This window comes from Intrasporangium calvum DSM 43043, assembly GCF_000184685.1.
In the GTDB taxonomy this organism is placed as follows: Bacteria; Actinomycetota; Actinomycetes; order Actinomycetales; family Dermatophilaceae; genus Intrasporangium; species Intrasporangium calvum.
In genome coordinates, this window is sequence record NC_014830.1 from 1 (window position 1) to 113,904 (window position 113,904).

Annotated in this window: 104 protein-coding genes and 3 tRNA genes (1 of these 107 only partly in view); 49 read left to right on the top strand and 58 right to left on the bottom strand. The window is 70.0% G+C overall.

The features are described from left to right. Window positions 1-193: 193 nt before the first annotated feature. From dnaA to INTCA_RS00030, 6 genes are all read left to right on the top strand, one after another. Window positions 194-1,933, top strand: coding sequence for a chromosomal replication initiator protein DnaA (dnaA, locus tag INTCA_RS00005; RefSeq protein ID WP_013490885.1), 1,740 nt, complete (start codon window positions 194-196; stop codon window positions 1,931-1,933). 633 nt (window positions 1,934-2,566) lie between these two features. Next, window positions 2,567-3,694: a DNA polymerase III subunit beta gene (dnaN, locus tag INTCA_RS00010; RefSeq protein ID WP_013490886.1), complete on the top strand. Its 1,128-nt coding sequence runs from the start codon at window positions 2,567-2,569 to the stop codon at window positions 3,692-3,694. A gap of 186 nt (window positions 3,695-3,880) precedes the next feature. Further along, a complete protein-coding gene (gene gnd, locus INTCA_RS00015; RefSeq protein ID WP_013490887.1) occupies window positions 3,881-5,005 on the top strand; it encodes a phosphogluconate dehydrogenase (NAD(+)-dependent, decarboxylating) in 1,125 nt (374 codons plus the stop codon). A gap of 9 nt (window positions 5,006-5,014) precedes the next feature. Continuing rightward, the gene (locus INTCA_RS00020) at window positions 5,015-6,289 is read left to right on the top strand and encodes a DNA replication/repair protein RecF (protein ID WP_013490888.1); all 1,275 of its coding nucleotides are present in this window, start codon (window positions 5,015-5,017) and stop codon (window positions 6,287-6,289) included. Between the two features lie 109 nt (window positions 6,290-6,398). Beyond that, complete coding sequence (locus tag INTCA_RS00025; protein ID WP_013490889.1) at window positions 6,399-6,932, top strand: DciA family protein; 534 nt, start codon at window positions 6,399-6,401, stop codon at window positions 6,930-6,932. A gap of 148 nt (window positions 6,933-7,080) precedes the next feature. Beyond that, on the top strand, window positions 7,081-8,604 hold the full coding sequence (locus INTCA_RS00030; protein ID WP_013490890.1) for a protealysin inhibitor emfourin: 1,524 nt from the start codon (window positions 7,081-7,083) through the stop codon (window positions 8,602-8,604). Window positions 8,605-8,713: 109 nt separating this feature from the next. Here INTCA_RS00030 and INTCA_RS00035 read toward each other — a convergent pair whose 3' ends face one another. Together INTCA_RS00035 and INTCA_RS00040 are read right to left on the bottom strand one after the other, a co-directional pair. Then, window positions 8,714-10,039 (bottom strand): hypothetical protein, encoded by a 1,326-nt coding sequence (locus INTCA_RS00035; RefSeq protein WP_013490891.1) that lies wholly within the window; start codon window positions 10,037-10,039, stop codon window positions 8,714-8,716. Then, window positions 10,036-10,545 (bottom strand): SigE family RNA polymerase sigma factor, encoded by a 510-nt coding sequence (locus INTCA_RS00040; protein ID WP_013490892.1) that lies wholly within the window; start codon window positions 10,543-10,545, stop codon window positions 10,036-10,038. The genes INTCA_RS00035 and INTCA_RS00040 overlap by 4 nt, the downstream gene beginning before the upstream one ends. A 370-nt stretch (window positions 10,546-10,915) precedes the next feature. Here INTCA_RS00040 and gyrB point away from each other — a divergent pair, with 370 nt between their 5' ends. From gyrB to INTCA_RS00070, 6 genes are all read left to right on the top strand, one after another. After that, window positions 10,916-13,030: a DNA topoisomerase (ATP-hydrolyzing) subunit B gene (gyrB, locus tag INTCA_RS00045; protein ID WP_013490893.1), complete on the top strand. Its 2,115-nt coding sequence runs from the start codon at window positions 10,916-10,918 to the stop codon at window positions 13,028-13,030. A 307-nt stretch (window positions 13,031-13,337) separates the two neighbouring features. Further along, window positions 13,338-15,890, top strand: coding sequence for a DNA gyrase subunit A (gene gyrA, locus INTCA_RS00050; protein WP_244859919.1), 2,553 nt, complete (start codon window positions 13,338-13,340; stop codon window positions 15,888-15,890). After that, on the top strand, window positions 15,887-16,534 hold the full coding sequence (locus INTCA_RS00055) for a DUF3566 domain-containing protein (RefSeq protein WP_013490895.1): 648 nt from the start codon (window positions 15,887-15,889) through the stop codon (window positions 16,532-16,534). Before gyrA ends, INTCA_RS00055 begins: the two co-directional genes overlap by 4 nt. 95 nt (window positions 16,535-16,629) lie before the next feature. Continuing rightward, window positions 16,630-16,706: transfer RNA gene (locus tag INTCA_RS00060), tRNA-Ile, on the top strand. Between the two features lie 28 nt (window positions 16,707-16,734). Further along, entirely contained in the window at window positions 16,735-16,920 is a 186-nt protein-coding gene (locus INTCA_RS00065) for a DLW-39 family protein (protein WP_013490896.1), read from the top strand. Window positions 16,921-16,943: 23 nt separating this feature from the next. Then, window positions 16,944-17,019, top strand: a tRNA-Ala gene (locus INTCA_RS00070). 76 nt (window positions 17,020-17,095) lie between these two features. Here INTCA_RS00070 and INTCA_RS00075 read toward each other — a convergent pair. The 8 genes from INTCA_RS00075 to INTCA_RS00110 are packed head-to-tail and all read right to left on the bottom strand — an operon-like array spanning window position 17,096 to window position 22,833. Continuing rightward, window positions 17,096-18,301: a tyrosine-type recombinase/integrase gene (locus tag INTCA_RS00075; protein WP_013490897.1), complete on the bottom strand. Its 1,206-nt coding sequence runs from the start codon at window positions 18,299-18,301 to the stop codon at window positions 17,096-17,098. Then, window positions 18,301-18,504 (bottom strand): excisionase family DNA-binding protein, encoded by a 204-nt coding sequence (locus INTCA_RS00080; RefSeq protein ID WP_013490898.1) that lies wholly within the window; start codon window positions 18,502-18,504, stop codon window positions 18,301-18,303. Before INTCA_RS00080 ends, INTCA_RS00075 begins: the two co-directional genes overlap by 1 nt. A gap of 5 nt (window positions 18,505-18,509) precedes the next feature. Continuing rightward, the gene (locus tag INTCA_RS00085) at window positions 18,510-20,045 is read right to left on the bottom strand and encodes a replication initiator (RefSeq protein WP_013490899.1); all 1,536 of its coding nucleotides are present in this window, start codon (window positions 20,043-20,045) and stop codon (window positions 18,510-18,512) included. Next, the gene (locus INTCA_RS18400; protein WP_013490900.1) at window positions 20,042-20,422 is read right to left on the bottom strand and encodes a WhiB family transcriptional regulator; all 381 of its coding nucleotides are present in this window, start codon (window positions 20,420-20,422) and stop codon (window positions 20,042-20,044) included. Before INTCA_RS18400 ends, INTCA_RS00085 begins: the two co-directional genes overlap by 4 nt. Continuing rightward, window positions 20,419-21,846, bottom strand: a complete 1,428-nt coding sequence (locus INTCA_RS00095) for an FtsK/SpoIIIE domain-containing protein (RefSeq protein WP_013490901.1) — start codon at window positions 21,844-21,846, stop codon at window positions 20,419-20,421. The genes INTCA_RS18400 and INTCA_RS00095 overlap by 4 nt, the downstream gene beginning before the upstream one ends. After that, a complete protein-coding gene (locus tag INTCA_RS00100; RefSeq protein ID WP_041307019.1) occupies window positions 21,843-22,100 on the bottom strand; it encodes a hypothetical protein in 258 nt (85 codons plus the stop codon). The genes INTCA_RS00095 and INTCA_RS00100 overlap by 4 nt, the downstream gene beginning before the upstream one ends. Further along, complete coding sequence (locus INTCA_RS00105; protein WP_013490903.1) at window positions 22,097-22,345, bottom strand: hypothetical protein; 249 nt, start codon at window positions 22,343-22,345, stop codon at window positions 22,097-22,099. The genes INTCA_RS00100 and INTCA_RS00105 overlap by 4 nt, the downstream gene beginning before the upstream one ends. Before the next feature lie 29 nt (window positions 22,346-22,374). After that, window positions 22,375-22,833 (bottom strand): hypothetical protein, encoded by a 459-nt coding sequence (locus tag INTCA_RS00110; RefSeq protein ID WP_013490904.1) that lies wholly within the window; start codon window positions 22,831-22,833, stop codon window positions 22,375-22,377. Between the two features lie 447 nt (window positions 22,834-23,280). On the opposite strand from INTCA_RS00110, the gene INTCA_RS00115 reads away from it, so the two are divergent. Beyond that, complete coding sequence (locus tag INTCA_RS00115; protein ID WP_148236436.1) at window positions 23,281-23,652, top strand: hypothetical protein; 372 nt, start codon at window positions 23,281-23,283, stop codon at window positions 23,650-23,652. A gap of 133 nt (window positions 23,653-23,785) precedes the next feature. After that, window positions 23,786-24,142: a hypothetical protein gene (locus tag INTCA_RS00120; protein WP_041307023.1), complete on the top strand. Its 357-nt coding sequence runs from the start codon at window positions 23,786-23,788 to the stop codon at window positions 24,140-24,142. 55 nt (window positions 24,143-24,197) lie between these two features. Here INTCA_RS00120 and INTCA_RS18405 read toward each other — a convergent pair whose 3' ends face one another. The 11 genes from INTCA_RS18405 to INTCA_RS00180 all read right to left on the bottom strand — a co-directional run bounded on the left by INTCA_RS18405 (window position 24,198) and on the right by INTCA_RS00180 (window position 36,037). Beyond that, window positions 24,198-25,412: an MFS transporter gene (locus INTCA_RS18405; RefSeq protein ID WP_013490907.1), complete on the bottom strand. Its 1,215-nt coding sequence runs from the start codon at window positions 25,410-25,412 to the stop codon at window positions 24,198-24,200. A gap of 8 nt (window positions 25,413-25,420) precedes the next feature. Further along, entirely contained in the window at window positions 25,421-25,642 is a 222-nt protein-coding gene (locus INTCA_RS00135) for a DUF397 domain-containing protein (RefSeq protein WP_013490908.1), read from the bottom strand. Between the two features lie 21 nt (window positions 25,643-25,663). Continuing rightward, window positions 25,664-26,479 carry a helix-turn-helix domain-containing protein gene (locus INTCA_RS00140; RefSeq protein WP_041307031.1) on the bottom strand — a complete coding sequence of 272 codons (816 nt, stop codon included), beginning with the start codon at window positions 26,477-26,479 and terminating at the stop codon, window positions 25,664-25,666. A gap of 104 nt (window positions 26,480-26,583) precedes the next feature. After that, a complete protein-coding gene (locus INTCA_RS00145) occupies window positions 26,584-27,282 on the bottom strand; it encodes a hypothetical protein (protein WP_013490910.1) in 699 nt (232 codons plus the stop codon). Further along, window positions 27,275-28,366, bottom strand: a complete 1,092-nt coding sequence (locus INTCA_RS00150) for a C40 family peptidase (RefSeq protein ID WP_013490911.1) — start codon at window positions 28,364-28,366, stop codon at window positions 27,275-27,277. Before INTCA_RS00150 ends, INTCA_RS00145 begins: the two co-directional genes overlap by 8 nt. Before the next feature lies 1 nt (window position 28,367). Further along, on the bottom strand, window positions 28,368-28,982 hold the full coding sequence (locus tag INTCA_RS00155; protein ID WP_013490912.1) for a hypothetical protein: 615 nt from the start codon (window positions 28,980-28,982) through the stop codon (window positions 28,368-28,370). Then, entirely contained in the window at window positions 28,975-31,014 is a 2,040-nt protein-coding gene (locus INTCA_RS00160) for an LptF/LptG permease family protein (RefSeq protein ID WP_013490913.1), read from the bottom strand. The genes INTCA_RS00155 and INTCA_RS00160 overlap by 8 nt, the downstream gene beginning before the upstream one ends. Continuing rightward, window positions 31,014-33,530 (bottom strand): ATP-binding protein, encoded by a 2,517-nt coding sequence (locus INTCA_RS00165; protein WP_013490914.1) that lies wholly within the window; start codon window positions 33,528-33,530, stop codon window positions 31,014-31,016. The genes INTCA_RS00160 and INTCA_RS00165 overlap by 1 nt, the downstream gene beginning before the upstream one ends. After that, complete coding sequence (locus INTCA_RS00170; RefSeq protein ID WP_013490915.1) at window positions 33,527-33,979, bottom strand: hypothetical protein; 453 nt, start codon at window positions 33,977-33,979, stop codon at window positions 33,527-33,529. Before INTCA_RS00170 ends, INTCA_RS00165 begins: the two co-directional genes overlap by 4 nt. 4 nt (window positions 33,980-33,983) lie before the next feature. After that, entirely contained in the window at window positions 33,984-34,235 is a 252-nt protein-coding gene (locus INTCA_RS00175; RefSeq protein ID WP_013490916.1) for a hypothetical protein, read from the bottom strand. Window positions 34,236-34,615: 380 nt separating this feature from the next. Further along, complete coding sequence (locus tag INTCA_RS00180; protein ID WP_083807824.1) at window positions 34,616-36,037, bottom strand: IS110 family RNA-guided transposase; 1,422 nt, start codon at window positions 36,035-36,037, stop codon at window positions 34,616-34,618. A gap of 260 nt (window positions 36,038-36,297) precedes the next feature. Between INTCA_RS00180 and INTCA_RS00185 the strand changes: the two genes are divergently transcribed. Beyond that, entirely contained in the window at window positions 36,298-37,614 is a 1,317-nt protein-coding gene (locus INTCA_RS00185; protein WP_148236437.1) for a hypothetical protein, read from the top strand. A gap of 320 nt (window positions 37,615-37,934) precedes the next feature. Here INTCA_RS00185 and INTCA_RS00190 read toward each other — a convergent pair whose 3' ends face one another. From INTCA_RS00190 to INTCA_RS19330, 7 genes are all read right to left on the bottom strand, one after another. Next, window positions 37,935-39,776, bottom strand: a complete 1,842-nt coding sequence (locus INTCA_RS00190; RefSeq protein WP_013490919.1) for an IS481 family transposase — start codon at window positions 39,774-39,776, stop codon at window positions 37,935-37,937. A gap of 268 nt (window positions 39,777-40,044) precedes the next feature. Further along, window positions 40,045-41,250 (bottom strand): 5-methylcytosine restriction system specificity protein McrC, encoded by a 1,206-nt coding sequence (locus INTCA_RS00195; protein ID WP_083807825.1) that lies wholly within the window; start codon window positions 41,248-41,250, stop codon window positions 40,045-40,047. Further along, complete coding sequence (locus INTCA_RS18860) at window positions 41,250-43,040, bottom strand: McrB family protein (RefSeq protein WP_083807826.1); 1,791 nt, start codon at window positions 43,038-43,040, stop codon at window positions 41,250-41,252. Before INTCA_RS18860 ends, INTCA_RS00195 begins: the two co-directional genes overlap by 1 nt. Window positions 43,041-43,099: 59 nt before the next feature. Further along, window positions 43,100-44,020, bottom strand: a complete 921-nt coding sequence (locus INTCA_RS00205; RefSeq protein WP_013490922.1) for a DNA-methyltransferase — start codon at window positions 44,018-44,020, stop codon at window positions 43,100-43,102. Further along, complete coding sequence (locus INTCA_RS19725; RefSeq protein WP_013490923.1) at window positions 44,017-44,244, bottom strand: DNA methylase N-4/N-6 domain-containing protein; 228 nt, start codon at window positions 44,242-44,244, stop codon at window positions 44,017-44,019. The genes INTCA_RS00205 and INTCA_RS19725 overlap by 4 nt, the downstream gene beginning before the upstream one ends. Window positions 44,245-44,376: 132 nt before the next feature. Next, window positions 44,377-45,447 (bottom strand): DUF262 domain-containing protein, encoded by a 1,071-nt coding sequence (locus INTCA_RS00215; RefSeq protein WP_013490924.1) that lies wholly within the window; start codon window positions 45,445-45,447, stop codon window positions 44,377-44,379. Next, on the bottom strand, window positions 45,434-46,021 hold the full coding sequence (locus INTCA_RS19330; protein ID WP_148236438.1) for a hypothetical protein: 588 nt from the start codon (window positions 46,019-46,021) through the stop codon (window positions 45,434-45,436). Before INTCA_RS19330 ends, INTCA_RS00215 begins: the two co-directional genes overlap by 14 nt. A 763-nt stretch (window positions 46,022-46,784) precedes the next feature. Between INTCA_RS19330 and INTCA_RS00220 the strand changes: the two genes are divergently transcribed. Continuing rightward, window positions 46,785-47,054 carry a helix-turn-helix domain-containing protein gene (locus INTCA_RS00220; RefSeq protein WP_013490926.1) on the top strand — a complete coding sequence of 90 codons (270 nt, stop codon included), beginning with the start codon at window positions 46,785-46,787 and terminating at the stop codon, window positions 47,052-47,054. Continuing rightward, complete coding sequence (locus INTCA_RS00225) at window positions 47,051-48,340, top strand: type II toxin-antitoxin system HipA family toxin (protein ID WP_013490927.1); 1,290 nt, start codon at window positions 47,051-47,053, stop codon at window positions 48,338-48,340. Before INTCA_RS00220 ends, INTCA_RS00225 begins: the two co-directional genes overlap by 4 nt. A 303-nt stretch (window positions 48,341-48,643) precedes the next feature. Here INTCA_RS00225 and INTCA_RS00230 read toward each other — a convergent pair whose 3' ends face one another. After that, window positions 48,644-50,131, bottom strand: a complete 1,488-nt coding sequence (locus INTCA_RS00230; RefSeq protein WP_013490928.1) for a protein kinase domain-containing protein — start codon at window positions 50,129-50,131, stop codon at window positions 48,644-48,646. A 186-nt stretch (window positions 50,132-50,317) separates the two neighbouring features. Between INTCA_RS00230 and INTCA_RS00235 the strand changes: the two genes are divergently transcribed. The 3 genes from INTCA_RS00235 to INTCA_RS00245 all read left to right on the top strand — a co-directional run bounded on the left by INTCA_RS00235 (window position 50,318) and on the right by INTCA_RS00245 (window position 52,522). Next, window positions 50,318-50,779, top strand: a complete 462-nt coding sequence (locus tag INTCA_RS00235; protein ID WP_013490929.1) for a DoxX family protein — start codon at window positions 50,318-50,320, stop codon at window positions 50,777-50,779. Between the two features lie 203 nt (window positions 50,780-50,982). Then, on the top strand, window positions 50,983-51,915 hold the full coding sequence (locus tag INTCA_RS00240) for a DUF5996 family protein (protein WP_013490930.1): 933 nt from the start codon (window positions 50,983-50,985) through the stop codon (window positions 51,913-51,915). Between the two features lie 88 nt (window positions 51,916-52,003). Then, the gene (locus INTCA_RS00245; RefSeq protein WP_013490931.1) at window positions 52,004-52,522 is read left to right on the top strand and encodes a hemerythrin domain-containing protein; all 519 of its coding nucleotides are present in this window, start codon (window positions 52,004-52,006) and stop codon (window positions 52,520-52,522) included. 50 nt (window positions 52,523-52,572) lie between these two features. Here INTCA_RS00245 and nhaA read toward each other — a convergent pair whose 3' ends face one another. From nhaA to INTCA_RS00265, 4 genes are all read right to left on the bottom strand, one after another. After that, the gene (gene nhaA, locus INTCA_RS00250) at window positions 52,573-54,456 is read right to left on the bottom strand and encodes a Na+/H+ antiporter NhaA (RefSeq protein WP_013490932.1); all 1,884 of its coding nucleotides are present in this window, start codon (window positions 54,454-54,456) and stop codon (window positions 52,573-52,575) included. Between the two features lie 102 nt (window positions 54,457-54,558). Continuing rightward, window positions 54,559-55,689 (bottom strand): (Fe-S)-binding protein, encoded by a 1,131-nt coding sequence (locus tag INTCA_RS00255; RefSeq protein ID WP_013490933.1) that lies wholly within the window; start codon window positions 55,687-55,689, stop codon window positions 54,559-54,561. Then, window positions 55,686-57,110, bottom strand: a complete 1,425-nt coding sequence (locus INTCA_RS00260) for an FAD-binding oxidoreductase (protein WP_013490934.1) — start codon at window positions 57,108-57,110, stop codon at window positions 55,686-55,688. Before INTCA_RS00260 ends, INTCA_RS00255 begins: the two co-directional genes overlap by 4 nt. Continuing rightward, window positions 57,107-58,921 (bottom strand): L-lactate permease, encoded by a 1,815-nt coding sequence (locus tag INTCA_RS00265; protein WP_013490935.1) that lies wholly within the window; start codon window positions 58,919-58,921, stop codon window positions 57,107-57,109. The genes INTCA_RS00260 and INTCA_RS00265 overlap by 4 nt, the downstream gene beginning before the upstream one ends. A gap of 173 nt (window positions 58,922-59,094) precedes the next feature. Between INTCA_RS00265 and INTCA_RS00270 the strand changes: the two genes are divergently transcribed. Then, window positions 59,095-59,838: a FadR/GntR family transcriptional regulator gene (locus INTCA_RS00270; RefSeq protein WP_013490936.1), complete on the top strand. Its 744-nt coding sequence runs from the start codon at window positions 59,095-59,097 to the stop codon at window positions 59,836-59,838. Window positions 59,839-59,908: 70 nt separating this feature from the next. Here the strand turns inward: INTCA_RS00270 and INTCA_RS18410 are convergent, their stop codons facing one another. From INTCA_RS18410 to INTCA_RS19335, 4 genes are all read right to left on the bottom strand, one after another. Next, entirely contained in the window at window positions 59,909-62,113 is a 2,205-nt protein-coding gene (locus INTCA_RS18410; protein WP_013490937.1) for a caspase family protein, read from the bottom strand. Continuing rightward, window positions 62,110-62,502: a hypothetical protein gene (locus INTCA_RS00280; protein WP_013490938.1), complete on the bottom strand. Its 393-nt coding sequence runs from the start codon at window positions 62,500-62,502 to the stop codon at window positions 62,110-62,112. The genes INTCA_RS18410 and INTCA_RS00280 overlap by 4 nt, the downstream gene beginning before the upstream one ends. Window positions 62,503-62,923: 421 nt before the next feature. Next, window positions 62,924-63,904 (bottom strand): hypothetical protein, encoded by a 981-nt coding sequence (locus INTCA_RS00285; protein ID WP_013490939.1) that lies wholly within the window; start codon window positions 63,902-63,904, stop codon window positions 62,924-62,926. A gap of 118 nt (window positions 63,905-64,022) precedes the next feature. Further along, window positions 64,023-64,613, bottom strand: coding sequence for an antitoxin (locus INTCA_RS19335; RefSeq protein ID WP_013490940.1), 591 nt, complete (start codon window positions 64,611-64,613; stop codon window positions 64,023-64,025). A gap of 187 nt (window positions 64,614-64,800) precedes the next feature. Between INTCA_RS19335 and INTCA_RS00295 the strand changes: the two genes are divergently transcribed. Continuing rightward, window positions 64,801-65,319 (top strand): peptidylprolyl isomerase, encoded by a 519-nt coding sequence (locus INTCA_RS00295; protein WP_013490941.1) that lies wholly within the window; start codon window positions 64,801-64,803, stop codon window positions 65,317-65,319. A gap of 6 nt (window positions 65,320-65,325) precedes the next feature. Further along, window positions 65,326-66,270, top strand: coding sequence for a rhomboid family intramembrane serine protease (locus INTCA_RS00300; protein WP_013490942.1), 945 nt, complete (start codon window positions 65,326-65,328; stop codon window positions 66,268-66,270). Window positions 66,271-66,419: 149 nt separating this feature from the next. On the opposite strand, the gene INTCA_RS00305 is transcribed toward INTCA_RS00300, so the two are convergent. Then, a complete protein-coding gene (locus INTCA_RS00305) occupies window positions 66,420-66,671 on the bottom strand; it encodes a cell division protein CrgA (protein ID WP_013490943.1) in 252 nt (83 codons plus the stop codon). Window positions 66,672-66,738: 67 nt separating this feature from the next. On the opposite strand from INTCA_RS00305, the gene INTCA_RS00310 reads away from it, so the two are divergent. Continuing rightward, entirely contained in the window at window positions 66,739-67,554 is an 816-nt protein-coding gene (locus INTCA_RS00310; protein WP_013490944.1) for a DUF881 domain-containing protein, read from the top strand. A 13-nt stretch (window positions 67,555-67,567) separates the two neighbouring features. Continuing rightward, on the top strand, window positions 67,568-68,212 hold the full coding sequence (locus INTCA_RS00315; RefSeq protein ID WP_013490945.1) for an aminodeoxychorismate/anthranilate synthase component II: 645 nt from the start codon (window positions 67,568-67,570) through the stop codon (window positions 68,210-68,212). 6 nt (window positions 68,213-68,218) lie between these two features. Here the strand turns inward: INTCA_RS00315 and pknB are convergent, their stop codons facing one another. The 7 genes from pknB to INTCA_RS00350 are packed head-to-tail and all read right to left on the bottom strand — an operon-like array spanning window position 68,219 to window position 77,129. Further along, on the bottom strand, window positions 68,219-70,105 hold the full coding sequence (gene pknB / locus INTCA_RS00320; protein ID WP_013490946.1) for a Stk1 family PASTA domain-containing Ser/Thr kinase: 1,887 nt from the start codon (window positions 70,103-70,105) through the stop codon (window positions 68,219-68,221). 31 nt (window positions 70,106-70,136) lie between these two features. Beyond that, window positions 70,137-71,444, bottom strand: a complete 1,308-nt coding sequence (locus tag INTCA_RS00325) for a serine/threonine-protein kinase (protein WP_013490947.1) — start codon at window positions 71,442-71,444, stop codon at window positions 70,137-70,139. Further along, entirely contained in the window at window positions 71,441-72,904 is a 1,464-nt protein-coding gene (locus tag INTCA_RS00330) for a peptidoglycan D,D-transpeptidase FtsI family protein (protein ID WP_013490948.1), read from the bottom strand. Before INTCA_RS00330 ends, INTCA_RS00325 begins: the two co-directional genes overlap by 4 nt. Beyond that, window positions 72,901-74,292: an FtsW/RodA/SpoVE family cell cycle protein gene (locus INTCA_RS20005; protein WP_013490949.1), complete on the bottom strand. Its 1,392-nt coding sequence runs from the start codon at window positions 74,290-74,292 to the stop codon at window positions 72,901-72,903. The genes INTCA_RS00330 and INTCA_RS20005 overlap by 4 nt, the downstream gene beginning before the upstream one ends. Further along, on the bottom strand, window positions 74,289-75,752 hold the full coding sequence (locus tag INTCA_RS20010) for a PP2C family protein-serine/threonine phosphatase (RefSeq protein WP_013490950.1): 1,464 nt from the start codon (window positions 75,750-75,752) through the stop codon (window positions 74,289-74,291). Before INTCA_RS20010 ends, INTCA_RS20005 begins: the two co-directional genes overlap by 4 nt. 3 nt (window positions 75,753-75,755) lie before the next feature. Beyond that, window positions 75,756-76,319, bottom strand: coding sequence for an FHA domain-containing protein FhaB/FipA (locus INTCA_RS00345; protein ID WP_013490951.1), 564 nt, complete (start codon window positions 76,317-76,319; stop codon window positions 75,756-75,758). A gap of 27 nt (window positions 76,320-76,346) precedes the next feature. Then, window positions 76,347-77,129, bottom strand: coding sequence for an FHA domain-containing protein (locus INTCA_RS00350; RefSeq protein ID WP_013490952.1), 783 nt, complete (start codon window positions 77,127-77,129; stop codon window positions 76,347-76,349). 229 nt (window positions 77,130-77,358) lie between these two features. Between INTCA_RS00350 and INTCA_RS18420 the strand changes: the two genes are divergently transcribed. The 3 genes from INTCA_RS18420 to INTCA_RS00365 all read left to right on the top strand — a co-directional run bounded on the left by INTCA_RS18420 (window position 77,359) and on the right by INTCA_RS00365 (window position 80,131). Beyond that, window positions 77,359-78,924, top strand: a complete 1,566-nt coding sequence (locus tag INTCA_RS18420; protein WP_013490953.1) for a MinD/ParA family ATP-binding protein — start codon at window positions 77,359-77,361, stop codon at window positions 78,922-78,924. 129 nt (window positions 78,925-79,053) lie between these two features. Beyond that, window positions 79,054-79,136: transfer RNA gene (locus INTCA_RS00360), tRNA-Leu, on the top strand. 311 nt (window positions 79,137-79,447) lie between these two features. After that, a complete protein-coding gene (locus INTCA_RS00365) occupies window positions 79,448-80,131 on the top strand; it encodes an LON peptidase substrate-binding domain-containing protein (RefSeq protein ID WP_013490954.1) in 684 nt (227 codons plus the stop codon). A gap of 92 nt (window positions 80,132-80,223) precedes the next feature. On the opposite strand, the gene INTCA_RS00370 is transcribed toward INTCA_RS00365, so the two are convergent. Together INTCA_RS00370 and INTCA_RS00375 are read right to left on the bottom strand one after the other, a co-directional pair. Continuing rightward, the gene (locus tag INTCA_RS00370; protein ID WP_013490955.1) at window positions 80,224-80,931 is read right to left on the bottom strand and encodes a M50 family metallopeptidase; all 708 of its coding nucleotides are present in this window, start codon (window positions 80,929-80,931) and stop codon (window positions 80,224-80,226) included. A gap of 32 nt (window positions 80,932-80,963) precedes the next feature. Then, complete coding sequence (locus tag INTCA_RS00375) at window positions 80,964-81,899, bottom strand: alpha/beta hydrolase (protein ID WP_013490956.1); 936 nt, start codon at window positions 81,897-81,899, stop codon at window positions 80,964-80,966. Window positions 81,900-82,128: 229 nt separating this feature from the next. On the opposite strand from INTCA_RS00375, the gene INTCA_RS00380 reads away from it, so the two are divergent. The 6 genes from INTCA_RS00380 (at window position 82,129) to INTCA_RS00405 (ending at window position 87,957) form a co-directional block, all read left to right on the top strand. Next, window positions 82,129-83,142, top strand: coding sequence for a LacI family DNA-binding transcriptional regulator (locus INTCA_RS00380; RefSeq protein ID WP_041307045.1), 1,014 nt, complete (start codon window positions 82,129-82,131; stop codon window positions 83,140-83,142). A gap of 83 nt (window positions 83,143-83,225) precedes the next feature. Beyond that, window positions 83,226-84,536 (top strand): ABC transporter substrate-binding protein, encoded by a 1,311-nt coding sequence (locus INTCA_RS00385; protein WP_013490958.1) that lies wholly within the window; start codon window positions 83,226-83,228, stop codon window positions 84,534-84,536. Between the two features lie 98 nt (window positions 84,537-84,634). Beyond that, the gene (locus tag INTCA_RS00390) at window positions 84,635-85,549 is read left to right on the top strand and encodes a carbohydrate ABC transporter permease (protein ID WP_013490959.1); all 915 of its coding nucleotides are present in this window, start codon (window positions 84,635-84,637) and stop codon (window positions 85,547-85,549) included. Further along, window positions 85,546-86,472: a carbohydrate ABC transporter permease gene (locus tag INTCA_RS00395; protein ID WP_013490960.1), complete on the top strand. Its 927-nt coding sequence runs from the start codon at window positions 85,546-85,548 to the stop codon at window positions 86,470-86,472. The genes INTCA_RS00390 and INTCA_RS00395 overlap by 4 nt, the downstream gene beginning before the upstream one ends. 102 nt (window positions 86,473-86,574) lie before the next feature. Further along, window positions 86,575-87,111 carry a mycothiol transferase gene (locus INTCA_RS00400; protein ID WP_013490961.1) on the top strand — a complete coding sequence of 179 codons (537 nt, stop codon included), beginning with the start codon at window positions 86,575-86,577 and terminating at the stop codon, window positions 87,109-87,111. Between the two features lie 108 nt (window positions 87,112-87,219). Next, window positions 87,220-87,957, top strand: coding sequence for a CPBP family intramembrane glutamic endopeptidase (locus INTCA_RS00405; RefSeq protein WP_244859856.1), 738 nt, complete (start codon window positions 87,220-87,222; stop codon window positions 87,955-87,957). An 8-nt stretch (window positions 87,958-87,965) separates the two neighbouring features. Here INTCA_RS00405 and INTCA_RS00410 read toward each other — a convergent pair whose 3' ends face one another. Both INTCA_RS00410 and INTCA_RS00415 read right to left on the bottom strand, forming a co-directional pair. Then, on the bottom strand, window positions 87,966-89,315 hold the full coding sequence (locus INTCA_RS00410) for a hypothetical protein (RefSeq protein ID WP_148236439.1): 1,350 nt from the start codon (window positions 89,313-89,315) through the stop codon (window positions 87,966-87,968). Window positions 89,316-89,440: 125 nt separating this feature from the next. Further along, window positions 89,441-90,604, bottom strand: coding sequence for a carbohydrate kinase family protein (locus tag INTCA_RS00415; RefSeq protein WP_013490964.1), 1,164 nt, complete (start codon window positions 90,602-90,604; stop codon window positions 89,441-89,443). On the opposite strand from INTCA_RS00415, the gene INTCA_RS20155 reads away from it, so the two are divergent. The 4 genes from INTCA_RS20155 (at window position 90,603) to cobA (ending at window position 95,556) form a co-directional block, all read left to right on the top strand. After that, complete coding sequence (locus INTCA_RS20155; protein WP_244859857.1) at window positions 90,603-91,670, top strand: lytic transglycosylase domain-containing protein; 1,068 nt, start codon at window positions 90,603-90,605, stop codon at window positions 91,668-91,670. The two genes, INTCA_RS00415 and INTCA_RS20155, sit on opposite strands and share 2 nt — an antisense overlap. A 94-nt stretch (window positions 91,671-91,764) precedes the next feature. Further along, window positions 91,765-93,507: a nitrite/sulfite reductase gene (locus INTCA_RS00425; protein ID WP_013490966.1), complete on the top strand. Its 1,743-nt coding sequence runs from the start codon at window positions 91,765-91,767 to the stop codon at window positions 93,505-93,507. Beyond that, the gene (locus INTCA_RS00430) at window positions 93,504-94,265 is read left to right on the top strand and encodes a phosphoadenylyl-sulfate reductase (RefSeq protein WP_013490967.1); all 762 of its coding nucleotides are present in this window, start codon (window positions 93,504-93,506) and stop codon (window positions 94,263-94,265) included. The genes INTCA_RS00425 and INTCA_RS00430 overlap by 4 nt, the downstream gene beginning before the upstream one ends. A gap of 52 nt (window positions 94,266-94,317) precedes the next feature. Further along, window positions 94,318-95,556, top strand: coding sequence for a uroporphyrinogen-III C-methyltransferase (cobA, locus tag INTCA_RS00435; protein ID WP_013490968.1), 1,239 nt, complete (start codon window positions 94,318-94,320; stop codon window positions 95,554-95,556). 31 nt (window positions 95,557-95,587) lie between these two features. On the opposite strand, the gene INTCA_RS00440 is transcribed toward cobA, so the two are convergent. From INTCA_RS00440 to INTCA_RS00480, 9 genes are all read right to left on the bottom strand, one after another. Beyond that, the gene (locus INTCA_RS00440; RefSeq protein WP_013490969.1) at window positions 95,588-96,565 is read right to left on the bottom strand and encodes a phosphotransferase enzyme family protein; all 978 of its coding nucleotides are present in this window, start codon (window positions 96,563-96,565) and stop codon (window positions 95,588-95,590) included. Then, window positions 96,547-97,086, bottom strand: a complete 540-nt coding sequence (locus INTCA_RS00445) for a hypothetical protein (protein WP_013490970.1) — start codon at window positions 97,084-97,086, stop codon at window positions 96,547-96,549. The genes INTCA_RS00440 and INTCA_RS00445 overlap by 19 nt, the downstream gene beginning before the upstream one ends. 34 nt (window positions 97,087-97,120) lie before the next feature. Continuing rightward, window positions 97,121-97,774: a vWA domain-containing protein gene (locus INTCA_RS00450; RefSeq protein ID WP_013490971.1), complete on the bottom strand. Its 654-nt coding sequence runs from the start codon at window positions 97,772-97,774 to the stop codon at window positions 97,121-97,123. An 86-nt stretch (window positions 97,775-97,860) separates the two neighbouring features. Continuing rightward, window positions 97,861-98,265, bottom strand: coding sequence for a hypothetical protein (locus INTCA_RS00455; RefSeq protein WP_114610835.1), 405 nt, complete (start codon window positions 98,263-98,265; stop codon window positions 97,861-97,863). Window positions 98,266-98,441: 176 nt separating this feature from the next. Next, window positions 98,442-99,167, bottom strand: coding sequence for an anti-sigma factor (locus tag INTCA_RS00460; RefSeq protein WP_013490973.1), 726 nt, complete (start codon window positions 99,165-99,167; stop codon window positions 98,442-98,444). Beyond that, entirely contained in the window at window positions 99,164-99,814 is a 651-nt protein-coding gene (gene sigK, locus INTCA_RS00465) for an ECF RNA polymerase sigma factor SigK (RefSeq protein ID WP_013490974.1), read from the bottom strand. The genes INTCA_RS00460 and sigK overlap by 4 nt, the downstream gene beginning before the upstream one ends. 55 nt (window positions 99,815-99,869) lie before the next feature. Beyond that, complete coding sequence (locus INTCA_RS00470; protein WP_013490975.1) at window positions 99,870-100,511, bottom strand: fasciclin domain-containing protein; 642 nt, start codon at window positions 100,509-100,511, stop codon at window positions 99,870-99,872. Between the two features lie 82 nt (window positions 100,512-100,593). Beyond that, window positions 100,594-102,114 carry a molybdopterin-dependent oxidoreductase gene (locus INTCA_RS00475; RefSeq protein ID WP_013490976.1) on the bottom strand — a complete coding sequence of 507 codons (1,521 nt, stop codon included), beginning with the start codon at window positions 102,112-102,114 and terminating at the stop codon, window positions 100,594-100,596. A gap of 57 nt (window positions 102,115-102,171) precedes the next feature. Next, window positions 102,172-102,615, bottom strand: coding sequence for an SRPBCC family protein (locus tag INTCA_RS00480; protein ID WP_013490977.1), 444 nt, complete (start codon window positions 102,613-102,615; stop codon window positions 102,172-102,174). A gap of 116 nt (window positions 102,616-102,731) precedes the next feature. On the opposite strand from INTCA_RS00480, the gene INTCA_RS00485 reads away from it, so the two are divergent. The 11 genes from INTCA_RS00485 to INTCA_RS00535 all read left to right on the top strand — a co-directional run. Next, a complete protein-coding gene (locus INTCA_RS00485; protein ID WP_013490978.1) occupies window positions 102,732-103,565 on the top strand; it encodes an alpha/beta fold hydrolase in 834 nt (277 codons plus the stop codon). Window positions 103,566-103,796: 231 nt separating this feature from the next. Continuing rightward, window positions 103,797-104,177: a YciI family protein gene (locus INTCA_RS00490; protein ID WP_013490979.1), complete on the top strand. Its 381-nt coding sequence runs from the start codon at window positions 103,797-103,799 to the stop codon at window positions 104,175-104,177. A 63-nt stretch (window positions 104,178-104,240) separates the two neighbouring features. Beyond that, window positions 104,241-105,464, top strand: coding sequence for an ATP-grasp domain-containing protein (locus INTCA_RS00495; protein ID WP_013490980.1), 1,224 nt, complete (start codon window positions 104,241-104,243; stop codon window positions 105,462-105,464). Beyond that, the gene (locus INTCA_RS00500; RefSeq protein ID WP_013490981.1) at window positions 105,454-106,443 is read left to right on the top strand and encodes a Type 1 glutamine amidotransferase-like domain-containing protein; all 990 of its coding nucleotides are present in this window, start codon (window positions 105,454-105,456) and stop codon (window positions 106,441-106,443) included. Before INTCA_RS00495 ends, INTCA_RS00500 begins: the two co-directional genes overlap by 11 nt. Beyond that, on the top strand, window positions 106,440-107,585 hold the full coding sequence (locus INTCA_RS00505) for an alpha/beta hydrolase (protein ID WP_013490982.1): 1,146 nt from the start codon (window positions 106,440-106,442) through the stop codon (window positions 107,583-107,585). Before INTCA_RS00500 ends, INTCA_RS00505 begins: the two co-directional genes overlap by 4 nt. A gap of 19 nt (window positions 107,586-107,604) precedes the next feature. Next, window positions 107,605-108,330 carry an esterase family protein gene (locus tag INTCA_RS00510; protein ID WP_013490983.1) on the top strand — a complete coding sequence of 242 codons (726 nt, stop codon included), beginning with the start codon at window positions 107,605-107,607 and terminating at the stop codon, window positions 108,328-108,330. Window positions 108,331-108,499: 169 nt separating this feature from the next. After that, complete coding sequence (locus INTCA_RS00515) at window positions 108,500-110,347, top strand: ABC transporter substrate-binding protein (protein WP_013490984.1); 1,848 nt, start codon at window positions 108,500-108,502, stop codon at window positions 110,345-110,347. Window positions 110,348-110,360: 13 nt separating this feature from the next. Continuing rightward, window positions 110,361-111,044: a nucleotidyltransferase family protein gene (locus INTCA_RS00520; RefSeq protein WP_013490985.1), complete on the top strand. Its 684-nt coding sequence runs from the start codon at window positions 110,361-110,363 to the stop codon at window positions 111,042-111,044. Window positions 111,045-111,124: 80 nt separating this feature from the next. Beyond that, window positions 111,125-112,132, top strand: coding sequence for an AAA family ATPase (locus INTCA_RS00525; protein WP_013490986.1), 1,008 nt, complete (start codon window positions 111,125-111,127; stop codon window positions 112,130-112,132). Then, window positions 112,129-113,283 carry a vWA domain-containing protein gene (locus INTCA_RS00530; RefSeq protein WP_013490987.1) on the top strand — a complete coding sequence of 385 codons (1,155 nt, stop codon included), beginning with the start codon at window positions 112,129-112,131 and terminating at the stop codon, window positions 113,281-113,283. Before INTCA_RS00525 ends, INTCA_RS00530 begins: the two co-directional genes overlap by 4 nt. Next, window positions 113,276-113,904, top strand: the 5' portion of a protein-coding gene (locus tag INTCA_RS00535) for an XdhC family protein (RefSeq protein ID WP_013490988.1). It continues 628 nt past the right edge of the window; only the first 629 of its 1,257 coding nucleotides appear in the window; it begins with the start codon at window positions 113,276-113,278; the stop codon falls past the right edge of the window. The genes INTCA_RS00530 and INTCA_RS00535 overlap by 8 nt, the downstream gene beginning before the upstream one ends.

The following is a 113,904-nucleotide window of genomic DNA, read 5'->3' on the forward strand; positions in this document are numbered from 1 at the left end:
TTTCGGTTCTCACGTGACTGCTCTCGTGTACCCTCCGCCATGATGCACAGGGTGTGGAAAACGTGTGGAAAACATCGACAGGCGCGTCGATGTGGTGACAGGGTGGACACCGGTCTCCGGCTCAACCGAGTGGGAGAAGCAACGGGCATGGGGACCGCCAGCAGCAGGCGAGCAGTCAGGGACGGGTGAAGCAGTGACGGGCGGAGACGTCGACTACGGCCAGATCTGGCAACAGACCCTCGCCTCCCTCGGATCGTCCGGGGTGACTGCGCAGGAGCGGGCGTTCGTCCGGCTCTGCCGACTCGTCGGGGTCCTTGACCAGACAGCCGTCGTCAAGGTGCCGAACGCCTACACCAAGGACTTCCTCGAGACCCGCCTCAGAGCCCAGGTCGTGGCCACCCTGTCCGAGCTGCTCGGGCACCCGGTCCACCTCGCCGTCAGCGTCGACGAGACGCTCGACCAGGACGACTTCGACCTCATCACCGACGAGCCAACCGGGCAGCCGGCCCTCTCCGAGTCACACCGCGTGGCCCATGCCTTCGGGTCAGGTGACCCCCGCCTCGCCCAGATGGCTCCGCTCGCCCCGAGTGGTGACCCACTGAAGGATCTCGAGGCAAGTGCCCCGGACCTCTTGGCGGCCGACTTCGACACCGCATTGCCGGCACCCTTCGCCTTCCCGCTGAGTCCGAACGGGTCCCCAAGCGACAGCCTCCATCTGGATCACCCCCACATCGACCAGATGCCCCGGCACCTCCACCCGGACCAGTTGCGCCCCGACCAGCTCAGGTACGACCAGCTGCGGCCTGACCTCCGTGACGCTGGTCAGGTGCACCCACTCCAGGTGCGGGGTGGCGAGAGCGGACCCCTCCGCCAGCAGCGGCCCGAGCCGGCCCAGGCCAGCGACACCCGGCTCAACCCGAAGTACACCTTCGACACGTTCGTCATCGGGGCCAGCAACCGGTTCGGCCACGCCGCCGCGATCGCCGTGGCCGAGGCTCCGGCCAAGGCGTACAACCCCCTCTTCGTGTACGGCGAGTCCGGGCTCGGCAAGACCCACCTCCTGCACGCCATCGGCCACTACGCGCGGACCATGTTCCCCAACGTCAGGGTGCGCTACGTGAACTCCGAGGAGTTCACCAACGACTTCATCAACAGCATCCGCGACGACAAGGCGAGCGCGTTCCAGAGCCGCTATCGCAGTGTCGACGTCCTGCTCATCGACGACATCCAGTTCCTCCAGGGCAAGCTGCAGACCCAGGAGGAGTTCTTCCACACCTTCAACACGCTGCACAACGCGAACAAGCAGATCGTCATCACCTCCGACCTGCCGCCGAAGGAGCTGTCCGGCTTCGAGGACCGGATGCGGACCAGGTTCGAGTCCGGGCTGCTCACCGACGTCCAGCCTCCCGACCTCGAGACCCGCATCGCCATTCTGCGCAAGAAGGCCATCCAGGAGCGGATGTCGGTCCCGGACGACGTGCTCGAGTACATCGCGAGCAACTTCAGCACCAACATCCGTGAGCTCGAGGGCGCCCTCATCCGGGTGACGGCCTTCAGCAACCTCAACCGCCAGGCCGTGGACCTGCCCCTCGCCGAGGTCGTCCTCAAGGACGTCCTTCCCAACGAGACGCCGAACCAGGTGACGGCGGCCACCATCATGGCCGTCACCTCCGCCTACTACGCGGTGACGATCGAGGACCTGTGCGGGTCCTCCCGGTCCCGCCATCTCGTCACGCCGCGTCAGATCGCGATGTACCTGTGCCGTGAGATGACGGACCTGTCCCTACCGAAGATCGGCCAGCACTTCGGCGGCCGGGACCACACGACCGTGATGCACGCCGACCGCAAGATCCGCGAGCTGATGAGCGAGCGCCGCGCGATCTACAACCAGGTCACCGAGCTGACCAACCGGATCCGCCAGCAGTCCACTTGACCGACGGGGCCGCACCGGCTCGTCAGCCGGCGTCAGCTGTTCCCGTCCCCAACCAGTGGACAACCTCGTCGCGGCTGTCCACAGCCCAGTCCACAGCTGTGTGCACAGCGAGACCACGCCGTGACCTGATGGGCGCCGCGTGCGCGGAGTAAGTGTCCACAGGCTGTGGACGCTCCAGCACCCGGTGATATCCACATCGCCCACAGGCTGACCTGTGGACAACCGCTCAAATCTGCCAGGTCGCCACAGTCTGTCCACAGGGGCCTGTGGATATCTGTGGACAAAGTGGTGCTTGTTGCGGAAAACCACGGGTGTGACTGTGACCAGCCTGTGCACAGTGAATCGGTCGTCCACAGCCGCAATGCCGGAACCGTGCGGGCGCCCACAGGAGTTCCACACCCCGTTCATGCACACCGACGTGCCACGATGCGCGTTGTCCACACGATCCACAGCACCTACGACTATGACGAGACTCCAGTTCATGGGGAATCGCCCCGCGTACACCTGTGAATTCCGAGACGCTGGGACGGTGGTCCCGGGTGGCCTGCCCGAGCGTCGGTGCTGTGGTGCAGACTCGCCCCAAAGGGCTAGTGTCTGAGGCCCACACGTCCATCGTCATGAAGTGAGTCCGTCGTGAAGTTCCGGGTTGAGCGAGACGTCCTGGCCGAGGCAGTCACCTGGGTGGCCCGCGGAGTTCCCGCCCGCCCGCCGGTGCCGGTTCTCGCAGGGGTCCTGCTCGAGGCCGCCGAGGACGGCACCCTCACGCTCTCCGCTTTCGACTACGAGGTCTCCGCACGGATCACGGTCCCGGCGGACGTCGCCGAGGCGGGTCAGGTGCTCGTGCTCGGCCGCCTGCTGGCGGAGATCTCCCGCAACCTCCCGGCGAAGCCGATCGACATCAGCACCGACGGCACCAAGCTCAACGTGACGTGTGGGTCGTCCCGGTTCAGCCTTCGTGAGATGCCCGTGGCCGACTACCCGACCCTGCCGGCCGCCCCTGAGCCGAGCGGGACCATCGCGGGTGACGTCTTCACCCAGGCCGTGGCCCAGGTCTCCATCGCCGCGGACCGGGGCGACACGCTCCCGATCCTCACCGGGGTCCGCATGGAGGTCGAGGGAGACAAGATCGTCCTGCTCGCCACCGATCGCTACCGGCTGGCCATGCGCGAGCTGACCTGGAGCCCCGCGAGCCCTGCCGCGAGCCATGTCGCCCTCATCCCCGCCCGACAGCTGTCCGAGACGGCCAAGGCGCTGGGTGCCTCCGGGTCGGTCCAGATCGCCCTCGGTGGCGGTGGCGACGGGCTCATCGGCTTCGAGGCCGGGCAGCGACAGGCCACGACCAGGCTCCTCGATGGCGAGTACCCGAAGGTCACGTCGATCTTCCCGAGCTCGGTCGACACCGAGGCCGTCATCGAGACCGCGGCGCTGGAGGAGGCGGTCAAGCGCGTGGCCCTCGTGGCGGAGCGCAACACCCCGGTCCTGCTGAAGTTCACCGACGGGCAGGTGGCGATCGAGGCCGGCACGGGTGACGACGCCCAGGCGAGCGAGGCAGTCGAGGCGGTGCTCCACGGTCCGGAGATCCAGATCGCGTTCAACCCGCAGTACCTCCTCGACGGCCTCCACGCCGTGGGGCAGCCGTGGAGCCGCCTCTCCTTCACCCAGCCCAGCCGCCCCGCGGTGCTCACCGGCCAGGCCGAGGCGGACAGCGACACCGACGCCTCCTACCGCTACGTCCTCATGCCGGTTCGCTTCGCCAGCTGACCAGGACCGATCCACACCGGCCCTGTGCCCCGAAGGCCACGAGCCCGACCACCCCACACCGGAGACCGGACCGCGCCAGCCGACTCAGCGGCATACGGCATGGGTATGGGCCCGCACACGACAGGACAGCGCGCGACGACTAGCCTCACAGGCATCCGCGCCACCCCCACGAGGAAGGCACTCGACATGCAGCTCGGTCTGATCGGTCTCGGCAGGATGGGTGGCAACATGCGGGAGCGGCTGCGCCGCGCCGGGCACGAGGTGGTCGGCTATGACCGCAACCCGGACGTGTCCGACGCAGCCAGCCTGGAGGCCATGGTCGAGGGTCTGAGCGCCCCACGGGTCGTGTGGGTCATGGTGCCGTCAGGCGACCCCACCCGCGACACCGTGGCCAGGCTGGCCGAGTTGCTCGAGCCCGACGACCTCGTCATCGACGGCGGCAACTCGCGGTTCACCGACGACTTCGAGAACGCCAAGCTCCTCGCCGAGAAGCAGATCGGCTACGTCGACTGCGGGGTCTCCGGCGGCATCTGGGGACTCGAGAACGGCTACGGCCTGATGTGCGGCGGAGACGCGAGGTGGATCGAGCGCGCGATGCCGATCTTCGACGCGCTGCGTCCCGAGGGGCCGCGCGAGGAGGGCTTCGTCCACGCGGGCGAGGTCGGCGCGGGCCACTACGCGAAGATGGTCCACAACGGCATCGAGTACGGCCTGATGCACGCCTACGCCGAGGGCTTCGAGCTGCTCGAGGCGAAGGACATCGTCAAGGACGTCCCCGGCACGTTCCAGGCCTGGAGTCGCGGCACCGTCGTCCGCTCCTGGCTGCTGGACCTCATGGTGGACGCCCTCGAGGAGAACCCGCACCTCGACGACGTGTCCGACTACACCAACGACTCCGGCGAGGGCCGCTGGACCGTCGAGGAGGCCATCGCCCTCGGCGTGCCCGTGCCCGTCATCTCCGCCTCCCTGTTCGCCAGGTTCGCCTCGAGACAGCAGGTGTCGCCGGCGATGCAGGCGGTGTCCGCGCTGCGCGGCCAGTTCGGCGGTCACCAGGTGATGACCGTCGCGGAGGGCGTCGCCCTGCGCGAGGGGTCGGTGCCGGCCGAGCCGTCGAAGCAGGCCAAGGTCACCCACGACGAGCAGTCGTTCGACGAGAAGGGAAAGGCCAGCGCGCGTGCCTTCCAGGAGGCGTCCCGGGCCAACGTCGAGACCGCGGGTGAGGCCGTCGAGGCCGGCGCTCCTCCGAAGACCCAGCGCACCGACGCGGTTGACACCGCGCTCGGCACGGAGCGCTCCAAGCAAGCCGACTGAGCGAGCCAGGTGCACGTCCGACACCTGACCCTCAAGGACTTCCGCAGCTATCCGGGGGCCGAGATCGCGTTCTCCCCCGGGGTGACGACGCTCATCGGGCTGAACGGACAGGGCAAGACCAACCTCGTGGAGGCGATCGGCTACCTCGCCACGCTCGGCTCGCACCGGGTCGCGGCCGACCAGCCCCTCGTCCGCTTCGGTGCGAGCCAGGCCATCGTGCGTGGCGCCGTCATGAGCGGCGGTCACGAGACGATGATCGAGCTCGAGATCACGCCCGGCCGGGCGAACCGGGCCCGGCTCGGACGGGCACCCGTGTCACGCCCCCGGGACGTGCTCGGCACCCTCCGGACCGTCCTCTTCGCCCCGGAGGACCTCGCCCTCGTCAAGGGTGACCCCTCTGAGCGGCGCCGGTTCCTCGACGACCTGCTCGTCCAGCGGCAGCCGCGCTGGGCCGGGGTGCGTGCGGACTACGACAAGATCGTCAAGCAGCGCAACGCCCTGCTCAAGTCCGCGGCGCCCGTGCTGCGTCCCGGGCGGCGCGGTTCGGGTGGAGGGGGCAGAGCAGCGGCGCGCTCCCGACCCGGGGACCCGCCGGTCGACGAGGCCCGGGAGTCGGCACTGCACACCCTGGACGTGTGGAACGAGCACCTGGCCACGGTCGGGTCGCAGCTGCTCTACGCCCGCCTCAGGCTCCTCCGTGACCTGAGGCCCGACCTCAGCGCGAGCTACGACGCCGTGTCGGCGAGCGAGGCCGGGGCGACGGCCCAGTACAAGAGCTCGCTGCACGAGGAGGCGGCCGCAAGGTTGGCGGCAGGGGAGGTGCCGGAGATTCCCGAGCTGCGACAGTCCCTGCTCGACAGCCTCGCGGCCGTCCGGGGCGCCGAGATCGAACGGGGTGTCGGGCTGGTCGGCCCGCACCGCGACGACGTCGTGCTGACGTTGGGCAACCTGCCGGCGAAGGGGTATGCGAGCCACGGCGAGTCGTGGAGCTTCGCGCTCGGGCTCAAGCTCGCCGCCTATCGGCTGCTGGCTCGCGACCTCGGGGACGACCCCGTCCTCGTGCTCGATGACGTCTTCGCCGAGCTGGACTCCGGGCGCCGGGAGCGGCTGGCCGAGCTGATCGGCGACTGCGAACAGGTCATCATCACGGCGGCCGTCGGGGCGGACGTGCCGGTGCAGCTGCGGGAACGCGGGCACACCTATGAGGTCGAGCTGGGGCAGATCCACGCGCTGCCGACCCCGACGCCGGCAGGCCCGGCGGAGGAAGATGGCTCCGATGCCTGAACAGCGTGGTGGGCGTGACGAGCCTGGTACTGAGCCTGGTACTGACCCCGGTGCCGGGCGTGACTCTGGGCGTGACTCTGGGCGTGACTCTGCGCAGGGCGACGACGGGGTGCCGGCCGGCGATGCCCCCGCGGACGACACCCGGATCGCCGACGCGGCCGCCTCGGCGCTCGCTCGGGCCCGGGCGGCGGCACGCAGCAAGGGGTTACGACCCGGCATGAAACCACGGCGCCGGCCGCGCGCCGACGACCCCGCGCAGGTCCGCTCGGGCGCCGGACGTGACGGTCGCGACCCAGCTCTGCTCGGCGAGCAGCTCGACCGGCTCCTCGTCGACCGGGGCTGGCAGCTCGACGTCGCCGTCGGGTCCGTCATGGGCCGGTGGCCGGAGATCGTGGGTCCCGACATCGCCACCCACGTCGAACCGGTGTCCTTCGCCGACGGCATCCTGACCGTTCGCGCGGACTCGACGGCCTGGGCCACGCAGATGAAGCTGCTCGCCTCGTCCGTGCTCGGCCGGGTGGAGGCGGAGATCGGGGCCGGGGCGGTGGACCAGCTGCGCGTCCTCGGGCCCAGCGCACCGTCCTGGTCGAGGGGCCGGCACCGCTCCCCCGACTCCCGAGGTCCCCGCGACACCTACGGCTGACCCGCCCGCCGCCCGGGCAACACACCCGCCTATCGCGTGCCCAGGCCGGCTGCAGCAGGGGCCCCCAGACGGTAAGCGGGTGTGTTGCGGCCTCGGGCGCCTCGGCTCTCGGCGCGCGACTGTCCCTGGCCCGGCGCAGGATGGGGGCATGCACCCCGCGACGGAGTCACCCGAACCCCTGGCGTCCGAGGCCCGCTGCTCGATCGTCCCGCCCTACATCCTCGAGGCCCTGGCTCGCAGCTCCGAGCCGGCGGTCGCCGATGCGGCTCGGACCTCACTCGCCCACGACGAGGCGATCCGCCGGGCCCGGCGCTCTGGGCGCCGCCTCGCCCCACCCCGCGACGTCAACGAGCCGGGACCACCGGCGCCCTCCGGTCCGCAGGCCCCCACCGATCCCACCCAGCCCACTGAGCCAACGGAGCCGAGCCCACCGCTCGGCACGGGCCCGAGGCGCACCATCGGCGACGCGCAGGGCAAGCGCACCCTCCCCGGCGAGACGGTGCGCCCCGAGGGGGACCCGGCCACCGGCGATCCCGCCGTGGACGAGGCCTACGACGGACTGGGCGCGACCTGGGGACTGTGGTCAGCGGCATACGGCAGGGACTCCCTCGACGACAAGGGGATGCCGCTCATCGCCACGGTGCACTACGGCCAGCGCTACGACAACGCGTTCTGGGACGGGCGCCAGATGGTGTTCGGCGACGGCGACGGGATCGTCTTCGACCGGTTCACCAAGAGCCTCGACGTCATCGGGCACGAGCTCGCGCACGGGGTCACCGAGCACACCGCGGGCCTTCTCTACCAGGGCCAGCCGGGCGCCCTCAACGAGTCGGTCTCCGACGTCTTCGGTGTGCTCGTCAAGCAGCGTGCCCTCGGCCAGACGGCGTCGGAGGCCGACTGGCTCGTCGGGGCCGAGCTGCTGTTGCCGTCCGTGCAGGGGCGGGCGCTGCGCGACATGCGCAAGCCGGGTACGGCCTACGACGACCCCGAGCTGGGCAAGGACCCACAGCCGGCCCACATGGACGGCTACGTCGTCACCGACAGCGACTTCGGCGGGGTGCACATCAACTCGGGGATCCCCAACCGGGCCTTCGTCCTCGCGGCCCTGGCGATGGGCGGCCACGCCTGGGAGGAGGCGGGTGCGATCTGGCACGCGGCGTTGACCGGTGACGGGATCCGCGCGGACTGCGACTTCGCGCGGTTCGCGGAACTGACCGTCGCGGCGGCCGCCGAACGGCACGGCTACGGGTCGGTGCAGCACTCCGCCGTGCGCGACGCCTGGCTCGAGGTCGGTGTCCCGGTCGGCAGTGACGAGCCCGCCTCGTCAGCTGAGGCCGACGAGGCGGCCGGGCCGCCGAGCGGGCCCGCGCACGGGGAGGTCCCCGGGGTCGATGCCGAGGTCCTCGTGCGTCGGACCGGCGGGTTCGCGGGCCGGGTGCGGGAGCGCACGGTGACGATCGGTGATCTGCCGGAGCGTGACGCGCGAGACTGGCAGCACCTCCTCGCTGCGCCGACGCTCCAGCGGATCGCTGCGACCGCAGGGCGGAGCCACCCCGATGCGTTCTGCTACGACGTCGTCTGCCCGCAGGCCCACGTCGATGTCACCGTCGCCGAGCCACACCTGCCCGAGGCGATCCACCAGCTGCTCGAGCGCACGCTCGAGGACGGCTGACCCGCGGATTCCGTATGCCGCTGGGCTCGCCGGGTGCCCCCGGCGAGCCCAGCGGACGGCGCGGTTCGCCCGCTCGAGCTGAGCGCCGAGCGGTGGCTCAGTTGGTGGCTCAGTTGGTGGCGAGGATGTAGGGGTCGTCCCCCTCGGGGATGTCGGACTGCCACCGTGGCCTGGCCGGAGCGATGACCTCACACCGCCCCTCCAGGGTGCAGCGCTGCAGCGAGCGTGTCCCGTCCTCGTGCCCCACCTGGACGGCGATGTCCTGACCGGTGGCCGCGCGGGCGCTCACCGACCACGGTCCGGGACCGGTCGGGTCGCCGCTCTCGAGGAGCAGCTCGCCGTCCGTGGTGCGCCACACGAGGACCGTCGGGTAGGTCACCGAGGACCGGAGCCCGTCGACCGCGCCGGTGCCGACGACGTACTGGCCGTCGAGGGAGAAGGACTGCATCAGCACCGGCCCACAGACCCGCCACCGCCTGGCGTTGGTGGCCAGGTCACGCAGGTCATAGCACGGGTTCTCGCCGGTGGCTCCACCGATCTGGACGACGGCCACCGCCCGCTCGGAGTCGACCATCCGGAACTGGCCGGGCAGGTCCTTGGTGGCACCGGTCTCCACGTCCCAGGCCACCGTCGTGCCGGTGTAGCCCTTCGCCGCGTAGGCGGTCGTGCCGACGAGTCCGACGGCCGCCTGGTAGGCACTCGGGGCCCCACCGTCGGACCCGCACTTGCAGGTCGCCGCGGGGAGCTGCGCCAGCTGGCGGCCCCGGGCGTCGTGGTACGTCAGGTCCCCCGTGTCCCCCGTCAGGATGAAGTGGGTCCGGTCGGAGGACACGGCCACGGCGCGTCCTCCCGGGAGGTCCGTGAGGACCGCGCCCGAGGCGTCGACCACGGTCACTCCGTCGTCGGTGACGAGGAGCACCAGCCGGTCGGCGAGGCGGGCGACCTGGGCGGGTCGAGCCAGCGCGTCGGGCAGGGTGATCCTCGACAGGCCGTCGTGCAGCTCCCCGTCGATGACGTAGGCGACTGCGGTGTCGCCGGCCGGTCCGCTGGGGTCGGCCGACGGCGCCAGCGTCGCGGGCGCCGGTGCGCCGCTCAGCGTGATCGTGGGGATGGAGGTCGGGCGGTCCGTCGGCTGGTCGGTGGTCGTGCTCTGGCTCGTGCTCTGGCTCGGGCTCGGTGCCGGCTCGGTCGACGTGAGGCCTCCGGAGGTGCTCACCGCTGGGACGGGGCGCACGCTGTCCGGTCGCGTCGCGTTCCAGCCGACGGGGACCGCCACGGCGAGGGCGACCGCTCCGACGGCGACCGCAGTCGTCACCTCACGGCGCCGGTTGGCGCGGTCGCGGGCGATGGCCCGCTCGGCCAGGTCGCCGACGACGTGCACGCGCTGGCTGCGCTCGGCGAAGAGATCCTTGAGCCGGGGGTCTGTGGTGTTCATGCGGGGGCCTCGCTCATCTTCAGGCGCATGGCCGCGAGGGCGCGGCTCGTGTGGCTCTTGACGGTTCCGACGGTGCAGCCGAGGATCGCGGCGGTCTGGGCCTCGGTCAGGTCCTCGTAGAAGCGCAGCACGACCACGGCCCGCTGCTGGGTCGGCAGCGTCTGGACGTGCCGCCAGAGGTCCAGGGACTCTCCCGGGTCGAGCCCAACGGATGTCGCTGGCGGGTCGAACACCTCGAGGAGGTGGCTCCCGGCCGACTCACGCCGTCGGAGCAGGCTGCGCCAGCGGCTGTTGCGCTCGTTGACCATGACCCGGCGCACATAGGCGTCGGGCTGTTCCACCGCGCGGATCCGGTCCCAGTGGCGGTAGCACTTCGCCAAGGCGTTCTGCAGGAGGTCCTCGGCCGCGTCGCGATCCCCGGTCAGGAGGTAGGCGAGCCGGGCGAGGGCCTGCTCCCGCGCCCTGACGTAGGCCGTGAAGTCGGCGCTCCGAGCCGCGTCGTCCATGACGCCTCCTGTCCGCCCCTGCGGCATCATCGTTACGGTCACACTCGTCCCAACTCCGGGGACGCGCCTCAGGTTGTCAAGCACACCCCAACCTCGCAACACACCCGCTTGTCGTCGGCTGGTGCCGCCTGCAGCCGGGGGTGGTGCACGGGTAGCGGGTGTGTTGCGGAGGGTCGCGTGGCCGCGCCGCAGGGCCGCTGCGGGCCCCGGTCGTGATCCTCCCCCCGGAATCCGGGGGGCTCGGGCGGGAAATTGGCCCCCAGAGGCCGCTGAGAGGCACGTTCAGGCTCCGCAGACCGTTAGAATCATGGGGTAGCGGCTCGACGTCCACGTCGAGCCGCCCGCATGAGGGTTCCAGCCGAGGAGAAACGTGTCAGACGCCGCCGAGACGACCGCCGACAGCACCAACCGACCGAACGTCGACCATCGTCCCAACGGAGTCGACTACGACGCGAGTGCGATCACCGTCCTCGAGGGGCTCGAGGCGGTGCGCAAGCGCCCGGGGATGTACATCGGCTCGACCGGTGAGCGGGGGCTGCACCACCTCGTCTACGAGATCGTCGACAACTCCGTCGACGAGGCGCTCGCCGGCTACGCCGACACGATCGACATCACCCTGCTCGCCGACGGCGGGGTCCGGGTCAAGGACAACGGGCGTGGCATTCCCACCGACATCCACCCGGTCGAGAAGATGAGCGCGGTCGAGCTGGTGCTCACCCAGCTGCACGCGGGCGGGAAGTTCGGCGGCGGCGGCTACAAGGTGTCCGGCGGCCTGCACGGCGTCGGCTCGTCCGTCGTCAACGCCCTGTCGACCACGCTCAAGGTCGCGGTCCGGCAGAAGGGCTACGTCCACCGGATGAGCTTCACCATGGGGGTGCCGGACGGTCCGCTCCGCCGGGAGGAGGCCACCGACGAGACCGGCACGACGATCACCTTCTGGCCCAACGCCGAGATCTTCGACAGTGTCGACTTCGACTTCGAGACGCTGCGTGCCCGTCTCCAGCAGATGGCCTTCCTCAACAAGGGCCTGACCCTCAACCTCGTCGACGAGCGGGTCGACCAGCGTGCCGAGGCCTCCGAGGACGTGGACCTCGACGGAGTGGAGAGCGACCTCGCGACGGTGGTCGAGGACGGCGACAACGGCCATGACGTCCCCACGAGCGGGCGGAAGACCCTGACGGCCAAGACGGCCACCTACCGCTACGACGGCGGCCTCGTCGACTACGTCAACCACCTCAACTCCTCCAAGCGCAGCGAGCCCGTGCATCCCGAGGTGATCGCCATCGAGGTCGAGGACGAGGCGCGCTCCCTGTCCCTCGAGCTGGCGATGCAGTGGACCAGCGCCTACAGCGAGTCGGTGCACACCTACGCGAACACGATCAACACCCACGAGGGCGGCACCCACGAGGAGGGCTTCCGTGCGGCGATGACCAAGCTCATCAACGACTTCGCGCGCAAGCAGAACCTCCTCAAGGAGAAGGACGAGAACCTCACCGGCGACGACGTCCGGGAAGGCCTCACCGCGGTCATCTCGGTCAAGCTCGGTGACCCCCAGTTCGAGGGACAGACCAAGACGAAGCTCGGCAACTCCGAGGTCAAGGGCTTCGTCCAGCGCGCCATGACCGACGAGTTCGGGCACTGGCTCGAGACCCACCCCAACGAGGGCAAGGACATCGTCCGCAAGTCGATCCAGGCCGCGGCCGCCCGGATGGCGGCTCGCAAGGCTCGCGAGGCGACCCGGCGCAAGGGCCTGCTCGAGTCCGGGGGCCTGCCGGGCAAGCTCAAGGACTGCCAGAGCAAGGACCCGAGCCTCTCCGAGGTGTTCATCGTCGAGGGTGACTCCGCCGGGGGGTCGGCGACGCAGGCCCGCAACCCGCACATCCAGGCGATCCTGCCGATCCGCGGCAAGATCCTCAACGTCGAGAAGGCCCGGATCGACAAGATCCTCGCCAACCAGGAGGTCCAGGCGCTGATCTCGGCCTTCGGCACGGGAATCGGCGAGGACTTCGACCTCGCCAAGGCCCGCTACCACAAGATCATCCTGATGGCCGACGCCGACGTCGACGGGATGCACATCCGCACCCTCCTGCTGACGCTGCTCTTCCGCTTCATGCGGCCGCTCATCGAGGCCGGCTACGTCTACCTGGCCCAGCCGCCCCTGTTCCGTCTCCGGTGGAGCAATGCCCCACACCAGTTCGCCTACTCCGACCGGGAGCGGGACGGTCTCACGGAGCTGGGCAAGGCGAACGGCTGGCGCCTGCCGAAGGACAACCCCGTCCAGCGGTACAAGGGCCTCGGCGAGATGAACTACCAGGAGCTCGGCGAGACGACCATGGACCAGAGCACCCGCACGCTGCTCCAGGTGACCCTCGACGACGCGGCCAAGGCCGACGAGGTGTTCGCGGTGCTCATGGGTGAGGACGTCGAGTCACGGCGGACCTTCATCCAGAAGAACGCCCGGGACGTGCGGTTCCTCGACATCTGAACCCACGGGGGCTCACGGCCGCGACCGGCCTGCGCCCCCGTGAACCCCCGAAGCCCGCACGGCTGGGGACCGAGCCCCTCTGACGAGAAGCCAGCCCAGCGGCATACGGCATGAAGTTTTAAACTGACTGAAAGACAAGGGAACTGACGTGAGCGACGATCTCCCCCCCGTCGACGGCGACGACATCCTCGGACCCGACGAGACGCAGCCGACCGAGGTCGACGAGAGTCACGAGCAGGGGACCGCCCCGATCGAGCGCGACCCCGACCAGCACGACCGGGTCGAGCCGATCGACCTCAACACAGAGATGCAGCGCTCGTACATCGAGTACGCGATGTCGGTCATCGTGTCGCGCGCCCTGCCCGACGTGCGGGACGGCCTCAAGCCGGTGCACCGCCGCATCGTCTACGCCATGTACGACGGCGGCTACCGGCCCGACCGCGGCTACAACAAGTGCGCGCGGGTCGTCGGCGACGTCATGGGGCACTACCATCCCCACGGCGACTCGGCCATCTACGACGCCCTGGTGCGGCTCGTGCAGGACTGGTCGATGCGCTACCCGCTCGTCGACGGCCAAGGCAACTTCGGGTCCCGCGGCAACGACGGCGCCGCGGCACCCCGCTACACCGAGTGCCGGATGGCGTCGATCGCCCTGGAGATGGTCCGGGACATCGAGCAGGACACCGTCGACTTCATCCCCAACTACGACGGCAAGACGATGCAGCCGTCCGTGCTGCCGAGCCGCTTCCCGAACCTCCTCGTCAACGGCTCCGCCGGCATCGCCGTCGGCATGGCCACCCAGATCCCCCCACACAACCTGCGCGAGGTCGCCGAGGGTGCGCAGTACTACCTGCACCACCCTGAGATCTCTCGCGAGGAGCTGCTCGAGGCGCTCCTCGGGATCATCAAGGGCCCCGACTTCCCGACCGGGTCGCTCATCATGGGCCATCGCGGCATCGAGGACGCCTACCGGACCGGCCGCGGCTCGATCATCATGCGAGCCATCGTCAACGTCGAGGAGATCAAGAACCGGCAGTGCCTCGTCGTCACCCAGCTGCCGTACCAGGTCAACCCCGACCAGCTCGCCGTCAAGATCGCCGACCTCGTCAAGGACGGCAAGATCGCCGGCATCGCCGACATCGCCGACGAGACCTCGGGGCGCACCGGCCTGCGCATCGTCATCACGCTCAAGCGTGACGCCGTGGCCAAGGTCGTGCTCAACAACCTCTACAAGCACACCCAGCTGCAGACGACCTTCGGCGCGAACATGCTCGCCCTCGTCGACGACGTGCCACGGACCCTGCCGCTCGACGGGTTCATCCGGCACTGGGTGGACCACCAGATCGAGGTCATCCAACGGCGGACCACGTTCCGGCTGCGCAAGGCCGAGGCCGAGATCCACCTGTTGCGCGGCTACCTCAAGGCCCTCGACATGCTCGACGAGGTCATCGCGCTCATCCGCCGCTCGCAGACGGTCGAGGACGCCCGAGACGGCCTGATCCAGCTGCTCGACATCGACGAGACCCAGGCACAGGCGATCCTCAACATGCAGCTGCGCCGCCTCGCCGCCCTCGAGCGGGAGCGGATCCAGCAGCAGCACGACGAGCTCCAAGAGCTCATCGACGAGTACCAGGCGATCCTCGCCTCGGAGGTGCGGCAACGCGAGATCGTCTCCGAGGAGCTGCAGGGCATCGTCGACAAGTACGGCGACGAGCGGCGCACCGAGATCGTCCCGTTCGACGGGGACATGTCCATGGAGGACCTCATCCCCGAGGAGGACGTCGTCGTCACGATCACCCGGGGCGGCTACGCCAAGCGGACGCGGACCGATCTCTACCGGTCACAGCGCCGCGGCGGCAAGGGCGTCAAGGGAGCCCAGCTGCGCGGCGAGGACGTCGTCGAGCACTTCTTCACGACGACGACGCACCACTGGCTGCTCTTCTTCACCAACCTGGGCCGCGTCTACCGGGCCAAGGGGTACGAGCTGCCGGAAGGCAGCCGCGACAGCAAGGGCCAGCACGTGGCCAACCTCCTCGCGTTCCAGCCCGGGGAGCAGATCGCCCAGGTTCTCGCGATCCACGACTACGAGGCGGCCGACTACCTCGTCCTGGCGACCCGGGCCGGCCTGGTCAAGAAGACCCGGCTGCGCGACTACGACTCGCCCCGCTCCGGCGGCCTCATCGCAATCAACCTGCGCGAGGGCGACGAGCTCGTCGGCGCCCGTCTCGTCGCAGCGGCCGACGACCTGCTCCTCGTGTCGCGCAAGGGCATGTCCGTGCGGTTCACCGCCACGGATTCGGCGCTTCGGCCGATGGGGCGCTCGACGTCGGGCGTGACCGGCATGAAGTTCCGCCCCGGCGACACGCTCCTGTCGATGTCCCGCGTCCCGGCAGAGACCGACGTCGACGTCTTCGTCGTCTTCGAGAACGGCCTCGCCAAGCGGACGCCGGTGTCGGAGTACCGGGTGCAGGGCCGCGGTGGCTACGGCATCCAGGTCGCGAAACTCTCCGAGAAGGGCGGCGACCTCGTCGGGGCGCTCACCGTGACGGGGAACGACGAGGTCATGGTCGTCATGGAGAAGGGCAAGATTGTCCGCTCCCGGGTCGACGAGGTCCGTCACACCAGCCGCAGCACCCAGGGCGTCAGGTTCGCGGCACCGGACAAGGGCGACGCGATCGTGGCGGTGGCCCGCAACGCGGAGTCCGTGACCGAGGAGGAGCTCGAGGAGGTCGGCGACCTGGAAGGCACCGCCCCCACGTCCCCCATCACTACGGTTCCGAGCACCGATGGCGTACCGTCGGACGGAAGCGACGAGCCGACGACGGAGTCGTCGGACGGCGACACAGGAGGTGACGCATGAGCACGCCCAGCTCAGAGGGGTGGGGCGCAAGCCGTTACGGGTCGGACACCGACAGCCTCGACTACACCGGCTCTGGGTCTGCGGACGGCGAGTCCACCCTCTCCCGAGGCGCGATCACCTCCCGCACCGAGCCGACCCGAGCCATGGGCGCCCAGCCCACGACGGCGACACACCCCGAGAGCGTCACCACCGCCAGCCAGCCGGCAGGGGACTCCACGCGAGCTGCGACGGCCATCGCCCCGGCACGGGGCAAGCAGGCGACCAGGAGCAAGAAGGGCCCACGCCGGGTGCGGCTTGCCGTGGCCCGCGTCGACCCCTGGTCCGTGATGAAGATGAGCTTCCTGCTCTCCGTGGCGCTCGGTATCGCCGGCGTCATCCTCACCGCGGTGCTGTGGATGATCCTGTCGACGATGAACGTCTTCACCGACATCGAAGGCGTCCTCCAGTCGCTCCAGACGGCCGGATCGGCAGACAATTTCTCGATCCGTGACTACGTCGGCTTCGGCCGCGTCGTCTCCCTGTCGATCGTGATCGGAGTCATCGACGTCATCCTCCTGACGGCGATCGCGACGGTGATGGCCTTCCTCTACAACATCTGCTCGGCACTCGTGGGCGGGATCCAACTGACCCTCACCGACGACTGAGACCGGGGGACCCCCGTTTTGGAGGTCGTGCGAGGCATCCGGTAACGTTTGCGCTCGCGCCCGTTGTCCGCAACGGGTGGCACGAAGGTGACGATGGGCCTATAGCTCAGACGGTTAGAGCGCTTCCCTGATAAGGAAGAGGTCGGAGGTTCAAGTCCTCCTAGGCCCACCATCACCGCCGCCACGAGAGGAATCGAGCAGTGCTCAAGCGTCTTGCCCTCATCGCCGGAGCCGTCGCAAGCGTCGCCTTCATCCGCAAGAAGGCGCGCCAGCAGCAGGCCGAGCAGGACCTGTGGAACCAGGCCACGGATGATGTCAAGGCCCAGGCTCCCGCTCCGGCCCCCTCGCCGGCGGCCGACCAGGATCTGACCGCGGCCACATCCTGATCCTGCGGGCCACGTGCCCGCTCGGGGCCATGGCGCAATTGGTAGCGCACCTGCTTTGCAAGCAGGGGGTTAGGGGTTCGAGTCCCCTTGGCTCCACCACAGGTCAGAGCCCCTTTCCCACTCCGGGAGAGGGGCTCTTTCGTGCCCGTACTGCTAAGAAGTACTGCAGTGGGGGTCATCCGAAGGCCTCCCCCAGCCGCTTGAGCGCCTCTCTCGTCGAGGTGGACGAGACCTGGCTGTAGATGTCCATCGTGACCGCGATCTTGCTGTGGCGGAGGATGGCCATGGCCACGCGCGGGTGCACGTCGAGGGCGACGAGCAGGCTGGCGCACGTCCTGCGCGTCGCGTGGACGGAGATGACCGGGACGCCTGCCTTGGTCGCACGGGCCTTGAAGTAGCGGTGGAAGTTCCTCGGGTCGAGCGGATCCCCCAGGCGTGTAGTCATCACAAGGCCGGCACCTGCCCAGGCCTCACCCGCGGCGAGCCGCCACTTGGCCTCGACGACGCGTCGTTGCTCGAGCGCGCTGACGCAGATCTCGGGCAGCGGTAGGGGCGCGTCCGACGAGGTCGTCTTGGTCTTGCGCCGTAGCAGCTGGCCCTTCACCCTCTGGACCTGCCAGGCAATGCGCGCCTCGCCGAGCTCAAGGTCGACGTCGTCCCAAGCGAGACCAAGCAGCTCGCCGCGACGCAGCCCGAGGATGAGCATCAGGACGTACCCGGCGTAGAGCGGGTCGTCGTCGCGGCGCGCAGACTCAAGGAACTGGCGGGCCTGGTCCACCGTCCAGACCGCGGGCTTCTTGGCTCGGGGCACCGGCACCCGGACCAGGCCGGCGACGTTCCGACTCACGAGCTCCTCGCGCATGGCGGAGCTGAGCAGGCTGCGGAGCACCGTCCAGGCCTGGTGGATGGTCCACTCCGAGGCCACCTGTCCGCAGCACTTCCCCTTGGCGCAGCATCGGGGCACCTCACGCGCGGCGTCCTTGCCCTGAGCGCAGCACTGACAGGTGTGCTTGAGCTCGTTGAGCCAGACCTGGACGTCCCGAACGCCGAGCCGGTCGAGACGTTTCGACCCGAAGGCCGGAGAGATGTAGTGCCGCACGAAGAGCTCGTAGTTGGCAACGGTCGCCGGCGCGAGGTTGGGGGTGACGACATCACGGAGCCAGCCCGTAGCGAACTCGTCGACCTTGGGAGTGCGAGGGCTGACCGGCCCACGGCGGGCTTGCGCGTGCAGGGCGAGCCACTTCTCGTGGACGATCTCTCGGGTCTTCCCGTAGACCGTCTTACGCTGCCTCCGACCCTCAGGGGTGTAGACCCAGACCTGAGCCGCGTAGCCGTTGCGGTAGGGGTAGATGGTCCCCTCCCCGTTGTGTCGGCGAGCCATCAGAGGTTCCGTTCGGACTCGGCCACCTTGAGCGCGACGTACTCGTCGACCCACTCGGGCAGGATGCGGCGGAGCTTGCCGTCCTTCACCGACTTCAGGTCGCCGGCGATGATCGCCATCCGGACCTTGGTCTCGCCGTACCCAAGCATCTCGGCCACCTCGGCGACGGTGTGCCAGCGGCGCTTGATCTCGTAGGTGGTCATGGGCGTCACTCCTCCCTCTCGACTTCGCCGTCAGTTGCCGAATGGTTTTCCACAGGGGGTCCGGTCGAGACCTGGGCCGCCTTGGCCCGGTCGTACTCGTTGCGCCAACGCCGGCGTTCGAGGACTGAGGTGATGATCGCCTCGGAAGCCTTCTGGGGTGGGAGGTGCACGGTCTGCCAGAGATAGCGCGGCTCGCCGTCGGTGGCCAGCGTCTCGGCGGACATCCGGTCGGCATCGGGAGCGGTATAGCCGGCCTCCTCGAGGACCTTCTTAACGACGGCGGCACGGTCGGCGCGGTGGTCGGAGAGGGTTTTGCCCGACCAGCCGCGGGAGACCTGGACCCGACGCCCTCCGACGCCCAGGTTCTCCCTGTCGTGCGCGGCCGAGGAGCAGCGCCCGGGCTGGAGTCCCGGACCGGCCTGCTTGGGCTGGATGCCGAAGCGGAGCCAGTTCGCGCAGCTGGGTGTGCAGGGGAGGTAGCGGACCTCGTCGTGGAGTCGGTCGATGTGGGCCTCGTACTCCGCGTCGAAGACCTCGGCCTGGGTGTAGGTCTCGGCGACGGCCTTGGTGAGGTACTTCGTGAGGTAGCGGACGGATCGGTCGGCGTCCGGGGTTCCTCCGAGCAACCCCTTGATGTCGACCTGTCGTCCGAAGGACAAGGTGTGAGCCGGCTTCGCATGTGGATCTTCGTCGAGCTCGGCCATGGCGTCTTCCCACGTTGTGAGCGGAATCGACGTGTCTGGATCGAGGTAGTCGACGCCGTCCCAGACCGGCACTCGATCGACGTAGACCGGCTCGTCACAGGATGGCCACCAGACCTGGGCGTAGGTCGCCCGTGTGACCTTGCGCAGGATCGAGCGAGGGATGGCCCCGCGAAGGGCGACGTGGAAGTGGGCTGCGAGTCGGCGCTGGGCCTCGATGGCGCCGAAGTACTGGACCTTGAAGCCGGCACAGCGCCGCAGGTTCTGGATCCACCGGTCGAGCAGCTTGGTGAAGTGGAGGGCGTCGAGAGCGGCCGTCCGGTAGTCGTAGCTGGACGGGTCGATGGGGACGCCGCGCCCCGTGGCGATGGAGCCGTAGGACGGCAGAGTGAGCGTGACGAACATCGAGGGCCGGTAGCGACGACCGAGATTGCCCTCGAAGACCGCACCGATGGTTCGGTTCTCCGTTGGCTTGAGCGGAAGGTCCGCCACGTCTGAGCGTCGCCTGGTCGAGCGGACTCGTCGCTCGGGGACCTCCTCCTCGTCGACGACGTCCTCTTCCTCCTCGAGCTCGTCTGTTGCAGCTTCCGGCTCTTGCTCGGGTCCGGTCGGCTCCTGGTCGAGGTGCCACCCCTCGGCACACTGCTGGATCCGGAGCCGTCGAGCAGCGTTGGCGCAGCTGGGGCACCGGGATTCACGAGTGGATCGGCAGGGCATCACGACCACCGTCGTGTCGCCGGTCTGGCGGTCGGTGACGCGGTTGAGCAGCGGCCGCACGCACACCCCTTCCTTGAGGGCGAGCTCCTGCACAACCTCGGGCTCGAACATGGAGCTCTTCACGCCGCCCGCCTTTCGCCGTTCAAGACGGAGCGCAGCACGGAGCCCAAGGTCTCCCCCAATGCGAGGCGCCGATGCAGGGGGCGGCGCTCTACGGGGTTGAGGCCGCCCCAGACGCCGAACTCCTCGCCGAACACGAGCGCGGACGCGAGGCACATCTGGCGCACCGGGCACTCCCGGCAGATGGCGGCCGCCCTGAGACTCTTGAGCGTGTTCGGCTGCCCGAACCAGCGGTACTTCTCGTCGCCTCGGCAGGAGCCGGCCCGCATCCACTTCGCCCTCAACAGTTCGTCGGGTGAGGGACCGTCACCGTGGTTGATGGTGTCGTCGGCGCGACCATATCTGTGCAGGAACACGCCCGCGTTGACCTGACCTCTCATTGCACTTCCTCCCTCTGGTTCTGCTCGTCGCTGACGCTGATCTGAGCCGCCAGCTCGGCGATGGCGTTGTCGTTGACGTATGCCGCACGCACGCGCTTGATCTGACGGGTCCCCTCGACGCGGACGAATGCGACGCCGGGGGTCAGTTCGCTGATCTCATCGGCCTTTGCTCCCATTTCCCTGGCTCCGTCGCCGAGGACCATGGCGACCTGGAGGGGGTTGTCGAGGCGCATGGCCACGCGGGTCGGGAAGAGGTCGCGCCAGCCGACGATGTCCTTTCCCGGGTCCTGGACAGCGGCGACCACGGTGATGCCGCACGCTCGACCTTGCGTGAGCAGCAGCCCGAGCGCGGTGTCGATGCGTCGAGTCACGGCCCGGTCGGCGAAAGCTGTGAGAGTGGCCAGCTCGTCGAGCAGCGCGATGATGTGTGGGGAGCCGGCACCGGCGACATGGCTCCGCTGGCCGGACTCCGCGAGCTGCTTGGCGCGCGAATCCTTCAGGACGACGAGGTCCTCAAGCACCACGCACATGTCCTCGGGGGTGGAGTCCTCGAACCGCGCGAAGAGAGCGCGTCCGGGCCTTAGCTCCATGCCTCCCTTCGGGTCCACTGCCCAGACTTCGACGAGGCCCTGTCTGATGCCTCGAGTGAGGGCTCGGAGCATGGACCAGAGCACGGAGCTCTTTCCCGCACCGGTGGCGCCAGCGATGAGCAGGTGGGTTCCCGCCAACCGCAGATGCCAGGTAGAGCCGTCTTCTGCATGGCCCACGGGCAGTGCTGCCAGGTCGAGTTTGTCGGACTGGGGCAGGGGCAGGATGGGTGCCGCAAGCTGATCCGCTCTACGGAGCTCGAGCCAGACCCTGCCTGGGCGGTCGGGGTGGATCCGTGCGGCCTCGGAGCGGAAGGCGTGTGCGATGGCATCTGCCTTGCCTGCAACGTCGTCGGGGGTGAGTCCGGTCGGGAGCCGGAGCAGGAGCCTGTCGGATCCTGCGGTCGTAGGACGCACGCGAAGCAAGGCCACGAGCTCGGGGTCACGGCCCCGGCCGAGGCGTCCGTCGTGAGCGACCAGATCGGTTCGGCGGGCGACGCCTGTCCAGCGCAGTCGGTAAATCGCGTTCCTCACCATGAACGCCGACCGGTCGGAGACGTGCCGGCTGAAGCTCGACGGCGCCTTCAACCTCCACGCACCAAGAAGAGCGGCAAGCATGACGAGGACGAGCGCGACTCCCTTCGACCCCAGGAGGACTCCGGCTGCGACCACGAGGAGCAGAGGTACTGCGGCAGCCGGGAAGCGCACTGCCATGACGAGGGCTGCCCAGAGGGCGCGGAACACCCCAAGCACTCCGAGCACCACGGCCTCGAGAGCCACAGCGAGCAGGTCGTCGCTGTCGAAGAGCGCCGAGCGGGCTTGGCCTCGGGTGCTCATGGAGTCCTCGCTCTCCACAGTTCCCGACGCTGCATGCCGATTTCGATGACGATGGCGCTCATGGCGTGCGACAGGATCCGGTGCTGTACGCGCAGGTCCGTGCTGGGAGCGTCCTTGAAACGCATAGCGAAACGCTCCAGCACGGCCTGCGCGTCACAGGCCTCGCGGTAGAGGCGCACCATCTCCGCGTGAAGCTCGTCGCGAGGGGCCTCCAAGAAGTCGCACCACGCCTGGACGTCGTTGGCTCGCATCACGTCGCCCGCCTGACGAGGCGGATGCAGGCCTCCATGCACTCGACGGCCTGCGTGAGAGACCGGTTGGCGGAGCGCAGAGACAAGACCATCTCCTCGTCGGGCGCCTCCTTCATGGCGTTGTACAGGCCACGAAGGTCCTCTTCGGCGTCCTGCATCCGGCGGAGCCTCTCATTCATGGCCCGCTCGAGGAGGCCAGGGTGAACGCCGAGGCTCTCGGTCCAGGCAACGGTGTCGACGGTGCGCATTCAGATCTCCCCGATCTCTTGGTGACCGCTCAGGCGGCCTTGTTCGGGCTGGGATTCGGCGCCGGCGCAGACTTGCCAGGCGCGGACATGCCGTCGGCCCGGAGCGACCAGGCGTTCTGTGCGCCGCAACGGTGACCGCGACCCGGCTCCGGCGGCTTGCACTTCGAGGTGTCCGTCCACGGCGTGGCCGTCAGGCCGTCGAACACGACGCGGGTGAACGGCGAGGATCCGTCGGACGCCGGCGGCACAGGCTGCACCTTGGCGATGAGCTTGACCGACACGGTGCGGTTCTTCTTGGTGGCCTCCGGGTCGGCGTCGAGGACGTCGACGGTCCACATCGGCAGGCCGGTTTCCTTGTCGAGCTGCTGGACCTTGTTGTCCTTGGTCGAGCGGTCGTAGTCGACGACCGGCGTGACCTCGGAGACTAGGTACGCCCCATGCGGGAACACCTCGTCGTGGCTGATCTTGAGCTTGCGTGCGATGGCCATATCCGCCTCCTGGGTTGATGCATGGCGCCCTATGCACCAGTGCATGATCTGACTATGCACCCATGCATAGATGACTGTCAACCATGTAGTACAAGCGGAACCGGCCGTCACTCCGCCGACAAGGAATCCATTCCTCACCGCGCCGAGCTGTGGACTAGGCGTGGTCGCGGGCGACGAAAGCGAGGTCGCGCCGCGAGGTCATTGGATCGCTAGGCGACGGTCAACCTACGGCGTCACGCGATCGTCCCTGAAGCTTGAGAATGAGGCGAGGCCGCTTCGGCTGAGGGCGCGTCGCCACCACCCTGCCCGCCACGGCGTGCTTTGCGAGCTCTTGGACGACAGAAAGGCCGGCCTTGTCCCCGTGGTCGCAGTTGGGGTGTGCGACCGGCGTCTACTTTGCCTCATTCGCCCCCAAATCCACAGCGACAGGGCTAGAGTCGCGTCGCCATGAGCTTCAGGGAGCGCGTGATCGACCGAGGAGGCGTTGTGAATATCGACCGGATGCTCGGCATCGCGGTGAGGACTTCGGCGGATTTCGGCGACGGTGCCTGGACGCCGGGGATGCCCCTCCAGCAAGGATGGCTGTGGGCCGGGACGGTGGAGGGCGACACCGTCCTCGCGTTCGAACTTGGCCCGGGACGGGTCTTGTTCGGATTCACTCCCGACGAGCTCAGATCCGTACGCAAGGTCGCGTCGGGCTTCAACACAGTGGTCGAATGCGTGGTTGCAGAGGAGAACGGCTCGCCTAGGACTTTCACCCTAGTGGGGCCAAGGGGCCGAATTAAGAAGGCATTCCAGCATATCGGGAAACCGATCTGACTTCAGGCGGTGGCCGCTTGAGATATCGGCCCTCGTAGGTAGTCGAACATCACCTATGACCATCGACTGCACCAACAGTCGTCCCGCCCTGAACGATAGTAAGGCTCCCATCGTGCTTAAGTTTCATGTTCCCATGCGCCGAGACACCCTCAACATACTGAATATCATCTACAAGAACGTTGAGTTCGTGCGGATGGGGGTGAGTGCTGACGTCAACCGTGCGTTGGTCTCCGCGAAGGAGGGCCAGCCAATCGATGGCATGCGTGGCGCTGTCGTCACCAACTTGGTCGGCGACAAGGACTACGAAAGTCTGCGATTCCTGTTCAAAGTGGCAACGGATACCGATCTTGGGAAACTGCTAGTCGCTCTCGGCGTCGACCCAGCGACAGACTTTGATCAGTACACCCGGGGCGTGGCGGCCGACTTCGCAGTCTTCGAACGCCTGATGGCGAACCCACCGAAGAAGCAGGGGTTCTTCGGAAAGTGGTGAAGGCCTTCTAACTCGAGCCACCTCAGGTCGTTCCCGACGCTGCCCTCCATCACTTTCAGTGTTCTGCGGATTTGCTCATCCAGAGCGTGACCGAGATGAGGCAAGCGGTGATGAAAGCTGCCCACAGGGCGGCATCAATGTACAACTGGCTCGCCACTAAGCCTCCTGTCAACGCACCGAGCGCACCGGAGCCTATGCCTGCCACGCGCGTGGTGGCGCTAACCCTACCGAGCATGAGGTCGGGCGTGAGTCGCTGACGAGCGACCGCTCCCAGGACTGTGACCGCCATCGACGTGCCTCCAACCGCGGCGACGGCAATCGCGGCCACCCAAGGGTTTGGCGCCGCAAGCACTGCGAGCCATCCGAGACCTTGGACTGCAAGCCCCACCCCGTACAAGTTTGTCGCCGACACCTTGCTCTTGAACTTTGGAACGACATAGCCTGCCACCAACCCGCCAACCGCTGCTGACGCAAGAAGAAGTCCAAAGCCTTGCTCACTGACCCCGAGCTGGTCCATCGCAAAGAGCACAAAGGTCGCGTTGGCCGTGTTGTAGACGAAGTTGAACGACGCCATGCCGATCGTCAGGGTTCGCAACTCTCGATGGCGTGCCAAATAGTGGATGCCTTCCTTGACCGAGGCTAGGAGCCGAGGGCGACCGTCACGGGCGGTTGCGGGCTGAAGAGATCCCAGGCCGGCAAGAAACATCGCCGAGAGAATGAAGGTCGCGGCATTGGCGACAAAAGGTAGCCCAGCTGCCACAACAAACAGAGCGGCACCAGCGGGCGGTCCGATGAGGCTGCGGCCCATGAGATCCAAAGACCAGATCCGGGCATTCGCTGTGGCTAGAACCTTCGAGTCGCGGCCCACCACCGCTGGGATCGCCGCTTGAGCAGCGGGATCGAAGAAGCAGCTTGCCACGCCGAGCAGGAAGACGCTGAGGATGAGGAGCCAGATCTGAGCGACTCCAGCTACCACCGCGAGTCCCAGGCCGCCGATGATCAGCGCCCTCACGAGATCCGCAACAACCATGGTCCGACGTCGGGGCCAGCGGTCCACGAGCGCCCCCGCCGGCAGCCCAACGACGAGCCACGCGGCATACGTTGCAGCCACGGTGAGCGAGACCTGGAACGGGTCGTCCGTCAGGCGGGCAGCTAGCAGTGGCACCGCGGCGAGCACCATGCCCTGACCCGCGATGGAGACGCTGGTTGAGGCGAGAAGCCGGCCGAGACCCCGTCCTGCTGGGACCTCGACCGCCTCCTCACGCTCCATGGCAGTGCTCATCCCGACTTTCGCAGCTCGTCGTAGTCGAACTCGCCGTTCCGGACACCGCCGGTGAACGCGCGCCATTCGGCCTCGGTGAACTCGAGGATGCTTCCTTGGCCTCGGGCCTTGGAGTCGCGGACACCCACCATCCCCGCTGAGTGGGCGACCTCGACGCACGCGCCCGTGTCGCTGATGACGGATTTTCGCCATGCAGCGGTGTTCCAGTCCGGCTTCATCACTGTTCCTCTCCTTAGTCTTCACGACGCCCAGTCGCGCCGTGCACTCTCGATCGCGCGACGGGACTCGTCGACGTCGAGGGCGTCCTTGCGCAGCTGCTCGAACAGCCGCTCGTATGCCGTGATGTCGCGTTCCGCAGACAGGTAGAGGTCTGCGGTCTGGGCCTCGACGAGTACGACCGGCGTTCCGGCCTTGAACTCGTAGAGCACGAAGGACCCTGCGACATAGGTGGCGTTGGTCGACCCGAGGGGCACGACCCGTAGGTCGGCGTATCCCTCCTCGATCCGCTCGAGTAGCCGCTCAAGCTGGCTCGTCATGTCCGCTCCCGTGGTCCTGGGCGATCGGCGAAGCACCGCTTCATCCAGGACGACGTCGTAGCGAACGCCGTGCCGCTCGCCAAGGAGTCTCTGGCGCTCGAGACGCTGCCCGACGACAGCCTCCGCGTTGAGACCTGCAGCTTCGCAGATCCCTCGGGTGTAGGCCTCGGTCTGGAGTAGACCCGGGATCCACGACGCCTGGTACTGGCGAAGCCGCTTCACCCGTGTCTCCACAGCTTCGACCGCTGCTTGGCGTCGAGGAGCTCCCCCGGCGCTGACGATCCAGGCACCCTCGAGCCCGCTGCTTCGAGCGACGGACCCGAGGATCTCAGCGCGCACCTCTTCGGCCACGCCGTAGTAGTTCAACAGCTCCGCGACCTCGCTGACAGAGGCACCGAAGCGTCCCGTCTCGACCCTGGAGATCTTCGACTGGGACCAGCCCAGGTCGCGGGCGACTGCTGAACCCGAGATCCCCGCAGCCTCACGGATGCGGCGGAGCTCGGCACCTACCTCGATCATGGCGTCCTTCCATGCAGTGATGAATAGGACGACGATATATCCGGCAAGGACAGGGAATCGAGAACTCAGGCGCTGCGACCCACGCAGGGGGTCCGTTTGGACGGTCATTGGACCCACAACCGCTCGATGGGCACGACCCGGACGACACGCTCACCGGGCCCATACGAGTGCTGTGCCCACGTGTACCAGTCGCGTTCGGTGACGACCCCCACGACGAGGTCACCACCGGAGCCGAGCTGCACCGGGGAGACGGCCCTCAGGTCCTCCTCGAAGTACCCGTCCTCGAGGTCCAGCGTCACCCGGGTGCCGACCAGGTGGTGCTGGCGGGCGACGCGCTGGAGAGGCTCGATCCGCGACAGGTTGGGGTCGGTGATGGCGTTCTCGAGCCAGGCATCTGGTGCTGCGGCCGTCGGGGCGTACTCGTCGATGATGACGAGCTTCTCGATCCAGACCCGCGAAAGGCCGACGACGACTCGTCGCTCCGAGTTGCCGGAGTAGAAGTCAGCCTCTTCCTGAAGGACGACGCCGAGCTCGTCGAGACCGTGCGCGTGAGGGGGCGCGTAGGAGACGACGCGCAGGCTGTCGCGCCATCCGTATGCCGTGAGGCCGGCTTCGTGGTCGAGGCTCGTCATGAGGAACCTGGCCCGCAGTCCGCGGGGCGTCGGTTGGGTGGGGATAAGACGGTCGGTGAGGATTGCAGGTCGGCCGGCAGCTGAAGGCGTCAGGGCCTCACAGACCGGCTCGAGCCCGGCGACGAGGGCGGCGAACTTCGCGTCGAAATCGTTGGCGTGGTTCTCAGCCATGGCGGGCTCCTGCGACGACGGGTAGTTCTTGGGAGACAGCCGGTCGGCCGACGTAGGCCAGCTCATTGCGCCAGTAGGGCTGTGAGAGGAAGTCGTGGACGACCTCGACGGTCAGGCCCGTGCGCGGGGCGTGAATCATGCCGCCCTGCCCGTCGTACATACCGACGTGGTGGAAGAAGGTCGCGGGATCTCCAGGCGCGTGGAAGAACACCAGGTCTCCGGCCCTCCAACCGGCGGGGTCGAGCCCAACGGAGGGAAGAGCCGCGGCCTGGGCGCTGGCGACACGAGGGATGCTTGCGCCGGCTTGGTGCCATGCGTACTGCGTGAGGGATGAGCAGTCGAAGCCGACGATGCCGGCGCCGCGGCCGAATCCCTCCCCTGGGCCGTTGATCGTGCCTCCGCCCCAGCTGTAGGGCGTGCCGAGCCACCTCAGCGCAGCCCGGACAGCTTCGCCTCCTGCGCTCCCGTCCATGGCCGACGCTGCGGAGTAGCAGGCGGAGGCGATGACGGACGGCTCCCCGACGACTTGGACGGCCAATGCCTCCCACTTCGCGTAGGCGCTGGGGAAAGCGCTGCGCTGGACGGCCTGCGCAGCCTCGGTCAGCCGCACGGACTCGAAGCCGGCGATGTCCAGGAGCCCCGGCTCACCGCCTCGTCCACCGGTGTAGAACATCCGGGCCGACTGAACGGGGTCCATTCTGTCGGCGGTGCTGCCCCAAGCAGCCCGCTGCTGGAAGAGGCCGACGCTGTCGCGGTCGCCGTGGGGGATGTTGACCAGGCTCGACTCCTGCATGGCGGTGGCAACGGCGATGACCCAGCCGTAGGACGGAACGTTGAGGTCCCGGCCCACAGCTACGATGGTGCGCGCGTTCCGGGTCTGTTCCCCTGTCAGGCCCGGAACGTCTTTGTCACTCAGCTCCGCGCCCGGACACGCGCCACCCTTGGAAGGCATGCCGGATTGCTCGTTCGAGGCGCCGAGCAGCCCGGATCCGACCAGGGGGAGGGCGATGTAGGCGACGCGGCGGATGCGTCGCCACAGGAGCTTCTTGGCCAGAGTGGCAGCCAGTGCGACCGGAGCAGGCATGTCAGCCTCCTGCCTTTGGAGTGGCGGTGAGGACAGGCGTCGGAGCGCCGGGCACGTCGTCTGACGAGCGGATGTCGCTTACGACACACGTCGACCCCGAGCGTGCGAGGACGAGGTCGAGGCGTCCTCCATCGGTGGTTATGCGCGCGATGGGCAGGTCACCGTCCTGGCCAACGAGCTGGGGCTCTCCCTCGACCGTGGTCGCAGGCACGTTAGCGGGATCGACGCTGCGGAGCTCCTCGAGGAACGCGGGAGTCGCGTAGGGCGCCATCCTCGCCAGCCACAACTGCTGAGAGCGCTTCGTCTGCATCCACTCGTCTACGAACTGTGCCGCGTTCGAGAGGCAGTCCGTGCCGGGTCCGGCGGCAAGGTCTGCAGTTGGGGTTTGGGCAGGCGACACGAGCGGCCCGGTCGATGGCGTTACCGCGGGTGGCGACTGCGTGCCCTCGGGGACCGCCGTGGACGCTGCCTTGATTGGCGCTTCGCCGTCGCCCCCGAGGGCCGAGCTGACTCGACCGATGAGGGCGATAGCGACGAAGAGCGACACCACGGTGATGGCCAGGTTGCGCCATGACCAGAGCGGCCAGCGGAGCGCACGGTTAAGGTTGTCACTCATCCGCTACTCCTCGTGAGTGTGCTTCTGGCAGGACGGTCTGCTTGGTTGCCGGGTCGTACAGCCGAGGACCCACGCCGTCTGGGCGGACCTCGGTGTGCGAGTCGTGAATCCGGGTGGCAGGCGTCTCGCGGATCTCCGTCGGAAGCTCGTCGACGAGCACGCCCACCACGACCCTGTCGCGCGTGTGAGGTGTCTCGGCTGTGGACGGTCGGTGGACTCCATGACCACCAGAAGGAGCCGGAGACTCCGTGGGCGGTCGCAGATCGGCAGATCCCTGCGCGTTGACCGGAACCCCGGACTTCCTAGACGCGGCTGGTAACGAATGCCCCGCGTCACGGCCATCAGTGGTGTGGACGCCGGGATCTCCGGCTGAGACTGGTGCGCTCAGCGGGACCGTGGCGGGACGGCCGAAGGCCTCCACCGGTGGGCGCGTGCGACGGGCCGAGCGGCGCCGACGACGACCTGAGCGACGTCGTGGGGCCTCTTCTTCGTCCTCGTCCTCTTCCGACTCATCCTCTTCTTCGTCGTCGTCGTCATCGCCTTCCCCATGACGGCCTCGCCGCAGATGACGGCGCCTGACTCGACGGCCAGCTCGACGAAGCAGGGTCTGGGTGCTCGACGGGCGGCCGAGGACGTTCGTGAGCGACAGCAAGGGCATGAGCATGATGAAGGCCGCCACAGTCACGACCAGGCAGAGCACAAAGCTCAGCACGCCCATCCCTGCGCCGTCGGCTCGGAAGAGGATCGCGGCGATGAGCACCGTGTGAATGGCGGAGCCGGCGCCGAAGGCGATCACGTTAATGACCGAGGCGCCGGCGATGTTGCCGATGCGCCGCACGATCGACGCCATGGGCGCCAGCACCCCGAAGACGGCCGCAGCCGGGAAGAACATGACGAGCAGCCGGAGCATGACCAAGCCGGCGAACATGAAGAGGTCAGCGACGAGGCGGAACAGGCCGGTGAAGAGGACGCCGATGAAGGCCATGAAGCCGGCTCCGGCACGCCCCTTCGACTTGCCCTGCACCGCGGCATACGCGATGGGGTCTTGTTCTTGGATCTCCTGCGTGGTGGTGACCCAGTCGTTGGCCTTCTGCTCGGTCATCTTCTGGATGCCGTCAGGCGTGCTCGACGCGGTCGCCGCTTCGGTGCGGCTGAAGGTGCTCTCCCGGAAGAGGACCGGGCCCCACTTCTGGGCGGCAGCGCTGTTCGGGTCTCCGAACTGGCCGCGGAGCCACGCCTGGTAGAGCACGTCGTCGACGATGAGCGCGCCCTGCGCTCGGGTCGGGTCGGCACCAGCCGACGGGGTGAGCCCCGCACTCGTCTGGTTGATGGAGGCGATGGACTGGGTCACGGTCTCGTCAAAGAAGCTCGCGGTGCGGGTGGGGTACTGCGAGATGCCTGACAGGACCGCAACCACGAGCAGTGCCCAGGCTGCGGCCGTCATGACCGACGAGAGGTGGCCGCGGAGCGAGTAGGCCAGGAGCAGGGCGGCCACGCCGAGGAAGGCGACCATGCCCCACGGTGACCAGATCCGCTCGTGCATGCGCTGGGTGACGGTCCCGACGACGACGTCCAAGGGCGCCATGTACTCGTCGGGATGCGCGACCTTGTTGTGGATCCCGTTGGTGGCCGAGGCCATCCACGTGGCGCCCGAGAAGAAGAAGTTCCCCAGGAACGTGTCCGTGGTGGCCTCGATGTCACGCACGGCACCGCCACAGCCGAGGTCGTAGGTGCTCCAGGACAGGCCGGCGTAGCCGTACTGGTCGTAGACGGTCGTGGACCGTGTGGCTGCGAACGGGTCGCCCTGTGGAGGAATGGGATCGGGAGCCGGGTCGAAAAAGCCCGGGAGTCCCGAGTCCGGCATGGCCGCGATCGGGGCGTCCTTGCAGTCCCAGGGAGCCGCCGGCAGGGCGGGGGTCGCGATGGCCTCCGAGCCCACCGCCACGCCTGCCACGATGCTGAAGAACAGGACTATGAGGAGCCGCCCCACGAGACGAGTCGGGCCGGTGCGGACGAGCCTCTTGCCGGCCATCACGCACTCGCCTTCTCGTCGTCGAGCTCACGGGCGGCGCGGTTGCGGGCCTTGAGCGGTTCGGCGGTCGTGTTGAGTGCGTCGAGGAGGTGCGGGTGTGCTGAGAGGTCCATGCGGATCCGCTCGATCCCTCCGTTGCCGTCGCTGAAGACGAACTCACGCGGGCCCCTCAGCCCGTCACGACTCGGTCTGGAGAGGGTGCCGAAGATCTGTTCGTAGCCGAGCCCGTCGCGGATGCCTGGGATGAAGCGCAGGGCGTCGCGCTGGGCCTCCTCGCCGGTGAGCCGGCCGATGAAGGCCGCGGAGCTGAGGTTGGCCAGGTCGAGCTTGAGCAGGTCGGAGGGGTTCTGGCTCGCCATGAGCACGCGGGTGTTGTGCTTGCGCGAGTCCCGGGCGGCCCGGTCGATGAATCGCCGGCCGGTGCTGAAGGTCGAGAGCGCCCACGCCTCGTCGATGAAGATGCCCTTGCGTGCGTTGATGTCCCCGAAGTACATGCCGCGCTGGGTCAGCCAAGCGGCGAGGTACATGACGCACATGGAGAGTCGCTCGTCGAGGTCTTCCGAGCCAGCCGTGGACTCGTCGGGAAGGGCGAGGCCCCGTAGCGAGTAAACGGTAAGGAGCGGCTCCTCGCTGGAGGTGTCGAGGGCCTTGCCAGCCGGGAAGACGAGTCGGCCGTGGCTCGTCTTGGCGGCCTCTCGGAGGAAGTCGGCCATGTAGCCGGCATGGCGCACCAGTGCCTCGTCGCCCTCGAGCGTCGCGAGCTCGGTCACGACCTGGTCGCAGGCGCTCCAGGCGTTGGCGGGCACCCGTCCCACGGCGCGAAGCAGGGCAACCTCCGTGAGGACGTGCTCTTGCAGCTGCCTGGGAAGCATGGCCCGCAGAACGCTGTTCGTGAGGAGGCGGCGGGTGTCCTGGGCCTGTTCCTTGGCAGCGCGGAACTCGCTCTCCTCGGCGTAGTGGTCGCGACGAGGCTCGGCGATGACTCGGTAGGTGCCGAGAGAGCCAGGCGCGGCGTCGAGGAGGTCGATGGCGCGGGAGTACTGCTCGAGCTCGGGAAGCCGGCACAGGGCGGTGAGCCGGCCCGAGGGGTCGAGCACGGTCCAAGGAACACCTTGGATGACGGTGCGGTAGATGATGTTGCCGCCTGCCGTGGACTTGCCGCCGCCGAGGCCTGCGCACAGGACGGCCAGCCCGGACTCCTCGCCTCTTTCGGTCGCCAGCCAGGGCTCCCAGGTCACGACCCGTGAGGAGGTCCCGGAGGTCTCCCCGAGGTGGATGCCGATCCGGTCGCCCACCTTGGCCGTAGCAGCGGGGACGGCGGCCGCAAGGGTGGTGACCGGCATACGGCGCCGGAATGCCGTGGTGCTGAGTCGCTCTCCGGGGATGAACTCGCGTGCCACGGCGTACTGGTCGTGTGGACGCGCGATGGTGATCTGTGGGGCGAACAGCTTGCGTATGACCCCGGCTCGCTGGATCGCTTCGTCCTCAGTGGGAGCGGACACCGCGATGCGATACCAACCCGAGGTGCGGGTCGACAGCCCGGAGAGGCCCATGGAGATCTCGTCCTCGACGGTGAGGGCACGAGCTGCCTGTCGGTCCAGGGCCCCGGGAGCCGGCTCCTGGTGCTCGACCTCGTAGTGGTCGCGCTGGGCGCGGATCTTCTGGATGTTCTGCCGCAGGGCGGCTCCGACCTTCGCGGCATCCTCGATGCGGACGCGGCCGGACCACTCGACAGGGAAGGGGAGCTGGTCCGTGCGCTGCATCCACGGGATCCCGGGCGGGATCTCGAGGTCCGTCATACGACCCACCGAGAGGACACAGACGTGACGTTCGATCCGCTCGTCATCGTGCTCGCCGACGACCCGGATCGTCCGGCCGTAGGGGAGCGCGAACCAGCGGACGTGGTCAGTGAACTCGTGAAGGTCCTCGGTCTCCCACGCCTCGAGGTCGGATGCGCCCAGGGTGACGGGAGCCGGGAGGCCGAGCGAGCATGAGCGATGCAGCAGCCACTCGAGCTGGCGCGGTGTCGCGGGCGCGGCCTCGATGCCCGGTGAGGCCATCAGCTCGTCGGTGGCGCGGACGTGTCCCGAGAGCGCGGCGACCTCGCGGTCCGACATCGACCCCCAGAACGACCCCAGGGCCTTGTAGACCGGGCTTCGCGTCGGGATCTCGACGCCGAGGTAGACCTCCTTGTCGGCCATGCTGAGCGACGCTAGGCGGCGCTGGTCGGTGATGAGGTGGTCACGCCAGGCGGGCAGAGGCGCGGGGGCGTTGGCGTCGTGGTCGGCCGCCCAGCGCGCGACGGGGTAGGGCCGCGTGGTGACCCGGAGGTGGATCTCTCGGCGTACGAGCTGCCCGAAGACATCAGCGCCGTCGACGATGAGCTGCTCCCGGACGCCGTCGGGCCGGAACGACCAGCCTTGCGGGTCAAGGAGATACCAGGCCATGAGCTTGTCGCCGGTAATCGTGCAGTGGCCGCTGATTCGGCGGATCGCGAGGCCGCTCTTGCCGCTCATGTCGCCACCTCCTGGTAGTCCCCGAGATCGGTGGCCGTCACGCCTGCGATGGCTGGGCTCTTCTTGGCCAGCCGGCGTTGGGCCCGGCTCAGGCGCGCGGGGACGGCACGCACCCGAGCCGGGCGGATCGTGTGCGTCGCAACCCGTGACTCCTGGCGTGGCGCGGAGACCTCGTGAACGAAGGCTCCGAGGACGGAGGCCAGGGGCCTGTCAGGGTTGACGACGGAGAGGATCAGCCGCGTGAGCGCGACTGTCGCGAGCAGGCTGTACGCCAGTGAGAAGAAGCCCAGGTCGATCCCGAGCCGTCGCTCGATGACCTGCAGCAGCAGGAACACCACGGCGCCGACGGCGTAGGCCACGTACCGGGCTCGGAAGGGTAGGGTCCGGTTCGGCGGGCCGAGCCAGACGGCGTTGACGTTGTAGATCTCGTCATCAACAGGAAGTCGCATGGTGTCACCCCGTGATGAGCGAGGCCATCCAGGACCCCAAACTGTCGGCCTTGCCGCTGGTGGCCAGGCCCAGGACGGCCAGCGCGATGATCACGCCGGACACCACCCGCATGGCCTTGGCGTTGTCGCCTCGCTGGGCGAGCACGAACAGCATGGTCGCGATGAGCAGGAGCAGCAGCGGGATGATGTTCGCTTTGATCCAGCCCTGCAGGCCGGTCGTGCCCGCGGCGGTCGCGAGCGTCTCCAAGGTGTGCATCTTCGTCCCCTTTCAGATGGTCTGGGGTAGATCCCCGATCCATTAAGGAACGCAGCGCGGAGCGAGTCTAGAAACTTGCCAAACCTTGACGAAGACCAGAACCGCTGTCCACCAACCGTTTACGTGCGCGCTGCGCGCGAAGGAGGGACGTGGCTGAGAGCCGGGATGACCCCGTCGCGGACATCATCCGGGCCGGCCCGGTCGCGTCAAGACACCCCACGGGCCTGGCCTGGCAAGTGGGGCCCGGTCCGGCAGCCAGAGAGCGTACGGATCTCCACGGAGCGGTCAAGGACGCTGCGCGGTGCTTCGCACCTGCCTTCGGCAGTCCCTGACAGCTCCGATCCGATCCGTGTTTTGCCAGCTGTCCGGGGCGGGACCCGTTATGGAGTGGGCGCCCAGGCGAGTTCCTCGCTGTAGGGAATGACGTCTTCGAGGCAGTGGTGCAGTTGGCCGAGCAGCTTGCTGCCGAGGCGTCGCAGCGCAGCCTCGTGGTGTTCGCCCTTCGCGCGTCGGGCCCGGTAGTAGGCGTCGGCGCCGGCGGACTTGCCGATGGCGTTGAAGGCCCACATCCGGCAGGTGTCGAAGAGCCGGTCGTTGCGGGCTCGTCTCATCAGCACCACCCGGGACTTGCCTGACGCTCGGGTCACGGGGGCGACTCCTGCGTATCGTCGTCGTGCCGCGGCGTTGACGTAGCGGGTCTTGTCGTCGCCGAACTCACTGATCAGGCGTGCGCCCAGGATCGGTCCCACCCCTGGCAGGCTGGCCACGATGCCCGCCTGTGGGTGCCTGGCGAAGGCCTCGACCAGCTCGTCCTCGGCCCGCTGCACCGCTTCTTCGGTGGCGCGCAACGTGGCCAGGATCGTGCGCGTTGCGGCACCCATGGCCTCCTCCACGGCCGGCGGATGACGCAGCTGTGGCTCGGCGAAAACGGTCAGGAGCCGGTTGACGACGGTCGCCGGCATCGACACCCGCCCCGCCATGCGACCCAGTCGCCGCAGGTCATCCGCGCTCAATTGCCTTGCAGCCATGGGGGTTGGTGCCTCCCAGAGCACCCCAAGCGCGGTCCGAGTGGTCAGGCACGGGAACGCGGTCAGCGCCGCCGGGTAGTACTCCCTGAGGTGGGAGCGCAACCGTCCGGCATCACGCAGCCGGGTGCGCACGGCATCCTGGTGGGCCCGGGACAAGGCGCTCAACGCGAGCACCTGCTGCGAGTCGTTCGCGATCTGACGATGCTGTCGCGCATCGGTCCGCAACAGGTGCGCGAGCACCAACGCGTCGCCAGCATCCGACTTCGCGCCAGAGACCGCGAACCGGTCACGGTAGCGGTCCACCGACTTGGGGTTGATCGAGAACACCTGCACGCCGATCTCACGCAGGGCCGCGACCAGCAGCCCCCGATCCGTCTCCAGGGCCACCCCGACCGAACCGAGCACCATGGTGTGACGGCCGATCCTCGAGACCAGCCGGGCAAAACCCGCCGGATCGTCCGAGATACGAAACGTGGCCAGCACGTCCCCGCCGGCGTTGACCAGCGCCACGTCATGGTGGTGCTCAGCCCAGTCGATCCCACAGAACAGCTCCATCGTTACTCCTTTCTCGACTCCATCACGCAACTCGAGCCGGGAGACCCCAGACGGCCTAATGGAAAGCGCTCCAGGCGCGACACCCCACGAGTCTTCGGCGGTCTCCACCACCGGCGGGGCCACAGTCTTGACAAAGAGGTCCAAGCCTCCGGGCGCTTCAGTGGCCACCCGCCAGTGGCCCGAGACAAACCAGTCTCCCGGCACACGCCGGAGTCCCATTAGGGCGCCTGCGGCGTCGCTGGCGCGATGGCCTTCGGCCACCCTTGACCCGTCCGGGCCGGCCCTACTTCTGCTCCGCTAAGGGGATCATCCCTGGCGAGTGCCCTCGCGGAGTTATCCACAGGCTGTCAAGCACCGGCTGCCCAGCAGTCGCGTCCATCGCATGGCGCCATTACCTTGACCACGTGAGACACACACGGGTCGGCGGCCTCGAGGTCATACACCGGCTTGGTCAGTTGGGCGCGGCCCTAGGCTATGAGGTGCGTGAAGAGCACCGCGTAGGTCGATCCGCAGCTGTCGACTTGTCGTGGACCGCGGCGGCATCGAACGACGCACCCCTTTTCGTCTTCGAGGTGGAGAGCACCCCTTCAACCGGTTTGGCCAACAACGCGCTCAAGGTGTATGGGAGTCCACTCGAAGAACTGGTCAAGCCGCTCTTCTTCTTTCACCTCGTCCTGTCGGGAGGGCAGGACAACGAGCGAATCCGCAATGCCCAGCGGCTGTTTGGGCAGCACAACTACCGCATCTACCGTCTCACCGATGGGACGCCGGCACCGGATCTGGCCTTGGACATTCTGCGTCAGCATCGCCGTGTCAGCCGGAACCTCGATCTTTGGTCCACAGCGACTGCTCTCATGGAACCCGGGTGGGGCGGGCTTGCCACTGTTTTCGCAGTTCTAGAGCTCGCCGAGCAGTTGCGCTTCGAGAGCGCCTACCTCTGTGACTACGCGCGGCTGTCTATGGAAGACCCCGCTTACGTCGGTCTGTTCGCCCGCCGCGTACGCACGCTATCGGAGCGTCCTGAGGCCAATGGCCCGGAGGGGCGAGAAGCGAGCAATCCGCGGCCCCGAGATGGCTACGGCGGTGGTCCGGGTGACTACATCTCAGGTTTGCTGGAGACAGGCATCCGCATCTATGCCGGCGACCTGGCCGACGAGGATGGGCCGGCTGCATTCGAAACCTGGATGACGAGTTGTGGATTCGGCCAGCGCATGATCGAGCCCTCCTTTGGACTCTCCAGAGATTACGACGGGTATGTCATCGGCACAGCCCCAATCCACTACGCCCTGACCGCGGCACTTCTCAAGCGCCATCCTCGTTCGCACGAGTGGGTCATACGTGATCTCGCGAATCTGCTTGAGGGAGAGTTCGACCGAGGTCTGCGCCCTCGCTTTAGGCTCCCCGCCGTACTATGGCTGGCGCACATTCTCGCGGCAAGCCCGACCGAGCACGACGTCGCGACCCAAAGGGACCCCACCTTTTTCGACGGCCTGTACGCCCGCCTCGGCGAGCATGTGCGCGAAGGCGGAGGACTCCCAGCCAAGCTGCTGCTTGATCCGCCAAGACCCTTCAACCCCTCCGAAGATGTGCCCGAGTGGATCGACGAGGAAGAGGTCGTATCGCTCCCGTCCCGCGAAGCGTTGCGTGCGAAGGGGCTCGCCCTCCGAGGGCCGACCGTGCCTTCCGGTCATCCCACAGCTATTCAGGCTTGCCTCAGTTCATTGATCTCCTATGAGGTCTATGCAGATCCGGGCGCCGTGATCCTGCCGCTCCTGTATGCCGAAGCTGCAGACTGAGCGCACACACGCGAACAGCCCAGGCTCCCAGCCGAGAGCGCCCGCGTAGCCCGGGGTGGGCCCCGTTGCGGCAAAGTGCGCCGGCGGCTTGTGCGCCGTGCTGGTGCCCGATGCGGCGGGTCGGCCCCCGGCGAAGGAAACCATTAGGTCGCGCAGGGGCCGCGGGGATGACCCCACACTGCTGGCCGCCGCATGATGGTGCTCCACCTGTGCGGATACCCGGGATGCGCCAAGAGGGTGAACCGACCGAGGCCCCAAGTCCCTGACTTGTGCCAGGTGAGGTGCGACGGATGTGTGCCACCTGATGTGCGACACCTGGTCTAGGAAATTGAGGGGACCGTCCGTGGCCGGTCCACTTTGATGTTACGCACCGGCAGGGTCGTGGTCCGGCGCACGATCCGGGTCTCGCCGTCGACCTCGATCGCGAGGGTGGTCTCGGCAACGTGCACGGTGACGGTGTGGTGGGCGTGAGCCCGGCCGAGGGCGACCTGCTGCTTGCATACCGTGATGACTCCGGTGTTCGAGGCTCGTCGTTGCACGGTGATCGGCTCGGCCGAGGTGCGCAGGGGTGGCCCGGCGGGGCGCACCCCGCGCAGGTGGTGCCACTGCGCGACGGGGATCGGGTTGGGCCGGGTGCGCAGCAGCTCGCGAGTGTCCAGGTCGAAGAACATCAGCGTCGCGCCCTCGATCCGGATCCCGACCTGGCGGCCACCGAGGATCTCCGCGGCGAGGATGACGTGCCCGCCCAGGGCGACGGTGCCGCCGCGGGCCACGGCCCGTTCGACCTCGACGACGGTGTCGGGTTCGAGTGAGGACGGCAGCGGAGGAGGCCCGGCCGGGATCGCGGCGCCGGCGGCGAGGATGGCCAGATCGTTGACCGACAGGTGGGAGCGGACCGTCTTCACGCGGGTGCCGCCGATGCTCAGGTGGATGAAGTCGCAGCTGATCCAGAACCGCACGAGCTGACCGACCCGGGCCGGTCCGAGCCAGAACTGCTGCCCGCGGACCGACAGGTTCCCCGACGGGCCCACGACGCGCTCGAGCTGGACCGGGTCACCAGGCCCCCGCCCCTGGTCGGGGGTTGCCGTCTTCACGGACTGATCTGTCGCGCAGTGCTCGTCCGGCTGCGACGACGGTGGATCCGCGACCGTGACGGGCTCGATGGCCGGTGGCAGCCAGAGCGGCAGCACCGCGCGTTGTTCGGCCGGGACCGGAGCGAACCGCTCGACGGGCGTGACCGGGACCTTGTCGTCCAGGGCCTGGTGTGGCCGGTCGACGTTGTAGTCGTGCACCCACGCATCGACCGCGGCCTGTGCTTCCTCGACGCTGGTGAACGGTCCGGCGTCGTCGAGGAAGTCCGGGCGGAACGTGCCGTGGAACCGCTCGACCTTCCCGTTCTGGTTCGGCGAGGCCGGTGCCGTGAGCCGGTGCGTGATCCCGTTACGGCGACAGATCTTGTCGAACAACACCTCCCCGTTGCGCGTCCCGTGCCGCCCGAACCGGTCGGTGAACTGCTTCCCATTGTCCGTGATCACCTCCTCCGGGACCCCGAACCGCCCCAGCGCCTGCGCGAACGCCAGACACACCGCCCGGCCGGTGGCCCGCTCCACCACCGCAGCCATCACGCAGTACCGGGAGTGGTCATCCACTCCCGTGACGAGCTTCGCCTCGCGCACCACCCCCGTGGCCACGTCGATCAGCGCGATCCCGCCGACGATGTCGATCCCCCACAGCTGCATCGGCCCCGGCCGCTCAAACCGGCGATACGACGAGCGAGGCCGCTTGCGCGGACGCGGCTGCGACAGGCCCTGCCGGTGCAGGACCCGCACGATCGTGCGCACCGCCGGCACCGTCACCCCCTCGACCGGCTTGCGCAACAGCTCCATCCGGATCCGCTTGGCACCCCACCGCGGATGCGCCCGCCGCATCTCCGCCACCACGACCTCCACCGAGGGCGCCACCTGATGCGGACACGAGGCCGGCCGATGCGACCGATCCGCCAACCCCGCCAACTGATCCGTCAGATACCGGCCCACCCACCGGTGCAACGTCGCCCGGTGCACACCGTACCGGCACGCCACCTCGGTGACCTCCGCCCCGGACAGGACCTCACGAACCGCGTCCAACCGCTGCTCGACGACAGACAAGACAACCAGTGCCAATCCCGGCCTCCCTGAGTCCCGACGCCCCACGGAGACGTCGACCCAGACTGACCGACCACGACCCGGTGTCGCACATCAACTGGCGCGAGACTGTCGCGCATCACCCGGCACAGGACACGAGGCCCCAAGTCCTCTCTGCCGAATTGGCCTCTATGAGATCAAGACGCTCGCTTCGCTCGCGAGGTGCCTGCGGGCGGCGCTGGCGCGCCGTCCTCGGCCCCCGGAGACGAACTTGTACGCTGCAGCGGTACGCGTGGCAAAACGCATATTAAAGCGCAGCGGCAATGTCAGCGGCTGCGTTACGCAGATCGGTGAGTCCCGTCTGCCCCAGGTCGACCGTCCGTACCGTGACTCGATGGCCGTTGAACACGTACGTCGCATTAACGGCATCGTCCATCAGTGGGTACAGCAGAAGCCCGTCACAATCGAGGGCAGTCACGTACGTCGCCATCTGGTAAAGATGCGAGTTCCGGAGCCGAAGTCCGCCATGCCGATTCGGTAGCAGGACCGGAGCCCACTTGAGGTCGATGACCATCCGCGGCGAAAGGCGCCGCCCAAGGACGAGATCCGGCTCAAGTGTGACGGACACATTGGGCTGACCCTGCTCATGGACGAACGCAGACCCGTAACGAGGCTTCTCCAGCACGTCAAGGATCTGGGCGTCACGCAGGGCCGCTGCGACCGCGTTCTCCCAGATCTGCCACATCAGAACGAAGTAGGACGGAGCTGTACTGCTCCCCGCTGAGTCCACGACACCGGCGCCCTCAAGCGCAAGACGCGCCAGTCGTAGGCTGGGCAGGTAGTGCCGGTTGAGTCGTGTCAGTGAGATTCGGTCGAACTGGGCAAGCGACGGAAGGACAGGCTCCACGTTCAAGAGGAAGCTCAAGGCATCGTCGTATAGGCGCCGGACCGCCCGGTTTCGTACCGCTGGTGCCAGGAGCTCGAGAACGCCACGCAACAGTCGGTTCTCGGGCGTATCAACAATGAAGTCGGCGTACTCGCAATCGAGGAAAGGCAGCTGGGCGGGGTTCAGGACGGGGCGCGTCCGGCCCCGTACGAACGGCAGACGCTCTCGCCGCTCAACGTATCCGTTGCGAAGTCCCCGGCCAAGAAGCTCATGGACCTCGCGAGCGAGCTGCACCAGCAGCCACTCACTAGGCGTTGTCGTTTCGACGGTGGCGACGCCAGAACTGGGCGGCGGTGCAAGCGTCCGGTATGCCAGGGTCAGCAGCTCCGGCAAGCTGTGCACTCGGGCCTTTGGGTGAACGATGATACGCCGGCCCCCGGGTAGAGAGACGCTTCCGGCATAGCCGGTCTTTGGGCCAAACCTCACTCGGACCGCAGATCCGTGTTCATCGCTACCGACTTCATCTATGAAAAGGCCGTGCCGCGCCCGTCTCAACGCTCGTGCCTCTGCCGGACTGAACCTTTCCTCCCGAGGGGGATCAGTCTCCGCGAGATGAATATCCGACACTACAGGCTTCCCAAGAAGGCTTCACGCAGAGACGGAAGGTCATCAGTGCGCCCGAGCAGATGATCGCGGAGGACCGGTTCAAGATCCTCATGCCACACGGTTTCGAATCCGACTTCAGCCAAGTCGCTTCTGACGAGGAAGGAGTGGCCGATGGCACGATCATCGTCAAGCAACTCGATGACCTCATCATTGAGTCTCTGGAGTCGCGCTGCCGCCTCCTCCCCCAACTCGGCGCTAGTGTGCCGCTGGTGCCAACGCCGGATCACCGCGTAGTCAACGTCGAAACGAACTTCCTTGAAGCGCCGGCGCATGGCGGCGTCAAGCAGAGCTACGGAACGGTCCGCGGTGTTCATGGTGCCAATCACCCAGAGGTTGTCTGGCACGTGGAACGGCTTTCCGCTGTAAGCGAGCTCGACTTCGTTCTCGGGGCCCCGGTACTCCAACGCGAAGAGCAGTTCGCCGAGCACACGCGCTAGGTTGGCGCGGTTCATCTCGTCGATCACCAAGAAGTGTGGAGCGTTTCCCGGTGCTGACTGAGCGGATGTCACGAGGGTCTTGAAGACACCTGGCCGTATGTTGTACCTGAGCGCCATGCCTTCCTCTGTAGACCCTTCTTCACGATCGTCCGTCATGGCTGGACGTATGCCCTCAACGAAGTCCTCGTAGGCGTACGTCGGGTGGAACTGCACAAGTTTAATGCGGCTCTTGTCAGCAAGTGCCCCGGCCAGGATCCGCGCGGCGAGGGTCTTTCCCGTGCCGGGAGGCCCAGCAAACAGAAGTTGCTTTGAGCGACGAGCTAGCGCGATGAGGTTTCGGGCCCGATCCTCATCCCACAGGAGACCGTTTACCAGGGCCTGCACGGGGTCGCGCATGGCTGTCTCGGCGGCCGCGTCTACTGAAAGAATCTGAAGCAGGTCGCCTATTCTTGCCGCCACCCCCTCGCCCAACTTGGCCACTTCGGGGGGAGCGAGAGTCGCGCTGATGTGGCCGGCAACTGTTGGATCATCGACGAGAGCCCTCAGCCAATCCCTCGCCGAGGAGAACGTGGCCAGCCCCAGTGCAGAGGTCGTGGAGACCTCCCATCCCGCTTGGACCAAGCGTTCGATCGGGGCAATCGCCTCGTCAGTCAAGGAGGCCAGCTCAGCTCTGAAGCGCTGAGTCCGAGCATCGGCTTCCGAAGCGCCGGTATCTCCGGGACCGAGCGTCGCAGAGAGTCGAAGGCCCGAGCCATCCAGCTCTGCGCCCAGAGTGAACCTCGCCCGATCACCTCCGCTACGCCAGAGGCCCAATTGGATTGGCCCTGAGCGTGCGACAGAAGCGTCGACAGCAACACCGATCTCGGCACCAGCCTTACGTGCACGACGTCCCAAGAGCGCGAACCTAGCTCGGAGCATCTCACCGGCGAGGCGATCGGCTTGAGTGAGTTGCGGGCCCCCGGTGGCCGCAGCAGAAACGTCGGCTGCAAGAAGGCAGTCGTCCTCCACAAAAGCAGGCGTAAGGATGGGGCGGTCTCCGCTGCCAATCCTCCAGACCGTGGCCTGGGAACCCGAGCTTGTAGGGCGCTTCACGCCAGCATCTTCCACGTAGGCAGACTCAACAAGTTCGTTGCGACGGGGTCGGATGTTGCTTGGCCCTCCAGGCGCTTGGAGCAAGTCGACTAGCTCGTGGTCGGTTGCTCCGTAGTCACCGGCGTCGGCGATGGCCATCAATACTTTGTATCGCCAAGTGTTCGGGCCTGTCACCCTGGCCTTGTCGACCAGCACATCGAAGATCAGTTCGTCAAGATTCACAGAGTGCACGCTACCGCTCGGACAACCACAAACTCCGGCCTTGCACCGCGTGGCGCCGCCTAGCGATCGTCATCATCCGGTATCGGTTCAGATACTTGCTCGACGCCGGCCACAACGAGCCGCGCGAGCTGGGGGATGGCCTGCCTAGCCACCTCGAAGTACTCAGCGTCTCTCTCCAGGCCAATCGACTGGTACCCGATGGCCTCGGCTGCAGCGAGTGTAGAGCCCGATCCTGCGAAGGGATCGAGTATGATGCCTTCGCCCAAGGGTAAGGACGCTCGTACTACAGCGCGCAGAAACGATTGTGGTTTCAGACTCGGGTGGTTGGCGATCTGACGTTCCAACTTGCGGGTCGGGTGCGACTTAATCACATCCCCGAAGGGCTGAGCGTCTGAGATTCGCCGCAGCGCACCGGTCTTGTACTTCCGTAGATTGTCTGCGACCGTCCTGCACTCTAATGGCTCCCGGTACAGCAGCCACGGCTCCCACTGAGACCGAGGCATCACGGTTGCATCAACAAACTCTTCGTGGGCGTTCTTCGGCCTGTCACCTCCGCGCATTGTCATCACCAGCCGAACGATTTCCCCGCGCCTCTCCAGCCCGGCCTTCGTCAGCGCCATGGAAATATACGGCGACACCAATGGATTGCAGGCCACCATCACGTGCGCCCCAGGTACGAGCGTCGGACGGAGCACTTCAGCCCAGGCGTAGAAGAAATCATGCATGTAATCAAGGTCAGCCCGGCTCATCGTCGTAAACCGCGGCAGCGGTGCTCGCCTGTGGCCATCGAATGCGGGTGGGATGCGCCACACACCCCCCTTGCCGGCCCGCAGCTTCTGCTGCTGCTCGTGGGTATACTCCGTCGCTCCATACGGCGGGTCAGTGACGACCGCGTGGATCGATTTCTCGGGTCGCCTCCTGAGCCAGGTCAGACAGTCTGTGTGGACCAGCTCCGCGTGTCCGAAGACGAAGGGGGTCAACGGCGCACCAGCCGGTAGGTTCCGCGCCCGGTCCGGATGAACTGTCCGGGAGTGTTGATGTTGAGGTATGACCGCACAGAAGACGACGGCACGTCTTCGCCAAGCTTCGCAGAGACCCGCTCGCGGATATCGGCGACGGTCAGCTCGGCGTTCCTGTTGGCTGGGCCTTCGAATGCGGACAGGATGGCGTCCCTGATGGCCCCGGGCTTGCGGCGCTCGGCCACGATTGCTCCTTCGATGTTGATGGGCGGTACAGCGTCATAGTAGACGTCTAGACGTCTTTTGGGAAGACGGCTCACGGCGATTCCAAGGACTCGCATTCCACGCCCCGGGACCTGATGGGAGTCCCACACGCCTCAAGCCTCTTCGAGGACTGCAAGCAATGACGCGTGGCGGGCGGCACGGCGCGACTTCTCGTTAGGGGCTCGGACTACACCACGGGCGTACGAGGCTGCGGCCTTCGACACGGGGGCTTCCTCATCACCGACCCGCTGCTCCACCTCTTCCTCGAATTCTCTCAGGGCTCCTCGCAGCTTCGACGCAGTTCTGTCACTCAGGCTGCCCCGTGGAAGGAACGCCGCCAGAGCGACGAAGAGAGAGTAGAAGTCGCTCTTGTTTCCCCAACGTGAGCCGCGAAGATCCGGAAACAGGCGCTCAATTGCCGCCATGGTTTCCTCAAACTTAACGCGAGTCTTGCGCTGCCCCGGGAACTCATCTTCAAAATCCTCGTAGTTTGAGTAGTAGTCATCGATGATCTTCGCGGAACCCCCCTGAGGACCGTGCATAGTGCCAATGAGCAACTCCGCAACGAACTCAACGTCTGCCATGCGACGAATCGCTCCTACGGTGATGATCCGATTCTCGGCAAAGAAGTCGCCATAATCTCCTGCGAGCTTGTCGGCCAGATGTGAGAACGGTCCTATGTAAGTGGCGTGCCGAAGTTCTTGAGGCTTTAGAGGGACAGTGAAGCTGTTGAGACGCCTGAAGACCGCCTTCATCTGCTCTTCGTCGCTCGAGTTCAGGTACCGAACCGCCAGTTCGTAGCCAAAGAAGCTGATCTTCTCCGGGTCAGTGAGGTCGGCGAAGCATCGGTTGTACCAATCGGACTCTGTCGTCAGCTTGTCGAGTGGGAACTGGTCGAACTCTTCTTGGCCATCGGCGGAGTAACTGCCAATAAACTGCATAAGGGCGCTGATCCGCTGCTGCCCGTCGACAACGGCATATGCCGTCCTGCCGTTGGCATCCGTAGACCGCTGGATGAATATTTCGGGAATTGGCATCTTCATCAGTACCGACTCGACCAGGTGGTTCTTCTGGCGTGCCATCCATACGGGGTTGCGCTGATATGGAGGCTTCAGCGTGAGGGTGCCCTCGAGATATCTATCACGAAACCAACCGATCGTCTCCTGCGTGCTACTGAAGTCCATGGGGTGACGCCTCCTTCTCGCGTGCCACTGCTAGTCGGTATCGGAGCTTTCGAAGGCCCTCAGCCTGATATTGGATCAGATGTTCTTCGCTGCGATATAGTCTGCCGCTAACCTCGCGGCCCGCGATCTCCGTCCCGGGGAACTCGGCGCCGATGCTCTGGAAGGTGTCGAACCAAGCAGCTCGCAGCTTTTGGAGCGGCTTCAGATCATCAACGAATCTAAGACCACGGAAATGGAGGTACTTGACGTCAATCCAGCCCCAAAAGATTTCGTCCTTGCGCCGGCCGAACCACTGGTTTTCTTGACCAGGGAGCGTGTGTCGGCGCGGGTGGCCCCACGACAGCAAACCGTGCCACGCCGTGTCGAAGAGTTCCTTTGACACGATCGCGAAGTCGAGATCTGAGCCGGAATGAAATGGCTTGGGGAATGTGTCCGGTGCGACGCTGAAACCGACGCAGCCGCTGCCGACCAGCCGCACACCGGCAGGGTCGATCTTCAGTCCGGCGCCCAGGTGTGCCTGCACTTTCGGAAATAGTGACTGTTCAGCCGCGAAGCAGTAGGGCACCCTGTCCATCACGAGTTCTCGCACGAGGCTCGGAAGCTCGCCCCTCCCGCACTGGGCGAGCCGTCGCCGAAGTTCCGCGGAGTCCATCTGGCCGGACGCCCTTGGATCGACGTTCGCAGGAGCCACCTCCGAAGTATGCCGCAGTCCGTCCCGCGCGACGGGCAGCAGGTGTGCCGGGAGTGGCGGCCAAGCGTCGACAAGGTACCCCCGGGCTGACGGCCCGGTACTGCAGTGAAGTACTGCAACGGCGACGCCGGTAAGTAGCGGGCGACGGTGCTCGATGGCTCTTGGGGTGCGCACACGAGCGATGCCGAGGGTCCGGCGCCGAGTTTGCAAGCAGGGGGTTAGGGGTTCGAGTCCCCTTGGCTCCACCACAGTCAGAGGCCCTTTCCGCTCGTCGGGAGGGGCCTCTGGCTCGTCTGTACCCCAGAGAAGCACTGCAGTGGGTGGACTCGTGTCGGCCAGGCTGACGCAAGACTCCCCACCAGCGGCCTTCTCGCGAACCCTGCCATCAAGCCGGGGGCTGCCTCCACGGGCACCTCGCCGCCGATCACGCCTCTACTTGCCGGCCTTTGGGCCATGTGCGTAAAGGCGTTGGGCGGTAGTTAGTTACGTCTCGTCGTGTCGCTGTCAAAGCCCCTTCGTGCCCACCTGGTTGTCACGAGTTCGTGACAAATCGGTTTGTCACGGATCCGTTACAAACCTGGTTGTAGTGGTACCGTGACATTGGAGGTTGTCGTCGTTCCGTAACAGAACCCCGAAAGGCAGAGTCATGCTCACCACCGTGCGAGAACTGGGCGCTGCGCTGCGCGACGCCCGCCGGGCATCCGGGCTCAGCCAGGAAGCCCTAGCCGAGCGCGCCGGTGTGTCCCGCCCCTGGCTCTCCCGCCTCGAGACCGCCGCTAACCCGGGTGCCGAGCTGCGCAAGGTGCTCGACGTTCTCACCGCCCTCGGCTTGGCCGTCAAGCTCGGTCCGTCGCCGAAGCCCGCCTTCGACGACGACACCGACCCCTTCGCCGACATGTTCGGAGACCAGACATGAACGAGATGAACGTCTTCCTCGACGGAGCCCTGGCCGGCCGACTGGAGCAGACGACCGGTGGATCGCTGTCCTTCTCTTACGATGCTGCCTACACCTCCCGTCCCTCACCGACGCCCTTGTCGCTGTCCATGCCGCTTTCCAGCGCAAGGCACAGCAGTCGGGTCGTCACAGCCTGGCTGGAGGGCCTACTGCCCGACAACGCAGCTGTACGTGAGGAGTGGGGTCGCCGCTTCCAAGTGTCAGCACGCAACCCCTTCGCCCTGCTGCGCCACGTCGGGCGCGACGCTGCCGGTGGCGTCCAGGTACTGCCCGTTGACGTTGACCCGCCGGACGCGGCTCTACGCACCGGGGACGTGCGCCGCCTGTCCGAGGAGCAGCTCTGCAGCATGCTGCGCGAGCTCACCGTGCGCGACGCCGGTTGGGAGGTCGGGGAGGGCTCGGGCCGGTGGAGCCTAGCCGGCGCGCAGAACAAGGTCGCCCTGCACCTGCTCGACGACGGCACCTGGGGCGTGCCCAACGACTCGACCCCGACAACGCACATACTGAAACCCACAGCCTCCGGCACCCGCTTTGGGGACTTGCAGGTAAACGAGTTCGTCTGTCTGCGCGCCGCTGCGGTGCTCGGGCTACGCGTCGCCCACGTAGAGCTGGTCGACTTCGGCGGGGCCAAGACCCTCGTCTCGACCCGATACGACCGGCGTCGCGACCGTAATGGGACGTGGCTACGCCTTCACCAAGAGGACCTGCTGCAAGCAATGACCTACCCACCGTCCAAGAAGTACCAGGCCGACAAGGGACCGAGCGTCAAGAACGTGGCGGCGCTGCTTGGGTCGCTGGGGCTCGCCGATCGCTCGCCGGTGCGGGAACGCTTCTTCGACGCCTTCGCCTTCAACACCCTGGTCGGTGGCACTGATGCGCACGCCAAGAACTACAGCCTGCTGCTGCGCGGGCCGCGGGTTGCTCTGGCGCCGCTGTACGACGCGGCTAGCTACGCGCCGTACCTCAAGCCTGGCGAGGTCGTGCACAGCTCGATGAAGGTCGGCAAGGCGTGGCAGGTTCGCGACGTCACCGTAGAGGACTGGGTCGAGGTCGCGACCGCGCTCGAGCTGGCCCCCGACTACGCCTTGGACCGGGTCGAGCACCTGCGTACCGGCATGGCCGGCGCAGTCAGCGAGGCTGCAGACCAGGCGCCGGCGCCGTTCGCGAAGGCCGCACGCCAAGTCGCGACGGCAGTCGCCAAGCAGAGGCACCTGCGCGTCCCGCGATTGCCGCGCGCACGCCGGTGAAGCCGACCCTTGCCCGCCAGCTGCCGAGCGCGTTTCCTTGCCCACGCCGGAGGCCAACGCGCGGTGCCGGGTGCTTCGGCGCCGGGGTTTCCGCGTGCAGGCGCTCCACCGGAGTGTATTGGTGCGAAGCCCAGCAGAGGGCTTGCGCTGGTCCGGATGACGACGAGGCCTGCGCATATCTCGCCCAAGAATCACCGGGTGCGGCTGCAGGTGGGTACTCCTAATCTTCCTCCGCAGCCAGACGTATGCCGCTGGGCTCGGCGGGTGCCCCCCAGCCGTCACCGGGCGCCTCCTCGGGGAGCGTCAGCCGAGCTGCCCTTGCACTGCAGAGATGGCGCCGGACACCTGTTGGTAACCCGCGTTGGTGATGTCTCCCGACGAGAGCAGCCGGTCGACGTAGCCGTCGAGGTCCGACACCCTGCGTCTCAGCTGGACGGAGCTGCGGTCTGCCCACGTCGTGAGCTCGTCGGCAGCTGCGATGAGGTCCTGGCCGGCTGCGGCGCCGACGTCTCCGTTCGCGACGACGCTGCGCACCGTGGATCGGAGTGAGCTGATCGCCTCGTCGAGACTCCGCGGCGCCGTGCTTGCCACGGGAGGCGAGGCTGTCCGGCTTGGTGCAGGCGGGCTCGCCGCCGAGGTGAGGCTGGTGGTAGTCGTCGTGCTGGTCAGGTTCGTCGTGGTCGTACGGCTCGTCGTCGACGTCCCGGCGGTGGTCGTGCCGTTCGAGGTGGCAGGCTCGGTCGCTGTGGGGCTGGTTGGCGCCGGCGCGATCGTCCCGGGTGCGCCAGTCGGGGCGTCGACGCCGCCACGACCGAACGACATGAAGAGGATGACGAGGACGAGTGCGACCGCGGCCAGGCTCCCGCTGACCCACGGCCACGGGAGGGTGGTGACCATCGCCATCGGCCGCGTCGCGAGTGACCCCGCAGCCGAAGGGGAGCCGTCATCCGACTCGTCTTCCGACTCGTCCCCCGACTCCTCGCCGATCAGCGAGTCCATCAGGGTCGGTTCCGAGTCGTCGGGGAGATCAGCGGCGGCAGCGGCGACCCCGACCCCGACGGCGACCGGCAGGGCCACGACGACGCCCCGGTCGGCCAGGTCGGCCTCGATCCGCCCCAACCGGCTCACGACCTCACCCGCGGACGTCGGGCGACGGTCCGGCGACACAGCGAGCAGGTCGTGGACGAGCCCGTTCAGGGCTGGATCGACATCGGGCTTCGCGTCGGACGGCCACGGTGCGCCGGTCCGCGCGGCTGCTGGCTCAGAGCTGTCCGGTCCCGTCGCGACGAGCGTCGCGGGTGCTGGAGGTGCTCCGCTCAGCAGGGTCATCATGAGGCAGCCGAGGGCGTAGAGGTCGCTGCGTGCGTCGGCCTCGTCCCCGGCGACCTGCTCGGGCGCGAGATAGGGAGAGGGCGCGTCTTCGGCGGTCGATCCACTGCCGCCCCCCGCTGACCCCGCTGACCCCGCTGACCCCGCTGACCCCGCTGATCCCCCGAAGCCGCCGACCTGCACGACCCCGTCCTCCGGCGAGAGCACGACGACCCCCGGGTCGAGCGCGCCGTGCACGACGCCGGCGCCGTGCGCTGCGGCGAGCGCAGTGGCCACCCGACCGGCCACCGCGATCGTCTCGCCGTCCGTCAGGCCCCCAGTCTGCTGAACCACGTCCTCGAGCGTGGGTGCGCCGTCCAGGGGTGGCGGGCTGGGCTCACCGAGGGGATCGGCGACCCACGGGGCCCCCGCTGCGCCGGGACGAACCGTGACGAACTCCCCCGGTCGCGGGTGGTCCTCCATGCGGTCCCCTTCAGACGAGCCGCCCCGTTCGGCGGAACCCCGCAAGGCTACACAGCCGCGCGCAGCGGCTCTCGGGGCCCCGCCGGCGACTCGCTCACAGCCGCGCCCTCGAGTTGATCGGCAGCAGTCGACCCGCTACAGTTCATCGAGGTAATTAATGATTCAACTAATGACTGGGAAGATACTGTGACCTCTCTCCTCAAGCCCCTTGCCGCCCGCGACGCCGTTCTCCTGGTGGCCCGCGTCCTCCTCGGCGCGATCTTCCTCGCCCACGGCTGGCAGAAGCTCACCGAGTGGGGCCTCGACGGCACCGGTGCCGCTTTCGACCAGATGGGCGTCCCGCTGCCCGGGATCGCCGCCACCCTCGCGGCCCTGATCGAGCTGGTCGGTGGCATCGCGCTGATCCTCGGCGCCCTGACCACCGTCTTCAGCGTCCTCCTCGTCCTCGACATGGTCGGCGCCGCGGTCCTCGTCCACATCGGCAACGGCGTGTTCATCACCGAGAACGGCTGGGAGCTCGTCGCCGCCCTCGGTGCGGGTGTCCTCCTGCTCGCCGCGACAGGTGCCGGCGCGTACAGCGTCGACCGGATGCTGTCGCCCCGCCCGCAGGCCCGCGTCGCCGACCGCGAGCGCGCGCTCGTCTACTGACGCACGCCCCCGGCGCGAGCGTCGAACGACACCCAGCCCAGCGGCATACGACTCCCGTATGCCGCTGGGCTCGTTGGGTGCCCACCCCACCACCTGCTCGCGACCGGTTCCCCGGCGCTAGAGTCGAGAACCGCACCGGGTGAAGGAGTCGAACGCATGACGCACGCCAGGACCGCCGCCAGGACCGCCGCCAGGACCGCCGCATGAGCGCCCGCGCGGTCTGGCCCGAGCTGCCCGTGGCGAGCTGGGAGCCGACCCGCGACACCCTGACGCTGTGGCTCCAGGTGATCGGCAAGATCCGGATCGCGCGCACCCCCCTGCTCAACCACTGGTGGAACGCGCCCCTCTACGTCACCACCCGCGGCCTCACCACCTCTCCCATCCCCGGCGACGCGGGTCGGAGCCTCGCCATCGACCTCGACCTGCTCGACCATCGGCTCGACGTGACGACCACGAGGGGCGAGCGCCGCAGCATGGCCCTCGAGCCGAAGTCGGTCAAGGACTTCCACGCCGAGCTCCACGGACTCCTCGGCGGCGTGGGCCTGGCCACCGAGATCTGGCCGGTGCCGGTCGAGCTCCCCGAGGCGATCCGGTTCGACGAGGACACCACGCACCACGACTACGACCCCGAGGCCGTGACGGCGTTCTGGCGCACGCTGGTCGAGGTGCAGCGGGTCTTCGAGGTCTTCCGGTCCCGATTCCTGGGCAAGTCGAGCCCGGTGCACCTCTTCTGGGGCGCCCTCGACCTGGCGACGACGCGGTTCTCCGGCAAGGGCGCCCCGCCACACCCGGGGGGCATGCCGAACTGCGGCCCCCACGTGATGCACGAGGCCTACTCCCACGAGGTCAGCAGCTGCGGCTACTGGCCGGGGGCGGAGGGTGAGGGCATCTTCTACGCGTACGCCTACCCCGACCCGGACGGCTACCGCGACCTGCCCCCCGGTCCGGCCGGCGCGCGGTGGGACGACGAGCTGGGCGAGTTCGTCCTGCCCTACACCGCGGTCCGGACCGCCCAGGACCCGGACGCCGTGCTCCTCGACTTCCTGCAGAGCACCTACGCGGCGGCGGCGACCACCGCGGGCTGGGACCGCGCGGCCCTGGAGCGCCCGGCCCTGGAGCGCCCCGCCCGGGCTTGACCTGCGTCAAGGACGACTGCGGCCGCCGGTGGTGCACTGCTCCTGACGGCGGGACGAGCCCGCCGCGAAGCAGACCCCGGAGGTCACCATGACATCGCCGACCACCACCCCTGTCGAGCGCGACGAAGCAGCCGCCGCCACGATCCGACGGCACCACGAGCACCTCGTCGCCGAGCTCGAGACCCTCGTCGCCGCGCTGGGCACTGCGCCGGGCACTGCGCCGGGCACTGCGCCGGGCACCCGAGGCACCGACCCCGGTGAGGCGTCAGGGAGTGCGAAGGCGCGCCTCGTCGACTGGGCTCGCACGTCCCTGGCGCCCCACGCGGCCGGGGAGGAGACGACGTTCTACCGCACTGCCGCGGGCACCGAGGCCGGCCACCTCCTCGTCGCCGCCCTGGTCGCCGAGCACGGTGTCATCCTCGGCATCGTCGACGCGATCGAGGCGAGCACCGAGCCGGCCGCGGCGGCCGCGTGGGCCGAGGCGCTGCTCCGCGTCTTCACGAGCCACGCGGCGAAGGAGAACGACCTCGTCCTCCCCCTCCTCGTCGCGGACCCGGGTGCGAACCTCGAAGCGCTCCTCGAGGAGATGCACCACGAGGTGCACTGACGGGTGCCCGAGGAGCGTGACACCGACGAGGCCGGATGCCGCTGAGCTCCTCAGGCGTGCCCGGCTCGGGGCCGCTCCTCCCGGGCCGGGTCCCTGCGGCTGGCCTCGAGCTCGGCGATGAGGGTCTGCGCGTCATAGGGCCCGACGTGCCGCTGGTCGCCGACGAAGAACGTCGGCGTGCCTCGGGCACCGCTCGCCTCGGCGCTGCGCACGTCCTCCCTGATGCGGTCGCTGTGCACCTCGTCGTCGAGGTCGCGCAGGAACCGCTCGACGTCGAGCCCCAGCTCGCTCGCGTAGCCGGCCAGGTCTTCGGTCTCGAGCTGCCCCTGGTGCTCGAAGAGCAGGTCGTGCATCTCCCAGAAGCGACCCTGGGCCCCGGCGGACTCGACGGCGAGCGCGGCGAGCTCGGCGTGCGGATGGACGTCGGGCAGGGGCAGGTGCCGCATCACGTAGCGCAGGTCCGCGCCGAAGTGCGCCCGGACCTCGGCGACCACACCCGTGGCCCGTCCGCAGAACGGGCACTCGAAGTCGGCGTACTCGACGAGCGTCAGCGGCGCCGTGACGGAGCCGCGGACGTGGTCCCGCTCGGGGTCGACCGGCCGGTCGAGGACCGTGGGCAGCCCTGCAGTGGTCTCACCGTGCAGGACGGCGGCCAGCGTGAAGACGAGCCAGCCGAGCAGGGTGGCCAGGACGAGGGCGAGCAGGACCCCGACGGTCGCCTCGTCCTGCAGCTCCGGTCCGAAGGCGAGCCCGACGATGAGCAGCGACACGGTGAAACCGATCCCGGACAGGGCACCCCCGCCGAGGATCTGGCCGGGTCCGACGCCCTGTGGGAGGCGGCCGACGCCGAGCCGGGAGCCGAGCAGGGCGACGCCACCGATCCCGACGAACTTGCCGAGGACGAGCCCGAGGACGATGCCCCACGTCACCGGGGAGCGCAGCGCCTCCCCGAGGACGCCCCCACGGAGGTCGACTCCCGCGTTGGCGAGCGCGAAGACCGGGACGATGAAGTAGCTCGTCCAGGGGTGCAGCACCAGCTGCATCCGCTCGTTGACCGGGACGGCGCGCACGAGGGCGTCCTGCGCGGAGCGCCCGACGTCGGCGAGCGGCGACTGCCGGAACGCGTGGAACCGGCGCGCGGCCTGCTCGACCGCCTGCCGCCGCGGCGCGAAGGACGGCACGAGCAGGCCGGCGACCATCCCGGCGACGGAGGCGTGCAGCCCGGAGGCCACGGTGGCGAGCCAGAGCGCGAGGATGGTGAGGGCATACGGCCAGGTCCGCCACACCCTCGACCGACCCAACGCGACGAGGACGGCCACGGCCGCCAGGGCCACGGCGAGCGCGACGGCATCGAGGTCGTCGGAGTACACCAGGCCGATGACGGAGACCGCGACGATGTCGTCGACGACGGTCAGCGTCAGCAGGAAGACCCGCAGCTGCGTGGACGTCGCCGGTCCGACGAGCGCGAGGGTGCCGAGGAGGAAGGCGGTGTCCGTACCGATGACGACGCCCCAGCCGTTCGCCGCCTCCCCGGACGAGTTGACGAGGAGGTAGAGCACCGCGGGCACGACCATGCCGCCGAGGCCCGCGAGCAGCGGGAGCCGGAGCTTGCGGCGGTCGGTGAGCTCGCCGACCGACAGGTCTCGGCGCACCTCGAGCCCGATGACGAGGAAGAAGACGGCCATCAGCCCGTCGTTGATCCAGTGGTGCAGATCCATCCGGAGCGCCCAGTCGGCGACCTCCACGGCGAGCTCGGTCGACCAGATCCGCGAGTACGTCTCCGACCACGTCGAGTTGGCCCACCCGAGGGCGACGAGGGTCGCCACGACGAGCAGTACGGCGCCGCCCGACTCGGTGGCCAGGAAGCGGCGCAGGGGGGCGGACAGCTGACCGCCGAGCTGGTGCCGGCGGGGCGCGGTTGTCGTCGTGGCCACGCCCTGATCCTGCCCTGTCCCCGCGGCTGGGGGCAGTCCCCCCGCCCGCCACGCCCCCAACGGTTCGTATGCCGCTGAGCCGGCTCAGCGGCATACGAACCCTCAGGTGGGCGGCTGGGAGGGAGCGCGCTCCCGCTCCCCGACGTCGAGCGCGGCGGCGAGCAGTTCGGCGAGGTGGAGGACCCGCACCTTCGAGCGGCGGCGCTTGAGGCCGTTGATCATCTGGCGCTGGCACGGCATGTTGACGACGATGAGGTAGTCGAGGTCGGCCGCCTCGATCTCGTCGAGGTGGATGTCGAGGACGCGCTGCGAGTCCTCCGGCCGGAGGATCGAGTACGTCCCGGCCGCGCCGCAGCAGGTGCCGGCCGACGGGAGCTCGACGTAGTCGGCGACCCGCGCGATGAGCTCCCTCGGCTCGGCCGTGACGTGGAGGCCGTTGCGCAGGTGGCAGGAGTCCTGGAGCGCGGCCCGGACGGGACGACCGTCGACCGTGACCCGGCCGAGGGGAGGCAGCCGGTCGGGGTGCTCGCCCCAGTACTGGAGGAGGAACTCGGACAGCTCCCGGACCCGGTCGCGCCCGAGCACCTGCGCGATGTGCGCCCCGCAGCCGCCGGCGGTCGTCAGGATCACGCCGGGCATGACCTTGCCGAGGTCCTCGGCCATCCGGTGGGCGGTCGTCGAGTCGCCGTTGTGGGCGTGCAGCGCCCCGCAGCAGCCCTGCCCGGACGGGACGTCGACGACGTCGGGGAGCAGCCTGAGGACCGCCCTCGAGAGCTGCGGGAACATCGCCCGCTCGGCGCAGCCGAGCATGAGGTGCGCCGCGGCGTCGGCACGTGCCGGGCCCGTCGGCCTCGCGGCCCCGCGCACGCGGCCGGCCGCCTCGATGAGGGGGGTGGCCCGCATCCCGGCTCGCAGGGCCAGGGCGGCGGGCGGGACGTGCCGCCCGCGCCACTGGTGGTCGCGCCACTGCTCGAGGAGCGCGCCGTACTGCACGCCGGCCGGGCAGACCGTCTCGCAGGCGCGGCACCCGAGACAGAACGAGGCCTGCTCCTGCAGGGTCGGGTCGTCCTCCTCGAGCCGACCCGTCTCGAGGGCGCGCATCAGCGTGATCCGGCCGCGCGGGCTGGATCGCTCGTCCTGCGTCATGGCGTACGTCGGGCACGCGGGCAGGCAGAAACCGCAGGAGATGCACGCCGCGAGCAGGTCCTTGTCGAAGAGGCCGCGGTCCGTCATGAGCCCAGCTTGCCCGGGTTGAGGATCCCGGCAGGGTCGAAGGCCGTCTTGATCCGCTGCAGCAGCGCCATCTGCACCGGGCCCAAGCGGGCCGCGAGCCAGGGGCGCTTGGCCGCGCCGACCCCGTGCTCACCGGTGATCGTGCCACCCAGGGCCATCGCGGCGTGGAAGATCTCGTCGAAGGCCGCCTCCGCACGGTGGCGGGCATCGCCGTCGTCGGGGTCGAACACGATCGTGGGGTGGAGGTTCCCGTCCCCCGCATGGCCGAACGTCGCGCACGTGACGGAGTGCTTCGTGGCGATGGCGTCGATCGTCTCCACCATCTCGGCGAGGCGGGGGCGGGGGACGGTGACGTCCTCGAGCATGGTGATCGGCGCGAGCCGGGCCAGGGCCGGCAACGAGCAGCGGCGCGCCGTGAGGAGCGCCTCCGACCCGGCGATGTCCTGGGCGAGGGTGACGCCACGGGCGCCGACCGCGGTGCACACGTCGGCCATCCGCTGCAACGACGAGGCGACCATCTCCTCTCCGCCGTCGTCACCGAAGAGCAGCAGGGCACCCGCCTCGCGGTCGAGGCCGAGCTGCGCGTAGTCCTCGACCGCGTTGACGCACCGGTTGTCGAGGAACTCGAGCGTCGCCGGCAGGGTGCCCTCCGCGATGATCCGGGCCACCGCCCGGCCGGCGTCGGACAGGTGGTCGAAGTAGGCCAGGCCGGTCATCGCCGTCGCCGGCATCGGCAGCAGGCCCACGGTGATCTCGGTGATCACGGCGAGGGTGCCCTCGGAGCCGGTGAGCAGCCGGGTGAGGTCGTAGCCGGCGACGTCCTTCCAGAGCCGCCCACCGGTCCGCATCACCTCGCCGGTCGGGAGGACGACCTCCAGGCCGAGGACGTAGTTGCGGGTCACGCCGTACTTCAGGCCACGCAGGCCGCCCGCGCACATGGCGACGTTGCCGGCCACGGTGGACACGGTCCGACTGCCCGGGTCGGGTGCATAGAGCAGCCCCTTGGCGGCCGCCGCCTCGGCGAGCGTCACGGTCGTCGTCCCGGCCTGGACGACGGCGAGCAGCTCGCCCTCGCTCACCTCGAGCACCCGGTTCATCCGGGTGAGGACGAGGACGATGCCGCCGTGCTCGGGGATCGTCGCGGCGGCGAGGTTGGAGCCGGCCCCGCGGGGGGTGACCGGGATGCCGCGCCGCGACGCGAGCGTCAGGACGGCGCTCACCTCCTCGGTGGTGCCCGGCAGGACCACGGCGTCCGGGCGGGCCCGGAAGAGCGGCGTCGCGTCGCGGGAGAAGGGCTCGACGTCGCCGTCGAGGCTGAGGACGTACTGGTCACCGACGATGCCACGGAGCTCGACCAGGACGTCGGCCGGGAGTCCGCTGCCGGAGGGGTGGAGCCGGGGGGTGGTGCCCTGAGTGCTCATGGCAACATCCAACCGAGAATCGGCGTCGACTGGAGGAATACGAGGACACAAAGGAAGAGGAGCAGCCCCAGGCTCCACGGCAGGACGCGCCGCAGGATGGCCGACTCCTGCCCGTCGAGCCCGGCCGAGCTGGCCGCGATGGTGAGGTTCTGCGGGCTGATCATCTTGCCGACGACGCCACCGGTCGTGTTCGCCGAGACGAGCAGGCTCTCGTTGATCCCGGCGTGCGACCCGGCCGTCGCCTGCAGCTTGGCGAAGAGGGCGTTGGCGCTCGTGTCGGAGCCGGTGACCGCCGTGCCGATCCAGCCGAGGACCGGCGACAGGAAGGCGAAGAAGGCTCCGGTCCCGGCGATCCACGTGCCGATGGAGATCGTCTGACCGGAGAAGTTCATGACGTAGGCCAGCGCCAGGACGCTCGCCACGGTGAGGATCGCCCACCGCAGCTTGACGACCGTGCCGGTGAAGTCGCGCACGGCCTGCCGGGCACTGATCCGGTAGGCGATCGCGACGACGATGCCGGAGAGCAGCAGCATCGTCCCGGGGCTGGACAGCCACTGGAACGAGTAGACGGTCGAGGAGATCGGCTTGCCCGCTGCACTGAGGACGTGACCGTCGAGCCCTGGCCACGCGATCTTCTGGTCGGTGCCCGCGAGGAACGCCTTGACCGGCGGCACGAGCTTGGACACGGAGAAGACGGCGATGACGAGCAGGTAGGGGAACAGGCCCATCCAGATCCGGGCGGTGGGCAGCCGCCCGCCGTCGGACCCGGCACCCGAGGTGCCGTCCACCCGCGCCCGGGTGGCCGTGGCAGTCGTCGCGGAGCCGGCCACTGAACCGGCCACCGAACCGGCCACCGAACCGGCCACCGAGCCGGCGGGGGTGCGGCCGGCAGCGACGGCTGCGGCGTGCTCCTGGTGCCGACCGGCTTCGAGACGCTCGTGCGCCTCGCGAGCCCCGACGGGAGTCCAGACGCGGAGGAAGAGCACGGTCGCCCCCAGGCCGGCGAGCGAGGCGACGATGTCGGTCAGGGCGACGGACAGGAAGTTGGAGGTGAGGAACTGGGCCACGGCGAAGGACAGTCCGGTGACGAGGGCGGCCGGCCAGACCTCGCGAAGGCCCCGCTTGCCGTCGACGACGAGCAGGAGGAGGAGGGGGACGACGACGGCGAGGAGCGGGGCCTGCCGACCGACGATGGCGCCGATCGTCGACTCCGGGATGCCGGTCAGCGTGGCTGCGGTGGTGATCGGGATGGCGATGGCCCCGAAGGCGACCGGCGCCGTGTTCGCGAGCAGGACCGTCCCCGCGGCCCGCAGCGGCGCGACGCCGAGGGCGATGAGCATCGTCGCCGTGATGGCCACCGGTGCGCCGAAGCCGGCGAGCGCCTCGAGCAGACCGCCGAAACAGAAGGCGATGAGGACCGCTTGGATGCGTGGGTCCTCGCTCACCATGTTGAAGGTGGCGCGAAGGTCCTCGAACCGGCCGCTGGTCACGGTCAGCTGGTAGAGCCACAGCGCCGTGAGGACGATCCACATGATCGGGAAGACGCCGAAGACGCCGCCCTGCGTCGCCGACATCAGGGCGAGCGAGGCCGGCATCCCGTAGCCGAGGACCGCGACGAGCACGGCGGTGCCCAGGCCGGCGAGGGCGGCCACCCACGCCTGGGTCTTCAGGACCCCGAGCAGGAGGAAGACGACGACGAGCGGGAGCAGCCCCACGAGCGCGGACAGGGCAAGGCTGCCGCCGACGGGGGCGAGGGACTGGGTGAAGTCGTCGGCCGCGAGGCCGGTGACGATCGGGAAGGTCGCGAGCATCTGGGAACTCCTCCTGGCAGCCGTCGGCACGACGACTGGTTACGGCGCTGTAAGGGAAGGTGTGCCTCTGCTGTGCTGTGGTAGGACCACAGCGAGGTGAGGCCACCGTAGGGTGCGCCTAGGATGGCGTCAAGAGGCGGGCGGAAATGGGTGGGCGATCCGAGGAGTAAGAGATGACAGGTCCGGATGAGGCCCGGGACGGCTGGGAGCCGGTGAGCCGGCCGCGCACCTACGAGCTCGTCCTCGACCGGATCGAGGAGCAGATCGCCTCAGGCCGCCTCCACGTCGGTGACCGGCTGCCGGCCGAGCGTGAGCTCGCCGCCGCCCTGGGCGTCAGCCGCGTCGCCGTCCGGGAGGCCATCCGGGTCCTCCAGGCGATGGGCCTGATCAGCCAGGCGACCGGCTCCGGTCGCGACGCCGGCACGATCCTCACGTCCGCTCCCGCGGAGGCACTGACCCGACTCATCCGCCTCCACGTCCTCGTCGCGAGCGTCAACTCGAAGGACCTCGTCCGCGCGCGGATCACCCTCGAGCGCGAGTCCGCGGCGCTCGCCGCGACCCACGCCACGGAGCAGGATCTCCGCCACCTCGCCGAGGCGCTCGCCGACATGGAGGATCCGGCCAGCACCGTCGAGCAGTTCAACGACGCCGACACGGCCTTCCACGTCGCCATCGCCCGCGCGAGCGGCAACACGCTGGTCGCCGAGCTCACGACTGCCCTGCGCAACGCGATGCGCTCGACGCTGCTGACCCGCCTCCAGGGCCGTCCCGACTACCCCGAGGTGGCGGCACGGCTGAGTGGCGAGCACCGCCGGATCTATGACGCCATCGCGGCTCGGGACTCCCAAAAGGCCGCCGACGAGGTGGCCGCCCACATCGAGGGCTTCTACCCCGACCTTGGGTCCGATCCCGCCTGACATCAGGCCGTATGCCGCTGAGTTTCCTTCGCGCGCAAGATCCCTCCCAGCCCTCCCGCCCGGGTGCGGGTCATTCTCGGTGGCTGACGGCCGGCCGCTCACGAGAGGGGACCGCCGCCCAGACCACGAGTCCGAGCAGGGCAAGGAGAACCACCGGCTGAGCCGGGAAGGTTTCGCCGTTGTACTGGTACTGCATGTCGGACACCGGTTGGCTCAGAGCGGTGATCGCCCAGCCGGCGAGGAAGGCGCGGGCCAAGGCGGCGGGTCTGGTGCTCGTGGCCACGGCGCCGGCGGCGAGCCACGTGACGGCCCAGACGATCATGATCGCCCCCCACGTGCTGCCCGGCCGGTCCGACAACCAGCCGGCATAGAGCATCAAGGTCACTGAACCGACCAACACGATCCCCAAGCCGACCAGTCCGCGCCGGTCTGGCAGCCCAGCCCAGGCTCCGGAGACTTGTCCGGAGCCCAACAGCGACGCCAGCGTGACGATCCCGGCTGTCACGACGAGCAGCTCGCCGGCCACGCCGAGCAGGAGTCCGGTGGGCATCGACGTGGCGTCCGTGGCGAGCATCCCGAAGGGGGTGAGCAGGCTGGTCGCGGCCACCAGGGCCACGCCGAGGCCGAGTCCCGTCGCGACCAGGCCGCGCGGTTGGTCGACGATGACCGCGATGGCCACAACGGTCGCTGCCACGGCGACGATGAAGAGTCCCGCCGTGGGTCCGGGGAACTGGGCCTCGGCCACGCCGCCGTACACCCACGGGGCGGTGAAGCTGGCGAGGATGAGCAGGCCACCGAGAGCGGACGTGGCTGCGACCAGTCGCCGGGCCCGGCTCGAGAGCAACGGTGACTCGGTGGCGGCAGTGGACCTGGGCGGTTCGACCGCTGCCGTCGGAGCTTTCTCCACTGGTGCGGCGGCGCCGGCTGCGACCGGTGTGAGCCGCCTCTCGACCAGGGTCTCTGCCTGAGGGGTGGTCCGGACGGTCTCGTCCGACCCGGGCTCCGTTGCCTGCTCTGCAGCCCCCGCGACAGATGCGGGTGAGGCCGTCACCGGGACGACGACTGACCCGAGCGGGCTCGTGATCGTGAGCTGACCGGCGAACGCCTCGACACCAGGGGGCAGCTCCACCGCAACCCGGCCGTCGTCTTCGACGTGCGCCTCGAGGGGCGGATCCGCCTGCACCGTGAGCTCCTGGACCAGGGCAGGCCCGTGCACCTCGACCATGCCGGTCCGCGGCTCCGACCCGACTCCGCCTCCGCCGAGGTCGATGGACACCGGCACGACGGTCATCCGAGCGGAGGCAAGGGCCGCCGCGGCGTCGTCCGCGACGGATTTCGTGTCGGTGCGGACGACGTCGCGCAGCGCCTCGAGAGCCCCGAGTGCGGCGGCCGGGTCATCGTGGAGCAAGCGGTCCCGGAGCTCGCTCACCGCTCCGCGTCGGAAGGTCGGGTTGGCCTCCTTCAGGGCGGCCGCGACGGCTTCGGGGATCGGCGCCGGACGCAGCCGGCGTCGTCGACTCCGGGCGACGTAGAGGTCGCCGGCCATCTCCACGTCCCGACCCGGGGTCTGCTTCGGGTTCTCGGCGCGGACCCGGTCGAAGACGTAGTCGTAGAGCTCATCCAGTGAGACGAGGCCGTCCTCGTCCCGGTCCGCGTCGCCGGTGCGCAGCCCCTCGACCACCGCCGACGTGAAGACTGACGGCCTGACCGTCTGGTCGGCAGCCAGAGCGGTCCCCTCGAACGCGTACTCGATGGCGCTGGAGGCGCTGATCACCGCCCGGCCCCGGCCGCCACCGAGCCGCTCGGCGGGGAAGCTGTCCATCACGTTGACCGGCCCGGCTGCTCGCACGGTGACGCCCTCACCGAACGCGCCGCCGTAGCAGCAGTCGAGGAAGAGGACGATGCTGCGCGCCCGCGACGTCTTCATGCACCGCTGGATGAAGTCTGCGGACACCGCTGTTGAACCCAGCCGGTCCGGCCGGGTGTTCCGGGCGGCGACGAACAGCTCACCGGTGTCGCTCTTGAGGCCGTGCCCGGAGAAGTGGAGCAGGAGCAGGTCATCAGGGCGGCTGTCAGCGAAGGCGTCCTCGATCCGGCTCTGGACCTCGTACGACGGCTCGTTGTGCACGACGGTCACGGTGAACCCGCCCACCTCCGGGTCCCCCAGGACGTCGGCCAGGGCCTCGGCATCTGCTGCCGGCGCTCTGAGCTGGCCAAGGCTGGCGTGGTCGTAGGTGTCGTTCGCCACGATGAGGGCGCGCCGCGTCCCGCTCATGCCGACCCCTGGATCCCGTGCCGGTCGAGGAAGACCTGCAGCAGCTGATGCCGCTCGAGGTCATCGGCGTCCTCGAGCACGATGACGTCGCCGTCGATCTCGAGGCGGACCGAGCGCTCGGACGGGGCTCCGCGGCGGAGCCAGCCTCGCAGCGAGGCGAGGAGCGTGGGCAGCCCGCCGGAGCCGAGGACGGCGACGGTCAGGGCGCCGATCTCGGCCGGGCCAAGGGCGCGCGTCCCGTCCGGCGCGGCACCGGACTCCGCCGGAAGGAGGGCGACCTCGAGCGCGTCAGCGTGCCACAGCTCGTCCCGAAGCTGGCGGTGCAGGACCTCGAGACGTGCGCGGTCAGCCCCGACCTCGTCCAATGACAGCCTCAGACTCGCGTTCACTGGTCCACCCCCCGGTGGTGCGCCCCCTGCACCATGAATCGTACGCGTGATGCCGGTGTCCGTCCCGGCGTTCCCTACCATTCCCTGACCATTTCCTGACCAAACCCACAGGAACCAGATCTGGCGCATCGGCCTGACGGGGTGCGAGACTCGACGAGGCGGGTCACGCGACGTGACGCCGCCCACATTCGTAATAGAACTTTCACCGAACCCCTCGCCAGACCCGCCAGTGCTCGGTTACACTTGGAGGCAGCGAAGGGTTGGGCCCGCACGAACCGCGCCCAGCCCTTCTGCATGTGCTGGCTCGCGCTGTCCCCCTGTCGGTGCGAGCCAGCTCAAGCGGAGACGGACCCGGTGCCTCAGGCACCGGGTCCGTCTGCTTTGCGCCACGTGCTGGGCCCGAGCCGGCCCAGCCAAGCGTTCAGGCCTTGGGTTTCGGCGTGCTGCCCCGCGTCTCGCTCGGCAGGGTGCCGACCGAGCCGTCGATGGCGTCGGAGCCGAGCGTCGAGTCCACCGCGGTGACCTCGCCCTCGTTGCCCCACGGCGTGGCTCCGGGCTCGTCGAGCTGCTCGTCGGCCCACGTCGAGGCCTGCTCCACCTCCGCGTCCGTCACGAGGTCGTCGGAGGAGCGGTCCTTGGCGTCCGCCAGAGCGGCCTGACCCTTGGCGGCCAGGTCGGTCGCCTTGTCCTTGGCCTTGGCGGCGGCCCCGGTGACTGCCTCGGTGACGGCCTCCTTGGCGGTGCCCACCTTCTCGGCGGCCTTGTCCTTGAGCGAGGGGCTCGCGTCGAAGGCGGTCGAGGCGCCGGTCCCGCCCAGGCTCCCGTCCGAGGAGGTGGCCCACGGGTCGTCGGCCTGCTGCCGGCGATACGCAGCGACGGCTGCGACGGCGGCGGCACCGAGACCGATGACGATGAGCCAGGTGCGCCGGCCGTGCCGGACCGGTTTGGCGACGGCCTCGCCGCTCAGGACGCGATAGGCGTCACGCACGCGGTCACTGTGGTCCCGCGCCGACTCCCGTACATGCCTCACACGGGGTTCGTCGCGCATCCGCTCCTTGGCCTCGTCGGCGCCCTGGGCGAGGGCGGCCGAAGCCACCCCGATCGCCGCTCCCACCTTGGGCAGGAGCGAGTCGACCAACGTCGACTGGGCGGACTCGACCTTCGGCCGGGCCCGCTCTGCGAGGTCCGCGGCGACCGGGGCCGCGCGCAGCTTCGCCTCGTCGAGGGCCAGCTTGACGCGCTCAGCAGCGTCGGTCGCGACCGGCGCCGCCTGTTCGCGCATCACGGCGAGCCGCTCGCCCGCCGTGTGGCCGAGCTCGCTGGCCGTGGCCGCAGCGTGCTCCCGAGCCTCGACGACCTGCATCTTGAGCCTCTCGGATCGGGTCGGTTTCGTTCGGAACATGCAACTCCTCCTAGGTCCTCTGGTCCTTACCCACCCTGAGCGCATCCGCACGTCAACGCACGACGCCGTATGCCGCCGGGCTCACTTCCACACGCCCGCGCGGTAGGTGCCGCGCCGGTCACCAACGTCCGGAGCCCGGGACGTCCGGGGCGTCAGGCTCGAGCGGCAGGTCGTCGATCGGCTCGCCCGTCTCGTCGTAGGCGCGTTCGGGCCGCCCTGCGCCGAGGCTGACGTCCGGCTCGGGTGGTCCGTCGAGCGGGGCCTCCGGGTCGACCTCGACCGACAGGACCTCCTCGGCGACCTCCTCCTCGTCCGGGATGATGTCGAAGTCGTCCGGCGTGGCCGCGGCCCCACCGGCCGCTGCCGCACCCGCGCCGGCGGCAGCGCCGGCCGCAGCTGCTCCCGCCCCACTGGCAGGGGCGCCTCCCGAGCCGTGCGTGCCGCCCTCGGCCAGCTTGTCGACACCCTTGGCGACCTGCTCCTTCGCCTTGGCGATCTTGTCGGCGTACTTGCCCTCGGTCTTCTCGTCCAGCTTGGCGCCCGCCTTGTCGAGCACCGACCCGACCTTGTCCCGGTTCTCCGCCGCGAGGTCCCCGGCCTTCTCCCGGGCCTGCTCGGCCACCTTCTTCGCCTCCTCGGCGAGATGGTCCGCCTTCTCCTTGAGACCGAGCTCATCCGCCTTCTGCTTGAGCTTGTCGATGAATGACATGGCCACTCCTTCGCTCGGGGGTTCCTGTCTCGATCCTTCACCCGACAGCCCGCCGGGTCCACCCTCCTCATACCCAGCCACCACCCGTCAACCGGCGCCGAGCGGGCGGACACCGAGGCACTCTGCCAGCCCAGCGGCATACGGCTGCCTCCGAGGAGGCACCCGGCGGCGTGCGAGGATTGGGCCCATGAAGGCAACCCTGCACACGAACCACGGCGACATCGTCATCGAGCTCTTCCCGCACCACGCGCCCAAGACCGTCGAGAACTTCGTCGGCCTCGCCAAGGGCGACAAGGAGTACAAGGACGACGCCGGCCGAACCAACCCGACCCGGTTCTACGACGGACTGGTGTTCCACCGCATCATCCCGAACTTCATGATCCAGGGCGGCTGCCCCCTCGGTCAGGGCTTCGGTGGCCCGGGCTACACCTTCGACGACGAGATCCACCCGGAGAAGGACTTCACCCAGCCCTACATGCTCGCCATGGCCAACGCCGGCAAGCGGATGGGCAAGGGCACCAACGGCTCCCAGTTCTTCATCACGACGGCGCCGACCACCTGGCTGCAGGGCAAGCACACGATCTTCGGTGAGGTCGCAGACGGTCCGTCCCGTGAGGTCGTCGACAAGATCGGCAACATCCCGACCGGCGCCAACGACAAGCCGCGCGAGGACGTCGTCATCAACTCGGTCACCTTCGAGGACTGACGCACCTTGTCCGACAGTGGAACCGGAGCCCAGCCCCCCATCGCCCCGGGGGCTGGGCAACAGCCGGCCGGGCCCTCGGTGTGCCCCCGCCACCCCGACCGCGAAGCCTACGTCAAGTGCCAGCGCTGTGGCCGGCCCGCGTGCCCCGAGTGCCAGCGCCCCGCCGCGGTCGGCATCCAGTGCGTCGACTGCGTCCGGGAGGCGGCCCGCACGGCCCCGACGACCCGGACGGTCTTCGGCGGCCGGCCGACCGACGGCCGCCCCATCGTCACACAGGCAATCATCGGCATCTGCGTCGTCGTCTTCCTCGTCCAGTGGGTTTCGCCTGGCACGACGGTCGACTACGCCTTCGCGCCGAGCGCAGGCTGGATCGAGCCCTGGCGTTTCGTGACGGCAATGTTCCTCCACGCGCCCCGCTCGCTGCTGCACATCGGTTTCAACCTGTACGCGCTCTTCATCCTCGGCTCATACCTTGAGCCGCTCATGGGACGGGCCCGACTCGCCGCTCTGTACCTCATCAGCGGTATCGGCGGCCAGGTGAGCGTCCTGCTCTTCGCAGGCAACCCAACCATCGAGGGCCTCTTCAACGGGACGGATGCGGCCTGGGCGACGCCGGTGGTGGGCGCGTCTGGCGCCATCTTTGGCCTGTTTGGTGCCCTCATCGTGCTCAACCGGCACCTGGGCCGTTCAGCCGCAGGGATGTACGGCGTGCTGCTCATCAACGGGGTGCTTGGGTTCGTCATCCCGAACATCTCGTGGCAGGCGCACCTCGGCGGCTTCGTCACCGGGCTGGCCTGCGCCGGGGCAATCGTCCTGTTCAGGCGCCAGCGTGTGCGGCACCTGACGTGGTTGGCCCTCAGTGCGGTGCTCGCACTGCTCGTCGTGATCTCCGTGGGCAAGTACCTCACGGTCCCGGTCGAGATCCGCGATCTCACCGCGTTCCGCCGCTGACCCGTGGGACCCGGGAGACCGCAGCTGAGGTGCGCGCCAGACGTCGAAGGCGTCGAACAGGGTTGTCCACCGCTGTGGACAACCCTGTGGACGTAGTTACATCGTTGTCATTCGTCCCCAGCTGGGGACAAGCTGTGGACAACTCGGGGTCAGCGCCACCGCATCGTCATGATGAAGCCGCCCATGAGGAGTGCGAAGCCGATGGCGAGGTTCCAGACCCCGATCGCGCTGATCGGATAGCGGTACTCCGTGATGTAGTAGGTCACGATCCACAGCAGCCCGAGGACGAGAAGCGTGACGAATGCGGGTGCCCACCACGTCGGGTTGGGCTGGGTGGCCTTGGACTTCGGCGGCGGGATGTACGCAGCCGTCTTGCGGTCACGGCCTTTGGACTCGGGCACTGCAGGCTCCTCGGCTCAGAGCGTGGGTGAGAATAGGTGTGCACAGCCTAGTTGAGAGGTTTCACGCATGGTGACCGACGTCCGGCCGGACCGCGGGTCCGACGACGCCGCACCCCTGAACCCGGTTCCCTCCGCGGACGACGCGCAGCAGCCCGGCGGTGACCGACCGCGGCTCGGATGGCGGTTCCTCGTGCCCATCGTCACCGCAGGCGCCGGCCTCATGTTCGCGATGAGCTTCCAGGCCGCTCAGGGCGACGACCTCCGCGCCGACCGCGACCTGCCGTCCCTCATCATCGAGGGGAACGGGCGCAACGAGGCCAAGGCGAAGGAGCTCGACCTGCTGCAACAGGAGGTCGAAGCCCTGTCCAAGGAGCGCGGTCCGAAGGACAGCCGCCTCGAGGCGCTCAACCGCGAGTCGACGAAGACCGCTGCGGCCGCTGCGGCGACCGCCCTCAAGGGCCCCTCGGTCGAGGTCGTCCTCGACGACTCCAGCCTTTCCCTGGACCAGCTCCCGAGCCGTTACACCGCAGACGACATCGTCGTGCACCAACAGGATGTCCAGGCGGTCGTCAACGCCCTCTGGTCCTCCGGCGCCGAGGCGATGATGATCCAGGACCAGCGGGTCATCTCGACGAGCGCGGTGCGATGCGTCGGCAACACGTTGATCCTCCAGGGACGGGTCTATGCACCGCCCTACCGCATCGAGGCGATCGGCGACGTCGACTCGATGCTCCAGGGCCTCGACGCCGACCCGACGATCAGCACGTACCTCGACTACGTGCAGGCGGTGGGCCTGGGCTGGGCGGTGCACACGCACGCTGAAGCCGAGCTGCCCGCCTACTCGGGATCCGTCGACCTCGACCACGCCACCCCGATCCGCTGACCAGAGAGCCGCCATGTCCGCCACCACCGCTCGCCGCGTGCTCGTCGTCGACAACTACGACAGCTTCGTCTACACGATCGTCGGCTACCTCGAGCAGCTCGGGGCCGACTGCCACGTCGTCCGCAACGACGCCGTCACGGCGAGCGAGGCCGCTCGCTACGACGGAGTCCTCGTGTCACCCGGTCCTGGCACCCCCGAGGAGGCGGGCGTCTCCGTGGCGATCATCGAGGAGTGCGCCCGGACGAGGACGCCGATGTTCGGGGTGTGCCTCGGCCACCAGGCGCTCGCAGTCGTGTTCGGTGCCACGGTCGACCGGGCTCCCGAGCTGCTCCACGGCAAGACCTCCTTGGTCCACCATGACGCCACGGGGGTGCTGCAGGGCTTGCCCTCGCCCTTCACCGCGACCCGGTACCACTCCCTCACCGTGGACCCGTCGACGCTCCCTGCCGAGCTCGTCGCGACCGGCCACACCGACTCGGGGATCGTGATGGCGTTGCGCCATGTCGAGCTGCCGCTGCATGGAGTCCAGTTCCACCCCGAGAGCGTGCTGACCCAGGGCGGCCACCGGATGCTCGCGAACTTCCTCGCCGAGTGCGGTGACGAGGCGGCCGTGGACCGTTCGGCCGGGCTGAGCCCTCTCGTCACCGCGGCGGTGTGATCGGACTCAGCCTGCTCCGCCGTCAGCGGGTGGCTCGCTGGTCGTCGTGCTCGTCTCGGTCCCGCTCGGCGTCTGGATCACGGTCGTCGTCACCGTCTCCGTGGTGGGTTTCGGAGCCGGTGAGGTGGCCACCTCCACCTTGATCTCGGTGCCGATGTCGACCTTCTCCCCCTCCTTGGCCACGGACAGGACCGTGCCGGGAGTCTTGTCCGACTCCACGTCGACCCGCTTCGGGTTGAGCCCGGCCTTGGCGAGCGCGTTGGACGCCAGGGACCAGTCGCGGCCCACCTGGTCATCGGGGACGACGGTCTTGCCGCTTCCGACGACGAGGGTCACCGTCGTGTCCCTGCCGACCTGGGTCCCGATCGGCGGATTGGTCTCGATGACCTTGTCCTTGGCGGTGTCGGGATCGTCCTTCGTCTCGACCCCGACGTTGGTGAGGCCGGCGTCGGCGAGGGCCTTCTCGGCGTCTCCCCGGTCGAAGTTGCGCACGTCGGGGATGGTGATGCTCGCCGGACCGGTCGACACCGTGTAGCGCACCACCGTCCCCTCCTGGACCGCTTCCCCGGCAGCCGGACTCTGCTCGAAGACCTTCCCGGGCTCCATCTCGTTGGAGTCCTCGCTCCGGTTCCCCTGCAAGCCGCGCTGCGCCAGGGCCCGCTCGACAGCGGGCTCGTCCAGACCTCGGAGGTTGGGCACGGTCGTCATCGCGACCGGGGGCTCCTGGTTGCCGAACCAGGTTGCCGCCCCCCAGCCGATGAGGCCGAGGACCGCGAGCACCAGCAGGGTGACCAGAGCGGCGCGGCCCGCGCCGCCGCGCTGCTGACGCTCCTCGACCTCGTCGTGTCCGACGGCCGGCATTCCCGCCGTGTTCTCGTAGCGCTGGCGGCGGGAGGTGATGACGGGTGGCTGCACGACGGTCGCCGCCGCTCCCGCAGCGCCCGCTGCAGGCATCGTCTGCGTCGCCGCTGCACTCGCCGCGCCGGCCGCGCCGGCCGCGAGGGCGCCGCGGGCGGCCGCGCTGATCGGCTGACCGAGCCGGACGTTCTCGAGATCCGCGCGGAAGGAGTCCGCGTCCTGGTAGCGCTGGGTGCGGTCCTTGACCAGGGCGTGGAGCGTCACCGCGTCGAGGTCGCCCCCGACGGCGGCGTTGTACACGCTCGGCGGCTGGGGAGTCTCACCGACGTGCTGGTAGGCGATCGCGACGGGCGAGTCGCCCTGGAAGGGGGGCCGACCGGTCAGCAGCTCGAAGAGCAGGCACCCGGTCGAGTAGAGGTCGCTGCGCGCGTCGACCGTCTGGCCCTGGGCCTGCTCCGGCGAGAGGTACTGCGCCGTGCCCACCACGGACTGCGTCTGCGTCATGGTCGCGGCGCTGTCCGCGATCGCGCGGGCGATGCCGAAGTCCATCACCTTGATGTGGCCGGTCTCGGTGATCATCACGTTGGCCGGTTTGATGTCGCGGTGGACGATGCCCATCCGGTGGCTGTAGGCCAAGGCGTCGAGAATGCCCTCGGTGATCCGGATCGCCTCGGCCGGTGCGAGCTTCTGGTGGACGGTCAGCTGCTGCCGCAGGGTCTTCCCGTCGACGTACTCCATCACCATGTAGGGCACCGTGGTGAGGGTGCCGTTGGGCCCCTCGACCCACGACTCGTCCTCGCCGGAGTCGAAGATGGCGACGATCGAGGGATGGTTGAGCCCGGCTGCCGACTGGGCCTCACGCCGGAACCGCTTGAGAAAGTTCGCGTCGCGGGCCAGGTCCGATCGCAGCATCTTGATCGCGACCTGCCGGCCCAGCCGGGTGTCGTGGCCGAGGTGGACGTCGGCCATGCCGCCGCGGCCGATGAGCTGGCCGACCTCGTACCGTCCGCCGAGGACGCGCGGTGTGGTCGTCACGACTTCTGCCTCTCGTTCGTGCCCTGCGTCATCACTTGTTCCCCTTCCCACGGCCGTTCCCCTTGCCGGGACGGGTTGGATCCACGGTCGGTTCCGCCTTCGCGGTGGGCTCTGGTTTCGCCTGCGCCCGCGTGGACGTCGCGGTCGAGGTCGTCGCCCTGGAGACCGTCGGTGCCGCGGTGGCGGTCGGGCTGGTTGTCGAGACGGCCGGGGGCGCCGTCGGCTGCTGTTGGAGCGTAGCCGTGGGGTCTGCGCCGCCCATGAGGGACCCGAGGGCGAAGGCACCCCAGATCAGGAGGGCCACGAACGGGACGGCGAGCCAGGCCACCGAGGGCCTGCCGCGCTCTTCGGTATGCCGCTGGGCCCGCTTCCGCAGCTCCGCCCGGGTCGGTCGCGGGGCCGGGTCGACCGCGCGGCCCGGGCCGGTCACGTCGGCGTCCGCGACGGACAGCGCCGGGAGCGTCCGAGTGGGGGACGGCTGGGGGGAGAGGGTGGTCGGGGAGGAGCTCAGCGGCATACCTCCCAGGGGAGCGAGCAGCGCGTCGGCGAGGGAACGCGCGTCGGTCGGCCGCTGGTCGGGGTCCTTGACGAGGCAGGCCTCGACGACGGCGCGGAGGTCCTCGGGCACCGTCAGTGGCAGCGGCGGCGGCTCGTCGTTGACCTGCGCGACGGCCGTCGCGACGGGGGTGCCGCAGTCGAACGGCTTGGCGCCGGTGAGCATCTCGTGCGCGATGATGCCGAGGGAGTAGAGGTCGCTCGCCCCGCTCGCCGTCTCGCCGAGGGCCTGCTCGGGGCTGAGGTACTCGGGGGTCCCGAGCACCTCGCCGGTGATCGTGTGGCCCTTGCCCTCGCCGGCGCGGGCGATCCCGAAGTCGGTCAGCTTGGCCTGCCCGCCAGGCGTGACGATGATGTTGGCGGGCTTGACGTCCCGGTGCACCACCCCGGACTCGTGGGCCGCGGCCAGGGCCAACGCCGCTTGGCCGACGATGGAGCGCACCGTGTCGGGCTCGAAGCCCTGTCCTTTCGAGGCGGCGATGATCTCCGAGAGCGGTCGGCCGGGCACCAGCTCCATCACGAGGTAGGGGCTGTCGTTGTCGTCGCCGGAGTCGAACACGGCGGCGATGTTGGGGTGGTGCAGGGCCGCGCTGTGCCGGGCCTCGTCGCGGAACCGGTCCCGATAGCCGGGGTCGTGCGACTCGCGCATGATCTTGACCGCCACCTCACGGCCGAGGACGTCGTCGGTCGCCGACCAGACGTCACCCATGCCTCCCGAGGCGATCGGGGCGCCGAGGGTGTAGCGCGAGCCGAGGACGTGACCGGGTCGGAACGCGGTGCTCATCGGCCGATCACCGCCTCCATGACGGCCTTGGCGATGGGGGCCGCGACCGCGGCGCCACCCACCTCGTTGCCGCTGACCCCGCTCTCCTCGACGATGACGGCCACGGCCACCCGCGCGTCGTCCGCGGGGGCGAAGCTGATGAACCAGGCGTGCGGGCTCTTCTCGAGGTCGTGCTGCGCGGTGCCGGTCTTGCCTCCGACGGCGACCCCGGGGATCTGCGCGCGGCGGCCGCTGCCGTTGTCCACCACGGAGACCATCATCCGCTTGAGGATGTCGGCCGTGCGCGTCGAGACCGCCTGCGACAGCTCCTTCGGGTCGGGCGGGCCGTCGATGACGTCGAGGTCGGCGGTGCGGACCGACTGGATCAGGTAGGGGGTCATCACCCGGCCCTGGTTGGCGATCCCTGCCGCGATCATCGCCATCTGGAGCGGTGTCGTGCGGACCTCGTACTGGCCGATCGCCGACTGGGCCGCCTGGGGCTGGTTCATCTCCGCCGGCATCGTGCTCGGCGAGACCCGCATCGGGATCTGGATCGAGTCGCCGAAGCCGAACTTGGCGGCCTGGGCGCGCAGCTGCTCGCCGCCGAGCTCGAGGCCGAGTGAGCCGAAGGCGGTGTTGCACGAGATCTCGAGCGCATGGAGCAGGGTGGTGCGGTCATCGGGGCCGCAGGGCTGACGGGTCTCGTTGGGCAGCGGCTGGTCCGTGAGCGGCAGGTCCAGCGCGGCGGGGCCGGGAACCATGGAGCTCTCGTCGTCGACGATGCCCTGCTCCAGCGCCGCCGCGGCGGTGACGACCTTGAACGTCGACCCCGGCGGATAGAGGTCACCACTGATGGCCCGGTTGGTGAACGGCTTGGACCGGTCCGTCGAGAGCTTCTTCCACGCCGAGGCGGCTTTGTCCAGGTCATGGCTCGACAGCGGGTTGGGGTCGTACTGCGGGTGGCTCACCATCGCGAGGATCGCGCCGGTCCTCGGGTCGAGGGCGACCACCGCGCCCCGGTTCTTGCCGAGGGCGTCGGAGGCCGCCTGCTGGACCTTGGGGTCGATGGTCAGCTCGATCGTGGCGCCGGCCGTCTCGCGCCCGGTGAGCAGGTCGGTGACCCGGCGGACGAAGAGGCGGTCCGCCTTGCCGGAGAGGAGGTCGTCCGCGGCGTCCTCGAGGCCGAAGGGGTTGCCGACGGAGTAGGCGTAGAAACCGGTGATCTGCGAGTAGAGCCGGCCGTCGGGGTAGGTGCGGAGCCAGCGGTACTGGTCGTCGACCTCGACGGACTTGGCGATGGGCTGTCCCGCGACGAGGATGGAGCCGCGCTCCTGCGCATAGTTGTCGAGGAGCGTGCGCTTGTTGGCGGCCATGCCGCGCATGGACCCGGCCTGCACGAACTGGATGACCGTCGAGGCGACGAGCAGCGCGCCGAAGAGGGCGGCGATGAGGACGGAGAGCCGGCGGATCGCGGTGTTCACAGGCGCACCACCTGCGTCGCCTCCGCGGTCGCGGGGTCGGCGCCGACCCCGATCGGCAGTGCCGGGACGGGGCGGCGGGCCTGGTCGGAGATCCGCAGCAGGAGCGACATGATGATCCAGTTGGCGAGCAGCGAGGATCCCCCCAGGGAGAGGAAGGGCGTCGTGAGCCCGGTCAACGGGATGAGCCGGGTCACGCCGCCGATGACGATGAAGAGCTGGAACGCGACCGAGAAGGTCAGCCCGATGGCGAGCAGCTTCCCGAACCCGTCACGCACACCGAGGGCCGTCCGAACGCCCCGCTCGACGAAGAGCAGGTACAGCATGAGGATTCCGACCGCCCCGATGAGCCCCAGCTCCTCGGCGAGACTGGCGAAGATGTAGTCACTCTCGGCGAAGGGGGTGAGCCACGGCCGACCGGCCCCCAGGCCGGTGCCGGTGAGACCACCGGCAGCCATCCCCCACAGCCCGTTGGCAAGCTGGTTGGAACGCTCGAGGTTCTCCGTGGAGAACGGGTCGAGCCACAGGTCGACCCGCTTCTGGAAGTGCGCGAAGGCCGACAGGGCGAACGCGACGGCAGCCCCGAAGAGGAGCAGGCCGATGGCGATCCACGAGACCCGCTCCGTGGCGACGTAGAGCATCGCCACGAAGAGCCCGAAGAAGAGGAGCGCCGACCCGAGGTCCTTCTCGAAGACGAGGATGAGCAGCGCGAGAACCCAGGCGACGAGGATCGGGCCCAGGTCGCGCCCGCGGGGGAAGGTGAAGCCCAGCACGCGCTTGCCCGCCAGGCTGAGGACGTCACGGGTCTGGACGAGGTAGCCGGCGAAGAAGACGGCCAGGGCGATCTTGGCGAACTCGCCCGGCTGGAAGCTGAACGGCCCGACGGCGATCCAGATCCGGGAGCCGTTGACCTCGCGCCCCAGCCCCGGCACGAGCGGCAGGGTGAGCAGGATGAACCCCACCGCGAGCGAGATGAACGTGTAGCGACGCAGGAGCCGGTGGTCCCGCAGCGTCCAGATCGCGGCGACGGTCAGCGCGACCGCGAGGGCGGTCCAGATGATCTGCTGGTTGGCGTTGCCGTCGGCGCCGAGCCGGCCCGCGGCGAGGTCGAGTCGGTGGATCATGACGAGGCCGAGGCCGTTGAGCGCCGTGGTGATCGGGAGCAGGACCGGGTCGGCGTAGGGCGCCTTCCAGCGCAGCACCACGTGGACGACCCCCGCGAGGACGACGAGGCCGCCGGCGACCGGGATGATCTCGGCGGGGACCGTGCCGTTGCGGTTGAGGTCGACGGTCACCCAGGCCAGCAGCACGACGGCGATCGCCACGATGAGCAGGACCAGCTCGACGCCTCGGCGCGTTCTCGGGGTGACCGGCTCGACGGTGGTCGTCATCCGACCACCTCGGTCGACGACCCCAGCGCGGCGCGGGCGGGCTGGCTCGGGCCCGGTGTCGGGGCTGCATTCGGGGCCGGCGCGGTGGTCGGTGTCGTCGAGGTCGTGGACGACGTCGGGATCGGTGCGGTGCTCGGTGGGGTGCTCGGGCTGGTCGGCGTGGTCGGGGTGGGGGTCGGCGTCGTCACCGGGGTGTCTCCGCACGGGATCCCGGTGGTGGCGAGGCCGCGGCAGCGCAGCGCCTCGGCGCGGAGCCGGTCGACCTTGGCCCGGGCGTCGGCGAGGTCGGCGGCCGGGATGGTCCGGGACACCGCCGCCTGGACGTCGGACGGCAGCTCGGTCACGACCACGTCGCTGCGAACCTCGATGCCGGAGAGGTCGATCGGGCCGATCTCGCCGTCGACCCCGCGGAAGATCGCGACCTGCCCGGCGTCGGCGCCGACGTAGAACTGCTGTTGGGACCAGGCCCACGCCGCGTAGCCGCCGCCGACGAGGATGCCGAGCACGACCAGGGTCGCGAGCGCGCGGCGCAGGCCCCTGGACCGGCGGGACCGGCGCGTGCTCTCGGCCAGCTCCGGCGCCGGGTCCACCCGTTCCTTCTGACCGAGGGCCTCGCGGGAGAGGGCGGCTGCCTTCTCCGCAGGCGTCGTCGGAATCGCCTTGGTCTTGTCCCGAAGGCTGCGTGCCGCGGCTCCGACGACCTGGGGGACCGTGGTGGGCAGGTCGTCACCGTCCGGGTCGACGACATCGGCGACGATGACGGTGACGTTGTCGCGGGTGTGGGCCTTGAGGGCCACCTCGACGCAGCGGTCCGCGGCCTCCTCCGGCGACGCAGCGCCGGCGAGGATCTCCTCGATGACGTCGGCCCCGACGAAGTCGGACAGGCCGTCCGAGCAGAGCAGGAAGCGGTCGCCGACCTTGGCCTCGCGCAGCGAGGTGTCCGGGTCGTCGTCGGGCTGGCCGGTCATGACGCGGGTCACCACCGACCGCTGGGGGTGGCTGCCCGCCTCCTCCTTGGAGATCCGGCCCTCGTCGACGAGCTGCTGGACGAACGAGTGGTCCTTGGTGATCTGGCTGAAGCTGTCACCGCGGAGCATGAACGCCCGCGAGTCGCCGATGTGCGCCATGGCGATCTTGTTGCCGGTGCGCAGCATGACGATGGTGGTCGACCCCATGCCCGCGAGGTCGGAGTTCTCGCGCATCGCCCGAGTCAGCCTGGCGTTGGCGGACCGCAGGGAGCGCTCGAGCAGCGGGATCGCCTGGTCCGCCCCGATGTCCTCGTCGTCGAGGGGCGCCAGCTCCCCGACGATCATCGAGCTCGCCACGTCACCTGCGGCGTGGCCGCCCATCCCGTCGGCGAGGACGAGGAGGTTGGGCCCGGCGTAGCCGGAGTCCTCGTTGCGGGACTTCGGCCCCAGACCCAGGTCGGAGCGCGCGGCGTAGCGCAGGGCGATGGCCATCTCTCAGTCCCGGAACTCGAGGAGTGTCGTGCCGATGCGCAACGTCGTGCCCACCTCGACCGGCTGGGGCGACGTCAGCTTGTCCCGGCCGATGAACGTGCCGTTGGTGGACCCGAGGTCCTCGACCACCCACCCGCCGACGGTCGCCGGGTCCTGGAAGATGCGGCAGTGCCGCCCGGACGCGTAGTCGTCGTCGAGGACGAGGGCGCACTCGGGGTTGCGTCCGATGAGGATGGCCTGGCCACGCAACGGGAGCGAGGTCCCCGCCAGGGGGCCCTCGGTCACGACGACCTTGGTGGGTGCACCCCTCGAGCGACCCCGGCCGAAGCGGGCCCGCTGCGGCGTCGGGTCAGGCCCGGCCAGCGGGGCGGGCGCCGGGGCGCGCCGGGCCTCCTTCGCCGCCCGCTGCTGCTGACGCTCCTGCTCGCGCAGGGCCTTGCGCTGCGAACGGCGCGAGACGCTCGTCCCGTAGATGTCGGTGCGGAGCACTCCGACCACGCTGAAGACGAAGATCCACAGCAGCGCAAGCAGCCCCAGCCGCAGCAGGGTGAGGGTCAGTTCGCTCATGCGGCTCCAGTCATTGCGGGCAGCGCCTCACCGGCGACCCGCACGGAACGTGGCGGAGGTCCGGCCGAGCGTGAGACGGTCGCCGTCCTCGAGGCGCACGCTCGTGATGCGCTCGCCGTTGACGAAGGTGCCGTTGGTCGAGTTGAGGTCGCGGATCGACGTGACGAGGTGCGGCCCGTCGGTGGTCACCCGGATCTCGCTGTGGCGGCGCGACACCCCGGGGTCGTCGAGCACGATGTCGGCCGACTCGTCGCGACCGAGCGTCGTCAGGCTGCCGAGCAGCGGGTAACGGTCACCGCTGATGTCGAGCCAGGGCCGGGCTGACGGGTTGACCCGAGCCGGCCGGCTCGGCGGCTGCTCGTCGACGAGGGTGCCGCTCGGGGTCGGTCGCGGGGCCGGCGGCGCGGAGCGGGGCGGTGGCGGCGTGTCACTGCCGGGACGCTTGGCCGTGGCCGGCCGCACTCGGAAGACGCCGGTCTCGAGACCCTCTCCCTCGATGAGGATGACCTCGAGCGGACCGCCCGGCTGGTAGCCCTGTGAGTCGGCGTGCTCCTGGGCGGCAGCGACGAGGTCGTCGGACAGTTCGTCCTCGTAGTCGCCGAGCCGGTCGTAGTCGGTCGCGCTGAGCTCGATGGTGTAGAGGTTCGGGACCATGGCGCGCCCGTGACCGAGCAGCGCCGCCCGGTCGTCCATGGCCCGTCGGATCGCCGAGGCGATCTCGACGGGCTGCACCTCGGACTTGAACGCGCGGGCGAAGGCGCCGTGGACAGCCTTGGCGAGACCGTGCTCGACCCGGTTGATGATTCCCACGCCGTCTCCTCTTCTACCCGGCTGCGCCCCGGGCGTCTCATCGTAACGGGCTGGCCCTCCGGACGCCCCATCCGCGGACGGTCGCAAGCCTCCTATTCCACCGGTCACCGGGCCGCGCCGGGGTGTCCGCTGGATAACGATTGGGTTTGCCCTCGGGCCGATGCATGGGAGTATCGACGAGCGTGCCTGTACGGGCGCGTGCATGTGCTAGGCCAGCGAGGAGTGCTCGATGAGCAACGACGACAGCGGCGGCGCCAAGGGGCAGGGCATCCCCGGCTACTCCGCCAACAACACCATTCCCGGCGGGTTCTCCCTCCCACTCCCCACGGCAACGAACTCTGCCGCCGACGCCGTCGCCGAGGCCCCCGAGCCGGCTGATCCCTGGTCCTCCACCTGGGACGACACGTCCTGGCAGCTGCCTGAGCCCGACTCCAGCGTCAGCCTCTACTCCCGTGACGAGCTGAGCCAGTACGCCGGCACGGACCACGGCGACCGGTCCGACTGGGCCGACTCCTACGACCACGGCGGGGACCAGGCGGGCGCCCCGAGAACCGGCGCGCTCAGCGGGTGGGATGCGTGGGAGCCCTCAGGCGCGAGCGGGTTCAACCCCGACACCGGCCACTGGTCCGACCTGCAGCACAACGACGAGACGGCCGCCCGGTCAGCGGAGGAGTACTCCGGTTGGACCCCGGCCGGCTCGCCCGCACCGGCCCCCCTCAACGGCCTGCACCATCCGGGCGTGCACGTCGCCGCCGTGCAGGCGCACGCCGCGACGCCCCCGATCGACCCGGACGTGGCCGCAGCGGCAGTGGAGCTCGGGCACGATCCGGGCTCAGCGGCATACGGCCCGGAACCGTTGGTGCACGTCGACCACGAGCGACCGAACGCCGACGACCTCATCACGGTCCGCTCGAAGGGGGAGCGGCAGAAGGTCAAGGCGAGCTCCGGTCTGCGACGCGCCTTCGGCCTCGGACCGGGGCTGAGGGAGCTGCTCGAGCGCGACCGCATCGACCGGATCGCCCGACCCCTGTCCGGCCGCAAGACGATCATGGTCATCAACACCAAGGGCGGCGGCGGCAAGACCCTGGTCACCCTCATGCTCGCGAGCTACCTCGGCCGGTACCGCTCCGGCTCCGTCCTGGCCTGGGACAACAACGAGACCGAGGGCACGCTCGGCATGCGAGCCCCGTCGCAGAGCCACCACCGCACCGTCGTCGACCTCCTCGGCGCCCTGCCGTCGATCGCGGCCGACCCCAACGCCGGCACGTCCGAGCTCGAGCACTGGGTCCGGGAGCAGCGCGGCCTGTCGTTCGACGTCCTCGCCTCGGCAGACGACGACGAGGCGATGCGCGTCATCGGGGAGCAGGAGTTCGAGGACCTGCACACCCAGCTGTCCCGCTTCTACCGGATGATCGTCGTCGACACGGGCAACAACCGACTGTCCCCGAACTGGCTCGCAGCAGCGGCCCGCGCCGACATGCTCGTCTTCGCGACGTCACTCAAGGACGACACCTCCGTCGTCGCGGCGAAGAACCTCGACGCGCTCGTGGCGATGGGCCGCGGCGACCTCGTCAAGAACGCCGTCTGCGTGATCTCGCACACGACGGCCAAGGGCAACGACGTCGGTGCCGGCGTGCACACGCGTGAGCACTTCGAGCAGTGGGTCCGCGCGGTCGTCGACATTCCGTACGACCCGGCGCTCGCACCGGGCCTCCACCTCGACCCGCTCAAGATCAGCCGGAAGACCCACGAGTCGTGCATGGAGATGACGGCCACCGTCGTCGACGGCCTCTGACGGGCCGGTTCCACGGCTGAGCTGAGATCAGATCGGTGACCCCGTCGTTCCCGATCTGACCTCGCCCCGTCGCCCGCCGGCCCGGTTTGGCGATCTCGGCCGTCATGCAGCACACTGTCTGCTTGTCACGCGCGAGTGGCGGAACGGCAGACGCGCTGGCTTCAGGTGCCAGTGTCCGAAAGGGCGTGGGGGTTCAAATCCCCCCTCGCGCACAGTTCGGAGGCCCCCGACGGATCATCCGTCGGGGGCCTCCGTCGTTCCGACGAGCCTGTCGCGAGAACCGCCCCGGTGCCATCGGGCGACTACGTAACTGACTCCCGACGCGAGTCAGTGGTACCCACTGACCCGCCACGCGCATCAGTGGTACCCACTGACCCGCTTGGGGGGTCAGTGGGTTGGTCACAGTGGGCGGCGCGGGCCGAGACGAGCCGGATGCCGCTGGGCTCGCCCCCAGCGTTCCCCCGGTCTCTGGCCACTCGGCTCCACGGGCGACGACGCCGGTTCGGCGACCTACGCTGGATGGGTGGCCTCCCTGCCGCTCTTCCCGCTCGGCGCGGTGCTTCTGCCCGGGGCCCGGCTCCCGCTGCAGGTGTTCGAGCCGCGGTACGTCGCGCTCCTGCGTGACCTCATCGCCGCCCAGGACGAGCACTCGCCCGTGTTCGGCATCATCGCCATCCGGGAGGGGAACGAGGTCGGCGAGGGCGCGGTCCGCTCGCTGTACGACGTCGGCTGCGGGGCCCTGCTGACCCACGTGGCCGCCCTCGGAGGCCAGCGGTTCTTCGTCATCGTCGAGGGGACGGACCGGTTCCGGCTCGGGACGGTCGACCGCACTGCCGGCACCCGGTACACGACGGCGCAGGTGTCGTGGCTCGACGAGCCTGACGGGGACCCTGCGGCGATCGCGCCGCTTGCCGGACGGTTGCGGGCCGAGCTCGAGGCGTTCCGGGAGCTGGCCCGCGTCGCCCAGCAGCGGGCCGGTGACCCGGGCGCGGGCGAGGTGGTGATCCCACAGGTGCCGCGTGCGCTCGCCTATGCGGTGCCGCTCATCGTGTCGCTCGACCTGGCAGACCGTCAGCGCCTCCTCGAGTGTCCTGACACCGAGTCGCGCTTGCGTCTCGGGCTGGAGCTGACGCACCGCGAGCGTGAGCTGGCCCACGCGCTGGGCGCGACCCTCAAGGCTCCCCAGTCCCCCTTCGACCTGAGCTAGTCGCGAGCCAGCCGGTTAGTCGGCCGGAGCCGACCGGAGCCGACCGGAGCCGACCGGAGCCGACCGGGGGGCTGGACCGCCGGCCCCCTCAGTCAGCGGAGGGCCGTGAGCACCTCGACCGCCAGCAGCCACGAGCCCGCCGCGCAGGCGAGCGCGAAGCTGAGGGTCCAGACGACTCCGGGGATGTGCGTCAGCGACGCGAGGACTCCTGGGTCGCTCGACCGGTCGCGGCTCCCCGCCACGGCCGCGAGGTGGCGCCACGCCCCGACGACGAGCACGATGCCCGTGCCGACCAGCAGCTGCGCCTGGAGGACGTCGTCGCGCCACCACCAGAGCGCACCTGTTGCAGCCAGGGCGACGAGCATGACGAGCAGGGTGAGCGCCGACCGGACCCGGACGAGGGCGACGAGCAGGACCACGATGACGCCCGCGATGAACGCCGCCGCCCAGCCCCGCCCGGCCAGCCACGCCATCGCCGCACCGACGAGGGCCGGAGCCGGATAACCCGCCCACGTGGACACGACACGTCCCGGCCCGCGTGGCCGCCCCACGGTCACCGCGTGCCCCGACATGTCGCCACGGAGGACGAAGCCGGTGAAGCGCCGACCCACTGCCATCCCGACCACTGCGTGACCGAGCTCGTGCACGAGCGTCACGGCGATCCGGAGCACTCGCCACAACGGCTCCACTGCGACGACGAGCAGCGAGCCGGCCAGCACGGTCCACACGGCTGCGGCGGTCAGCGTCACGTCACCGGTCGCCGGTTCGAGGCGGGCAACCAGCTGGTCCATCCAGTCCATGGCCGCCGAACCTAGCGCACGGCCCGGCGGCCCTAGTGCGCCGGGAGCCGCTCGGCCAACCACGCGACGATGTCGTCCATGACCTCGTCGCGGTTCGTCTCGTTGAGCAGCTCGTGACGCGCCTCCGGGTAGACCTTCATCGTGACGTCACGCACGCCGAGCCGCTCGTACTGCGCGGCAACCCGAGCGACGCCCTTGCCCATGCCGCCCACGGGGTCCATGTCGCCCGAGACCAGGAGGATGGGCAGGTCCTTGGACACCCGGGACACTTCCCCGTCGGCATTGACCCGCGCCAGGCCCTCGAGCAGGTCAGCGTAGAAGCCGGCGGTGAACACGTTGCCGCACTCGAGGTCCGCGACGTACTTGTCGACCTCCTCGGGGTCCCGGGACAACCAGTCGAAGGCCGTCCGGTTCGGCTTGAACGGTGCGTTGTACTGGCCGAACGTCAGCGTGTTCATCAGCCCGCTCGGGTGCCGCCGGCCACGCGCCCGCGCCTGGGCCAGCGCCACCACGCGCCCGACCCGACCGAGGGCGCCGGGATCCCCTGCAGTGCCGGACAGCACGAGCCCCGCGAGCTCGTGACCCCAGGTGAGCACGTAGGCACGAGCGAGGAACGACCCCATGCTGTGGCCGAAGAGCACGACCGGCAGGTCCGGGTGCTGGCGCCGGGCCATCTCGGTCACTGCGTGCAGGTCGGCGACCACGGTGTCGAACCCCGCCCTGTCGGCCAGGTACCCGTGGTCCGGAGTCGCGGACGAAGCGGTCTGCCCGTGTCCACGGTGGTCCGCGGCGTAGACGGCGTACCCCTCCCGCGTCAGGCGCTCCGCGAACCGTTCGTACCGCGCGGAGTGCTCGGCCATCCCGTGCGCGAGCTGGACCACGGCGCGGCCCGGCCCGTCAGGCAGCCAGCGCCGGACGAAGAGCGGGGTGCCGTCGGTCGTGGTCAGGGTGTCGGTGCTCGACCGCATGGTTCTCCTTCGATGAGGCCAGGGGCTCTCCACCGCACGGTAGCGCCGACCCAGCCCAGCGGCATACGTCAGGCGTTGCGCCAGGACTGTCCTGATCGGACAAGCCATCGGACAGGACCACGTCAGCCGGTCACGGGAAGGTCACGTCGCGTTGCCGTCCGGAGCAGGACTCTGCTGTCATCAGGGAATGACAGCGGAGTCACGCGATCGGACGACGAGCCGGCCGACAATGGCCGACATCGCCGCCGAAGCGCACGTCTCCGTCAAGACAGTCTCCCGCGTCGTCAACCACGAGCCCGGGGTTCGTCCGGACACCGCCGAACGCGTCCGGGGCGTCATCGAACGGATCGGGTTCCGGCGTGGCGACAGCGGGTCGACCCTGCGCCACGGCCGTACCTTCACGATCGGGCTCGTCGTCGAGGACCTCGCCGATCCGTTCTACTCGCAGATCAGCGCCGCCGTGGAGCGTGAGGCGCGGATCCACCGCTACCTCCTCGTGACCGCCTCAGCGGAGGGCTCACCGACCCGCGAGCGCTCGGTCCTCAAGGGTCTCGTCGCCCGGCGCGTCGACGGCCTGGTCGTCGTGCCGGCCGGCGAGACACCGGTCGCCGACCCGACGGTCATCTCGAGCCGGACCCCGGTTGTCTACCTCGACCGGCCCGTCCTCAGCGAGACACCGGTCGACACCGTGCTGTCGGACAACCTCGGCGGCATCCGCAGCGCCGTGGAGCACCTCGTCGCCCACGGGCACCGGCGGATCGGCTTCCTCGGTGACTCGCCGGACGTCTGGACCGCGCGGCAGCGCCGTGAGGGGTTCATCACGACGCTCCGCGACCTCCGGCTGCCCGGCACCCCGCTCGTCGCCATGGGTCCGCACACCCCCGAGACGGTGCGGACCGCCCTGACCCGGTGGACGTCAGGCGCCGACCCGGTCACCGCTGTCATCACCGGCAACACCCGCGTGACGATCCCGGCCCTCACGTCCCTGCACCACTGGGCGACGCAGCTCTCGTACGTCGCCTACGACGACTTCGAGCTGTCCGACGTCGTCGAGCCCGCCGTCACCGTCGTCCACCAGGACCCGGCCGCGATGGGCCAGAAGGCAGCGCAGCAGCTCTTCGCCCGGCTGCTCGGCGACGAGGGTCCGGCCCAGGTCGTCGTCCTGCCCACCCGTCTCATCGTCCGTGCGTCAGGCGTGCCACGGCATCCCGGCCGTGACGTGCGGACCGTGAGCGCCTCATGACACCCGAGACCACCGCCCGCTCCCGGGCACACACCACCACGCCGTCCGGCACCCAGCCAGGACGGCAGGAACGAGGAGGATCAATGCGCAACAGGTCTGTTGCAACCGTGGCGATCGCGACGATCGCCGCCCTCGGCCTCGCCGCGTGCGGGTCGTCGAACGAGCCAACCCCGACGCCGGGTGGTGACACGTCGTCGCTGGCGACGACGTCCGGCGGAGCCGGTGGCGAGGTCGGCGTCTTCACCTGGTGGGCCGCGGGCTCCGAGAAGAAGGGCCTCGACGAGCTGGAGAAGCTCTTCAAGGAGAAGTATCCCAACGACACGTTCGTCAACCTCGCCGTCGCCGGTGGCGCGGGCTCGAACGCCAAGGCCAAGCTGGCCTCGGACCTGCAGAACAACCAGCCGCCCGGCTCCTTCCAGGGCCACGCGGGCGCGGAGCTGCTCGACTACATCGACGCGGAGCAGATCGAGCCGGTCAACGACGTCATCGCCGCGCTCGGTGGCGACAAGGTCTTCCCGAAGAGCCTCCTCGACCGCCTCACGGTGGACGGGAACATCTACTCGGTGCCGTCCAACATCCACCGCGCGAACGTCGTGTGGGCCAACACCGAGGTGCTCAAGAACGCCGGGATCAACGCCGTCCCGACGGACATCAAGGGCTGGATCGCCGACATGGAGAAGGTCAAGGCCTCCGGAGTCGCCACGCCGCTGTCCGTCGCCGGTACGTGGACGCAGCTGCAGCTCTTCGAGACCGTCCTCATCTCGGACCTCGGAGTCGACAAGTACAACGGCCTCTTCGACGGCAAGACCGCGTGGGACTCCCCCGAGGTGAAGCAGGCCGCAGCCGACTACAAGACGCTGCTGACCTACGCCAACACCGCCTCCGACGGTGACGACTGGCCCGTCGCGACCGACATGGTCATCGACGGCAAGGCCGCGTACAACGTCATGGGGGACTGGGCCGTGGCCGAGTTCGCCGCCAAGGGCAAGAAGGAGCAGACCGACTACCAGTACTTCGCCGTTCCCGGCCAGGAGGGCGTCTTCGACTTCCTCGCTGACTCGTTCACCCTCCCCAAGGGCACGAAGAACCCCGGCGGCACGAAGGACTGGCTCATGCTGATCGGCTCGGCCGAGGGCCAGAAGGCCTTCAACCTGGCCAAGGGCTCCATCCCCGCCCGCACCGACGTGCCGGCGACGGACTTCCCGCCCTACCAGCAGTCCGCCATGGAGGCGTTCAAGACGAACGACATCGTCTCGTCGATCGCCCATGGTGCGGCCGTGTCCCTGGCGTGGAACGCTGACATGAGCACCGCGATCAGCAAGTTCTACACGACCAAGGACGACGCTGGGCTCGTCACCGACCTGACCGCTGCGGCCAAGAAGTACCTGCCCTGAGTCACACTCAGCACCAAGGGAAGTGAGCCGTATGCCGCTGAGCCAGCTCAGCGGCATACGGCCCCTCCCGCTCCTCCCGTCCTTCCAAGGAGACGCACATGCGCACGGCAACCAAGGTCCGTGACTGGCTGCCCGGCTTCCTGCTGGTGCTCCCGTCGGTCATCGTGGTGGGGATCTTCGTCTACTGGCTCATCCTCCAGAACGTCCTGACCTCGCTCGACCGCACGGTGACCCGCGCGACCAAACGCGTGACCAACCCCGGCGGGGTCGAGAACTACACCAACCTGCTCGGCGACGACGGCTACCAGCACGCGCTCTTCAACCTCCTGGTCCTCACGGTCGTCTTCGTCGCGGGAACCATGGTCTTCGGCCTGCTCTGGGCCGTCCTGCTGGAGAAGGGCGTCAACGCGGAAGGTGTCTTCCGCTCGGTGTACCTGCTCCCGATGGCGATCTCGTTCATCGCGGCCGGAATCGTCTGGCGCTGGCTCCTCTCTCCCGGCAAGGGTGAGCAGGCGGTCGGCCTCAACCAGCTCCTCGCGATGATGGGGCTGGAGCGGTTCCAGAGCTCGTGGTGGCAGTCGCCGAACACGCTGTCGATGGCGGCGATGGCGATCCCCGCGATCTGGCAGCTCTCCGGCTACGTCATGGCGCTCTTCCTCGCCGGCTTCCGGGGCATCTCCGACGACCAGCGCGAGGCGGCCCGGATCGACGGCGCGACCGAGCGGCAGATCTACCGGCACGTCCTCTTCCCGCAGCTGTCGCCGATCGCCCTGTCCGCGCTGATCATCATCGGCCACATGTCGATGAAGATGTTCGACCTCATCTACGCGATCGCCGGGCAGAACTCCTACAAGGCCTCGGTCCCCGCGACCCTCATGTGGACGCAGATGTTCCAGCAGAACAACCCGACCGCGGCGGCGGCCAACGCGACGATCCTGCTCGTTCTCGTCGCGCTCGTCGTCGTGCCCTACCTGATCTACACGAACAAGACGGAGAAGGAGACCCGCGGATGACCACGGCAACGGCACAGACGGCGCCGGTGGCCCCGGGCACTGACGCGCTCGGAGTACGCGTCTCCACCGGCAAGGCCCCCGGCACCGAGGGCACGGCCCTGGGTCGGACCCTGCGCTACGCGCTCCTCATCCTCTTCGTCATCCTCATCCTCATCCCCCTCTACGTCCTCTTCGTGACGAGCTTCAAGCGGAGCGGGGACGTCAACGCGAGCCAGGCGTGGACCTTCCCGAGCGCCTGGTCGATCGACGGCTGGCGCGCGGCCTGGGACTCGCTCTCGCCGGCCCTCTTCCGGTCGGTGATCCTCGCGACGTCGGTGGCGGTGCTGTCGGCGTCGCTCGGCTCGCTCAACGGCTTCGTCTTCGCCAAGTGGCGCTTCCCGGGTGCGACGACGATCTTCACGCTCTTCCTCTTCGGGATGTTCATCCCCTACCAGGCCGTGATGATCCCGCTCCAGGGGATGCTGCTGGACGTCCAGGGCACCCCGGGTTTCTCGTGGTTCGACGGGATCGCCAAGCTCATTGCCGTCCACGTCATCTTCGGCATCCCGATCTGCACGCTGATCTTCCGGAACTACTACGCCACGGCGCTGCCCAACGAGATCCTCGAGGCGGCCAAGGTCGACGGTGCCGGGATGCTCCGGACCTTCCGCTCCATCGTGCTGCCGATCTCGGCGCCCGGCTTCGTCGTGACGATGATCTGGCAGTTCACCTCGGCGTGGAACGACTTCCTCTTCGCGCTCTTCCTGACGAACCGCAACACCGGGCCGGTGACCTACGCGCTCAACGAGCTCGCGGGTGGGCAGAACCCGGACTACCCGTCGATCATGGCGGGCGTGCTGCTCGCCTCGCTGCCGACCCTGCTCGTCTACATCCTGCTCGGCCGGTACTTCATCGGCGGCCTCATGAGCGGCTCCGTCAAGTAGCCATCGAAAGAGCAGTTCGTCCGCCCGCGCGCCGGTGTCGTCCGGTGTGAAGGGGGACGAACTGCTCTTTCGATGGAGCCGCGGGCGGGCCATGCTGGGGGCATGGACGACAGCCGCACCTCCGCCAGCACCACCACCGAGCTGCTCATCGACGGGTTCGGCCGGATCGCGGAGGGGGTCCCCGGGGTCGTCGCGGGCCTCAGCGCCGAGCAGCTGCTCTGGCGGCCGGACCCGGAGGCCAACCACATCGCGTGGCTCGTCTGGCACCTGAGCCGGCAGCAGGACGAGCAGCTGGCCGGCCTGGGTCACGTTCGGTCCGCGTGGCGGTCAGGGGACTGGGCCGCGCGCTTCGACCTGCCCTACGCGCCCGATGCCCACGGCTACGGCATGTCGGCGGCAGAGGTCGGCGCCTTCACGGTCCCCGACCCGGCGCACCTCGTCGGCTACCACGAGGCGGTCCACGAGGTGACCCTCACGGTCCTGCGCGGACTGGGGGCAGACGACTACGGCACCGTCATCGACCGCAGCTGGGACCCGCCGGTCACGGTCAGCGTCCGAATCGTCTCGGTGCTCGACGACGCGGCCAAGCACCTGGGGCAGGCGCAGTACGTCAGAGGGATGGTCCTGCGCCGCAGCTGAGGTGCCCGCGTGACCAGAGGGACCGGTGTGGCTCCACAGGCGGGCCCCGCTGCCCACGAAGCGGGCACGGTTGGGTAATCCACAGGTATGAATGCGACCCTCGAGCCGATGACTGTCGCAGCCGCCACTCGCCCCGTGCCGCCCCGGCGCCGCCCCGGTCTCTGGGCGACGGTGGTGGTCGTCCTCGTCCTCGTGGGCCTCAACCTCGCCAACCATGTGTTCGGGTGGGGTTCCCTCTGGCTCGGACCCACCGGCGCGGTCGCCCTGCTGGCCTTCGCGCGGTTCTCGGGGCTCACCTGGCGCCAGCTCGGGCTGAGCCGCCGAACCCACGCGTCCGGGCTGCGGTGGGGCCTCGGCGTCATCGGTGTCGTCGCCCTCGTCTACCTGGTCGGGGTGCTCGTCCCGCAGACCCGCACCGCCTTCCTCGACGCCCGGTACCACCTGCCGCCGGCCAGCGCCCTGCTCACGGCCTTCGTCATCATCCCCGTCGGCACGATCCTCCTCGAGGAGGTGGCCTTCCGCTCGGTCCTCTGGGGCTTCCTGTCCCGACACGCCCGGGTGTGGCAGGTGGCCCTCGGCTCGTCGCTCCTCTTCGGGCTCTGGCACGTGCTGCCAGCCTCGGCCGCGGTCACGGCCAACCCGGCCCTCGGCGCGGTCATGGTGGGGCTCGGCGCCTGGCAGCAGGTCGTCAGTGTCGCGGGGACGGTCCTCTTCACGGCGCTCGGCGGCCTCGTCGCAGGTGAGCTGCGCCGCCGCAGCGGCAGCATCCTGGCGAGCGTCGGGATGCACTGGGCGACCAACGCCCTGGGGGTCCTCTTCGGACTCGTCGCCTGGCAGCTGGCCTGAGGCGGCGGTCAGACGGGTCTGATCCCCTGGGACCGCAGCAGCGCCCGGGCGCGGCCGAACGCCCGGTCGTCCGAGAAGACCTGCCACTCACCCCAGAGGTCCAGCTCGTCCACGGTCCGGCGGAACCGCGCGAAGGCGCCCTTCCCGCGGATCGCCACGGTCAGGATGCCCGCGAACCGGTCGGAGACCGCCTGGGCGAAGGCCTCCATGTCGGCATAGGCGGCCTCGGTGTCGTGGTCGACATAGATCCAGAGGTTGTCGACCTCCCGCCCTGCCTCCTCCTTCTCCTGCAGCCCGGGTGTGTCGAGGTCCTCCATGCTGTGGTGGAGGAAGGCATGGACGACCTCCCCCGTGTCGAGGTGCAAATAGCCGCCCGGGTCCGCACCACCGTTGCCCATGACCTCCGACAGCTCCTCGATGTCGACGTTGAGCGTCCGCCCACGCCGCTCGGACCCGCTGAGCAAGGCGCCGATCTCCTCAGCGAGAACGTCGTCGCCCTCCCAGCCACGGTCTCCGAGGAGCGTCTCGATCTCACGCAAGGACCCGACAAGGCGCCGCTGGTCGACCGTGCCAGCCGAGCGGTAGGTCCGGAGCAGGGCGTCCCCGACCTGTTGGAGCGCCGGACCGAGGTCGCGCCCCTCGATGCTGGAGAGCAGGGCCCCGACGTCGGCGCTGCGTGATCCGGAGCGCACGGCGGCCAGGTCGAGGGGTTTCGCCGCACCGCGGTGGCGCCGCTGGCCCTCCGCGGCTGGGCCACCGGCGCTCCCTGGCTCGGGTGCCCGCTCGATGCCGCCCGTGGCGCCCGGTGTGCCGGTGGCCGGCGCGGAGCCCTTGCCGGCCCGGGTCGGGCGGCCCCGCGGCGGGGCCGACTCCCCCTCCGGCGTCGCCGCCGAACCCGTCTGGGGGCCAGTCGCAGAGTCGTTGGCCGCGTCGGTCGCCGGGTCGGTGGCCGCGTCGGCGGCCGGGTGGGTGGCCGGGTCGGTGGCGGACCCCTCAGGCCCCAGCAGCCCGACCTCCTCAGGGCTCGTCCGTCCGAACTGGTCCGGAACGGACCCCCACCCGAGGAGCGGCACCGGGATCGGTGGTCGGCCATCGGTCAGGCGGCGGCCGACCAGCTCCTCGACGACGCACTCGTGGATCCACTTCTCGTCGTCGTCGAAGAGGTACTCGAACTGGGTCCCCTTGGCCACCGCGACGTGCACGAGGCGGTCCGGCGGGAGGTCACCGGGGCCCGCGCCGCGCCGCTCGTGGCGGCCGTGCCATCCGGTCCGGAAGGAGCGCGGCCGCGTGATGTCCCAGCGCCCGAGGGCGAGGTCGACCCCGAGTCCGAAGTCGTCGAAGGTGGCTGTGGGTGGCACGAGCATGATCCGCCCAGGCGCCGGGCGGAGGGTCTCTCCACGTCCGGCCACCAGGTCGACACGGATCCTCAGCCATCGTGGTCCCACCCGTCCAACTCTGCCAGCAAAAGGAGGGGGCGGCACATTCAGGGCAGATCGTCCACGTCGGCACGTCGGGCGATCGTCGCGGTGGCCCGACGGCACGCGGTGACCGGGACCCGGGGGACGATGTCGTCGAGGAAGGCGTACCGCCGGCGGAGCGACCGGTGGTAGGCGTCCCCACACGCGTCCGAGCACAGGCCGGTCCACCAGTCCGCGACGTCACCCCACCCGGGAGCCGCGAGGGAGCCGCCGTACTGCTGCAGGGCGAGGGCGGCGGCGAGGCTGGCGAACGACATCCGGTCCGCGAGCGGCCACTCGCCGAGCGTGCCGACGAGCATCGCGGCGGCGAAGACGTCGCCGACCCCGGTTGCGTCCACCTCGTGGACCCGCAGGGAGGGCACCTGTGCCTCCTCACCGGTGCGCGCGTCGATGCCCAGGGCTCCCTCGGCGCCGTTGGTCACGACGGCGATCGGCACGCGGTCGGCGAGGGCGAAGAGTGCCTCCTGCGGCGAGCTGGTCGCGGTGTAGGCCATCGCCTCGATGGCGTTGGGCAGGAAGGCGTCGCAGTGGCTCAGCCGGTCGAGCACCGAGGGCTCCCACCGCTCGTCCCGGTCCCATCCGACGTCGGCGAAGACCAGGGCGCCGCGTCGCCGCGCGGCGTCCACCCAGCTCTCTCCCGCGCGAGCCGCCGAACCGAGCCCACGGGTTCCGTCGCCGGGCTCGAAGAGCCCGCTCTCGGCGAGGTCGACCATGACGGCCCGGGACCGGGGCGGGTCCCCGATGAGCTCCAGGGAGGAGACCGGCGGTGGGTGGCCGTGCGAGACCATCGCGCGGTCCCCACCGAAGGCCATCGAGACGGTCACGGGGCTGTGCCACTCGGGGAACTGCCGGCTCCGGCAGAGGTCGATCCCTTCCTGCTCCTCGAGGGTCCGCCAGCAGAAGTCCCCGTAGTCGTCATCACTGAACGCCGCGGCGAGCGAGGTTCGCAGCCCGAGGCGCCGAGTGGCCACGGCGAGGTTGGCGATGCCACCCGGGCAGGACGCGAGCCCCTCGGACCACACCTCGGTCCCCGGCTTCGGAGCGGTCGGGAGCCCCGCGAAGACGAGGTCGAGGAAGACGGTCCCCCACACGAAGACGTCCACCTCGGGCGCGTCGGGTGACCGTCGGGATGCGAGTGGGTCGTAGGCGTTCTGCGGCATCCCCTTCATGATGGCGCAGCCCGGCCGCGAGGTCCCGTGGTTTAGCGGGTTCGGGCCCCCCGGCCGGCTCTCCCCGGGTAACCGGGCGATGGCGTATGCCGCTGGGCCCGAGGTGAGTGCGGCCATCCCCGAGCAGTCGGACCGACCGCCCCGTATCGTCGATGAGGTGGGGGTCGGGTCGTCACGGACGAAGCGAGCAGCCGGGGGAGCCGGGGGCGTCGCAGTGCTGCTGTGTTCTGTGCTGACCGCGCCGGCGCTGGCAGCCGACACCAGCCCGGTGCCGCGCCCCTCGCCCGGTGCCCCGGTGGCATCGCAGGGCGTGGCGGATCCTGTCGCCCCCGTCCCTCCCGTCGCCCCGATCGACCCGCTCGGGTCCGGCGCCGGCGAGTCGCTGCTCCGCCTCTACGACGTCGTCAAGGTGACCGCGGGCTATGTCGCGGCGACCCGTCTCGAGCCGGGAGGCGGATCCTCTCGCCCGGGGCGCGACTCGGCCTGGCAACCCCCGGCCGACCTGCAGACCCCGCCCGTCACACCGGGAACGGCCGCCGGGCCCGGGCGAAGGATGACGAAGTACGACGTCCTCGGGGCCGCTTACCAGAAGGCGGCCGACGCGCTGGCTGACAGCTGCCAGCTTCCCTTCGCCGTGCTGATGGCCATCGGCGAGGTGGAGTCCGGCTCCCTCCGGGGCCGCACCCTGGACGTCCGCCACAACGTCGTGCCACCGATCATCGGTCCGGCACTCAGCGGAAGCGGCTTCGCTGCGATCCGCGACAGTGACAGGGGCCGGCTGGACGGAGACCCCGTCTGGGACCGGGCCGTGGGCCCGATGCAGTTCATCCCCGGAACGTGGCGGCTGTGGGGCGCAGACGGCAACGGGGACGGGGTCGCGGACCCCCAGAACGTCGAGGACGCCGCGCTCTCCGCGGGCCGCTACCTCTGCGCGGGTGGACGGGACCTGGCTCGCCAAGCCGATCTGGAGAGGGCGATCCTGTCCTACAACCACTCCCGCCGCTACCTCGAGACGGTGCTCGACCTCTACGACTCCGTCATGGGGGGCGCCGTCGCCGGACCGTGAGGTCGTCCTGACCCATTCCCACTCACGTGGGGGGATTGGCCCAGATCATGGACGGGTTTGGGGATAGATAAGTGCTGGTTATACATTGCATTACATGACCGTCACCGAGATTCCCGGCGCGACGACGCCCGCCCGCCCGGCTGCCCGGCCGCCGCGCGCTGACCGCTCCAACGGTCAGTGGAAGGTCGACGGACTCGAGCCTCTCAACGCCAACGAGGTCTGGAAGCAGGAGGAGGGCGGCCTCGCCGTCCGCGAGCGGATCGAGAAGACCTACGCCAAGGAAGGCTTCGGCGCCATCCCGGCACAGGACCTCACCGGGCGTTTCCGCTGGTGGGGCCTGTACACCCAGCGCAAGCCGGGGATCGACGGCGGCCGCACCGCGCAGCTGAGCGACGACGAGCTGAGTGACACCTACTTCATGCTCCGGGTCCGTACTGACGGACAGGCCCTGCCCCCGGAGGCCCTGCGCGTCCTCGGCGGCATCTCGGTCGACTTCGCCCGGGGGAGCGCCGACATCACCGACCGGCAGAACATCCAGTACCACTGGATCGCCATCGAGGACGTCCCCGAGATCTGGCGGCGGCTCGAGTCCGTGGGGCTGGAGACGACGACCGCCTGCGGCGACACGCCCCGCGGCTTCCTCGGCAGCCCGGTGGCCGGGATCGCGGCCGACGAGATCATCGACCCGACGCCCGTCATCCTCGAGATCAAGCGCCGCTGGATCGGGAACCCGGAGCTGGCCAACCTGCCGCGCAAGTTCAAGACCGCGATCACCGGCCACCCCAGCCTCGACGTCGTCCACGAGATCAACGACATCTCCCTCGTCGGTGTCGTGCACCCCGAGCTCGGCCCGGGCTATGACCTCTGGGTCGGCGGCGGGCTCTCGACGTCGCCGCGCCTCGCGGAGCGGCTCGGCGTGTTCGTCTCCGAGGACGAGGCGGCCGAGGTGTGGCACGGCGTCATCCAGATCTTCCGCGACTACGGGTTCCGTCGGCTGCGCAACAAGGCGCGCCTGAAGTTCCTCCTCGCCGACTGGGGCGTCGAGAAGTTCCGCCACGTGCTCGAGACCGAGTACCTCGGGCACGCTCTGCCGGACGGGCCCGCGCCGAAACCCGCGACGGGGCCCGGCGACCACGTCGGCGTGCACCTCCAGAAGGACGGTCGCTACTACGTCGGCGCCGCCCCTGTCGTCGGCCGCGTGGGGGGACCGGTGCTCAGCGGCCTCGCCGACCTCATCGACGAGGTCGGCGCCGGACGGGTCCGCCTCACCGCCCACCAGAAGCTCGTCATCCTCGACGTTCCCGAGGCGGGGGTGGAGCGACTCGTCGAAGGACTCGAGGGTCTCGGGCTCACGGCCAGGCCGAGTCCCTTCCGGCGCACCACGATGGCGTGCACCGGCATCGAGTTCTGCAAGCTCGCGATCGTCGAGACGAAGGACACGGCCGCGGCGGCGATCACCGAGCTCGAGCGGCGCCTCGCCGATGTCGTCGCCGACGGCAGCCTCGACGAGCCGATCCAGCTCAACGTCAACGGCTGCCCCAACTCCTGCGCCCGGATCCAGACCGCGGACATCGGGCTCAAGGGGCAGATCGTCACCGTCGACGGCCCGGACGGACCGGTCCAGCAAGCCGGGTTCCAGGTGCACCTCGGTGGCGGGCTCTCCACGGTCGAGCGGGACGAAGCCGGTCTCGGGCGCACGGTGCGGGGCCTCAAGGTCACCGCGGCCGAGCTGCCCGACTACGTCGAGCGGGTCATCCGCTCCTTCATCGCCCGACGGAGCGAGGGCGAGACCTTCGCCGCCTGGGCCCTGCGAGCCGAGGACGGTGAGCTCCTGTGAGCGCGGGTTCGCTCCGCACGCCCACGGTGCCGCGTCGCCGCCGCACCGACGAGGAGCTCAAGACCGTCATCGCCGAGTTCGACGCGCGGCTCGCGGCACGCCTGGCGGCGGATCCGACCGACGAGCCGACCGCGGACGAGGTGGCGGCCTGGGCTGCAGAGCACTTCGCGGGGTCGCTCGCCGTGGCCTGCTCGATGGCCGACGCCGTGCTGCCGCACGTCGTGGCCCAGCACGCCCCGGGCGTCGACGTCCTCTTCCTGGACACCGGGTACCACTTCTCGGACACCTTGGTGACGCGCGACATCGTGGCCGCGGACCTGCCGATCACCCTCGTCAACGTCACGCCGGCCCAGACGGTCGCCGAACAGGACGCGGAGTACGGGCCGCGCCTCTACGAGCGGGACCCGGCCCTCTGCTGCCAGCTGCGCAAGGTGGAGCCCCTCGCCCGGACGCTGCCGCTCTACGAGGCATGGGTCACCGGCGTGCGCCGCGAGGAGGCGCCGACCCGGGCGGGCACACCGCTCGTCACGTGGGACGGAAAGAACGGGCTGGTCAAGATCAACCCGCTCGCGGCGTGGACCTTCGACGAGCTCCAGACCTACGCCGTGGACCACCAGGTCGAGGTGAACTCCCTGCTGTCCGACGGCTACCCCTCCATCGGCTGCGAGCCGTGCACGCGCCGGGTCGAGCCGGGCGAGGACCCGAGGGCCGGGCGGTGGGCCGGCTTCACCAAGACCGAGTGCGGTCTGCACACCTGACCTGCGGCCGGCTCGAGCGCCTGGCCGCGCAGCCCTCCACCGAGGAGTCCCGATGAAGTCCGCCCTGCCCCTGGTCGTCGACCTGACCGGACGCCTCGTCGTCGCCGTCGGCGGCGGACCCGTGTCGGCTCGACGGGTCCGTGCCTTCGTCGACGAGGGCGCGGTCGTCCGGGTCGTCTCGCCGTGGGTGTGCGAGGACCTGCGCGACCTGGTCCTCGACGGCACGGTCGAGTGGCAGGCACGCGACTACACGGGGGCCGGCGACCTCGACGGAGCCTGGTTGGTCCACACGGCCGTCGGCGAACCGGAAGTGGACCGACGCGTTGCGGGCGACGCCGAGCGCCTGCGCATCTGGTGTGTGGACGCGACGGATGCGTCCGCGAGGTCCGCCAGCGTCGCCGCCCGCACGGACGTGGCCACCCCGGACGGCCGGGTCACCATCAGCACGTATGCCGCTGGGGACCCCGGTCTGGCGACCTCCCTTCGCGACGGGGTTGCGGAAGCGGTGACCCAGGGCCGGCTCGACCTCCGCAGGACGCGCGAGCGCGTGTCGGCCGACGCCAAGCCCTCAGGGTGGGTCGCGCTCGTCGGGGGCGGTCCAGGCAGCGACGGCCTCCTCACGGCTCGCGGTCACGAGCTGCTGCGCTCCGCCGACGTCGTCGTCGTCGACCGGCTCGCACCCCGCGGGCTCCTCGAGCGGCTGCCCGCCTCCGTGCGGGTCGTCGACGTCGGCAAGACGCCCGGCCACCACGCAGTGCCGCAGTGGCGGATCAACGAGATCCTCGTCGAGGAGGCGTCCCGGGGGCTCGGCGTCGTGCGTCTCAAGGGCGGTGACCCCTACGTCCTCGGACGGGGCGGCGAGGAGCGGCAGGCGTGCGAGGCCGCAGGGCTGGCTGTCGAGGTCGTCCCAGGGGTGACGAGCGCCGTGTCCGTCCCCGCGGCCGCCGGGATCCCCGTGACGCACCGCGGGGTCGCACGCGGCTTCACCGTGGTCACGGGGCACGAGGCGATCCCGGGGCTCCCGACGGGCGGCGACCACACGCTCGTCCTCCTCATGGGCGTCAGCCTCCTCGAGCAGACGGTGACGGCCCTCGTGGCTCAAGGCCGCTCGCTCGACTCTCCGGTCGCGATCGTCGAGCGAGGCTTCTCGCCGACGCAGCGGACCACCGTCGGCACCCTGTCCTCCATCGCGGAGCTGGCCCGCGAGCGCGAGGTCGGGTCACCGGCCGTCATCGTCGTCGGGGACGTGGTCCGGTTGAGCCCGGAGTGGCCGGGGGACCCTGCGGGCTGACCGGCCGACCACCGGGGCGGCCGCCCGGACGTCAGGTGACGGCAGCGAGGACCCGGTCGATCCGAGCGAGGGTCACCGGGTCCTCGGGCGTCTCTCGGAACCACGCCTCGAGCCGGGCGCGCTCGGCGACGTCGCTCTCGCCGATCCACCGGGCGCACGCATAGGTGGTGATGTGGGCCTGCTCCGCGACGAGCATGGTGAAGTGCCCGCGCCGGCTGACCCGGGCCGGACCACCGGCGTCGACGTACGCGGCGTGCACCAGCCGAGCGCGCTCGGGATCGTCGTCGCCGAACTCGAAGAGCACCATGGCGAGCTCCTGCGCGGGGTCGGCCGGGCCCATGTTCTCGAAGTCGATGATGCACACGCGTCCGTCTGCGCTCGCAAGGACGTTGTCGGCCCAGAGGTCGCGGTGGCAGACCCGGGGCTGCTCGTGCGGCTCGATGACGCTCTCGACCGCCACGAGGTCGGGCAGGAGCTCCTCGAGCTCGTCTGCGAAGGGCGCCCTGGCCGCGACGAGTCGCCGGTGCATGTCATGCCACCCCACCGCTCCGACGCCGGTGGCGAACCAGTTGCCGACCCGCTCGTCGGTGGGGCCTCCAGCCCGGTGCAGGTGTGCGACCGTCCGCCCCACCTCGGCGGGGTCGAGCCGGCGGCTGCGCGGGGCCAGGTCCACCCACTCGGTGACGCGCACCGGTGTGCCGGAGACGTCGGCGAGGACGGTGCCGTGGACCGACGGGCGGGAACGGGGCGTGAAGACGCCGGCCGCCAGAGCAGCCTCCGAGAACTCGTGGTGAGCCTCGACCGCCGTGACGTCGGGGGGCGCGAACCACTCCTTGACCGCCCACGAAGTGCCGTCCGCTCGCAGTCTCCAGATTCGCCCGAGCTGGCCGCGGGCGACGGGTCCGTCGAGGACGGCGTCGGGTCCGAGGCCGAACGCGGCCGCGACCGCCTCGGCATCGGCGGTGGAGAGCATCCGGGGCTCGGCGACGGTCACGACAGCAGCTGCCACCCGGCAACGCCTGCGGCTGCGGCGGCGAGGCCGAACGCGAGGAGGCCGAGCGCGCGGCGACGGCTCACGAGCAGCACGACGGCGGCGAGGACGGACAGGGCCACCAGCGCAACGAGCTCAGTGCGGCCGCTGGTCGTCGTCGCGGCTCTCGCCGCATCGCGGAGCGTCTCGCCCGACACCTGGCGGAGAGCTCCGTCGGCGAAGCCGCTGCGCGCCACCGCGTCGGCGAGACGGACCGCGGCGAACAGCCACCAGCCGACAGCCATCCAGAAGAGGGCCGCGCCGAACCGGGTGACCCGCGACGCCGGCTCCGGGCGTCGCCCGACCGCGGCCACGGCATCGCCGCCAGGCATCGGGGTGAGTGAGCGAGTCCGCCACTCCTCCGTCGGGACTCGCTCGGTGTGGTCAGCCGGCCCGGGGTGGGGCGCCGCGGGCTCCTCCCGCAACCTGGGGATGGTCACCTCGAACTCCTCGTCGGCGGGCTCGGTCACCTCGGAGCCACCCCGGCGCACGCTGGTCATGCGACCAACGTATACGGCTGCGGTCCCGCTCCGGTCACTCCCGGGATGCGGCGCGCTGCTCGTCGTCGAAGGCGATGAGCTTGGCCGCTTCCGCAGCCGTGGCACCCGACGCCATGGCGGCCCGGGTCCGGCCGATGTTGCGCGAGGTGGCCGACATCATGGCGTGCACCCGGCCCCGGCTGTAGGTCATCGCATGGGTGGCGGCGACGCCGATGCTGGTGCCCACCTCGATGGCGTCCTGGTCGGCCCCCATGAACAGGAACTGCCAGCCGTAGGCCTTCGTCTGCTGCTCGATGAGCGCCTTCACTGCCGGGTGGGTCCACTCGCGCGACGCGTTCTCATGGCCGTCGGTCATGATGCCGATGATGACCATGCCGGGCCGCTCGTCCTCGGGGAGGGCGGCGAGGCGCTCCCCGGTCGTCGTCACGAGGCGCCCGACGGAGTCGAGCAGCGCGGTGGAGCCGCGGGGGGCGAGGTGCAGCGGCGGGACCTCGCCGAGGGGCAGGTCCCGGTAGACCTCCTCGTACTCGTTGTCGAACTGCGCGAGGGTGACGCGGCAGTCGCCGCCCTGCTGCCGCTGCTCGGAGATGAACGCGTCGAAGCCCCCCTCCGTGTCGTCCTTGATGGACTGCATCGACCCGCTCCGGTCGAGCAGGAAGGCGATGTGTGTGAGGTTCGGGTTGGTCATGGGGTTCCCTCCTGGGGATGGTGTGCCGCGGCGTGCGGGTCTGGCTGTGGGTGGCCGTCCGGGTGGTGCGGCTGCGGTGGCTGCTCTCAGGTGGGCCGGCGCGCCCGGAAGCGCATCGGTCGGCTTGGGTCGGCGCCGGGGTCGGTGCGGCGGTGGCGGCCCTCCTCCAGGTCGTACCGGGCCCGCTCGACCCCGGAGGCGGTGACCCGGCCGCTGTCCGGTCCTGCATAGGCCGAGAGGAGCGAGGTCCTCGCGAGGCGGGGGCCGACGGCGTTCTCGGAGAGGCCGGCCAGGGAACCGGCCGTCCGGATCGTGCTCCCCTCTGCGAGGACTGCAGTCGCCATCGCCTCGTCGATCGCTCGGGTGAGGTGGTCCTGGGCCGCCCGGAGGTGGGGCAGCGCAGCGCTCGGCCGGTCGGGATCGACGTGCCGCAAGGCGTCCTCGACGGCCGCAAGCGCCAGGGCGACAGGACTCGGTGACTTCGGTGACATGGTTACAGCGTAGACGCAGTAACTGCGGGAACGCAAGAGGCACCCCATGGGGGAAGGCCCGAACACACCCGGCTCCCCGGAAACGCACCGAGTTGAGGCACGGTGCGTCTCCGGAAGCCGGGTGTGTTGCGGGAAGGGGTGTGCTGTGGCAGGGGGCCGCGCCGCGCCGGGTCGGGTCAGGTGAAGGCGAAGAGCGCGATCGGGTCGGTCGTCGGCTGCTGGGAGCCGCCGGTGGGCTCGACCGAGATCCCCGCCGCCGTGGCAGTGCGCGCGTCGCCCTGGAGGACGACCACCTGGTCCGGGCCGGCGGGCATGACCCCCGCCGAGACCATGTGACCGGTGGAGTCCTGTAGCCACAGCTGGTACACCTTGCCATCCGGTGCGGCCGGCATCCGCGAGGTCACGAGGACGGCCCTGCCCAAGGACGGCGAGCGGACGACGGTGGCCGTCGCCCCACCCGTGAACGACTGGCTGGTCCGCATCGCATCCGGCGCGTCGAGCACCTGTTCGGCGACGGTCGGGGCCGGAGTGCCCTCCCGGGCCTGCCAGATCCCGACCCCGGTCACGCCCAGGACGGCCGCCGCTGCGGCGGCGACCAGGACCCGACGCCATGGTCGCGCCGGGCTGGCCGCCACGTTGGCCGCCTCGGTGGCCGGCGCGGCGGCACGAACCGGTGGCAGCGGACGGGCCTCAGCGATGGCGCTCATGAGGCGCCCGCGCAGCGCCGGTGGCGGGGGCAGCTCGACGCCGGCAGCGAGCTGGGCGGCGGCTTCGCGGAGTCCCGCGACCTCCGCCCGACAGGCCGGGCAGCCGGCGAGGTGCTGCTCGAACTGCACCCTCTCCAGCTCATCGAGCGCATCGACGGCGTAGGCGCCGGACAGCGCGTGGATGTCATCGGTCATGAGGTCACCCCCAACGTGTCTCGAAGTCTGATGAGGCCGTCCCGGATCCGGGTCTTGGCCGTGCCGAGGGGCAGGTCGAGGAGGCCGGCGACCTCGGTGTGCGTGTAGCCGGAGAGGTAGGCGAGCTCGACGGCTCGGCGCTGGGCCTCGGTCAACGAGCCCAGCGCGCGGCGCACGCGCTCCCCCTCGAGCCGCTGCACGGCCACCTCCGACGTGTGGTCATGGGCGACGTCCACGGTCGCCGCGCCGTAGGCCGCGTCCCGGCCGCGTGCGGACTCGGACGACCGGACCCGGTCGACGGCCTTGCGGTGCGCGATGGTCATGACCCAGGCGAGCACGCTGCCCTTGCCGGAGTCGTAGCGCGCGCTCTGACGCCACAGCTCGAGGAAGACCTCCTGGGTGACCTCCTCGGACTGCGCCGGGTCACGGACGACGCGGCGGACCAGCCCGTGCACCCGGGCTGACGTCCTGTCGTAGAACTCGCCGAACGCCCCCTCGTCGCCGGTCGCGGCCCGCCCGAGCAGGTCGCCCAGCTCGATCGGCTCGAACGGCTCGACCGGCTCGACCGGCTCGACCGGCGCGACGGGGCCGGTGGCCGCCCCCGGCGACGAGGCGTCGCCGGAGGGGACCACCGAGAACCGAGCCATGGGACCCATTCTCCTCACCCGGGCCCGGGCCGGGTGGGACCGGTCACGCTGCCGCTCATGGCATGAGCACCGTGTCGATGATGTAGACGGTCGCGTTGGCCGTCGGCACGTTGCCGCAGAGGACGGTCGCCCGCTCCTTGCCGACTGTGAACGAGTCACCCGAGGGCTCCACCGTCAGCGTCGTGCCGGCGAGGGTCTCGTGGGTGCCGGCCAGCTCGTCGGGCGACAGCGAGCCGGCGACGACGTGGTTGGTGAGGATCTTCGTCAGGGTCGGCTTGTCGGCGAGGACCGCCTTGAGGTCCGCCTCGGGGATCTTGGCGAAGGCGTCGTTGACGGGCGCGAAGACGGTGACGTCGGGGGCGGAGTTGAGGGTGTCGACGAGCCCCGCCTCCGTGACGGCGGTGACGAGGGTGCTGAGGAGCGGGTTGTTGCTCGCGGCGGTGGCGACCGGGTCGGTGGCCATCCCGCTGAACGAGCCCTTGCCGTCGCTCGGCACGGCGGAGCACGCGGAGCCGAAGACCTGCGCGGCAGGGTCCGTCGTCGCGGCCGAGGTCGCGCTGGACGATCCAGTGGTCGTGGGTGCCGACGAGGTCATCGCCGGTGCGGCGGTGGGCGCCTCCGGCTCGGCGCTGCCGCAGGCGGCGAGCCCGAGCGGGAGGACGAGGGCCAGGGCGAGTGCAGTGCGACGGGTGTTCATGGGGGTGATCTCCTTGAGTCGGGAGGTGCAGGTCACGAGCGGTTCGGAGCCCAGCGGCATACGGATTGGGGTGGACCGGAAGTCAGCTGACGGTGACGACGACCTCCTGGATGCCGCTGGAGCCGTCGGGGAAGGGAGCGGCCCGGTCGGCCGTCTGGACGTCCCCGGTCCGGTCGGTGGCGCGGACGGCCAGGCGGTGGAGCCCCGGCTTCGCGTCCCACGGCAGGTACCACTGTCGCCAGCAGTCCACCCCGATGTCCGGGCCGAGTCGAGCGGGCTGCCACAGGCCGTCGTCGATGCGCACCTCGACCGCGGCGACGCCCCGGTGCTGGGCCCAGGCGACCCCGCCGATCGCGACCCGGCCGCTCGGGACCGTCGACAGCGGTGCCGGGGTGTCGATCCGGGCGCTCGTCTTCACCGGCGCCTCCGTGGCCCACTGCCGTCGGGTCCAGTACGCCTGCTCGGCGGCATAGGTCGTCACCGTGAGCCGGCGCAACCACTTGGTCGCCCCCACGAACCCGTAGAGGCCAGGGGTGACCAGCCGCGCGGGGAAGCCGTGCTCGTCCGGGAGCGGCGCGCCGTTGAGGCCGATGGCGACGAGGGCGTGCCGCCCGTCGGTGAGCGCGCGGAGCGGCGTGCTGATCGTGAAGCCGTCGACCGCCGTGCTCAGGACCTGCTCGGCCGGGCCGGAGACGCCCGCGGCCTCGAGCAGGTCCGAGACGAGCACACCGAGCCACCTGCCGGACGACACATAGCCCCCGCCGACCTCGTTGGAGACGCACGTCAGGGTGATGTCGCGCTCGACGAGGCGCATCCGGGTCAGGTCGGCGTACGTCAACCGCAACGGCCGCTCGACCATCCCGTCGATGTCGAGGGACCACGAGTCGTGGTCGATGCGTGGGACGGTGAGATTGACGTCGACCCGGTAGAACCGATCGGTCGGGGTCTGCAGCGGCGAGATCCCCCGCACCGACGCGTCGAGGCCGGTCGGCAGTGGTGCGGCGGGCACCAGGGGCCGGGGCAGCACCAGGTCGCGCGCCGCCCGCGCCGTCGCCCGGACCTGGCCGCCGACGCCGGCCAGGACCGAGCCGACGGCCACCCCGACCGAAGCGCCCACCACGGCGCGGCGCGACACCCCTCGCCCTGCCGCCGGCCCGGGGCGCGTCCCGGCGGGGACCGTGCGGCGGGACAGCTCCGTCAGCCCCACGAGGACCCCGACGCCGACGACGAGGGCGGCCAGCGCGGGTACGGCGTCGCGCGCCGTCGCCGTCGGGCGCGCCAGGGCAGCGAGGCCGCCCACCATGACGAGGGCGCTCAGGAGCGCCCCGGCCACCCACAGCCGGCGCCGGGCCAGGATGCCGATGAGTCCCGCCACCGCGAGGGTGATGGCGAGGACCGACCCGATGAGGACCGGCTTGTCGGCCGTGCCCAGGGTCGCGACGGCCAGCTCCTTGAGCGGGGTCGGCGCCGCGTCGATGACGGCGGTCCCCACCGCGACGAGCGGGGAGGCGGCCGGCTCGTCCACCGACGCGGAGAGGTGGCCGGCTGCGAGTCCGGCCGAGGCGGCGAGGACGCCGATGCCGGCGTGGTTGGTTCGTCCCATGCGGCACGGTTCGGAGCCACCCCGTCGGCCGGATGGTTTCGGTGGCCCAGCTGAGTCTCAGTCGCCGCGGAGCAGCCGTCGGAGGGCCCAGCCGTATGCCGCTCGGCTCGCTCCCACGGTCAGCCATCCGAGCGCTCGGGGGACCCCCCGGACGTCGATGTCCTGGGTCCAGGAGACCGCCGACCCGCCCGGTGTGGCCTGCACGTGGAGGTCGATCGAGCCGCGAACCACCTTGCCCTCCTTGCGGATCCGGGCCGACCCGGGCTCAGCGGCCCGGGGCGGAGTGATCGACTCGACGACCATCGCATCGTCGAAGCCCACCGGCCCCATTCCCGTCCTCGCGACGAAGCGCGATCCGGCTGTGAGGTCGGCCGCGGCGGACCTCCCGGTGGTGACGCGGGTCAGTGGGATCACCCGGTCGTGGGCGCGGAGGTCGAGGACCCGTCGCCACGCCTCGTCGGGCGGCACGGCCGAGGAGACCCAGACCCGGAACGTCGCCATGAGCGGACCCTACGGGAGCGAAGCCCGGTCTGCGGTTGACCGCCAACCTACGGAAGCGTAGGTTACCAGTTGGTAACCCAGTCCGCTCGGGCACCGACGACACGGGAAGGACCTGGATGAGCACCCGCACGACCACACTGCACGGCCACCGGCTGGCCTACGTCGACCGGGGAGCCGGGCCGGCAGTCCTCTTCATCCACGGGCTCCTCGGCACCAACGCGAACTGGTCCCACCTCGTGACGCGCCTCGAGACCACCCACCGCGTCGTCGTCCCCGACCTGTTCGGCCACGGGGCCTCCGACAAGCCGAGAGGGGACTACTCGCTCGGTGCGCACGCCGCGACGCTGCGCGACCTGCTCGACCGGCTCGACATCGACCGGGTCACCCTGGTCGGGCACTCCCTCGGAGGCGGCATCGCCCTCCAGCTCTGCTACCTCTTCCCGGAGCGCGTCGACCGCCTCGTCCTCGTCTCCAGCGGCGGACTGGGCCGCTCCGTCAGCCCGATCCTCCGTGCTGCCACGCTCCCGGGCGCCGAGGTCGTCATCCCCGTCATCGCCTCCGGCTGGGTGCGCACCCGGCTCGAAGGGCTCGGGTCGGCCCTGGGCCGCCTCGGTCTGCGGCCGCCGGCCGACGTGCGCGAGGCCTGGCACGGCTTCACCTCCCTCAGCGACGCCGACAGCCGCCGTGCCTTCCTCGCCACGACCCGGGCCGTCATCGACCCGGGCGGCCAGACCGTCACGGCCCATGACCACCTCCCGATGGACGAGGACATCCCCACCCTCGTCGTCTGGGGCACCCACGACCGGATGATCCCGGCCTGGCACGCCACGACCGCCCACCAGGCCATCCCCAGCAGCCGGGTCGAGCTCTTCCACGGTGCGGGGCACTTCCCCCACCTCGAGGAGCCCGACCGGTTCGCCGCGCTGCTGCGGGACTTCATCTCCCGCTGAGGAGGCCGAAGCGGCAGGTCACGGGCCTGCGCGAGCCGGCTCAGCGGCATACGGCATCGGTGGTGTCTCCCAGCGGTGTCCCCCAGCGATGTCCCCCAGCGATGTCCCCCAGCGGTGTCCCCCAGCGATGTCCCCCAGCGATGTCCACAGAGATGTCGAAACCGACGTGCGCCACTCGACAGGACGGTGAAGGCTGGGGACCGACCCGGCCCCACAGCGAAGGAGACCGACATGCGCTACCTCATGATCCACAAGCTCGACGAGAGCCTCCCCGAGGCCTGGAACCCGAGCCCGGAGTTCATCGACAAGATGGGGGCCTTCATGGGCGAGGTCCAGGCGTCGGGCGCCCTGCTCGCCGCAGAGGGCGTCCACCAGAGCAAGGAGGGCGCGCTCATCCGCAAGGACACCACGGGCCTGACGGTGACGGACGGCCCGTTCACCGAGGCCCGCGAGGTCATCGGCGGGTTCGCCCTCGTCGAGGTCGCCGACAAGGCCGAGGCGATCCAGCTCGGCCAGCGCTTCGCCGACCTGTTCCCGCAGGTCAGCGTCGAGGTCCGCCGCGTCTTCGAGGAGGAGGACTTCGGCGCGGTGGCCGACTCCCAGGACGCCTGACACCCACCCCGGCGCTCGCCGGCGCCCGTGACGTCCACCCCGCCGGCCCCTAGGGTCGGTGGGGTGAACATCATCTTCGTCGAGCCGGCCTTCCCCGCGAACCAGCGCCGATTCGTCCACGCCCTGGCGTCAGTCGGGGCGAACGTCTACGGCATCGGCGAGTCCGACGAGACCCACCTCGGACCCGACCTCCGCGGCGCCATGCGGGGGTACTACCGGGTCGGCTCCGTCACGAACGTCCAGCAGCTCATCGACGCCGTCCGACACTTCCAGGCCCAGGTGTGGGTCGACGGCCTCGAGGCCACGATCGAGGCGCACACGATGCCCGCCGCGCAGGCCCGCGAGGCCACCGGCGTCCCGGGCACGAACGTGCGCACGACGTGGCTCTGCCGCGACAAGCCCTCGATGAAGGAGGCCCTGCGGGCAGCGGGCGTGCCGACCGCGGCCTCCGCGGCCATCGACTCGTCCGCGGAGGCCAAGGAGTTCGCTGACCGCGTCGGCTACCCCCTCATCGTCAAGCCGCGCACCGGTGCGGGTGCCCAGGGGACGGTCCGCGTGGACGGCGACGACGAGCTCGCGGACGTCCTGCACCAGTTCGGCGAGGAGGGCGCGACGTCCCTCGCGATCGAGGAGTTCGTCGAGGGGCACGAGGGCTTCTACGACACGATCACCCTCGACGGCCGGGTGACCCACGACTGGGTGACCCACTACTACCCCAACGTGCTCGAGGCGATGCGGCACCGCTGGATCTCCCCCCAGTTCGTCACGACGAACCGCGTCGACGGCAACGACTTCTACGCCGAGGTGCGCGAGCTCGGCCGTCGCGTCGTCGACGCGCTGGGGATCGAGACGTCGGCCACGCACATGGAGTGGTTCTACGGCCCGAAGGGCCTGCGCTTCTCCGAGATCGGCTGCCGGCCACCCGGCGTCGGCGCGTGGGACCTCTACTCCGCGGCGAACGAAATCGACGTCTACCGGGAGTGGGCGCACGTCGTCGTCCACGGGCGCCCGGAGCACCAGATGAAGCGGTCGTATGCCGCTGGGCTCGTCGCGCTCAGACCTGACCGGGACGGGGTGGTGACGGGCTACGACGGGATCGACGCGGTCGAGTCGCGCTACGGCGACTGGGTCATCGACGCCCACTTCCCGCCGCCCGGACAGCCGACCCAGCCCGTCGAGGCGGGGTTCATGGCCAACGCCTGGGTCCGGCTGCGCCACCCGGACTACGACACGCTCCGGGGGATGCTCGACGACGTCGGCCGCACCGTCAAGGTCCATGCCGGATGACCCGCCCGGACCCCCGGTGACGACCGTCCTGCTGGGGCCGCAGCGATTCACCACGACGGTGCAGACGGTGCTGCGCTCGCTGCCGGTGGACGGGCCGGTGGCCATGGTCAACGCCGGGTGGGAGGAGCGGGAGGCCGACGACGCCGAGCTCGCCGGCCTGCTCGACCATCGCGGCGTCAACCTCCGGCTCTACCAGCGCGCCGTCGAGGTGCTGGCCTCGGACCGAGCGCTGCGTCGGGTGGCGCTCGAGCACCGGACCGCTCATGCCGAGCTGCGCGCGTTCTACGGGATCCGGCTCCAGGCCGCCTGGGACACGGTCCTCGCCGTGCGGCGTCGCACCTCCCGGCCGTCGACGCCCGGCGTCGCCGAGGGGGCCCTGCGGTCGGCGCTGCAGGCGCTACGCGACGTCGACGACTGGTACGCGTTCGAGGTGGGCCGGATCGTCGCTGCGACCGCGGCCTCCGACGCCGTCCGGTCGAGCGCGGTGCTGGCCCGGCATCGTGGCGAGGTCGCGGAGACCCTCGCCGGGGCGAGCGTCGTCGTCCTGGCCGGCGGTCACGTCGGCGTCCTGATGGACACCGTGCGCCTGCTCGAGGTCGCCCTGCCGGCCGGGACGCCGGTGATCGCGTGGTCCGCCGGTGCGATGGCCGTCTGCGACCCGGTCGTCCTCTTCCACGACTTCGCGCCACAGGGGGTGACCGCCCCGGAGGTGCACGACCGGGGGCTGGGGCGCCTCCGGGGCGTCATCCCGCTGCCACACGCGCGGCGACGGCTGGCCCTGGACCACCATGAGCGGATGGCCGTCTTCGCGGAGCGGTTCGCGGGCCACCGCCTCGTCCCGCTCGACGACGGGACGGTGCTGCGGTTCGTGGCGCCGGCAGACGGCTCGGGGCACGGCCCGGGAGGCGTCATGGACCCGCCCGAGGGGGCCCGGGTCCTCGGCCGCGACGGCACCGTCCGGACCTGGGCGGCGTCGTGAGCACCCGACTGGCCATCAACCGACTCCGCGACCGGGAGCCCCTCGACGATGAAGCGGTGGACCGCTTCATCACGCGCTACGGCTCGCCGATCGTCGAGGGCGAGCGCGCGACGTTCCTCTGGCGCGGGCACGCCGACGAGGCGCGGGTGCGCCACCGCGTGGTCGGCCTGCCCGACCCGCTGCCGCTCGCCCCGCTCCCCGGCACCGACCTGTGGTTCGTGACGACGGTGCTCCCCGCGGGCTCCCGTGTCGAGTACCAGATCGAGGTCCGGCGCGGTGAGGCGTGGGAGCAGTTCAACGACCCGCTCAACCCCCGGCTCGCGCACAGCCCGCTCGGCTCCTCGTCGGTCTGTGCGAGCCACGGCTACCAGGTGCCGGACTGGGTGTCGTTCGACCCGGAGGCCAGACCGGGCACGATCGTCGAGGACAGCATCCGCAGCAAGGCCCTGCGTCGCGAGCAACCCATCAGCGTCTACCTCCCGGCCCGCTTCAACCGCGCGCTCCGCTACCCGCTGCTCGTCGTCCACGACGGCACCGACTACCTCGGCTTCGCCGCGATGAGGACCGTCCTCGACAACCTGATCCACCGGCTCGACGTGGACCCCCTCGTCGCCGTCTTCGTCCCGCCCGGCGACCGGCTGCGGGAGTACGCCAACCACGCACCCCACGCCCGGTTCATCGCGCGCGAGCTCGTACCGCTCCTCACCGAGCGGCTCCCCCTCGTCGACGCTCCCGAGGCCCGGTGCCTCATGGGGTCGAGCTTCGGTGGGATCGCGTCCCTGTCGACGGCCGTGCGCTACCCCGGCTACTTCGGCTCCCTGCTCCTCCAGTCGGCGTCGCTCGTGTTCACCGACATCGGGTTCGCCCACGGCGGGGGTCCCGCCTTCGACCCGGTCGTCAGCTTCGTCAACCGCTACCGTGCGAAGCCGACCGCGGTCGTCGAGCGGATCTACCAGTCCTGCGGTGTCTACGAGCCGCTCATCACCCCGAACCGGTCGATGGTCCCGGTGTTCCGGCAGACCGGCATGCAGGTTCGCTACACCGAGGCCCGCGACGGGCACAACTGGGAGAACTGGCGCGACCGGCTCGGCGACGGCCTGTCCTGGCTCTTCCCCGGACCCCAGAAGTTCGTATACGAATGAGGGCATCCGAGGAGGCGTGATGAAGACGACGGACCGGTGGTACTCCGACCGACTGCAGACCGACCTCACCCTGGCGCGCTGGGGCACGTACGGCGTGCCCGTGCTGCTCTTCCCCAGTGCGGGCGGCGACGCCGAGGAGGTCGAGCGGTTCGAGATGGTCGCCCACCTGCGCCCGCTCATCGACGCCGGGCGAGCCAAGATCTACTCGTGCGACAGCGTCGCCGGTCGGGCCATGATGGACCGGGTCGGCACCCCCGACCACCGCCTGGCACTCTTCAACGCCTTCCACCAGGCGGTCGCCGAGGAGGTCATCCCGGCCATCCACAGCGACTCCGGCGGGAAGCTGCCGGTCGTCGTCGCAGGGGCGTCGATCGGGGCGTTCAACTCGCTGGCGCTGATCTGCCGCTACCCCCACCTCATCGACTCGGCCGTCTGCATGAGCGGCACCTACGCGATCGAGAAGTTCATCGGCGGGCGCTTCACCGACGACCTCTACTTCAGCTCGCCCCTCCACTTCCTGCCCGGCCTCGACGGGCCGGTCCTCGAGGCCCTGCGGCAACGGATGGTGATCTTCGCCTCGGGCAGCGGCGAATGGGAGGACGTCGGCGAGTCGTGGAGGGCAGCCGAGGTGCTCGGAGCGAAGGGCGTCCCCCACCGCGTGGACGACTGGGGGCCCGACTACAAGCACGACTGGCCCACGTGGTGGGAGATGCTGCCGATGTACCTCGACGACCTCCTGCCCTGAGGGGACCTGCCGCTCCGGGCCGTCGGCTGGCGGGGTGCGGGATCCCCGGACACCCAGCGAACCCCCGCGGCTAAACTGGCCTTCGGACGGGGGCGTGTCGCTGCCTGCTCCGTCGCCCCTCGCGCCCCGGCCCAGCCGGTGGTGCCGCAACCGAAGAGGACCAGTCCCGATGCGCCGACCCACCGTCCCGAGGTTGGGCGTCGGCGCCACGCTGCTCACCGCCCTCGCCACGACGCTCGTCCTCGGCGCGTGCACCGGGCCGGCCGCGACCCCGGGCCCGGCGAGCCCGTCGGCCACGACCGCCACGGCGACCGGGCGGGGCACTCCCGCCTCCACGACGACCTCCGCGGAGCGCGCCCCCCTCGTCGTCGAGACGGTCTTCGACTTCACCTCGCTCGATCCACGGGTCCTCGTCGAACGCAGCGGCCTCCTCGTCGCCGACGCGGCCTACGAGACGCTGACGACGCTCGACCCGGAGGACCCCACCACCGTGCTGCCGGGCCTCGCCGAGTGGACCATGTCACCCGAGCGCAACTGGCTCACCCTGCGCCTCCGCCCGGACGCCACCTTCTCGGACGGCACGCGCGTCACCTCCGACGACGTCGTCTTCACCCTCGCCCGGGCCCGTGGCCTCGGCGGCACCGCGGCCCAACTCCTCGGACCCGTCGGCTTCACCAAGGTCGACGACCGCACCCTGACCGTCATCACGCCGGGCCCGAACTTCGCGCTGCCCGCCGTCCTCGCCAACCCGGCCTTCGGCATCCTCAACGCCGACGTCGTCAAACAGCACGGGGGCGCGGTCGGCGACGGCGACACCGCAGGCACCTGGCTCAGCTGGAACTCCGCCGGCTCCGGCCCCTACGTCGTCGCCGAGGCTGACGCCGGCCGCAGCATCACCCTCCAGCCCAACCCCCACTGGTCCGGCCCGTCTCCGGTGTTCACCGAGATCGTCGTCCGCAACGCCCCCCCGGCCCAGCAGGTCCGCGACATCGAGTCCGGCGCGGCCGACGTCGTGCTCGACCTGCCCCCCGACCACGCCGACGCGATGAAGCTCCGACCCACGGTCTCGAGCGTCGCCATCACCTCACAGACCTCACCCGCCCTCGCCTTCCTCCTCCTCAACGACGACCAGACCGTCAACCGGTGGACCGGCAACCCCGACTTCGTCGCCGCGGTGCGCCTCGGGCTCGACCTCGAGGCCGTCACGCGCCGCGCCGGGCCGGGCGCCGTCCCCGCGCTCGGGCTGGTGCCCCGCGGCCTGCCGGGCGCCTTCGAGCCACCCGTCCCGGCCGCGACGACGCCGCCCACCCCGACGGGAAGAGCGACCGGGACGGCCGCGCCTTCGCCCACCTCCGCACCCGCGTCCGTAGCCACCTCGGCACCGACCTCAGTGCCGACCTCAGTGCCGACCTCAGCGGCCACGCCCACGCCGAGCGGGACCGCCGCGCCCATTCCGACCGCGACGCCGACCACGCCCCGGGCCGGGGACCTCGCCGCGGCAAGGGCAGCGCTGGCCCGCTCCGGCTACCGTGGGGAGCCGATCCGGCTCAGCTACGCGAGCGACCGCCCGCTCAACGGCCTCGACCTCCGCGTCGTCGCCGCGGCGATCCGCGACCAGCTCAGGCCCGTCGGGATCCGCGTCGTCCTCGCTCCCGCCCCGATGGTCAAGGCCCTCTCCGACTACGAGAAGGGCCTCGACGTGATGGGCCTCTGGGCCTGGACCCCCGAGTACGCCGAGCCCGAGGCGGCGCTCGCCTTCGCTCCGGGCGGCCATCTCGCTCACCGCGCCCGCTGGGTCCGCGGCGTGAGCTCGGCGATGGACGCCCTGACGGCAGCGACCCGGACCTCCTACGGCGACGAGCGCCCCGGGGCCTTCGCGCGCTGGCAGCTCCAGATGGAGCAGTTCGGTCCGTTCGTCCCGCTCTTCCAGCCCGCCGCTCACCTCGCCCACGGCGAACGAGTCACCGCCGTGCCACGCACGTCGATCGGCTCCGTCGACCTCGCCGGGATCCGCTAGCCACAATGGCCGTATGCCGCTGAGTCCCCTCCCGCACGTCCGTGGCCTCCTGCTCGCGGCGGGCTCCGGCCGCCGGATGGGCCGGCCCAAGGCGCTGCTGCGCCCCGCAGAGGGCGGCCGCACCCTCGCCGAGCGGGCCGTGGCCGTGCTCCTCGAGGGGGGCTGCGACGGGGTGACCGTGGTGGTCGGGGCAGCCTCGGACGAGGTGACCGCCGCCGTGCGGGCCTCGTTCCCCGAGGAGGACGTCGTCGACGTGGTCCGCTGTGCGGACTGGTCCGAGGGGATGGGTGCGTCACTGCGGGCGGGTCTGACGGCGATGCGGCCGCATGCCCAGGTCCAGGCGGTCCTCGTCTCGCTCGTCGACCTCCCGGACCTCCCCGCCGGCGCCGTGCACCGCGTCGGAAGGTCAGGGGTCGGCGCGTCCAGTGTCGAGGTGTCCGGGGTCGGCGTGTCCGGGGTCGCGGTCGGCGCCGGCTGCCTGAGCCGCGCGGCCTACGGCGGGGTCCCGGGTCACCCGACGCTCATCGGGCGCGACCACTGGGCCGGAGTCGTCGCCGGGGCACGAGGTGACCGCGGCGCCCGCGACTACCTCGCGGTGCATGACCACGTCGTCGTCGAGTGTGGTGACCTCGCCACCGGTCGGGACGTCGACTCTCCGGCCGGGGCGCGTCGCGCCGGCCTCGATGCGTCCGGTTGAGGCGCCGCAGCGAGGTCGTACCGACGCATCCGGAAGGGCGTATCCTTCCCCGTTCCGCGTTTGTCGGTAATGCTCAGGTCATGGACACCGTCTCTGGTCTCACTGCGGGGCCCAATGCGGGACAGACCGCGGGCCAGACCGCGGGGCAGAGCACCGTGCAGACCAAGGGGCAGACCACCGGGAGCCCGCCCGCCGACTCCTTCGCCGACACCTTTGCCAGCCCCGGCGACGTCGCGGCGGCGCTCAGCCGGACGGGCTACCTCGCGGACGACGCCCTGGCCACGGTGACCTTCCTCGCCATCCGCCTCGGTCGGCCGATCCTCCTCGAGGGCGAGCCCGGGACCGGCAAGACCGCTCTCGCCGAGGCTCTGGCCGAGGCCCTCGGCCTGCAGCTGATCCGGCTCCAGTGCTACGAGGGCATCGACGCGACGCAGGCCCTCTACGACTGGGACTTCCCCCGCCAGATCCTGCACCTGAGGGCTGTCGAAGCGCTGTCACGCGACGACCACCGCGATCCGGGCCAGCTCGAGACGGAGCTCTTCGACGAGCGGTTCCTGCTGGCCCGCCCCGTGCTGCGGGCCCTTCGGGAGGCTCCCTGTGTGCTGCTCATCGACGAGATCGACCGAGCCGACGACGAGTTCGAGGCGTTCCTCCTCGAGGTGCTGTCCACGTGGCAGGTCACGATTCCGGAGGTCGGCACCCTCGCCGCGACGACGCCGCCGATCGTCGTGCTCACCTCGAACCGGACCCGGGAGCTGCACGACGCCCTCAAGCGGCGTTGCCTCTACCACTGGATCGACCACCCGGGACTGGCCCGGGAGCTCGAGATCGTCCGCACCCGTCTGCCGGAGGTCCCGGCCGCCCTCGCGGAGCAGGTGGTGGGGGTCATCCAGCGCCTGCGCACCGACGTTGGTCTGATCAAGCCGCCCGGGGTTGCCGAGACGCTCGACTGGGCCCGCGCCCTCGTCGCGCTCGGCGCGGCCGCGCTCGACCCGGAGGTCGCGGCTGCCTCGCTCGGCTCCGCCGTGAAGTACCGCGAGGATGCCGAGCGGGTCCGGGCCATGCTCGACCGACTTCTGACGCCATGACCGCTGCGCCCGGAGACTCGTCGGGGAGCGAGATCGCGCCCCGGTGGGCCGCCGACGAGTGGCTGCTCGGTTTCGCCCGGGCCCTGCGGGCCGCGGGCCTGCCCGTCACCGCGGACCGTGAGCGCACCTTCCTCGTCGCCCTGCGCGAGGTCGGCCTCGGCGAGCGCCGACACGTCTACTGGACGGGACGAGCCACCCTCACCTCCTCACCGGCCGACGTCGAGCGCTACGACCAGGTCTTCACCTCGTGGTTCAGCGCGGAGCAGCCGACTCAGACCCGGCGTCCCGAGCGGGAGGCACCGCGGGCGACCCGCGCCTCGCTCGAGGAGGTCGAGGGGAGCTCCGGCCCCGCCGACGGCGCCGAGGACGCCGTGCAGGCCCGCGCCAGCGGCCTCGAGGTGCTCCGTCACCGCGACGTGGCCGCGCTCGGCATCGAGGAGCGCCAGGGCCTCGCCCGGCTCTTCGGTCGGCTGCGTCCCCGGCCGCCCCGCCGTCGTGCCCGTCGCCACGTCCGCTCCCGCACGGGAGAGGTGGACGGCCCCGGAACGCTGCGGGAGCAGCTGCGCCGGATGGGCGAGCCCGGCCGGATCCACCACCGCGTCCGCGGCAGCCGTCCACGCCGGGTGGTCCTCCTCATCGACGTCTCGGGCTCGATGAGCGCCTACGCGGACAGCCTCCTCCGGCTGGCCCACACCTACGTCCAGGCCGCCGGTCCCCGGGGGCCGGTCGAGGTGTTCACCATGGGGACGCGCCTGACGCACGTGACGCGCGCCCTGCGCGTGCGGGACGCCGACCGGGCGCTCATCGCCGCGGGGGAGGCCGTCCCCGACTGGTCCGGCGGGACCCGGCTCGGCGAGTCCATCGCCGCGTTCCTCGACCGGTGGGGCCGGCGCGGCATGGCCCGCGGGGCGGTCGTCGTCGTGTTCTCCGACGGCTGGGAACGGCAGGGCCCGGAGCTGCTCGGGGAGCAGATGCGCCGGCTCGCCGCCCTGGCCCACCGGGTCGTGTGGTCCAACCCGCACCGAGGCAAGGACGGGTACCTGCCCGTGCAGCAGGGCATCATCGCGGCCCTGCCGCACGTTGACGACTTCGTCGCGGGCCACTCGCTCGCGGCGTTCGAGGAGCTGATCGAGGTGGTGGCACGTGCGTGAGGTGTTGCGGGAGCTGACGAGGTGGTGGGAGGCCGGCGACGTGGTCGGCGTCGGCACCGTGGTCGGGACGTGGCGCTCCGCGCCGCGCCAGCCCGGGGCGTCGATGCTCGTCGGGCCGGGCGGCGAGGCCGTCGGGTCCGTCTCCGGCGGATGCGTCGAGGGCGCCGTCTACGAGCTCGGCCAGGAGGTCGTCGCCTCCGGCGTCCCGGTGCTCCACCGCTACGGGATCAGCGACGACGACGCGTTCGCGGTCGGCTTGACGTGCGGCGGCATCCTCGACGTCTTCGTCGAGAAGGTCTCGAAGGAGACCTTCCCCGAGCTCGGCGCGGTCGCCGCGGACATCGAGGCCGGACGGCCCGTCGCGGTGGCCACGGTCATCGAGCACCCCGATCCCAGCTGGCTCGGTCGACGCATCGTGGTGCATCCGGAGGCGGTGGACGAGGAGGCCACTCGAGTGGCTGGGGTGGTGGACGACGGGGCCGCTCGAGGGAGCGTGGACGCCGGAGCGAGCCCGGCGGCATACGGCCTGCGCATGTCCCTCGGGAGCGAGCGGGCGGACGCTGCGGTGCGCGACGATGCGCGGGGACTGCTCGCCCAGGGGCGCACGGCGACCCTGGGCTA

Coding starts and splice junctions, on each gene's coding strand:
- INTCA_RS00525 (WP_013490986.1), top strand. CDS start 111,125: ATGGACACCGTCTCTGGTCTCACTGCGGGGCCCAATGCGGGACAGACC.
- INTCA_RS00030 (WP_013490890.1), top strand. CDS start 7,081: ATGCACCCCGCGACGGAGTCACCCGAACCCCTGGCGTCCGAGGCCCGC.
- INTCA_RS00460 (WP_013490973.1), bottom strand. CDS start 99,167: ATGACCGATGACATCCACGCGCTGTCCGGCGCCTACGCCGTCGATGCG.
- INTCA_RS00260 (WP_013490934.1), bottom strand. CDS start 57,110: ATGAGCACTCAGGGCACCACCCCCCGGCTCCACCCCTCCGGCAGCGGA.
- INTCA_RS00215 (WP_013490924.1), bottom strand. CDS start 45,447: ATGGACTTCAGTAGCACGCAGGAGACGATCGGTTGGTTTCGTGATAGA.
- INTCA_RS00385 (WP_013490958.1), top strand. CDS start 83,226: ATGCGCAACAGGTCTGTTGCAACCGTGGCGATCGCGACGATCGCCGCC.
- INTCA_RS00175 (WP_013490916.1), bottom strand. CDS start 34,235: ATGCACACCTTGGAGACGCTCGCGACCGCCGCGGGCACGACCGGCCTG.
- INTCA_RS00450 (WP_013490971.1), bottom strand. CDS start 97,774: ATGACCAACCCGAACCTCACACACATCGCCTTCCTGCTCGACCGGAGC.
- INTCA_RS19335 (WP_013490940.1), bottom strand. CDS start 64,613: ATGTCATTCATCGACAAGCTCAAGCAGAAGGCGGATGAGCTCGGTCTC.
- INTCA_RS00520 (WP_013490985.1), top strand. CDS start 110,361: ATGCCGCTGAGTCCCCTCCCGCACGTCCGTGGCCTCCTGCTCGCGGCG.
- INTCA_RS20155 (WP_244859857.1), top strand. CDS start 90,603: ATGATGGCGCAGCCCGGCCGCGAGGTCCCGTGGTTTAGCGGGTTCGGG.
- INTCA_RS00510 (WP_013490983.1), top strand. CDS start 107,605: ATGAAGACGACGGACCGGTGGTACTCCGACCGACTGCAGACCGACCTC.
- INTCA_RS00180 (WP_083807824.1), bottom strand. CDS start 36,037: ATGGGACTCCGGCGTGTGCCGGGAGACTGGTTTGTCTCGGGCCACTGG.
- INTCA_RS00160 (WP_013490913.1), bottom strand. CDS start 31,014: ATGGCCGGCAAGAGGCTCGTCCGCACCGGCCCGACTCGTCTCGTGGGG.
- INTCA_RS00135 (WP_013490908.1), bottom strand. CDS start 25,642: ATGAAGCCGGACTGGAACACCGCTGCATGGCGAAAATCCGTCATCAGC.
- INTCA_RS00080 (WP_013490898.1), bottom strand. CDS start 18,504: ATGACCACCTACGAGATCAAGCGCCGCTGGCACACCGTCGCCGAGGTG.
- INTCA_RS00055 (WP_013490895.1), top strand. CDS start 15,887: ATGAGCACGCCCAGCTCAGAGGGGTGGGGCGCAAGCCGTTACGGGTCG.
- INTCA_RS00225 (WP_013490927.1), top strand. CDS start 47,051: ATGAACGAGATGAACGTCTTCCTCGACGGAGCCCTGGCCGGCCGACTG.
- INTCA_RS00255 (WP_013490933.1), bottom strand. CDS start 55,689: ATGACGGACCGCGGCCTCTTCGACAAGGACCTGCTCGCGGCGTGCATC.
- INTCA_RS00120 (WP_041307023.1), top strand. CDS start 23,786: ATGCGCCGAGACACCCTCAACATACTGAATATCATCTACAAGAACGTT.
- cobA (WP_013490968.1), top strand. CDS start 94,318: ATGAAGTCCGCCCTGCCCCTGGTCGTCGACCTGACCGGACGCCTCGTC.
- INTCA_RS00395 (WP_013490960.1), top strand. CDS start 85,546: ATGACCACGGCAACGGCACAGACGGCGCCGGTGGCCCCGGGCACTGAC.
- INTCA_RS00530 (WP_013490987.1), top strand. CDS start 112,129: ATGACCGCTGCGCCCGGAGACTCGTCGGGGAGCGAGATCGCGCCCCGG.
- INTCA_RS00445 (WP_013490970.1), bottom strand. CDS start 97,086: ATGACCAGCGTGCGCCGGGGTGGCTCCGAGGTGACCGAGCCCGCCGAC.
- INTCA_RS00265 (WP_013490935.1), bottom strand. CDS start 58,921: ATGCTCGCGACCTTCCCGATCGTCACCGGCCTCGCGGCCGACGACTTC.
- INTCA_RS00220 (WP_013490926.1), top strand. CDS start 46,785: ATGCTCACCACCGTGCGAGAACTGGGCGCTGCGCTGCGCGACGCCCGC.
- INTCA_RS18400 (WP_013490900.1), bottom strand. CDS start 20,422: ATGAGAGGTCAGGTCAACGCGGGCGTGTTCCTGCACAGATATGGTCGC.
- INTCA_RS00165 (WP_013490914.1), bottom strand. CDS start 33,530: ATGAGCGGCAAGAGCGGCCTCGCGATCCGCCGAATCAGCGGCCACTGC.
- INTCA_RS00040 (WP_013490892.1), bottom strand. CDS start 10,545: ATGGACGACGCGGCTCGGAGCGCCGACTTCACGGCCTACGTCAGGGCG.
- INTCA_RS00240 (WP_013490930.1), top strand. CDS start 50,983: ATGAGCGCCCGCGCGGTCTGGCCCGAGCTGCCCGTGGCGAGCTGGGAG.
- INTCA_RS20010 (WP_013490950.1), bottom strand. CDS start 75,752: ATGGCCATCGCCCTGCGCTACGCCGCGCGCTCCGACCTGGGTCTGGGG.
- INTCA_RS00170 (WP_013490915.1), bottom strand. CDS start 33,979: ATGCGACTTCCTGTTGATGACGAGATCTACAACGTCAACGCCGTCTGG.
- INTCA_RS00295 (WP_013490941.1), top strand. CDS start 64,801: ATGAAGGCAACCCTGCACACGAACCACGGCGACATCGTCATCGAGCTC.
- INTCA_RS00155 (WP_013490912.1), bottom strand. CDS start 28,982: ATGAGTGACAACCTTAACCGTGCGCTCCGCTGGCCGCTCTGGTCATGG.
- INTCA_RS00500 (WP_013490981.1), top strand. CDS start 105,454: ATGCCGGATGACCCGCCCGGACCCCCGGTGACGACCGTCCTGCTGGGG.
- INTCA_RS00315 (WP_013490945.1), top strand. CDS start 67,568: ATGTCCGCCACCACCGCTCGCCGCGTGCTCGTCGTCGACAACTACGAC.
- INTCA_RS00145 (WP_013490910.1), bottom strand. CDS start 27,282: ATGGCTGAGAACCACGCCAACGATTTCGACGCGAAGTTCGCCGCCCTC.
- INTCA_RS00105 (WP_013490903.1), bottom strand. CDS start 22,345: ATGCGCACCGTCGACACCGTTGCCTGGACCGAGAGCCTCGGCGTTCAC.
- sigK (WP_013490974.1), bottom strand. CDS start 99,814: ATGGCTCGGTTCTCGGTGGTCCCCTCCGGCGACGCCTCGTCGCCGGGG.
- INTCA_RS20005 (WP_013490949.1), bottom strand. CDS start 74,292: ATGACGACCACCGTCGAGCCGGTCACCCCGAGAACGCGCCGAGGCGTC.
- INTCA_RS00345 (WP_013490951.1), bottom strand. CDS start 76,319: ATGAGCGAACTGACCCTCACCCTGCTGCGGCTGGGGCTGCTTGCGCTG.
- INTCA_RS00455 (WP_114610835.1), bottom strand. CDS start 98,265: ATGTCACCGAAGTCACCGAGTCCTGTCGCCCTGGCGCTTGCGGCCGTC.
- gyrA (WP_244859919.1), top strand. CDS start 13,338: ATGCAGCGCTCGTACATCGAGTACGCGATGTCGGTCATCGTGTCGCGC.
- INTCA_RS00490 (WP_013490979.1), top strand. CDS start 103,797: ATGCGCTACCTCATGATCCACAAGCTCGACGAGAGCCTCCCCGAGGCC.
- INTCA_RS00415 (WP_013490964.1), bottom strand. CDS start 90,604: ATGAAGGGGATGCCGCAGAACGCCTACGACCCACTCGCATCCCGACGG.
- INTCA_RS18420 (WP_013490953.1), top strand. CDS start 77,359: ATGAGCAACGACGACAGCGGCGGCGCCAAGGGGCAGGGCATCCCCGGC.
- INTCA_RS00370 (WP_013490955.1), bottom strand. CDS start 80,931: ATGGACTGGATGGACCAGCTGGTTGCCCGCCTCGAACCGGCGACCGGT.
- INTCA_RS00480 (WP_013490977.1), bottom strand. CDS start 102,615: ATGGCGACGTTCCGGGTCTGGGTCTCCTCGGCCGTGCCGCCCGACGAG.
- INTCA_RS00515 (WP_013490984.1), top strand. CDS start 108,500: ATGCGCCGACCCACCGTCCCGAGGTTGGGCGTCGGCGCCACGCTGCTC.
- INTCA_RS00035 (WP_013490891.1), bottom strand. CDS start 10,039: ATGAACACCACAGACCCCCGGCTCAAGGATCTCTTCGCCGAGCGCAGC.
- INTCA_RS00245 (WP_013490931.1), top strand. CDS start 52,004: ATGACATCGCCGACCACCACCCCTGTCGAGCGCGACGAAGCAGCCGCC.
- INTCA_RS00110 (WP_013490904.1), bottom strand. CDS start 22,833: ATGGCCATCGCACGCAAGCTCAAGATCAGCCACGACGAGGTGTTCCCG.
- INTCA_RS00325 (WP_013490947.1), bottom strand. CDS start 71,444: ATGAGCACCGCGTTCCGACCCGGTCACGTCCTCGGCTCGCGCTACACC.
- INTCA_RS00400 (WP_013490961.1), top strand. CDS start 86,575: ATGGACGACAGCCGCACCTCCGCCAGCACCACCACCGAGCTGCTCATC.
- INTCA_RS00270 (WP_013490936.1), top strand. CDS start 59,095: ATGACAGGTCCGGATGAGGCCCGGGACGGCTGGGAGCCGGTGAGCCGG.
- INTCA_RS00390 (WP_013490959.1), top strand. CDS start 84,635: ATGCGCACGGCAACCAAGGTCCGTGACTGGCTGCCCGGCTTCCTGCTG.
- INTCA_RS00075 (WP_013490897.1), bottom strand. CDS start 18,301: ATGGCTCGCCGACACAACGGGGAGGGGACCATCTACCCCTACCGCAAC.
- INTCA_RS00375 (WP_013490956.1), bottom strand. CDS start 81,899: ATGCGGTCGAGCACCGACACCCTGACCACGACCGACGGCACCCCGCTC.
- INTCA_RS00150 (WP_013490911.1), bottom strand. CDS start 28,366: ATGCCTGCTCCGGTCGCACTGGCTGCCACTCTGGCCAAGAAGCTCCTG.
- INTCA_RS18405 (WP_013490907.1), bottom strand. CDS start 25,412: ATGGAGCGTGAGGAGGCGGTCGAGGTCCCAGCAGGACGGGGTCTCGGC.
- INTCA_RS00115 (WP_148236436.1), top strand. CDS start 23,281: ATGAGCTTCAGGGAGCGCGTGATCGACCGAGGAGGCGTTGTGAATATC.
- INTCA_RS00475 (WP_013490976.1), bottom strand. CDS start 102,114: ATGGGACGAACCAACCACGCCGGCATCGGCGTCCTCGCCGCCTCGGCC.
- INTCA_RS00380 (WP_041307045.1), top strand. CDS start 82,129: ATGGCCGACATCGCCGCCGAAGCGCACGTCTCCGTCAAGACAGTCTCC.
- INTCA_RS00310 (WP_013490944.1), top strand. CDS start 66,739: ATGGTGACCGACGTCCGGCCGGACCGCGGGTCCGACGACGCCGCACCC.
- INTCA_RS00425 (WP_013490966.1), top strand. CDS start 91,765: ATGACCGTCACCGAGATTCCCGGCGCGACGACGCCCGCCCGCCCGGCT.
- INTCA_RS00140 (WP_041307031.1), bottom strand. CDS start 26,479: ATGATCGAGGTAGGTGCCGAGCTCCGCCGCATCCGTGAGGCTGCGGGG.
- INTCA_RS00405 (WP_244859856.1), top strand. CDS start 87,220: ATGACTGTCGCAGCCGCCACTCGCCCCGTGCCGCCCCGGCGCCGCCCC.
- INTCA_RS00485 (WP_013490978.1), top strand. CDS start 102,732: ATGAGCACCCGCACGACCACACTGCACGGCCACCGGCTGGCCTACGTC.
- INTCA_RS00230 (WP_013490928.1), bottom strand. CDS start 50,131: ATGGAGGACCACCCGCGACCGGGGGAGTTCGTCACGGTTCGTCCCGGC.
- INTCA_RS00095 (WP_013490901.1), bottom strand. CDS start 21,846: ATGAGCACCCGAGGCCAAGCCCGCTCGGCGCTCTTCGACAGCGACGAC.
- gnd (WP_013490887.1), top strand. CDS start 3,881: ATGCAGCTCGGTCTGATCGGTCTCGGCAGGATGGGTGGCAACATGCGG.
- INTCA_RS19330 (WP_148236438.1), bottom strand. CDS start 46,021: ATGGACAGGGTGCCCTACTGCTTCGCGGCTGAACAGTCACTATTTCCG.
- INTCA_RS18410 (WP_013490937.1), bottom strand. CDS start 62,113: ATGAGCGGGACGCGGCGCGCCCTCATCGTGGCGAACGACACCTACGAC.
- INTCA_RS00285 (WP_013490939.1), bottom strand. CDS start 63,904: ATGTTCCGAACGAAACCGACCCGATCCGAGAGGCTCAAGATGCAGGTC.
- INTCA_RS00470 (WP_013490975.1), bottom strand. CDS start 100,511: ATGAACACCCGTCGCACTGCACTCGCCCTGGCCCTCGTCCTCCCGCTC.